At 70.1% G+C, this 115,343-nt stretch carries 93 protein-coding genes, 2 tRNA genes, 1 rRNA gene, 1 other RNA gene and 1 pseudogene (1 of these 98 running past the window's edge); 59 read left to right on the top strand and 39 right to left on the bottom strand.

Annotated elements, in window-relative coordinates; genetic code table 11:
* The 4 genes from rrf to FFT09_RS19515 all read left to right on the top strand — a co-directional run.
* Positions 1–75 (top strand): 5S ribosomal RNA (rrf, locus tag FFT09_RS23540); the annotation flags it as partial.
* A gap of 106 nt (positions 76–181) precedes the next feature.
* Complete coding sequence (locus FFT09_RS19505) at positions 182–943, top strand: type 1 glutamine amidotransferase (RefSeq protein ID WP_167305407.1); 762 nt, start codon at positions 182–184, stop codon at positions 941–943.
* On the top strand, positions 936–3,908 hold the full coding sequence (locus FFT09_RS19510) for a bifunctional [glutamine synthetase] adenylyltransferase/[glutamine synthetase]-adenylyl-L-tyrosine phosphorylase (RefSeq protein ID WP_138383596.1): 2,973 nt from the start codon (positions 936–938) through the stop codon (positions 3,906–3,908). Before FFT09_RS19505 ends, FFT09_RS19510 begins: the two co-directional genes overlap by 8 nt.
* A 49-nt stretch (positions 3,909–3,957) precedes the next feature.
* Positions 3,958–4,392, top strand: a complete 435-nt coding sequence (locus FFT09_RS19515; protein WP_138383597.1) for an acyl-CoA thioesterase — start codon at positions 3,958–3,960, stop codon at positions 4,390–4,392.
* A 70-nt stretch (positions 4,393–4,462) separates the two neighbouring features.
* Here the strand turns inward: FFT09_RS19515 and glnA are convergent, their stop codons facing one another.
* Positions 4,463–5,887: a type I glutamate--ammonia ligase gene (glnA, locus tag FFT09_RS19520; protein ID WP_081193904.1), complete on the bottom strand. Its 1,425-nt coding sequence runs from the start codon at positions 5,885–5,887 to the stop codon at positions 4,463–4,465.
* A 182-nt stretch (positions 5,888–6,069) separates the two neighbouring features.
* Between glnA and FFT09_RS19525 the strand changes: the two genes are divergently transcribed.
* A complete protein-coding gene (locus FFT09_RS19525) occupies positions 6,070–6,552 on the top strand; it encodes an RDD family protein (RefSeq protein ID WP_138383598.1) in 483 nt (160 codons plus the stop codon).
* A gap of 41 nt (positions 6,553–6,593) precedes the next feature.
* Here FFT09_RS19525 and FFT09_RS19530 read toward each other — a convergent pair whose 3' ends face one another.
* Entirely contained in the window at positions 6,594–7,322 is a 729-nt protein-coding gene (locus tag FFT09_RS19530) for a DUF4191 domain-containing protein (RefSeq protein WP_024876875.1), read from the bottom strand.
* Between the two features lie 65 nt (positions 7,323–7,387).
* Here FFT09_RS19530 and FFT09_RS19535 point away from each other — a divergent pair, with 65 nt between their 5' ends.
* From FFT09_RS19535 to FFT09_RS19545, 3 genes are all read left to right on the top strand, one after another.
* Positions 7,388–9,472: an ATP-dependent DNA helicase UvrD2 gene (locus FFT09_RS19535; protein WP_138383599.1), complete on the top strand. Its 2,085-nt coding sequence runs from the start codon at positions 7,388–7,390 to the stop codon at positions 9,470–9,472.
* 168 nt (positions 9,473–9,640) lie between these two features.
* Positions 9,641–9,901 (top strand): hypothetical protein, encoded by a 261-nt coding sequence (locus tag FFT09_RS19540; protein WP_024876873.1) that lies wholly within the window; start codon positions 9,641–9,643, stop codon positions 9,899–9,901.
* A gap of 127 nt (positions 9,902–10,028) precedes the next feature.
* On the top strand, positions 10,029–10,436 hold the full coding sequence (locus FFT09_RS19545; protein WP_024876872.1) for a WhiB family transcriptional regulator: 408 nt from the start codon (positions 10,029–10,031) through the stop codon (positions 10,434–10,436).
* A gap of 529 nt (positions 10,437–10,965) precedes the next feature.
* Here the strand turns inward: FFT09_RS19545 and FFT09_RS19555 are convergent.
* The 3 genes from FFT09_RS19555 to FFT09_RS19565 form a co-directional block, all read right to left on the bottom strand.
* Positions 10,966–11,994, bottom strand: coding sequence for a hypothetical protein (locus FFT09_RS19555; protein ID WP_341869019.1), 1,029 nt, complete (start codon positions 11,992–11,994; stop codon positions 10,966–10,968).
* A gap of 121 nt (positions 11,995–12,115) precedes the next feature.
* Positions 12,116–13,462 carry an ABC1 kinase family protein gene (locus tag FFT09_RS19560; RefSeq protein WP_138383601.1) on the bottom strand — a complete coding sequence of 449 codons (1,347 nt, stop codon included), beginning with the start codon at positions 13,460–13,462 and terminating at the stop codon, positions 12,116–12,118.
* A gap of 55 nt (positions 13,463–13,517) precedes the next feature.
* The gene (locus FFT09_RS19565) at positions 13,518–14,594 is read right to left on the bottom strand and encodes a hypothetical protein (protein ID WP_244231426.1); all 1,077 of its coding nucleotides are present in this window, start codon (positions 14,592–14,594) and stop codon (positions 13,518–13,520) included.
* Between the two features lie 110 nt (positions 14,595–14,704).
* Between FFT09_RS19565 and FFT09_RS19570 the strand changes: the two genes are divergently transcribed.
* Positions 14,705–15,322 carry a M48 metallopeptidase family protein gene (locus FFT09_RS19570; RefSeq protein WP_081194535.1) on the top strand — a complete coding sequence of 206 codons (618 nt, stop codon included), beginning with the start codon at positions 14,705–14,707 and terminating at the stop codon, positions 15,320–15,322.
* A gap of 19 nt (positions 15,323–15,341) precedes the next feature.
* On the opposite strand, the gene FFT09_RS19575 is transcribed toward FFT09_RS19570, so the two are convergent.
* Positions 15,342–16,751, bottom strand: coding sequence for a zinc-dependent metalloprotease (locus tag FFT09_RS19575; protein WP_138383602.1), 1,410 nt, complete (start codon positions 16,749–16,751; stop codon positions 15,342–15,344).
* A gap of 113 nt (positions 16,752–16,864) precedes the next feature.
* Between FFT09_RS19575 and FFT09_RS19580 the strand changes: the two genes are divergently transcribed.
* A complete protein-coding gene (locus FFT09_RS19580; RefSeq protein ID WP_244231427.1) occupies positions 16,865–18,019 on the top strand; it encodes a YlbL family protein in 1,155 nt (384 codons plus the stop codon).
* Between the two features lie 12 nt (positions 18,020–18,031).
* Here FFT09_RS19580 and FFT09_RS19585 read toward each other — a convergent pair whose 3' ends face one another.
* Positions 18,032–18,589, bottom strand: coding sequence for a PPA1309 family protein (locus tag FFT09_RS19585; RefSeq protein WP_138383603.1), 558 nt, complete (start codon positions 18,587–18,589; stop codon positions 18,032–18,034).
* Positions 18,590–18,747: 158 nt separating this feature from the next.
* On the opposite strand from FFT09_RS19585, the gene FFT09_RS19590 reads away from it, so the two are divergent.
* The 8 genes from FFT09_RS19590 (at position 18,748) to FFT09_RS19625 (ending at position 26,997) form a co-directional block, all read left to right on the top strand.
* Complete coding sequence (locus FFT09_RS19590; protein WP_138383604.1) at positions 18,748–21,729, top strand: UPF0182 family protein; 2,982 nt, start codon at positions 18,748–18,750, stop codon at positions 21,727–21,729.
* A 191-nt stretch (positions 21,730–21,920) separates the two neighbouring features.
* Positions 21,921–21,997, top strand: a tRNA-Met gene (locus FFT09_RS19595).
* 141 nt (positions 21,998–22,138) lie between these two features.
* Entirely contained in the window at positions 22,139–22,639 is a 501-nt protein-coding gene (locus tag FFT09_RS19600) for a PadR family transcriptional regulator (protein WP_024876863.1), read from the top strand.
* Positions 22,640–22,736: 97 nt separating this feature from the next.
* A complete protein-coding gene (gene prfB / locus FFT09_RS19605) occupies positions 22,737–23,843 on the top strand; it encodes a peptide chain release factor 2 (RefSeq protein ID WP_081193914.1) in 1,107 nt (368 codons plus the stop codon).
* Positions 23,844–23,903: 60 nt separating this feature from the next.
* Positions 23,904–24,593: a cell division ATP-binding protein FtsE gene (gene ftsE / locus FFT09_RS19610; RefSeq protein ID WP_024876861.1), complete on the top strand. Its 690-nt coding sequence runs from the start codon at positions 23,904–23,906 to the stop codon at positions 24,591–24,593.
* Between the two features lie 66 nt (positions 24,594–24,659).
* Positions 24,660–25,559, top strand: a complete 900-nt coding sequence (gene ftsX, locus FFT09_RS19615; RefSeq protein WP_081193916.1) for a permease-like cell division protein FtsX — start codon at positions 24,660–24,662, stop codon at positions 25,557–25,559.
* A 41-nt stretch (positions 25,560–25,600) separates the two neighbouring features.
* Positions 25,601–26,083: an SsrA-binding protein SmpB gene (gene smpB, locus FFT09_RS19620; protein WP_024876859.1), complete on the top strand. Its 483-nt coding sequence runs from the start codon at positions 25,601–25,603 to the stop codon at positions 26,081–26,083.
* On the top strand, positions 26,083–26,997 hold the full coding sequence (locus tag FFT09_RS19625; protein ID WP_138383715.1) for an amidohydrolase family protein: 915 nt from the start codon (positions 26,083–26,085) through the stop codon (positions 26,995–26,997). The genes smpB and FFT09_RS19625 overlap by 1 nt, the downstream gene beginning before the upstream one ends.
* On the opposite strand, the gene FFT09_RS19630 is transcribed toward FFT09_RS19625, so the two are convergent.
* Both FFT09_RS19630 and FFT09_RS19635 read right to left on the bottom strand, forming a co-directional pair.
* Positions 26,883–28,262 carry an acyltransferase family protein gene (locus FFT09_RS19630; protein ID WP_138383605.1) on the bottom strand — a complete coding sequence of 460 codons (1,380 nt, stop codon included), beginning with the start codon at positions 28,260–28,262 and terminating at the stop codon, positions 26,883–26,885. The genes FFT09_RS19625 and FFT09_RS19630 overlap by 115 nt on opposite strands.
* A gap of 115 nt (positions 28,263–28,377) precedes the next feature.
* The gene (locus tag FFT09_RS19635) at positions 28,378–28,836 is read right to left on the bottom strand and encodes a MarR family winged helix-turn-helix transcriptional regulator (protein ID WP_024876857.1); all 459 of its coding nucleotides are present in this window, start codon (positions 28,834–28,836) and stop codon (positions 28,378–28,380) included.
* Positions 28,837–28,917: 81 nt separating this feature from the next.
* On the opposite strand from FFT09_RS19635, the gene FFT09_RS19640 reads away from it, so the two are divergent.
* Entirely contained in the window at positions 28,918–29,289 is a 372-nt protein-coding gene (locus FFT09_RS19640; protein ID WP_024876856.1) for a cupin domain-containing protein, read from the top strand.
* A 4-nt stretch (positions 29,290–29,293) separates the two neighbouring features.
* On the opposite strand, the gene FFT09_RS19645 is transcribed toward FFT09_RS19640, so the two are convergent.
* From FFT09_RS19645 to FFT09_RS19655, 3 genes are all read right to left on the bottom strand, one after another.
* Positions 29,294–29,935 (bottom strand): response regulator transcription factor, encoded by a 642-nt coding sequence (locus FFT09_RS19645; RefSeq protein ID WP_081193924.1) that lies wholly within the window; start codon positions 29,933–29,935, stop codon positions 29,294–29,296.
* Between the two features lie 27 nt (positions 29,936–29,962).
* Complete coding sequence (locus tag FFT09_RS19650; protein ID WP_208544476.1) at positions 29,963–31,036, bottom strand: sensor histidine kinase; 1,074 nt, start codon at positions 31,034–31,036, stop codon at positions 29,963–29,965.
* A 107-nt stretch (positions 31,037–31,143) separates the two neighbouring features.
* Entirely contained in the window at positions 31,144–31,833 is a 690-nt protein-coding gene (locus FFT09_RS19655; protein ID WP_081193928.1) for a sensor domain-containing protein, read from the bottom strand.
* Positions 31,834–32,018: 185 nt separating this feature from the next.
* Here FFT09_RS19655 and ssrA point away from each other — a divergent pair.
* Positions 32,019–32,391, top strand: a transfer-messenger RNA (tmRNA) gene (ssrA, locus tag FFT09_RS19660).
* A 126-nt stretch (positions 32,392–32,517) separates the two neighbouring features.
* On the opposite strand, the gene bla is transcribed toward ssrA, so the two are convergent.
* Positions 32,518–33,453, bottom strand: coding sequence for a class A beta-lactamase (bla, locus tag FFT09_RS19665; RefSeq protein ID WP_167305409.1), 936 nt, complete (start codon positions 33,451–33,453; stop codon positions 32,518–32,520).
* A 168-nt stretch (positions 33,454–33,621) separates the two neighbouring features.
* On the opposite strand from bla, the gene FFT09_RS19670 reads away from it, so the two are divergent.
* From FFT09_RS19670 to FFT09_RS19685, 4 genes are all read left to right on the top strand, one after another.
* The gene (locus tag FFT09_RS19670; protein WP_167305410.1) at positions 33,622–34,500 is read left to right on the top strand and encodes a LysR family transcriptional regulator; all 879 of its coding nucleotides are present in this window, start codon (positions 33,622–33,624) and stop codon (positions 34,498–34,500) included.
* A gap of 95 nt (positions 34,501–34,595) precedes the next feature.
* Complete coding sequence (locus FFT09_RS19675; RefSeq protein ID WP_244231428.1) at positions 34,596–35,414, top strand: serine hydrolase; 819 nt, start codon at positions 34,596–34,598, stop codon at positions 35,412–35,414.
* Positions 35,415–35,589: 175 nt separating this feature from the next.
* Positions 35,590–36,000, top strand: a complete 411-nt coding sequence (locus tag FFT09_RS19680) for a DUF2267 domain-containing protein (protein WP_081193930.1) — start codon at positions 35,590–35,592, stop codon at positions 35,998–36,000.
* Positions 36,001–36,053: 53 nt separating this feature from the next.
* Positions 36,054–36,803 carry an ion transporter gene (locus FFT09_RS19685; protein WP_138383610.1) on the top strand — a complete coding sequence of 250 codons (750 nt, stop codon included), beginning with the start codon at positions 36,054–36,056 and terminating at the stop codon, positions 36,801–36,803.
* A 128-nt stretch (positions 36,804–36,931) separates the two neighbouring features.
* Here FFT09_RS19685 and FFT09_RS19690 read toward each other — a convergent pair whose 3' ends face one another.
* On the bottom strand, positions 36,932–37,744 hold the full coding sequence (locus tag FFT09_RS19690; RefSeq protein WP_138383611.1) for a glutamate ABC transporter substrate-binding protein: 813 nt from the start codon (positions 37,742–37,744) through the stop codon (positions 36,932–36,934).
* Positions 37,745–37,794: 50 nt separating this feature from the next.
* Between FFT09_RS19690 and FFT09_RS19695 the strand changes: the two genes are divergently transcribed.
* The 8 genes from FFT09_RS19695 (at position 37,795) to FFT09_RS19730 (ending at position 42,698) form a co-directional block, all read left to right on the top strand.
* Entirely contained in the window at positions 37,795–38,385 is a 591-nt protein-coding gene (locus FFT09_RS19695; protein WP_138383612.1) for a MauE/DoxX family redox-associated membrane protein, read from the top strand.
* Positions 38,324–39,139 carry a DsbA family protein gene (locus FFT09_RS19700; protein WP_138383613.1) on the top strand — a complete coding sequence of 272 codons (816 nt, stop codon included), beginning with the start codon at positions 38,324–38,326 and terminating at the stop codon, positions 39,137–39,139. Before FFT09_RS19695 ends, FFT09_RS19700 begins: the two co-directional genes overlap by 62 nt.
* 62 nt (positions 39,140–39,201) lie before the next feature.
* Positions 39,202–39,543 (top strand): hypothetical protein, encoded by a 342-nt coding sequence (locus FFT09_RS19705; RefSeq protein ID WP_024876845.1) that lies wholly within the window; start codon positions 39,202–39,204, stop codon positions 39,541–39,543.
* Positions 39,540–40,670, top strand: a complete 1,131-nt coding sequence (locus FFT09_RS19710; protein ID WP_024876844.1) for a C40 family peptidase — start codon at positions 39,540–39,542, stop codon at positions 40,668–40,670. The genes FFT09_RS19705 and FFT09_RS19710 overlap by 4 nt, the downstream gene beginning before the upstream one ends.
* Before the next feature lie 9 nt (positions 40,671–40,679).
* On the top strand, positions 40,680–41,075 hold the full coding sequence (locus tag FFT09_RS19715) for a YbaB/EbfC family nucleoid-associated protein (protein ID WP_138383614.1): 396 nt from the start codon (positions 40,680–40,682) through the stop codon (positions 41,073–41,075).
* A 3-nt stretch (positions 41,076–41,078) separates the two neighbouring features.
* Positions 41,079–41,612 (top strand): hypothetical protein, encoded by a 534-nt coding sequence (locus FFT09_RS19720; RefSeq protein WP_024876842.1) that lies wholly within the window; start codon positions 41,079–41,081, stop codon positions 41,610–41,612.
* Positions 41,613–41,669: 57 nt separating this feature from the next.
* Positions 41,670–41,742: transfer RNA gene (locus tag FFT09_RS19725), tRNA-Ala, on the top strand.
* A 221-nt stretch (positions 41,743–41,963) separates the two neighbouring features.
* Positions 41,964–42,698 carry an SDR family NAD(P)-dependent oxidoreductase gene (locus FFT09_RS19730; RefSeq protein WP_138383615.1) on the top strand — a complete coding sequence of 245 codons (735 nt, stop codon included), beginning with the start codon at positions 41,964–41,966 and terminating at the stop codon, positions 42,696–42,698.
* 168 nt (positions 42,699–42,866) lie between these two features.
* On the opposite strand, the gene FFT09_RS19735 is transcribed toward FFT09_RS19730, so the two are convergent.
* Both FFT09_RS19735 and FFT09_RS19740 read right to left on the bottom strand, forming a co-directional pair.
* Positions 42,867–43,463 carry a TetR/AcrR family transcriptional regulator gene (locus FFT09_RS19735; RefSeq protein WP_138383616.1) on the bottom strand — a complete coding sequence of 199 codons (597 nt, stop codon included), beginning with the start codon at positions 43,461–43,463 and terminating at the stop codon, positions 42,867–42,869.
* An 81-nt stretch (positions 43,464–43,544) separates the two neighbouring features.
* Positions 43,545–46,688, bottom strand: a complete 3,144-nt coding sequence (locus FFT09_RS19740; RefSeq protein WP_138383617.1) for an ATP-binding protein — start codon at positions 46,686–46,688, stop codon at positions 43,545–43,547.
* 137 nt (positions 46,689–46,825) lie between these two features.
* Between FFT09_RS19740 and FFT09_RS19745 the strand changes: the two genes are divergently transcribed.
* Positions 46,826–48,052: a cytochrome P450 gene (locus tag FFT09_RS19745; RefSeq protein ID WP_138383618.1), complete on the top strand. Its 1,227-nt coding sequence runs from the start codon at positions 46,826–46,828 to the stop codon at positions 48,050–48,052.
* A gap of 130 nt (positions 48,053–48,182) precedes the next feature.
* Here FFT09_RS19745 and FFT09_RS23545 read toward each other — a convergent pair whose 3' ends face one another.
* From FFT09_RS23545 to FFT09_RS19765, 3 genes are all read right to left on the bottom strand, one after another.
* Positions 48,183–48,332, bottom strand: a complete 150-nt coding sequence (locus FFT09_RS23545) for a transposase (protein ID WP_420852704.1) — start codon at positions 48,330–48,332, stop codon at positions 48,183–48,185.
* A gap of 169 nt (positions 48,333–48,501) precedes the next feature.
* The gene (locus FFT09_RS19760; protein ID WP_138383619.1) at positions 48,502–49,104 is read right to left on the bottom strand and encodes a response regulator transcription factor; all 603 of its coding nucleotides are present in this window, start codon (positions 49,102–49,104) and stop codon (positions 48,502–48,504) included.
* Entirely contained in the window at positions 49,101–50,264 is a 1,164-nt protein-coding gene (locus FFT09_RS19765; RefSeq protein ID WP_138383620.1) for a sensor histidine kinase, read from the bottom strand. The genes FFT09_RS19760 and FFT09_RS19765 overlap by 4 nt, the downstream gene beginning before the upstream one ends.
* Before the next feature lie 164 nt (positions 50,265–50,428).
* Here FFT09_RS19765 and FFT09_RS19770 point away from each other — a divergent pair, with 164 nt between their 5' ends.
* Both FFT09_RS19770 and FFT09_RS19775 read left to right on the top strand, forming a co-directional pair.
* The gene (locus tag FFT09_RS19770) at positions 50,429–51,313 is read left to right on the top strand and encodes an ABC transporter ATP-binding protein (protein ID WP_138383621.1); all 885 of its coding nucleotides are present in this window, start codon (positions 50,429–50,431) and stop codon (positions 51,311–51,313) included.
* 40 nt (positions 51,314–51,353) lie between these two features.
* Positions 51,354–52,073 carry an ABC transporter permease gene (locus FFT09_RS19775; protein WP_138383622.1) on the top strand — a complete coding sequence of 240 codons (720 nt, stop codon included), beginning with the start codon at positions 51,354–51,356 and terminating at the stop codon, positions 52,071–52,073.
* Here the strand turns inward: FFT09_RS19775 and FFT09_RS19780 are convergent.
* Positions 52,030–52,338 carry an antibiotic biosynthesis monooxygenase family protein gene (locus tag FFT09_RS19780; protein ID WP_138383623.1) on the bottom strand — a complete coding sequence of 103 codons (309 nt, stop codon included), beginning with the start codon at positions 52,336–52,338 and terminating at the stop codon, positions 52,030–52,032. The genes FFT09_RS19775 and FFT09_RS19780 overlap by 44 nt on opposite strands.
* 94 nt (positions 52,339–52,432) lie before the next feature.
* Between FFT09_RS19780 and FFT09_RS19785 the strand changes: the two genes are divergently transcribed.
* The gene (locus FFT09_RS19785; protein WP_138383624.1) at positions 52,433–52,990 is read left to right on the top strand and encodes a TetR/AcrR family transcriptional regulator; all 558 of its coding nucleotides are present in this window, start codon (positions 52,433–52,435) and stop codon (positions 52,988–52,990) included.
* A 24-nt stretch (positions 52,991–53,014) separates the two neighbouring features.
* On the opposite strand, the gene FFT09_RS19790 is transcribed toward FFT09_RS19785, so the two are convergent.
* Genes FFT09_RS19790 through FFT09_RS19800 form a run of 3 tightly spaced genes read right to left on the bottom strand, consistent with a single transcriptional unit; the run spans position 53,015 to position 55,314 of the window.
* The gene (locus tag FFT09_RS19790) at positions 53,015–53,341 is read right to left on the bottom strand and encodes a putative quinol monooxygenase (RefSeq protein ID WP_037335308.1); all 327 of its coding nucleotides are present in this window, start codon (positions 53,339–53,341) and stop codon (positions 53,015–53,017) included.
* 42 nt (positions 53,342–53,383) lie between these two features.
* Positions 53,384–54,064, bottom strand: a complete 681-nt coding sequence (locus tag FFT09_RS19795) for a response regulator (RefSeq protein WP_138383625.1) — start codon at positions 54,062–54,064, stop codon at positions 53,384–53,386.
* A complete protein-coding gene (locus FFT09_RS19800) occupies positions 54,040–55,314 on the bottom strand; it encodes a sensor histidine kinase (protein ID WP_167305411.1) in 1,275 nt (424 codons plus the stop codon). The genes FFT09_RS19795 and FFT09_RS19800 overlap by 25 nt, the downstream gene beginning before the upstream one ends.
* 125 nt (positions 55,315–55,439) lie before the next feature.
* Between FFT09_RS19800 and FFT09_RS19805 the strand changes: the two genes are divergently transcribed.
* The 13 genes from FFT09_RS19805 to FFT09_RS19865 all read left to right on the top strand — a co-directional run bounded on the left by FFT09_RS19805 (position 55,440) and on the right by FFT09_RS19865 (position 89,943).
* Positions 55,440–56,177 carry an ABC transporter ATP-binding protein gene (locus FFT09_RS19805; protein WP_024876815.1) on the top strand — a complete coding sequence of 246 codons (738 nt, stop codon included), beginning with the start codon at positions 55,440–55,442 and terminating at the stop codon, positions 56,175–56,177.
* 1 nt (position 56,178) lies between these two features.
* Positions 56,179–58,038 (top strand): FtsX-like permease family protein, encoded by a 1,860-nt coding sequence (locus tag FFT09_RS19810; RefSeq protein ID WP_081193961.1) that lies wholly within the window; start codon positions 56,179–56,181, stop codon positions 58,036–58,038.
* 469 nt (positions 58,039–58,507) lie between these two features.
* Positions 58,508–59,827, top strand: a complete 1,320-nt coding sequence (locus FFT09_RS19815) for a serine hydrolase domain-containing protein (protein WP_138383627.1) — start codon at positions 58,508–58,510, stop codon at positions 59,825–59,827.
* Between the two features lie 39 nt (positions 59,828–59,866).
* Complete coding sequence (locus FFT09_RS19820; RefSeq protein ID WP_051473419.1) at positions 59,867–60,766, top strand: ArsR/SmtB family transcription factor; 900 nt, start codon at positions 59,867–59,869, stop codon at positions 60,764–60,766.
* A gap of 119 nt (positions 60,767–60,885) precedes the next feature.
* Positions 60,886–62,082: a LeuA family protein gene (locus FFT09_RS19825; RefSeq protein ID WP_138383628.1), complete on the top strand. Its 1,197-nt coding sequence runs from the start codon at positions 60,886–60,888 to the stop codon at positions 62,080–62,082.
* The gene (gene leuC / locus FFT09_RS19830; protein ID WP_024876810.1) at positions 62,079–63,476 is read left to right on the top strand and encodes a 3-isopropylmalate dehydratase large subunit; all 1,398 of its coding nucleotides are present in this window, start codon (positions 62,079–62,081) and stop codon (positions 63,474–63,476) included. Before FFT09_RS19825 ends, leuC begins: the two co-directional genes overlap by 4 nt.
* A gap of 21 nt (positions 63,477–63,497) precedes the next feature.
* A complete protein-coding gene (gene leuD / locus FFT09_RS19835) occupies positions 63,498–64,103 on the top strand; it encodes a 3-isopropylmalate dehydratase small subunit (RefSeq protein WP_081193969.1) in 606 nt (201 codons plus the stop codon).
* Positions 64,100–65,254 carry a pyridoxal phosphate-dependent aminotransferase gene (locus tag FFT09_RS19840; protein ID WP_138383629.1) on the top strand — a complete coding sequence of 385 codons (1,155 nt, stop codon included), beginning with the start codon at positions 64,100–64,102 and terminating at the stop codon, positions 65,252–65,254. Before leuD ends, FFT09_RS19840 begins: the two co-directional genes overlap by 4 nt.
* On the top strand, positions 65,251–66,279 hold the full coding sequence (locus FFT09_RS19845) for an isocitrate/isopropylmalate dehydrogenase family protein (protein WP_138383630.1): 1,029 nt from the start codon (positions 65,251–65,253) through the stop codon (positions 66,277–66,279). The genes FFT09_RS19840 and FFT09_RS19845 overlap by 4 nt, the downstream gene beginning before the upstream one ends.
* Positions 66,276–67,490: a cytochrome P450 gene (locus tag FFT09_RS19850; RefSeq protein WP_138383631.1), complete on the top strand. Its 1,215-nt coding sequence runs from the start codon at positions 66,276–66,278 to the stop codon at positions 67,488–67,490. Before FFT09_RS19845 ends, FFT09_RS19850 begins: the two co-directional genes overlap by 4 nt.
* A gap of 19 nt (positions 67,491–67,509) precedes the next feature.
* Positions 67,510–76,878, top strand: coding sequence for a non-ribosomal peptide synthetase (locus tag FFT09_RS19855; RefSeq protein WP_138383632.1), 9,369 nt, complete (start codon positions 67,510–67,512; stop codon positions 76,876–76,878).
* Between the two features lie 4 nt (positions 76,879–76,882).
* A complete protein-coding gene (locus FFT09_RS19860; RefSeq protein WP_138383633.1) occupies positions 76,883–88,666 on the top strand; it encodes a non-ribosomal peptide synthetase in 11,784 nt (3,927 codons plus the stop codon).
* Complete coding sequence (locus FFT09_RS19865) at positions 88,663–89,943, top strand: MFS transporter (protein WP_081193979.1); 1,281 nt, start codon at positions 88,663–88,665, stop codon at positions 89,941–89,943. Before FFT09_RS19860 ends, FFT09_RS19865 begins: the two co-directional genes overlap by 4 nt.
* Before the next feature lie 69 nt (positions 89,944–90,012).
* Here the strand turns inward: FFT09_RS19865 and FFT09_RS19870 are convergent, their stop codons facing one another.
* The 5 genes from FFT09_RS19870 to FFT09_RS19890 form a co-directional block, all read right to left on the bottom strand.
* Positions 90,013–91,215 (bottom strand): cytochrome P450, encoded by a 1,203-nt coding sequence (locus tag FFT09_RS19870; protein ID WP_081193981.1) that lies wholly within the window; start codon positions 91,213–91,215, stop codon positions 90,013–90,015.
* Positions 91,216–91,219: 4 nt separating this feature from the next.
* The gene (locus FFT09_RS19875; RefSeq protein ID WP_081193983.1) at positions 91,220–92,338 is read right to left on the bottom strand and encodes a class I SAM-dependent methyltransferase; all 1,119 of its coding nucleotides are present in this window, start codon (positions 92,336–92,338) and stop codon (positions 91,220–91,222) included.
* 108 nt (positions 92,339–92,446) lie between these two features.
* Complete coding sequence (locus FFT09_RS19880) at positions 92,447–95,116, bottom strand: non-ribosomal peptide synthetase (protein WP_138383634.1); 2,670 nt, start codon at positions 95,114–95,116, stop codon at positions 92,447–92,449.
* Between the two features lie 23 nt (positions 95,117–95,139).
* Positions 95,140–95,964 (bottom strand): SDR family oxidoreductase, encoded by an 825-nt coding sequence (locus tag FFT09_RS19885; protein ID WP_138383635.1) that lies wholly within the window; start codon positions 95,962–95,964, stop codon positions 95,140–95,142.
* Positions 95,961–96,671, bottom strand: a complete 711-nt coding sequence (locus tag FFT09_RS19890) for a thioesterase II family protein (RefSeq protein ID WP_138383636.1) — start codon at positions 96,669–96,671, stop codon at positions 95,961–95,963. Before FFT09_RS19890 ends, FFT09_RS19885 begins: the two co-directional genes overlap by 4 nt.
* A gap of 168 nt (positions 96,672–96,839) precedes the next feature.
* On the opposite strand from FFT09_RS19890, the gene FFT09_RS19895 reads away from it, so the two are divergent.
* Positions 96,840–97,634 (top strand): alpha/beta fold hydrolase, encoded by a 795-nt coding sequence (locus tag FFT09_RS19895; protein ID WP_081193987.1) that lies wholly within the window; start codon positions 96,840–96,842, stop codon positions 97,632–97,634.
* Between the two features lie 85 nt (positions 97,635–97,719).
* Positions 97,720–98,703, top strand: coding sequence for a TauD/TfdA family dioxygenase (locus tag FFT09_RS19900; protein ID WP_138383637.1), 984 nt, complete (start codon positions 97,720–97,722; stop codon positions 98,701–98,703).
* A gap of 33 nt (positions 98,704–98,736) precedes the next feature.
* On the opposite strand, the gene FFT09_RS19905 is transcribed toward FFT09_RS19900, so the two are convergent.
* Entirely contained in the window at positions 98,737–99,492 is a 756-nt protein-coding gene (locus tag FFT09_RS19905; RefSeq protein WP_138383638.1) for an FkbM family methyltransferase, read from the bottom strand.
* Positions 99,493–99,749: 257 nt separating this feature from the next.
* On the opposite strand from FFT09_RS19905, the gene FFT09_RS19910 reads away from it, so the two are divergent.
* The 4 genes and pseudogenes from FFT09_RS19910 to FFT09_RS19925 all read left to right on the top strand — a co-directional run.
* Positions 99,750–100,754: an alpha/beta hydrolase gene (locus FFT09_RS19910; RefSeq protein ID WP_167305413.1), complete on the top strand. Its 1,005-nt coding sequence runs from the start codon at positions 99,750–99,752 to the stop codon at positions 100,752–100,754.
* A gap of 55 nt (positions 100,755–100,809) precedes the next feature.
* Positions 100,810–101,397 (top strand): GNAT family N-acetyltransferase, encoded by a 588-nt coding sequence (locus FFT09_RS19915; RefSeq protein WP_138383640.1) that lies wholly within the window; start codon positions 100,810–100,812, stop codon positions 101,395–101,397.
* A 209-nt stretch (positions 101,398–101,606) separates the two neighbouring features.
* The gene (gene hypF, locus FFT09_RS19920; RefSeq protein WP_138383641.1) at positions 101,607–103,901 is read left to right on the top strand and encodes a carbamoyltransferase HypF; all 2,295 of its coding nucleotides are present in this window, start codon (positions 101,607–101,609) and stop codon (positions 103,899–103,901) included.
* 22 nt (positions 103,902–103,923) lie between these two features.
* Positions 103,924–104,724: pseudogene (locus FFT09_RS19925) on the top strand (DMT family transporter); the annotation flags it as partial.
* Between the two features lie 38 nt (positions 104,725–104,762).
* On the opposite strand, the gene hypB reads toward FFT09_RS19925, so the two are convergent.
* The 10 genes from hypB to FFT09_RS19975 are packed head-to-tail and all read right to left on the bottom strand — an operon-like array spanning position 104,763 to position 111,638.
* The gene (gene hypB / locus FFT09_RS19930) at positions 104,763–105,566 is read right to left on the bottom strand and encodes a hydrogenase nickel incorporation protein HypB (protein ID WP_138383642.1); all 804 of its coding nucleotides are present in this window, start codon (positions 105,564–105,566) and stop codon (positions 104,763–104,765) included.
* Positions 105,544–105,897 (bottom strand): hydrogenase maturation nickel metallochaperone HypA/HybF, encoded by a 354-nt coding sequence (locus FFT09_RS19935; protein WP_024876789.1) that lies wholly within the window; start codon positions 105,895–105,897, stop codon positions 105,544–105,546. The genes hypB and FFT09_RS19935 overlap by 23 nt, the downstream gene beginning before the upstream one ends.
* 1 nt (position 105,898) lies before the next feature.
* On the bottom strand, positions 105,899–106,966 hold the full coding sequence (gene hypE / locus FFT09_RS19940) for a hydrogenase expression/formation protein HypE (protein WP_138383643.1): 1,068 nt from the start codon (positions 106,964–106,966) through the stop codon (positions 105,899–105,901).
* Entirely contained in the window at positions 106,963–108,090 is a 1,128-nt protein-coding gene (gene hypD, locus FFT09_RS19945) for a hydrogenase formation protein HypD (protein ID WP_024876787.1), read from the bottom strand. Before hypD ends, hypE begins: the two co-directional genes overlap by 4 nt.
* An 11-nt stretch (positions 108,091–108,101) precedes the next feature.
* Entirely contained in the window at positions 108,102–108,374 is a 273-nt protein-coding gene (locus FFT09_RS19950; protein ID WP_081194003.1) for a HypC/HybG/HupF family hydrogenase formation chaperone, read from the bottom strand.
* Positions 108,352–108,876: a hydrogenase maturation protease gene (locus FFT09_RS19955; RefSeq protein WP_024876785.1), complete on the bottom strand. Its 525-nt coding sequence runs from the start codon at positions 108,874–108,876 to the stop codon at positions 108,352–108,354. Before FFT09_RS19955 ends, FFT09_RS19950 begins: the two co-directional genes overlap by 23 nt.
* Positions 108,873–110,126, bottom strand: coding sequence for a hypothetical protein (locus FFT09_RS19960; RefSeq protein ID WP_081194005.1), 1,254 nt, complete (start codon positions 110,124–110,126; stop codon positions 108,873–108,875). The genes FFT09_RS19955 and FFT09_RS19960 overlap by 4 nt, the downstream gene beginning before the upstream one ends.
* Positions 110,123–110,779: a D-sedoheptulose-7-phosphate isomerase gene (locus tag FFT09_RS19965; protein ID WP_081194007.1), complete on the bottom strand. Its 657-nt coding sequence runs from the start codon at positions 110,777–110,779 to the stop codon at positions 110,123–110,125. The genes FFT09_RS19960 and FFT09_RS19965 overlap by 4 nt, the downstream gene beginning before the upstream one ends.
* The gene (locus FFT09_RS19970; protein WP_081194009.1) at positions 110,776–111,021 is read right to left on the bottom strand and encodes a hydrogenase assembly protein HupF; all 246 of its coding nucleotides are present in this window, start codon (positions 111,019–111,021) and stop codon (positions 110,776–110,778) included. Before FFT09_RS19970 ends, FFT09_RS19965 begins: the two co-directional genes overlap by 4 nt.
* A complete protein-coding gene (locus FFT09_RS19975; protein WP_081194010.1) occupies positions 111,018–111,638 on the bottom strand; it encodes a D-sedoheptulose-7-phosphate isomerase in 621 nt (206 codons plus the stop codon). Before FFT09_RS19975 ends, FFT09_RS19970 begins: the two co-directional genes overlap by 4 nt.
* A gap of 235 nt (positions 111,639–111,873) precedes the next feature.
* Between FFT09_RS19975 and FFT09_RS19980 the strand changes: the two genes are divergently transcribed.
* The 4 genes in view from FFT09_RS19980 to FFT09_RS19995 are tightly spaced (at most 20 nt apart) and all read left to right on the top strand, a layout consistent with a single transcriptional unit that may run on beyond the window.
* On the top strand, positions 111,874–112,929 hold the full coding sequence (locus tag FFT09_RS19980; RefSeq protein ID WP_024876780.1) for an NADH-quinone oxidoreductase subunit B family protein: 1,056 nt from the start codon (positions 111,874–111,876) through the stop codon (positions 112,927–112,929).
* Between the two features lie 20 nt (positions 112,930–112,949).
* Positions 112,950–114,752, top strand: a complete 1,803-nt coding sequence (locus FFT09_RS19985) for a nickel-dependent hydrogenase large subunit (RefSeq protein ID WP_024876779.1) — start codon at positions 112,950–112,952, stop codon at positions 114,750–114,752.
* A gap of 5 nt (positions 114,753–114,757) precedes the next feature.
* Positions 114,758–115,258, top strand: coding sequence for a hypothetical protein (locus FFT09_RS19990; RefSeq protein WP_138383644.1), 501 nt, complete (start codon positions 114,758–114,760; stop codon positions 115,256–115,258).
* Positions 115,255–115,343 carry the beginning of a DUF5947 family protein gene (locus tag FFT09_RS19995; RefSeq protein WP_138383645.1) on the top strand. It continues 559 nt past the right edge of the window, so only the first 89 of its 648 coding nucleotides appear in the window; it begins with the start codon at positions 115,255–115,257; its stop codon lies beyond the right edge, outside the window. The genes FFT09_RS19990 and FFT09_RS19995 overlap by 4 nt, the downstream gene beginning before the upstream one ends.

Genomic DNA, 115,343 nt, shown 5'->3' on the forward strand with positions numbered 1-115,343 from the left:
AACCCGGAAGCTAAGCCCACCAGCGCCGATGGTACTGCACCCGAAGGGGTGTGGGAGAGTAGGACACCGCCGAACAAAACATGAGCGTAAGGCCCGTCAGGTTTTCCTGGCGGGCCTTACGTCGTTTCGTACCCGGATCGCTGTTGATATCGCACCGGGGCGGAGCCGTAAGCTGGACGGTGTGACCGCACCTCGCCTTCTTCTGATCCAGCCCGATCCCGCTGACCCTCCGGGCCCGCTCGGCGAGTGGTTGGTGCGTGCCGGCGCGAACCTCGACGTGCGGATCCCACCCGAGGAGTCCCTGCCCGACACTCTCGACGACCACGACGGGGTGGTGTGTCTCGGTGGCGGGATGAACGCCGAAGACGATGCGCGCCATCCCTGGCTCGCCGGACTGCGGTCACTGCTGTCCTCGGCCGCGGCTCGTGACGTTCCCACTCTGTGTGTGTGCCTCGGGGCGCAACTGCTCGCGGTGGCCACCGGGGGGAGGGTCGCGCCCGGCCATGACGGTCCCGAGGTCGGGCCGTCACTGGTGGCCAAGAAGGATGCCGCGTGGATGGATCCGTTGTGCGCCGACCTGCCGCTGATGCAGGACGTGTTCCAGTTCCATTCCGACGAGATCGCCCAGTTGCCGTCGCGCGCGGTGTTGCTGGCGTCGTCACCGCGGTATCCGAACCAGGCCTACCGGATCGGCCGCCGCGTGTACGGCCTGCAGTTCCACATCGAGACGACGCCGGAAGTCGTGCGGAGCTGGGCGGCGAACTCGAGAACCAAGGCGGATGCGGTGCGGGACAGCGCGTTCGACGACGGGACTCTGGCCCGGGTCCACGCCGATATCGCCGAGACCTGGGAACCGTTCGTGGGCAGGTTCGTCGACCTGGCTGCGGGCAGGCTCGCGCCGGCCGAGGTACGAGCCTCGTCACTGCCGATCGTCGATGGCTGATACCGCTCGTTCCGCCTCGTCGGCGGCCCGCTACGGCTTCACCGACGCGCAGGCCCAGGAGGTGCTGCGCGGCGCGGGGTGGTGGACCGACTCGGGGCCCGAGGAGACCGCGACCGGGGTGCTTGTGGCGCTGGCCCGCACGCCCGACCCGAATCTCGCTCTGCTGACCCTTGATCGCCTGCGCGCCGCGGACGAGCGGGAGTGGCCCCAGCTGGCCGACGAACTCCGGGTGAACACGGCGCTGCGGGCCCGGTTGTTCGCGGTGCTGGGGTGCTCCACCGTGCTCGGCGACCTCCTGGTGAGCGATCCCGGGCAGTGGCGGCGGCTCGCGTCCCCCCGGCTGACGGCGGTGGGCGACTACGACGCCCAGCTGACCGAGGCGGTGCTGGCCGATGACGACCTCCTCACCGGCACCGACGCGGTGGCGGCGCTGCGGGCCGCGTACCGGGGGCTGTTGCTGGAGATCGCCGGTGCCGACCTCGCGCGCGTTGTCGAACCGGAACTGGGCAGGCCGTCGCTGGTGGGCACCACCCGTGCGCTCACCGAACTGGCGGAGGCCGCGCTGCGCACGGGACTGCTCGTGGCGCAGCGCGAGGTCGGTCACGACGCCGACGGGACGCTGGCCGTCATCGCGATGGGCAAGTGCGGAGCCCGCGAGCTGAACTACGTCAGCGACGTGGACGTCGTCTTCGTCGGCGAGGGCGACATCCCCGTGGCCACCCGGTTGGCGACGGCGCTGATGGGGGTCGTAGGGCAGGCGTGCTTCGAGGTCGACGCGGCGCTGCGGCCGGAGGGCAAGGCCGGTGCCCTCGTGCGGTCGCTCGACAGCCACGAGACGTACTACACGCGCTGGGCGCGCACCTGGGAGTTCCAGGCGTTGCTCAAGGCCAGGCCGGTGGCGGGCGATGTCGGGCTGGGGCGCCGCTACGCCGAGCTGGTGGCACCGATGGTGTGGTCGGCTGCCGAGCGCGAGGATTTCGTGATCGACGTCCAGCGGATGCGCCGCCGGGTCGAGCGGCACGTTCCCGCCGAGCTGGCCGACCGCGAACTGAAGCTCGGCCGGGGCGGGCTGCGGGACGTCGAGTTCGCGGTGCAGCTGTTGCAGCTGGTCCACGGCCGTGCCGATGCCACTCTGCGCGCGGCCTCGACCGTCGACGCGCTGGAGGCGCTCGGCGCGGGCGGTTACGTCGGGCGCACCGATGCGGCGGAGCTGCGGGAGTCGTACGAGTTCCTGCGCACGGTCGAGCACCGGTTGCAGTTGCGTGGGCTGCGGCGCACCCACCTGTTCCCCGACCCGGACGACGTGGAGGAACTGCGGTGGCTGGCGCGCGCCAGCGCCGTGCGATCGCTGCGGGGCAGACCGGAGAGCGAGGTGCTGACCGCCGAGTTCCGCAGGCACGCTCGGCGGGTGCGCCGACTGCACGAGAAGCTGTTCTACCGGCCGCTGCTGGAGGCGGTGTCGAAGGTCCCGACCGCGGCGCTGCGGTTGACCACGCAGCAGGCGGCCAGCAGGCTCGCGGCACTCGGGTACCTCGCCCCGGACGGCGCCCTGCAGCACATCCGCGCGCTGACCACCGGCGTGTCGCGGCGGGCGTCGATCCAGCAGGCGCTGCTGCCGGTACTGCTGGACCTGCTCGCGGACACCCCCGACCCCGACGGTGGGCTCCTGGCGTACCGGCGTGTGTCCGAGGCACTGGCCGACACGCCCTGGTATCTGCGGACCCTGCGCGACGAGGCCACGGTCGTCGACAGTCTCGCCACCGTGCTGGGCACGTCGCGGCTGGTGCCGGACCTGTTGGTGCGCGCCCCGGAGGTCCTGCGGCTCCTCGGCGAGCCGGAAACCCTGGCGGGCAAATCGCCCGAGGAGGTGTCCCGGTCGCTGCGCGCCGCGGCGGGCAGGCAGGCGGACATGGAGGCGGCGGTGGTGGCCGCGCGGTCGCTGCGGCGCCACGAGTTGCTGCGGGTGGCCTGTGCCGACCTACTGGGCCTGCTGGACGTCAGTGCGGTCTCCGCGGCGTTGTCGTCGGTGTGGACCGCGGTTCTCCAGGCCGCGCTGTCGGCGGCGATCCGCAAGCGTGCCGCCGAGACGGGTGGCGAACCGGCGCGTATCGCCGTGATCGGTATGGGCAGGCTGGGCGGCGAGGAACTCGGCTACGGCTCCGACGCCGACGTGTTGTTCGTCTGCGAGGCGGCCGACGGGGCCACCGACGGGGACGCGGTGCGGTTCACGACCGCGGTGGCGGAGTCGGTGCGGGCCGCGCTCGGCGCACCGAGCCAGGACCCTCCGCTGGTCGTCGACATGGATCTCCGGCCGGAAGGTCGCAGTGGCCCGCTGGTCCGGACGCTGGAGTCCTACCGCACGTACTACGCCCGCTGGGGTGAGGTGTGGGAGGCGCAGGCGCTGCTGCGGGCACGGGTGGTCGCCGGAGACGTCGGTCTCGGCGATCGGTTCACGGCACTCGCGGACTCACTGCGCTACCCGCAAGGGGGCCTTGACGACGCGCAGATCCGGGAGATCCGGCGCATCAAGGCCCGGGTGGAGACGGAGCGGCTCCCGCGGGGTGCCGATCCCACGACACACACCAAACTCGGCCGGGGCGGGCTGGCCGACGTGGAGTGGACGGCCCAGCTGGCCCAGCTGCGGTACGCGCACGAGGTGCCGGAGCTGCGCACCACCTCGACGCTGCCGGCGTTGCGTGCGATGGCGGACGCGGGCCTGGCCGATTCGGACGACATCGAGGCACTGGTCGACGCCTGGCGGCTGGCCAGCCGGGCACGCAACATCGCGATGCTGGTCAAGGGCAAGTCGCTGGACCAGCTTCCCGCGTCGGGCCGCGAACTCACGGCCGTGGCGCGCGCTTTCGGCCAGAGCGCCGACGACGATCCCGGCGAGTTCCTCGACGGCTACCGACGCACGACCCGTCGTGCTCACGCGGTGGTGCAGCGGCTGTTTTACGAGTCGTGATCGTCACCGGGCGGGGACGACGCGCGCTGTGGCGGCCTATCGTGTCCGGGTGAGTCAGCGGGAACCGTTCCGTATTCGGATCAAAGTGCGCCACTACGAGCTGGACAGCCTGGGGCACGTCAACCACGCCGTCTACCACCAGTACGGCGAGATCTCGCGGTTGGAGCTGTTCGACCTGGCCGGGGGGCTCGACGGCGAGCTGCGCGAGCGTGGCCTCGCTCCCGTATTGCTGGAGTCGACCATCACCTACCGCCGGGAGCTGCGTTCCGGCGACGAGGTGGACGTCAGTTGCCGCGCGTCGTTCGGTGACGGGAAGGTGTTCTGGATGGCCCACGAGATCGTGAAGGCCGACGGGACCTTGTCCGCCGAGATCCGCTGCACGCTGGGGCTGATGGACCTCGCCGCGCGCAAACTCGTCGCGCAACCACGCGAACGGATGGCGGAGGCGGGAATCGACGTCGGCGTGCTCGATTCGCCCGGCTGAACCCCGGACACGAACAGGCCCGGCGGGGAGAAAACCTCCACCGCCGGGCCCGCGAGCCGATGACCGACGCTCACACGTCGTAGTACATGGCGAACTCGTAGGGGTGCGGGCGCAGTCGCATCGGGTCGATCTCGTTCTCCCGCTTGTACGAGATCCATGTGTCGATCACGTCCGGGGTGAACACGCCACCTTCGAGCAGGTAGTCGTGGTCGGCCTCCAGCGTGTCGAGCACCGAACCGAGGTCGCCGGGCACCAGCTTGACGTCCCTGGCCTCCTCCGGCGGGAGCTCGTAGAGGTCCTTGTCGATGGGCTCCGGCGGCTCGATCTTGTTCTTGATGCCGTCCAGGCCGGCCATCGTCATCGCCGCGAACGCCAGGTACGGGTTGCCCGACGAGTCGGGGCAGCGGAACTCGATGCGCTTGGCCTTCGCGTTGCTTCCCGTGATCGGGATGCGCACGCAGGCCGAACGGTTGCGCTGGGAATACACCAGGCTCACCGGGGCCTCGAACCCGGGCACCAGCCGATGATACGAGTTGATCGTCGGGTTGGTGAAGGCAAGCAGGCTGGGCGCGTGCGTCAGGATCCCGCCGATGTAGTGCCGCGCCATGTCGGACAGCCCGGCGTAGCCGGACTCGTCGTAGAACAGCGGTGCGCCGTCCTTCCACAGCGACTGGTGGCAGTGCATGCCGGAGCCGTTGTCGCCGAAGAGGGGCTTCGGCATGAACGTCGCGGTCTTGCCCGCGGCGAACGCGGTGTTCTTGACGATGTACTTGAACAGCTGCAGGTCGTCGGCCGCGTGCAGCAGCGTGTTGAACCTGTAGTTGATCTCGGTCTGGCCCGCCGTGCCGACCTCGTGGTGGGCACGTTCGAGCGTGAAGCCCGACTGGATCAGCCGCTGCGAGATGTCGTCGCGCAGATCCGCGTAGTGGTCCACCGGCGGCACCGGGAAGTAGCCGCCCTTGAACTTGGTCTTGTAGCCCTTGTTGCCGCCCTCCTCGTCACGACCGGTGTTCCACCAGCCCTCGACCGAGTCGATCTCGTGGAAGGTCGCGTGCTCGGAGGAGTCGAACCGCACCGAGTCGAAGAGGTAGAACTCGGCCTCGGGCCCGAAGAAGGCGGTGTCCGCGATACCCGACTCCGTGATGTACTGCTCGGCCTTGCGCGCGATGTTGCGCGGGTCCCGGCTGTACGCCTCACGGGTGAACGGGTCGTGCACGAAGAAGTTCAACGACAGCGTCTTGTGCTTGCGGAACGGGTCGATCTGGGCCGTGGCGGCGTCGGGCAGTAGCAGCATGTCGGACTCGTGGATCGACTGGAACCCACGGACCGACGACCCGTCGAACGCGAGACCCTCTTCGAACGCCTCCGCGTCGAACGCCGACGCGGGAACGGTGAAGTGCTGCATGACGCCCGGCAGGTCACAGAACCTCACGTCGACAAACTGCACGTCCTCGTCCGAGATCAGACGGAGGACATCGTCTGGAGTAGTAGACACCCTCGGTGACTCCTTCGTGGTCGATGCCGGCGGCAGTACCTTCGTCGCTTGACGCTACGAGCGCGGTGTTGCCCGACCGTCACCCCGATGTTTCGCCGGTGTTAACGGGCCGGGTGCCGAGGGGCACACCGCTGAGTCGACCAGGTCAGGTGCGCATCGCGCACGGCGAATACCCTGGACGGGTGGCACGATGGACCGGCGAATGGCTGACGACACCCTCCTCCGCAGCGGGGACGGCGCAGGAGCCGCCCCGCTGGCCGGGCGAGCGGCTCGGCCTGCCGGAGCAGGGACCGCGCGCGGTCGCGGGTACCGGCAGGCGGCTGCTGGCGTTGCTGGGTGACCTGGTGCTCGCCTCGTTGCTGACGGCGATTTTCACCTTGCCCGACTACACGGATGTCGCCGCCATGCAGCAGCACAACCTCTGGTCGATCGCGACCTGGGCGGCGCTCACGGTGCTGCCCGTGACCTTCTTCGGGTTCACCCCGGGCATGGCGTTGACCGGGATCAGGGTGGCGCGCCTCGACGGCACCGCCATGGTGGGGTTGTGGCGCGCGGCGCTCCGGTGCGTACTGACCTTCCTCATCATCCCCGCCGCCGTACGGAACGCCGACAACCGCGGCTGGCACGACCGCCTCACCGGCACCGTCGTCGTGACGATGCGGTGACACGGCGTGCCGTCCGGTGAACCGGGCGCCGGGGCAGATGTTCAGCGTCGCCGGATGGTGCGCTGCACGTTGCGCATCTTGGCGCCCTGCGGCATGGGGCCCTTCGGCATGGCCGCACCCCTGTTGCCCAGCGCGCTGAGCTTGGTTTCCAGCGCGTCGACCTCGCGAGGCTTGAGGTTGCGCGGGAGCTTCATCAGGTAGCTCTGCAGCTTCCGCAGCGGCACCTGCCCCTCGTCGGAGCCGACGATCACGTCGTAGATCGGGGTCTCGCCCACGAGTCGCGCGATGCGCTTCTTTTCCTGCGTCACCAGGGTTCGCACCCGGTGTGGAGCCCCCTCGGCCACGAGAACGACCCCCGGTCCGCCCAGTACGCGATGGACCGCGTCGAGCTGGGTGGTCGCGGCGACGGTCTGCGTCACCCGCCAGCGCCCCCGCAGGTTGTCCAGCGCCCACGCCGCCGCACCGGGCTGGCCATCGGCCTTGGTGTACACCGTCTTCTGGACCCGGCGACCGAAGATGATCATGGCGGCGAGCAGGCCCAGCATGATGCCGATCGGCAGCAGCCACCACTGGATGCCGATCAGCCAGCCGAGGCCGAAGACGGCACCGCCCACCACGAGGAACGAGCCCAGCATCCAGGGGATGAGAGCCTTGTCCTCTTTGCGTTGCATCGAGAACGCCTGGAAGATCTGTGCCCGCTTGGCCTTGCTCGCCGCGCGCTTCTCGCGTTTGGCCTGCTTGGCCGCCGCCTTGTCCTGCTTTCCCGCCATGCCGCCCAGGATACGGACGCCCGGGTGGGCGCCCGAGCGTCGGTCCCCTCTGCGAGGATGCGGGAGTGGTCGGCACACCTCGCTCGAACTCCTCGCGCGACCCGCTCGACGGCCTCGACCCGGAGCAGCGCGCCGCCGCGAGCGCGCCACGGGGTCCGGTCTGCGTGCTCGCGGGCGCGGGCACGGGTAAGACCCGCACGATCACGCAGCGCATCGCCTACCTGGTGCGGCAGGGGCACGTGGCCGCGTCGCAGGTCCTGGCCGTCACCTTCACGGCGCGGGCCGCGGGGGAGTTGCGCTCCCGTCTGCGGCAGCTCGGCGTCGACGGCGCGCAGGCGCGAACCTTCCATGCCGCCGCGTTGCGGCAGCTCCGCTACTTCTGGCCGAGGGTGGTGGGAGACGCCCAGTGGGAGTTGATCGACGGTAACAAGCTCAGGCTCGTGGCCCACGCGGCGCACAAGGTCGGCCTGCCCACCGAGACCGAGACTCTGCGCGACCTGGCAGGGGAGATCGAGTGGGCAAAGGCGTGTCTCGTGGGTGCCGACGAGTATCCCGGCGTCGCCCGGTCCCGGCGCCGCGAGCCTGGCCAGCCGGTGGAACGGGTAGCGGAGGTCTACCGCACCTACGAAGCGGTGAAGAACGACCGGCGGCTGCTCGACTTCGACGATCTGTTGCTCCACACCACGGGCGCGCTGGAGGAACACCGCGAGGTGGCCGAGGAGTTTCGCGACCGGTACCGCTGTTTCGTCGTCGACGAGTACCAGGACATCACTCCCGCCCAGCAGCGCCTGCTCGACGCGTGGCTGGGCGGCCGGGACGACGTGACCGTCGTCGGCGACGTCAACCAGACGATCTACTCCTTCGGAGGTGCGTCCCCGCGTCCGCTGCTCGACTTCACCCGTCGCTATCCCGGCGCGGAAGTGGTCCGCCTCGAGCGGGACTACCGGTCGACCCCGCAGATCGTCGAACTGGCCAACCAGGTGATCAGCGCGGCCCGGGGCAGGCCCTCCGGGGCGAGACTGCGATTGATCGGGCAGCGCCCTGAAGGACCCCGGCCGACGTTCGCCGAGTACGACGACGAGCCCACCGAGGCGGCCGCGGTCGCCCGCCACGTCCATGATCTCGTCGCGTCGGGAGTACCCGCGCGGGAGATCGCCGTGCTGTTCCGGGTCAACGCGCAGTCCGAGGCGTACGAGGCGGCGCTGGCCGACGCTGGGATCCCGTACCAGATCCGGGGCGGCGAACGGTTCTTCGCGCGCCAGGAGGTGCGGCAGGCGATGTCGGCGTTGCGTGCCGCCGTGTCGCAGGACCCGGAGCCGGACGATCTCGCCGCCACCGTGCAGCGGGTGCTCGCTCCGCTGGGGCTCAGCGCGACGCAGCCCTCGGGTGGCGCGGCGCGGGAGCGGTGGAGCGGCCTGCATGCGCTTCATGAACTCGCCAGAGAGCTGAGCGCCACGGCGCAGTCGCCGACCCTCGCGCAGTACGTCACCGAACTCGATCAGCGCGCCGCTGCCCAGCACCCGCCTGCGGTGGAGGGAGTGACGCTCGCGTCGCTGCACGCCGCGAAAGGGCTCGAGTGGGACGCGGTCTTCGTCGTCGGGCTGGCCGAGGGCACGGTTCCGATTCAGTACGCGACCACCGACGAGGCGGTGGAGGAGGAGCGCAGGCTGTTCTACGTCGGTGTGACGCGGGCCAGGCAGCGGTTGTCGCTGACGTGGTCGCTCTCGCGTCACCCGGGTGGGCGCCCGCACCGGCGACGCAGCCGGTTCCTGCACGGTCTGGCTCCCGAGCCGTCGCCCGCCGCGCGCGCCCACCGGCAGTCCCGGAGGCGATCGGCGGCCCACTGCCGCCGTTGTGGACGTGCGGTGGAGTCCACGCTCGAGATCAAGATTGGGCGTTGTGTGGACTGTCCCTCCGATCTCGACGAGGACCTGCTTCAACGGCTTCGGCAGTGGCGCTCCGAACGGGCGAAGGAGCTGAACGTGCCGGCGTTCGTCGTTTTCACCGACTCGACCCTGGTCGCCATCGCGGAACAACGTCCCGCCGACACCCGCGCACTTGTCTCGATCTCCGGGATCGGCGCGTCGAAGCTGGAGCGGTTCGGCGAGGACGTGCTCGCGGTCGTCAACGACGACGACGGCCGGGGCTAGCCGACGAAGCCGCAGGTCAGCAACTTTCCTGCCCGAAAAGTGGGTCGCTTCGAAAAAGAGGTTGCCGCGAGGACGGCGGCACAATAACCTGCAAGGACTGGGTGGACATGTGATCCCGGCCGCCGCTATGAGCGGTGGGCCGCCGGACAGCGAGAGGAGGTGCCGGTAATGAAGAAGAACTGTGAGACCGGCATCGCCGGCACGTCGCTGTTCCGGATCGGTGGTACGGCCATCCGTGAACGTCGGCGCGCCCACGCGACGTGGTATGCGCGGCAGAACCCGGGGACCGGTGTGCGCTTCGGCGCGGACGCCGCTCTCGCTGGTGTTGTCGGCGGCGCCCTGGGCGTCACGCCGACTGTTCGTCGCATGACCGCCGATTCTCTCGAGAAGTTCTGGGTTCCGTTGTGCCCACAGGAGAGTGCTCCCTGACCTGAAGGTCGGAGGAACAGGCTCACCAAGGCCGCGGAACCGTTCATCGGATCCGCGGCCTTTGTGCTGTCTGCGGTCGGACGACGACTTCTTCACGAATTGCACAACCACACAAAGGAGATGACGAATGCCATCGGCAACCGCCTTCGCGTCAGAGAAGGCGCTGACCGACGACAGAGCCGGTTCCACCGGGGTCGCCGAGTTGCTGGACTCCGCCCCCACTCCGGACGCCGTCGCGCTGCCCTGCCGTTCGGGCGATGCGGACCTGTGGTTCGCCGAAGCCCCCGCGGAGCTGGAGCGGGCCAAGTACCTGTGCGGTGACTGTCCGGTGAGGGCCTCCTGCCTCGCCGGGGCACTGGCGCGGCAGGAACCGTGGGGCGTCTGGGGAGGGGAGATCTTCGAACGGGGCGCCGTCGTGGCGCGCAAGCGGCCACGCGGGCGGCCCCGGAAGCACCCGGTCACCCCCGCCGCCGGGCGCGCGGCCGTGCAGTCCCCGTCCTCGGGACAGCCGAGCGGCCAGCGGAGCGCGGCATGAGCGCGGCGACCAGTGATCGCGCACGCTCGCGACACCGCAATTCCGATCACCACGACCGGGTTCTCACCGTCCCGGCGAACAGGGAGTACACCACGATGTTGATGCAGGAAGAACTCGCCCGAGAACGAATACGGGACATGCTGACCGCGGTGTCCGGGCAACGCCAGGCCCGGCACGCCAGAAGCGCGCGGAGATGGACGCGAGTCGCCGCGTGGGCCCAGCGCCGCGCGGACAGTCTCTCGCTCTGAGAACCCCTGACACATTGGTCTGTTCGGCTCGCGACGCCCAGACGGCGCCTCGCTGCGTTGGAGGAGGCGCCCACGTACTTCCAGTACGCGGACGCCCCTCCGCCTTGCGACGCGTTCGCCTGGCCGCCGCTCCCTGATCGAACGCCAACGTGTCAGGGGCTCTGATTAACGGGGGCGGCGAGGGCCACGAGGACCGTGGGGGACGCCGCCCCCGTTACCGGTGTGCTGAAACGGGGACTCGATCCGAGTGCCGAGGGCCCCGGCGACAGTGCGTACCGGAGTCATGCGACGAATCGGTGTACTTCGGCCAGCACCCTCGGCCGCGGGCGGCGAGCTGCCCCGCGGAAGGCCCGGACGAGTTCGGTGATCACGACCTCGGGGTGGTGGCGCACCATCGCGGGCGGGGTACGCACCAGCGCCACCCCGGACGCGGTCAACGCCAGCCCCTCCTGCTCGCCCACCGCCGTCGCGGACGAGCCGGGTCGCTCTCGGCCTCGGCCGGTCACCCACCAGCCGAGGCCGACGTCGTCCCACCAGGCGTCGACGACGCCGAGGGCTTGCCCCGTCGGGTCGGTGATCGTCACGTCCCAGCGCGGCGGCGGCAGCGGGCAGCGATGGGCAAGCCGGCGGGCAGTCCGCCGGACGTCGTCCTCGGTGGTGTGGGCGAGTCGTCGTAGCTGCGTGCGGACGGCGGCCGATCCTCGCTGGTTGCCGGAGGAGAGCTCGGTGGTGAGCTCCTCCACCGTGCACAATCCCTCCCGCACCGGCGCGGTCAGCAGGGCGCGGAGCCGGTCGGGTTCTGCCTCCCTGCGGGCGGCATCGACGGCCGCCCGGACGGGTGGGGCGAACGGTATGCCGCCGTCGAGCACGGGATCTGGGAGCCGCGCGGTGCGCTCGACGCTCACGAACGTGGGTGGTGTGAGTCTGCGCCCGGCCTCCACGAGCGCGTGGACGGTGCGAGGCCGGGGCAACTCCATGCCGTACACGAGCAGTGCGTCGACTCCGGTGATCACACTGCCTGGCCCGAGATAGGCGATGGCCGCCTGAGCCCACTGGTGCCGCGTCGGTTCCCCCGTACCGAGCAACACGACTCCGGGCGCGAGCCTGCGCCACGGCCCGCCGGGCCGGCACCGCCGCGTGATCGTGCTCGGATGGATGCCGAGGCCGCGTAGCTGCCTTGCCGACAACACCGGGGCCGTCGCGTCACCGGGGCCAGGGGCCGCTGCTCGCGGCGCCGTGAACACCGACCTCAGAACGGTGGGAGAGGGACGGCTGATCGTCGTGCTGCTCGTGCTCGCTGTGCGGGTCATGCACTGAGCGTGCCCACCTCCCGAGATCATTCGGGGCGAGTCGCCCCCGTGTGGACAACCCGCGCCGCGAACGGCGCTGTGGCGTTGCGTTCGCGCGACCCTGTGGACAACCGCCGCGAGCTCAGTCGGCGAACCCCGGCTGCCAGCGTTCGACGATGTCGCGCACGGACAGTTCCGCGTCGAGCTGGCAGAGTATGCCGATGGCTCCGGCGGTCACGCGGTGGATCAGCAGCCACTGCGGGGGCAGGTTGAGCGAGCGGCCGGTCTGGAAGTCGCGGTTCCGCGTGTCACCCATCCGCATCGCCTGCTTCTGTGCCCAGGTCCGCGTGAAGTGGAATCGGTCCTCGGTCAGCGGCGCCACCAGCGGAAGCAACCAGGTGTAGACGTCGTCGGCGTCGAGTTCCACGTCGGGGCGCACGAACCCCTCCGCCCGCAGCACCTCGAACAGGTCACGGGAGCGCCCCTCCAGCGCGAGCCGCATCATCACCCCGAGCGTGCGCGGCGCGCCGTCGGGAAGGTTCGCCACGGCCCCGAAGTCGATGACGCACAGCCCGCCGTCGTCGAGCAGCATGAAGTTGCCGGGGTGCGGGTCGGAGTGCAGCAGGTGTGCCCGTGCCGGTGACGAGTAGTGGAACTCGGCGAGCAAGCGGCCTGCCTCGTTGCGCTCGGCGACACCGCCGCCAGCGATGATCTCGGAATACGGTGTTCCGCTCACCCATTCCGACACGATCACCTTGGGCGCGCTCGCCACGACCCTGGGCACGAGCACCTGGTCGTCGCCCTGGAACGCCTTGGCGAAACGCCGCTGGTTGTCGGCCTCCGTGCGGTAGTCGAGTTCCTCGTCCATCCGCTCGGCAAGCTCGCTGAGCAGGGGCCTGACCTCGGTGCCGGGCACCAATGCCTGGAACAGCCTGCTGAACCGCTGGAGCTGCCTCAGGTCGCTGCGCAGGGCCTCGTCGGCACCCGGGTACTGCACCTTCACCGCGACCTGCCTGCCGTCGTGCCAGACCGCGCGATGGACCTGCCCGATACTCGCCGCCGCGGCGGGTTCGTCGTCGAACTCGGCGAACCGCTTCGTCCAGGAACGTCCCAGCTGCTGCGCGAGGACCCGGTGGGTCTGTCGTGCGGGCATGGGCGGTGCGGCCGACTGGAGGCGCGTCAGCGCGTCGCGATACGGCGCGGCCAGTTCGTCGGGTACGGCGGCCTCGAACACGCTGAGTGCCTGCCCGAACTTCATGGCACCGCCCTTGAGCGTGCCGAGGACCTCGAACAGTTGCTCGGCGGCTTTGGCCGAGAGAGCGGCGTTGACGTCCTCGGCGCTCTGCCCGGTGAGCCGACGCCCCCAGCCGCCCACAGCGCGGCCCGCGATACCCAGCGGCAGGCTCGCCAGCTTTGCCGTGCGGGCCACTGTCCGCCGGGGGATCGCGGGGTCCGCCTGGTCGTCGAGGGAGTCGCGGGAGTCCGTCACGACAGCGATTCTGCCTTCCGGATCACCGCTTCCGCACCGGTTTGGGACGGGAAAGTCAGTGGCGTGCCCTGTGGCGTCGTGCACCGCAGCCGCAATGTGGGTGCGGCGGCCACTCACGCCGGGTGACGGTACCGGTCAGGCAGTCGAGTTCCAGGGTCGCGTTCCAGGTGGGCGGAGGCGTCGAGGTCGTCGGCGTCGTCCCGTGCGCGGACAGCGCGCACCGGACCTGTCCCGCGGCCAGCGCGGCGGTGCCGTGAACGCTGGTGAGGTCGGCATCCTGGTAGTGGCCCGCCAGTTGGCCCGCGATACGCGGCCAGCACGCGTCGAGTCCGGTCCGGTGGAGGTCGGCGCAGCGCAGGCAACTGCTGCGGCCCGGCACGACGAGCGGGCCGACGATGCCGATGCCGTCCCGAACCCGCGCGACCAGGTGCGGCGTTCCCGCCGCCACAAGGCCGGTGACGACCTCCGGAGCGGGGACCACGGCGTCGGTGAGCACGACCACGTCGTTGGCCCGCTCGGGACGCAGCCTCCCGAGGCGTACCTCGGGATGGGTACGCCGGGCAACGTGGCCGAGGGCGGCCTGCCGGTCGTGGCCCAGGTCGTCGTCCTGGAATCCGGAACCCAGATCGGCTTCGGCCACGACGCCGTCGGCGGCCAGGTCGAGGCGCCCCGCGCCCGCCGCGGCGAGCAGGCTGGTCACCGCCGCGGCCAGCCGACCGCTCCCGAACACGCCGATCGAACACCGGGCGAGCCCGGGTGCGCTGTGGCGTGCTGTGGTCGAGCTGGCCGACCCCGGGCGGGTGTCGCCCTGCTCGATGTCCTCGACCAGGCCGCGTTCGGCGAGTTCGACGAGGACCGCGCACAGCCGGTCCTCGTGCTCCACGCTGACCAGGTCCAGCAGTGTTGCCGTACTGCGCCGCCCGTCCAGACTGCGCAGTACGTCCACGAGCACGGGCGGCACGTCGGTGGCGACCACCGCGTGCCGGGGATCGAGGCCGATCTGGAGTTCGTCGGCGCGGCGCTCCACGACCGGGAGCCCGCGACGGAGCCGAGGACGTTGGGGCAGGGCGCCGGGCGCCTGGGGCGCTGGGGGCGCCGGGGGTGCCGTCGCCTGTGGGGGTGGTCCGGTCATGCGGCCATCGTGACCGCATGGCACCGCTTCCGCACACGCCGTGACGGAGTTGTCCACAGGGCGACACAATTGTGGACAACTCAGGGCGAACGGCGGTCGTGATCGCCGCGTTGTCGGTCTCTGGCCTTACCGTTGTCCCCGTGGCCGATGTACGGGTTCCCTCTCTCAGGAATCGCACCAGGAACACCGCTGACAAGGAACAGAAGGTCGAGGTCCGGCGGAGCGCGCGACGCCGCAGGACGGTCACCGCGTACCGGGACGGTGACACGATGATCGTGCTGATACCCGCCACCATGACCAAGGCGGAGGAACGGCACTGGGTGGCCGAGATGCAGCGCAAGCTGCAGCGGACGGAGAGCAGGCGGGCGAGCCCGGCCAGGGCGTCCGACGAGGCGCTGCTGCTGCGCTGCGCCGAACTCTCCCGGCGTTACCTCGACGGCCTCGCGCAGCCGTCCGGCGTGCGCTGGGTACCGCCGATGCGCACCCGGTGGGCTTCGTGCACTCCGGCCGACCGCACGATCCGCGTCAGCGAGCGACTCAGGGACGTGCCGTCGTGGGTGCTCGACTACGTACTCGTGCACGAGCTGGCACACCTGCGGGTCGCCGAACACAATCGCACCTTCTGGAACCTGGTCAACAGGTATCCGAAGACCGAACGGGCCATCGGATTCCTCGAAGGGCTGTCAGCGGCGGAGGGCCCGGGTGGCGCGCGACTCGACCACGCCTGACCGCCACCCGCGGTGCCGCTCAGGCGTCGCCGGGCTTGTTCCCGGCGGCGCCGGGCCCCTCGTCGGTGTCCGGGCCGGAGGAGTCCGAGTCGGCGGGGCCCGGTTCGGACTCCCGGGCCGCCCGCTCGGCGCGCTCGGTCCGCTCGAGTTCCGCGATCGGGTCGACGTCCGCGCCGAGCGCACCGCTGTCACCGAGCCGCTCGGCGAACTCCATGGGGTCGTCCAGGTCCTCGGCCCTCGGCATGAGGTCCGGGTGGGTCCACAGCGTGTCCCTTGCCTGCATCCCGTGCCGGTCACCCACGAGCTTCCACAACGCGGAGGCGGCACGCATGCGGCGGGGCCGGAGTTCGAGGCCGACCAGCGTCGCGAACGTCTGCTCGGCCGGTCCGCCCGTGGCGCGTCGGCGACGCAGCGTCTCGCGCAGTGCGTCGGCGCCGGGCAGCCGGTCGCCGATGGCCTCGGCGACCACGACGTCGACCCATCCCTCCACCAGCGCCAGCAGTGTCTCGAGCCGGTCCAGCGCCGCCTGCTGCTCCGGAGTCGTCTGCGGTTCCAGCAGGCCCGACGACATGGCCTGTTCGATGCTGGCCGGGTTGCTGGGGTCGACCTGCCCGGCGAGCTGTTCGAGCGCGGAGGTGTCGACCGTGATGCCCGAGGCGAACTCCTCGACGGTCGCGAGCAGGCGCTGCCGAAGCCACGGGACGTGCGCGAACAGCCGCTGGTGCGCGGCTTCGCGGGCGGCGAGGAAGACGAGCACCTCGCTGGTCGGTCGCTCCAGCCCCTCGGTGAACTTCTCGATGTTCTTCGGCAGCAGCGCGGACGTGTTCTCGGGGCCGAGCGGCAACCCCACATCGGTCGAGGTGAGGACCTCAGACGCCAGTGCGGCCAGCGCGTTGCCGAGCTGGGAACCGAAAGCCATACCGCCCATCTGGCCCACCATCGACAGCAGCGGGCCGGCCGCCTGCTTCGCCTCCTCGGGCAGTGCCTGCATCCACGCGCCGCTCACCTGCTTGGCCACGGGGTCGCACAGTCGCTGCCAGGTGGGCAGTGTCTTGTCGATCCAGTCCCGGGCCGTCCACGTCACGGTGGTGGACGCGCCGGCGGGCAGGATGGTGGCGCCGTCCAGCCACAGTTCGGCGAGGTGCGACGAGTCGCGCACGGCGGACTCACCCGTCGTGTCGCCCGCGCTGAACCCCAGCTGCCCCTCGGATCCCAGCCGCTGCAGCGCGATCTGCTTCGCGAGGTCGTAGTTCACCGGCCCCGAGGAACTGCCCGCCTGGCTGAGCATCTGGCCGAGCTGGCTGAGCATCTGCCCCAGTTGCTGGAAGGAGTCGGCGCCCGAGCCGGACTGCCCGCCGGAGCCCGACGAGTCGTTGTCACGGCCTTTGTCGGGGTCGGGGAGTCCGAAGCCGAACGGTGGGTTGCTCATAACTCCACCGTACGCGGATCGGACGAGCGGGGAAGAACAGACCGTGACCCGGAGCGACGACCCGCCGGACCGCCCACGACGTCGGCGGCGGGGAGGGTCCGTAGGCTGGTCGCGTGAGTGACTCCCCGGACAAGTCGGCACCCACGGACGGGCCTGCCGGACCCCCGAGGCACACCCTGCGTGACGACAACACGACGAGCACGGACCCGGACCGGGACCGCCAGCGGCGCCTGCGGCTCAGCAGGCGTGGCTGGACCATGCTCGCGAGTGGTGTTCTCGTTCTCACGTTCGCGCTGCTGGGGGCGTTCGTGCGGGTGCCGTACGTCGCGCTGGGCCCGGGACCGACCTACGACACGCTCGGCGCGGTCAACGGTTCCGAGGTGATCCGCGTCGACGGCGAGCGGACGTATCCCACCGACGGTGAACTGCGGATGACGACCGTGTCGCTCAACGACAACATGACCCTGTTCGGAGCCCTCGGGATGTGGCTCAGCGGCCGGTACGCCCTCGCACCGAGGGAGGAGTACTTCCGGCCGGGGCAGTCCGACGACGAGGTGCGCCGCGAGAACCTGCGGCAGTTCCGTAACTCGCAGAGCAACGCCGAGGTCGCCGCACTGCGCAGGCTGGGCCACCCGGTGCGGGTCGTGGTCGACCAGATCGTCGACGAGAGCCCTGCTGTGGGCGTGCTCGAACCCGGGGACCGCATCCTGCGCATCGACGGTGAGGACGTGGCCGACTCCGCCGGGGTGCGGGCGGCGCTGCGGGACACCCGCCCCGGTCAGACCGTGTCCGTCGCGGTACGGGGAGAGGACGGGCCGGAGCGGACGGAGGACATCACACTGGGCCGCCATCCGAACGGCCCCCACGGCTTCATCGGAATCCAGCCGACGGACATCGCCAACGTGCCGTTCGAGGTCGACATCGCGCTGGAGGACGTCGGCGGGCCCTCCGCGGGCCTGATGTTCGCGCTGGCGATCATGGACGAACTGACGCCGGGGGCGATGACGGGGGGCGAGCGGGTCGCGGGGACCGGCACCATCGACGCCGCGGGCAACGTCGGGGAGATCGGCGGTATCTCGTTCAAGGTGGTGGCCGCGCACGAGGCCGGAGCCACCGCGTTCCTGGTCCCCGCGGGTAACTGCGACGAGGCGGTGGCGGCGGCACCCGACGGCCTGAGCCTGGTGCGGGTCGCCACGCTCGACGACGCGGTGACCGCGTTGGAGTCACTGGCCGACGGGCGCCCGGCGACCCCCTGCGCGGGCGGCTGACGACAGGGAGCGTCAGGGCGCGAGCGTGGCGGCGAGTGCCTCGACCAGATTGGGAGCCAGTTCGGGGCTCTCGATGATCTCGTCGGTGTCGTCGGGCGCCAGACCGCGCAGTCGCATCACGCACGAGGCCGACCCGTCGCGCAGGACGGCGGCGGCGAGTCTCGCCTCGGTGCGCCGTGGATGGTCGGCCGCTGCCCTGCGTAGCCGCTGCGTGTCCTGCTCGCTCGCGGCGTCCGCGTCGACACCGGGCAGTTCCGACTCGGCGTCCGGCGGCAGGATGACGATCTCCTGCACGAGTGCGCAGCCGTGGACGGCCTCGGGCCAGGCGATGCGCCCGAGCGCCTCCGCGAGATCGCCCTCGGGTAGTTCGTCCTGTGCCACGGGGGTGAACTCGGCGTCGTCGTCGAGCTGACCTGCGAGATCAGGCTGCTCCCGCAGCAGGTCGGCCGTCGGGACCAGCGCGAACAACTGCGGGGCCTGGTTCCATCCCCCGCTCGCGACGAACTCCTCGACCTCGCGCACCAGCGCCGCTACCCTTCCGGGACCTGCCCGGTTGCCGCTCTCCGTCATGTCACCATCCTGGCAGGGAGTCGAGTGGCGCCCGGCGACGCCCGATTTGGGGCAGTTCGGGAACTCGGAGCGCGGTCCGTACAGTTAGTTAAACAAGGGGACGTTCGCAGGTCGGCGCCCCGACAACAACAGCCTTGAGACCACGGGGAGTGTGCGTAGTGGCCACCCGGCCCCCAGCCAGCCTGCCGAAACTGTCTCGGCGTGCCCGGATTCTGTTGATCATTGCGGGCGCTCTCGTCCTGCTGCTCCTGCTCGGTGCCCGGTTACTGAGCACCTACGTCGACTGGCTGTGGTACGGGGAGGTCGACGCGCGCAGCGTGTTCAGCACGATCCTGCTGACCCGGATCGCGTTGTTCTTCGTGACCGGAGCACTGGTGGGCGGCATGCTCGCGCTGAGTCTGTGGCTGGCGTACCGGTCGCGGCCCGTGTTCGTCCCCGTCACCGGTTCGGAGGATCCACTCGCGCGCTATCGCACGGTGGTGGCCGCGCGGACGAAACTCTTCGGTATCGGCATCCCGGTGGCGGTCGGCCTGATCGCGGGGGCGAGCGGACAGGCCAACTGGGAAATCGTGCAGATGTGGCTGAACGGTAGCGAGTTCGGCCAGACCGACCCGGTGTTCGGCATGGACGCCGGGTTCTTCGCCTTCGAACTGCCGTTCTACGGCTGGTTGCTGGGCTGGCTGTTCGTGGCACTGATCGTGTCGTTCTTCGCCGCGGCGATCACGCACTACCTGTTCGGCGGTATCCGCCTCGCGGGCAAGGGCGGCCAGGTGTCGGGCCCCGCCCGTGTACACCTGCTGGTCCTGATCGGCGTGTTCGTGCTGTTCAAGGCCGCCGAGTATTTCCTGGATCGCTACCAACTGCTGCTCTCGGAGCGCAACGACCTGTTCACCGGCGCCGCGTACACCGACCTCAACGCGGCGATGCCGGCCAATTTGATCCTGCTCTGTATCTCGGTGTTGTGCGCCATCGCCTTCTTCACCGGCGCGTTCCTGCGCAACATCCAGCTCCCGGCCATCGCGCTGGTGCTGCTGTTGCTCTCGGGGCTGATTCTCGGTGTCGCGTGGCCCGCGGTGCTGGAGCAGTTCTCGGTGCGCCCGAACGCGAACGAGAAGGAAGCGACCTCGATCGAGCACAACATGGCGGCGACCAAGTACGCCTACCAGCTCGACGAGCAGACGGTGGAGATCCGGGACGACTACACGGGCAACACCAACGCGTCGCCGGACGAGGTCCGGTCGGACAGCGGCACGATCCCCAACATCCGGCTGCTCGACCCGAACGTGCTGAGCTCCACGTTCACCCAGCGGGTCGGTCGTGAGAACTTCTACGGCTTCCCGGACAAGCTCGACGTCGACCGCTACACCGTGGACGGCGAGGAGCAGGCGTACATCGTCGCGGCCAAGGAGATCAACACCAGCGGTCTCGCCGAGAACCAGCAGACCTGGATCAACCGCCACCTCGTGTACACGCACGGCAACGGTTTCGTCGCCGCGCCTGCCAACACCATCGACCGTGCGCTGGAGGACGCCAACAGCGACGGTGGTTACCCGCTGGCGCGCACGAGTGACACGCAGAACCCCGAGGGCTCCGGCATCCGCGTCGAGGAGCCGCGGGTGTACTACGGCGAACTGCCCACCGACTACGCGATCGCAGGCGGGACGCCGGGACAGGCGCCGGGCGAGTACGACACCGCCAACGACCGCAGCTATCTGTACGAGGGCGAGGGGGGCGTGCCGATCGACAACCTGTTCAACCGGCTGGTCTTCGCCGCCCAGTACGGCGAGCGAAACATCCTGTTCTCCGACCAGATCAGTGACGGCGCGAAGATCATGTACCACCGTGACCCCCGCGAGCGGGTGGAGAAGGTGGCGCCGTGGCTGACAGTGGACGGTGACCCGTACCCTGCGGTGATCGACGGTCGGATCCAGTGGATCGTCGACGGGTACACCACGATCAACAACTATCCGTACTCGCAGCGCACGTCGCTCGGCGGCGCCACCCAGGACTCTCTCACCGGAGTGGCGCGGCAGGCCGACAACCGGATCAACTACATCCGGAACTCGGTGAAGGCCACGGTCGACGCGTTCGACGGCACGGTCACGATGTACGCGATGGACGAGCAGGATCCCGTGCTCAAGACGTGGATGAGCACGTTCCCCGGCCTCGTGCAGCCCAACGACCAGATCAGCGACGAGCTGCGGGCGCACTTCCGGTACCCGGAGGACATGTTCAAGGTCCAGCGGGAGCTGCTCACCAAGTACCACGTGAACAACGCGCAGGAGTTCTACTCGACCCAGACCTTCTGGAACGTGCCGCAGGACCCGACCCAGGAGGGCGCGCTCAACCCGAACACCGACGCGGACAACCAGCCGCCGTACTACATCTATGCCCAGTCACCCGGCCAGGAGCAACCGACCTTCCAGCTCACGAGCGCACTGACGCCACTGGCGCGGCAGTATCTCGCGGCGTGGGTCACCGTCTCATCCGACCCGGAGGACTACGGGAAGATGACGGTGTTGAAGCTGCCGACCGGCGGAGGCCAGCAGCTGGAGGGGCCGGTCCAGGTCCAGAACGCGTTCCAGAGTAATCCGAAGTTCACCCAGGACCGGACGTTGCTCGGCAACCAGAGTGTCGATCTCATCTACGGCAACCAGTTGACGCTTCCGGTCGCGGGCGGGTTCCTCTACGTGGAACCGGTGTACATCCAGCAGCGCAACAACCAGAGCTACCCACAGCTGGCGCGGGTGCTGGTGTCCTTCGGCGGCAAGATCGGCGTCGCGTCCACCCTGAACGAGGCCCTGGACGAGGTGTTCGGTGAGGGCACCGGCGAGGCCGCGACAGGACCGGCCGACGACGCCGGCTCCGGTGACGGTTCCGACGGCGGCAACCAGCAGGACCCGCCCGAGGACGGTCAGCAGAGCCCTCCGCCCGGCGACGGTGACGAGCAGCAGCCGCCCGCGCAGAACGGCGGCGACGGCAACCCGGAGGTCCAGCAGGCGGTGGACGACATCCAGTCCGCTCTGGAGGGTCTGCAGCAGGCTCAGCAGTCGGGTGACTTCGCCGCGCAGGGCGAGGCGCTCCAGCAGCTGGACGAGGCCGCACGGAGGTACGAGGAACTGGTCGGGTCGGGTAACTGACGTGCTCGCCCCGAACGAGTGATCGCCGGTTTCCGATGATCATGTGACGTGGAGGACACCCACTTTGCGCCCGGGGGATACCTTGGCGTAAGGTGGGTGTCACCGCACGGCGGGATCCACTCGGTGGAACTCCCCGGGACCCCCCCCTCGAAGGGGGAAACGGAGAGGTGCTAGAGTGGAAAACACAACGACGCGGGGTGGAGCAGTTCGGTAGCTCGCTGGGCTCATAACCCAGAGGTCGCAGGTTCGAATCCTGTCCCCGCTACCAGTAGACGAAGGCCCGGATCTGATGGTCCGGGCCTTCGTCGTGCGTGCCGAGCCGGATGCGCAGGGTGAACCAGGTGTTCCATTGTGGACCTCAGCATGACCACTGTGGACAGATAGCGATTTTCATGGCACGGTAGAGAGCGTGTCCGATTTGAACGCAACTGCCGCAGCACTGCTTGGTCTGCTCCATGACGGTCCCGCGACCGGTGGCGAGCTCGTCGCGGCGGCTGAGGAACGATTCGGCACGTTCTTCAGCGTCACGAGGAGTCAGGTCTACCGGGAGCTCCCCGCGCTGCACAAAGAAGGTTTCGTGCGGCTGGGTAAGCAGGGCCCCCGGTCCAGCCAGCAGTACGTCCTGACCGCAGCGGGGAAGAAGGCCTTCAAGGCGTGGCTGACCAGCGCCTCGGCCCCCGATCACCTGCGAAGCCCGCTCATCCTGCGGGTGGTGAACTCCGGGGTGCTGACGCCGAAACAGCGCGCCACCCTGTTCGACGTCGCCCGCGACACGTACAAGGCGGAGCTCGACGAGGCCAGGGCCGCGGTGAAGGCCGCGGACGACCCCGTGGAGAAGGCTGTCGCCGAGTTCGGCCAGGCGCACGCGAGGGCGGCGCTGAAGCTGCTGGACGCGGTGTCGGCCGACTGACTGGCATCCCGTCGCCTACCAGCGACGGGGCGCCGGGCAGGCGAGTCCGAGCGGCCGCCCGGAAGTGGCCGCTCGATTTGCCGTAACCTTGTGGGTTGTGAGTGCCGACTTCGAAACAGCCATGAAGGATCTCGGCGGAAAGCTGTCCCAGATCGAGGCCGTGATGGACCTGGACACGCTCCGCAGGGAGGTCGCCGAGCTGGAGGAGGAAGCCGCTCGCCCCGATCTCTGGAACGATCCGGAGGCGGCGCAGAAGGTGACCAGCCAGCTCTCGTACAAGCAGGCGGCTCTGCGACGGGTGAGTGAGCTGCGCCAGCGGGCCGATGACCTGACCGTGCTGCACGAGCTGGCCGAGGCGGAGGGCGACGCGGCGAGCCGGTCGGAGGCGGAGAGCGAGCTGGCCTCACTCGGCGGCGAGATCGACGCCCTCGAGGTGCGCACCCTGCTCTCGGGCGAGTACGACACCCGCAACGCGGTGGTGACGATCCGATCCGAGGCCGGGGGCGTGGACGCCGCCGACTGGGCGGAGATGCTGCTGCGCATGTACCTGCGGTGGGCCGAGCGGCACAGCTACCCGACCGACGTCTACGACATCTCCTACGCGGAGGAGGCGGGCATCCGCTCGGCCACGTTCAAGGTCGGCGGCCCCTACCTCTACGGCACGCTCTCGGTCGAGCAGGGCACCCACCGGCTGGTGCGGATCTCGCCGTTCGACAACCAGAGCAGGCGGCAGACGTCGTTCGCGCACGTCGAGGTGCTGCCCGAGGTGGAGGAGGTCGACCACGTCGAGGTCCCCGAGAAGGACATCCGGGTCGACGTCTACCGCTCCTCGGGCCCCGGTGGGCAGAGCGTCAACACCACGGACTCGGCGGTACGGATCACGCACCTGCCGACCGGAATCGTGGTGTCGTGCCAGAACGAGAAGTCGCAGCTGCAGAACAAGGCGGCGGCGATGAAGGTGCTACAGGCGAAGCTGTTGCAGCGCAAGAAGGCGGAGGAGCGCGCCGAGTTGGACGCGCTGCGCGACAGCGGGTCCAGCTGGGGTAACCAGATGCGCTCCTACGTGCTGCATCCCTACCAGCTGGTGAAGGACCTGCGCACCGAGCACGAGGTCGGCAACCCCTCGGCGGTGCTCGACGGCGAGCTGGACGGCTTCCTCGACGCGGGCATCCGGTGGCGCAAGCAGCAGGCCGAACTCGCCTAGGTCTCCCGGAGGCGGTAGGCAACCGAGGCTTCACCGGCTCCGACTGTAGGATGGCCGACCGTGATCCGGCTCGATAGTGTCTCCAAGGTCTACAAGACCTCCTCACGTCCGGCGCTCGCGGACGTTTCGGTCGACATGGACAAAGGCGAGTTCGTTTTTCTCATCGGCCCGTCGGGCTCCGGCAAGTCGACGTTCCTGCGCCTGTTGCTGCGGGAAGAGGTACCCAGCCGCGGGCGGGTGATGGTGTCGAACTTCGACGTCGCCAAGCTGCCCCGGCGCCGGGTTCCCCGCCTGCGCCAGACCATCGGCTGCGTGTTCCAGGACTTCCGGCTGCTGACGAACAAGACCGTGGCGGAGAACGTCGCGTTCGCTCTCGAAGTGATCGGCAAGCCCAAGAACACCATCACCAAGGTGGTGCCGGAGGTGCTGGAGCTGGTGGGGCTCGACGGGAAGTCCGACCGGATGCCGAACGAACTGTCGGGTGGTGAGCAGCAGCGCGTCGCCATCGCTCGCGCGTTCGTGAACCGCCCGCTGGTGCTGCTCGCCGACGAACCCACCGGGAACCTCGACCCCGACACCAGCCAGGACATCATGCTCCTGCTGGAACGCATCAACCGCACGGGCACCACCGTGCTGATGGCCACCCACGACCATTCCATCGTCGACTCGATGCGGCGCAGGGTCGTCGAGCTGGATCACGGTCGCGTGATCCGGGACGACCGCCGTGGGGTGTACGGCGTCGGTCGCTGACGTCGCACACCCGCCCCTTCCCCGCCCTCCCCCTCCCCGACCCCCCGACCTGAGGAAACGCCCCCGATGCGTGCCAGCTTCGTCTTCAGTGAGGTCATCACCGGCCTGCGCCGGAACGTCACGATGACCATCGCGATGATTCTCACCACCGCGATCTCCCTCGGGATGTTCGGCGGTGGGCTGCTGTTCGTCCGCACGATCGACAAGATGCAGGCGAACTATCTCGACGACGTCGAGGTGACGGTCTACCTGAACGACGAGGTCAGCGACAACGACTCGGCGTGCTCGTCGACGACGTGTACGACGTTGCGGCAGTCGCTGGAGACCAACCCGGCGGTCGAGTCGGTGGTGTACGAGAACCGCGATCAGGCGTACCAGCGGTTCCAGGAGATCTTCGAGGGGCAGCCGGATCTGGTGGAGCTGGCGCGCCCGGAGTCGCTGCCGGCGTCGCTGCACGTGAAGTTGTTCAACCCCGAGCGCAGTGACGTCATCGTGCAGGAGTTCTCCGCGATGGAGGGTGTCGACAGCGTCGATGACCAGAACAAGTTCCTGGACCGCTTCTTCGGGCTGCTGAACGCGGGGCGCAACGGGACCTTCATCGTCGCGTTGATCGCCGCACTGGCCGCGGTGCTGCTGATCGCGAACACCATTCAGGTCTCGGCTTTCACGCGGCGCACCGAGGTCGGCATCATGCGGCTGGTGGGGGCGACCCGGTGGTACACGCAGCTGCCGTTCCTGCTGGAGGCGGTGGTCGCCGGCGTCCTCGGCGCGATCATCGGCACCGGGGGGCTGGTGGCGTTGAAGTACCTCGTGCTCGACTCGATCCTGGCCACGACGGGCGGTGTCATCCCGCCCATCCTGCTGACCGACGTCCTCTTCCCGGTGTCGATCATTCTGCTCGGCGTGTCCGTGTTGATCTCGTCGGTGACGGGGTACGTGACGCTGCGACTGTACGTCCGGCACTAAAGGGGTCGGGGCAACCCGCGCCGGGGAGATACAGTCGAAGCATGGCGAAGGAAAGCGGTCGCAAGGTGATCGTGTCGAACCGTCGTGCCCGGCACGACTACACGATCGTCGACACCTACGAGGCCGGGGTCGCTCTGGCGGGCACCGAGGTCAAGAGCCTGCGGGCGGGCAAGGCCTCGCTCGCGGACTCGTTCGCGACCGTGGACGACGGCGAGGTCTTCCTGCGGGGGCTGCACATCCCCGAGTACTCGTACGGCACGTGGACCAACCACGAACCGCGGCGCAAGCGCAAACTGCTGCTGCACCGCAGGGAGATCGAGAAGCTCATCGGCAAGACGAAGGAGACCGGGTTCAGCCTCGTCCCGTTGTCGATGTACTTCAAGGACGGCAAGGTCAAGGTCGAGCTCGCGCTGGCGAAGGGCCGCAAGGCCCACGACAAGCGCCAGGCGATCGCCAAACGGGACGCGCAGCGGGAGATGGCCAAAGCCATGGGGCGGGCCGCGAAGGGCAAGTACCGCCGGTGATCCCGCCGGAGGACGACGGCCCCGGGCCTCGGACCGACGACGAGGTGGCGGGCTGGGTTCGCTCCCTCGGCCTTCCCGGGCTCGTGGACATCCACGTGCATTTCCTGCCCGAGCGGATGCTGACCAAGGTGTGGGAGTACTTCGACCGGGCCGAGGACCACTACGGCCTGCGGTGGCCGGTGCGGTACCGGCTACCGGAGCCGGAGCGGCTCGACGCGCTGCGCTCGGTGGGCGTCCGCGCGTTCGCGCCGCTGGTCTACCCGCACAAGCCGGGGATGGCCGCCTGGCTGAACGGCTGGGCACGCGACTTCGCGGACGGGGTCCCTGAGGCGGTGCCGACGGCGACGGTGTATCCGGAGCCGTCGGCGCAGCGTGATGTGGCCGCCGCCGTGGCCGCGGGCGCCCGGTGCGTCAAGGCCCACGTCCAGGTGGGGGCGTACGACCCGGCCGACGAGGCGTTGGACGCGGTGTGGGGACTGCTCGCCGAGGCGGGAGTGCCCGTGGTCGTTCACTGCGGGCACGGACCGCTGCGCGGCGCCCACACCGGACTCGACGTGTTCGAGCGGGTGCTGCGGCGGCATCCCCGGCTGGTGGCGGTGCTCGCACACGCGGGCATGCCCGAGTACGACCTGGCGCTGTCATTGGTGCAGCGTTACGACCGGGTGTATCTGGACACCACGATGGTCGGTGTGCCGTTCACCGAGGAGTTCATGCCGGTGCCGGGGGACTGGCCCCGGCGGCTCGCGGGCATCGCCGACCGGGTGGTGCTCGGCACCGACTTCCCGAACATCCCCTACACCTACGCCACCCAGTTGCGGGCCGTGGCGGCGTGGGCGGAGGCAGACCCCGGGCTGGGGGAGCCGTTCCTGCGCGCCGTACTGCATGACACCCCCGCCCGCCTACTCGGCATGTGACGCCGGTTGCGCAGCGACGGGGCACGGGTCTGGGTGAGCGCGTAGGCGAGGACGAGCAGAGCGGCCCACGGCCACGGTGTGGCGGCGAATCCCGTGGCGGCCAGTGCCAGTGTGCCCGTCGCGCCCAGGACCGCGGCGGTGACGAGCCGGGCCGGTGAGGCGGAGGCCGCCCGCGGCGTGGTGGTCTCGAATCGGGTGACGGCACGTAGCACCGCCCACAACAGCACCGCCGCCGACAGCAGCCAGCCTGGGAGTGTGACCAGCCAACTCGCCGTGCCCGGCTCGGGGGTCGCGAAGCCGAATCCCAGCACGGTGATCCCGGTGAGCACTATGAGCGCGGGCATGTGCCACAGGTAGACGCTCATGAACCGGGCGCCGAGCCAGTTCAGGGCCGGGGCGACGGCGGGGCGCTGTGCCCAGGCATCCAGGGCGGGGCGCAGGGCGAGTACGAGCCCGAGCTGGCCGACCGCCAGCGGCACCAGAACCACAGCGGGCGGGCTCATGTTGGACATCGCGGCTCCCGGCATGCCGATCATGCTGGTGGCATACGGTCCGAACGCGACGAGCACGGCCGTGCCGCCGAAGCCCACCGCCGACGCGGCGAGTGCCGTGCGCCGGGACAGCGACCGCAGCGTGCCGTCGGCGTAGAAGAAGCCGAGCTGGTGTACGGCGAACCACACGAAACCCGCGTTGAGGTAGCCGATGTAGGGCACGCCGTCGAACCGGGCGATGTCCACCAGCGCCGCGGCGGCCGTGAGGGCGAGCGGTACCGCCCAGCGCCAGTGCCGATGGGCGTGTTCCAGTACGGGCGTGACCAGGATCGTGAGCAGGTAGACGCCGAGGAACCAGAGCAGCTGCGCGGCGATGCTCCCGGCGACGGCCACCGGCTGCTCGGCTACCCCGAACAGCCGCAGTGCCGTCGGCACGGCCAGCCAGACGGCGAGCAACGGCAGCAGCGGGAACAGCAGCCTGCGAAGCCGGCTCGACAGCCAGGCCGTGCTCGACGAGGCACGGCCGAGCGAGAGGTGGTTGGCGGCCCCGCCCGCGAAGAAGACCAGCGGCATCACCTGGGACAGCCAGGTCACCACCCACCAGCCCGGCGTGGTGAAGGCGTTGCCCGTGGCGAGCTGCCCGTCGTCGTAGGACAGCACCGGCATCGTCCAGTGCTGCGCGACGACGGCCACGATGGCGAGGGCGCGGATCGCGTCGAGGAAACGGTCGCGGGTCGGCACGTCGGTCGCCGCGGACGGCAGGCTCAGCGTCATGCACCGAGCCTGTCGTCTCGGCGTGGCAGGCACAGCGGTGCGGGCAGGCGTCTTCGGGGTGGGGCTCACTCGCGGCGGACGGTGGGGCCCGCCCTACCGCACCGACCCCTTCCACTCACCACAGTGGACGCAGTGGGACGGGTGCGCCGCCTGCCGTGTCGTGGGTGAGGGTGGCGATGTCCGCACGCAGCTGCTCAAGCCGTTCGCTGCCGATGAGCTCCGCCCAGCGCTGCTCGACTTCCCGCCACACCTGCGTGACGCGCTGGACGCAGGCCCACCCGCGAGGCGTGAGCGAGACGAGGCGGCTGCGCCGGTCGTGCGGGTGGGGTGTGCGGGCGACGTAGCCCCGCCGTTCGAGTTCGTCGACGAGCTGCACGGCGGCCTGCTTGGTGATTCCCAGATGGTCACCGAGCTGCACGGCGGTCGCCGAGCGGTGGAACGAGAGGTACTGGAACACGAATCCGTGGGCGGGCCGGACGTCGTCGAAGCCCTCGGCCGCGAGACGGTCGTGCACGTGGTCCATCACGGCACGGAACGCGGTCGCGAAGAGCATCGGGAGTTCCCCGTCGGCCATATAGTCAACTTCCTTGACTGTTTTGGGAGGGCTCTCTACTGTAGAGATAGTAAAGCTCATTGACTATTGATGGAGGTTCGCATGGCCGTGGTGACGCGCGCGCAGGCGCCACGATTCGAGCGCACCGGCTTCACGTTTCACCCACTCGCGGTGCCCAGCCGTGGCTCGACACAGCTTGCCGTGTGGGCGCTCGACGCCGCACCCGGCGCGCGCAGCGAGCGCCACACCGTGGACGTCGAGGAGGTCTTCGTCCTCCACGACGGGGCGGTGACGATCGAACTGGGGGACACGGCCGAGCCGCTGAGCCCCGGTGACGCCGCGATCGTGCCGCCCGACGTCCCGGTCCGCCTGCACAACACCGGAGAGGTGCCGGCCTCACTGACCGTGTGTACCTCGGCCGGAATCCGCGGCACGGTCAACGGCGTGAGTATCGATCCGCCCTGGTCGCGGTGAGCGCTCAGCGGCCAAGGTAGGTCAGCACCGCCCGCACCCGCCGGTGCTCGGTGTCGCTGGTCTCCAGGCCGAGCTTCGCGAAGATGTTGCCGATGTGTTTTTCCACCGCGCCGTGCGACACGACGAGCCGGGCCGCGATGGCGCTGTTGGTCATCCCCTGCGCCATCAGGCCCAGCACCTCGGACTCCCGAGGGGTCAACGACGCCAGCGGGTCGCGACGGCCACGCGCCATCAGCTGGGCGATCACGTCGGGATCGATCGCGGTGCCTCCCGAGGACACCCGGTGGATCGCGTCGAGGAACTCGGCGACGTCCGCGACGCGCTCCTTCAACAGGTAGCCCACCCCGCCCGCGCCCGCCGACAGCAGCTCCACGGCGTAGGTCTCCTCGACGTACTGTGAGAGCACCAGCACGGGCAGCCCCGGGACCAGCTCCCGGGCCCGCAGCGCCGCTCGCAGTCCCTCGTCCGTGAACGTCGGAGGCATGCGCACGTCCACGAGCGCGAGATCCGGACGGTGGGTCTCCACTGCCGCGACCAGGTGGTCACCATTGTCCACAGCGGCCACGGTGGTGATCCCGTCGTCGGCGAGCAGTCGTTGCACCCCCTCGCGCAGCAGGACGGCGTCCTCGGCGATGACCACTCGCATACGTGCTCCCCAGGTGCTGTGCCCAGCTCACCACGTACACGGCAGGTCCGCTCTCACGACCGTGGGGCCGCCGGGTGGGCTGACGACGGAAACGGTGCCGTCTATGGTGGCAGCCCGGTCGGCCAGCCCGGCGAGGCCACCGTCGCGGCGCAGGGACGCGCCGCCCCGGCCGTTGTCGGTGACCTCCACGACGACCCGTTCCGCCTCGCGCCACACCGCGACCCGCGCGTGGCCGGCGCCCGAGTGTTTGGCGATGTTGGTGAGCGACTCGCCCACGATGAAGTACGCGGTGGTCTCCACCGCGGCCGGTGGGCGGGGCTCCACGTCGACCGAGACGTCCACCGGCACCGGCGACTTCGCGGCCTGCGCCGACAACGCCGCGTCGAGTCCCCGGTCGGCCAGCACGGCCGGGTAGATCCCCCTGGCGAGGTCGCGCAGCTCCGACACGGCGAGCTTCGCATCCGTGTGCGCCTCGTCGATCAGCTCGCGCAGGGCGTCGGGGGCGGCCGGGTCACCGACCTTCGCCCTGGCCCTGCCGAGCGTCATGGCCACCGAGACCAGCCGCTGCTGCGCGCCGTCGTGCAGGTCGCGTTCGATGCGGCGGCGCTCGGCCTCGGCGGCGTCCACGCCGCGCGCCCTGGACGCCTGGAGCCGTTGCGCCTTCGCCTCGGCGCGGCGGGCCCTCGGCGGGCCGAGCAGGGCGTGCGCGAGCTGCGCGTGCAGCCAGCCCAGCGACGGCACCACCCAGATCGCCACGGGAACCAGCACGATGCCCACCAGCCCGACCGCGAACTCGATGACTCCCAGCGGGAACGCGATCATCAGGTAGCCGAGATCCCGCCAGGTGGTCGGGTCCGTGAGCCGGGTCAGCCACCGGCGCACCCAGCCGCCGACCTCGGGCGCCCGTTCCGTGCGGGGGATCTCGACCGGCAGCGTCGCCCGCACCCAACGTCGTTCGAGGTCGCCGAAGCCGCGGACGAGCCACGTGGTGGCCATGAGGATCGGGATACCGACCCAGATCACCGTCGTGGCGGCCCCCACCAGCGCGCCGCACACGATGAGCACGAACTGCACCAGCCGCAGCGGGAAGCTCGCCACCATGAACAGCAGCGCCCGCAACGTCCGGGCGAGTCCCGGTCCGGCGCCGGTGTCGCCAGGTGCGGATCTCGCGTCCGGCACGTGCGGGTCCTCCGTCGTCGCTATGGCGTTCATCCTGCCACCGGTGCCACCGGCACGGTGCCCAGCTCGTCGAGTTCGCGCTCGCGGGCCGCCGTGGGGCCCAGCATGAGCCGCGCGAAGCGGGCGTGCGCGGCGCCGAGTCCTCGCGTCAGCAGCGCCGCGGCCACCGCGAACAGCAGACCCAGCGCCGACCACGGCAGCGCCGATCCCACCGAGTCGACGGTCACCCAGCGCAGGTGCTCGTCGTACGACGGGAAGTGCCAGACACCGTCCGGAAGGAACCGGTAGTAGATCGGCAGCGCCAGTAGCGCCAGTGAGACCGCCCAGGTCGCCACCATGATGACGAACTCGGCGATGCCCAGCGGCAACAGCAGGAACAGGTAGCCGTACTCGCGCCAGGTCGCCGAGTCGGTCAGCCGGGTCCGCCACCGGCCGCGCCACGAGCCCTCGGGCAGTGGCCTCCTCGGTGAGGGAACGAACGTGCCCAGCAACGCGTAGACCCTGGCGCGTTCCAGATGTCCTGCCGCGCGGGTGACCAGCACGGTCGCCGCGATGATCGGCAGGCCGACCCACACGATCGCGGTCGCGGTCCCCACCGCGGTCATCGTCACCAGAACGACGAACGACGCGATGCCGAGCGGGAAGCTCAGCAACAGAAAGACCAGCGATCCGCCGATCGACGGCCGTGCGGTGTCGTGGGAGTGCGCTGCGGTGGACATGGTTCGAGCCCTTTCGCCGTGGAACAGCTCCCAGCCTCGGGGAGCGTGGCGGCGGAGACAATCGTGCCTGCCGGTGACGCCGGGGTGGGGTTGCCCCCACCCCGGCGAAGCGGAGGGCGCGGGAATTATCGACTTGCCCCCCGCGTTATCCTGGATGCAACGATCGACACGAGATCGATGATCAAGGGGGTGAACGGTTTCGACTCTGGACGTTGATCCAGGGGAAGCGTGCCGGTGCAGGCAACGACCACCGAAAGCGTCGTCGCAACTAAAATAAGCGCCAAGACGAACAGTCAGCGCGACTTCGCCCTCGCCGCCTGAGCGACGGTGAAGTCTGTCGGCCCGGGTAAGCCTCCGTCCCGGTCTGCCGGCATCAGCTAGGAGGCTCACCGCCGGTCCCGGCCACGGGGACCGGTTGGGAAACTCACAGTGGCTGGGCCCGTCACACCGGCTTGTTCGCGTGACCGGTGGGGCCGAGTAGAGGCACAGCGAACTGCGCACGGAGAAGCCCTGGAAAGGCGGCAGAGGACCCGGGTTCGATTCCCGGCACCTCCACGTTGGAGGTACTACCCGCCCACGGCGCCTGAGGGTGCCGGAGTAGTACCGCGACGCGAGAACGCGAGGAAGGCCACCCGTCTCACGGGTGGCCTTCTTTTCGTTCCGGGCCCGCTGGTGCGCCTTGTCTCACTCTCCGTGTCGTGTGCGGTGGGCGGCTGTCAGGCGTCGGCATGCGGACGCGGCGACCTCCGCGAGCGGCTCGCTCAACGTCTCGTCCTCATATCGCGTGCCCCGGGTGAATGCCGCGATGACAAGCGGGCTGCCGTCGGGCGTCCAGGTGATGCCGACGTCGTTGCGGACCCCGTACCAACCCGAACCGGTCTTGTCCGCCAGCGTCCAGTTCGCCGGGACACCGGAGCCGAAGACCGGACCCGCGGTCCGGTTCGCCAGCATCCAGGTGCGGAGTCGTTTCCTTGCCGACTCGTCGAGCGCCCTGCCCAGCACCAGTGCAGCGTATGTGCGCGCGATCGCCCGCGCCGACGTCGTATCCCGTTCGTCTCCCGGCGTTCCGGTGCTCATCTCCGGCTCCCACCGGTCGACCCGCGTAACCCGGTCGCCGAGCGAGCGCGCGAAGCCGGTGACGGCCGCGGGGCCGCCGAACTCCCGCATGAGGACGTTGGCGGCGGTGTTGTCGCTCACCGTCACGGTCGCTTCCGCCAGTTGCGCGACGGTCAGGCCGTTTCGGACGGTCTGCTCGGTGACCGGAGAGTTGATCACCAGCTCGTCGGTGCTCCAGGTGAGCCTGCGATCCATGACCGACACCGGAAGATCGCGCAGGACCTGCGCCGCAAGCAGGACCTTGAACACCGAGCAGATGGGGAACCGCTCGTCCGGCCGATGCTCGAGGCTCTGCCCAGTGCGCATATTGGTCGCCAGCACACCGATGCGCCGCTCGTACGTCCGTTCCAGCTTCGCGAACTCGGCGTCCACCCGTGGTTCGCGACCCGGCCGCCACGCCGACGTGCTCTCGGCCACCGCCGTCGCAGGTAAGCCGAACGTCACGGCTCCCGCCGCCGCGCCAGCCAGCAGGGCACGCCTGCTCAGTCCATCACCGCTGTTCATCGTGGGCCTCCCGGTCCGTTCGATCCACACCGGCCGTTGGTGTCGACTCGGCCGCTGTGCGTCGACACGGTGGCAGCGCGCATGCCGCCACGTCCAAGGACGGACACGCATGGCTCCATGTCGTCACGACATACGACACGTGGCGTGGAGTAGGCGATACTGCGCAGCGTGGATCTGGTGCTCCATCTCCGAGGTTTCGTCGCCGTCGCCGAAGAACTCAGCGTCTCCGAGGCGGCGTTCCGGCTCGGTGTCGACCAGCCGCTGCTGAGCCGCCGGCTCCGTACCCTCGAACGCGAACTGGACGTCGAGTTGATCGACCGGTCGCGGCGGCGGATCGCGCTGACCCCCGATGGCGCCACGCTCCTCCCACGCGCCCGCCACCTCGTCGAGCAGGCCGATCATCTCGTACGGAGCGTCCGCGCGGCCGACACGGCTGCGGTCACACTGGCCGTTCCGCCGGAATGCGACCCGGAAGCCCTTGCTCGACTGCTGGCGCTGCTCGACGGGGCGGACATCACCGTCGAACTCACCCCGGCCCGGGCAGGTGAACAAGGCCCTGACAGTTCGTGGACGGTGGAGGCCTGCGACCCGGCCTCAGCACTCTGGGCGGTGCACCTCGGCGCCGCGGGCGAGTTCGGCCGTGAACCCAAGCCGCTGCGGCTCAGTACGCTGCGACCACGGCGGGGCGGGCCCGCTCGTCGCCTCCTCGTGCTGCCGCACGACCTGGTGCCACCCCGCGACGAACGGCTGTACGCGGCGGCCGATGCCGCGGGCCTGTCCCCGGCGCTCATGCACGCCCCGGTGCCCCACGTCGCGGTGTCCGAAGCGCTCGCCGGTCGTGCGACCCTCCTCTGCACAGCCCGGGAGGCCCGCACCCACGGCCTGTCCTGGGCGCCGCTGACCGATCCACCGCTGCGGCGTGGCTACTGCCTCGTCGAACGCGGTCCGCTGCCGTCCCCTCTCACACGAGGCCCGCTGCGGGACCACGCACTGGGTCTCATCGGGGCCGCGCTGGGCACCGCGCCGATGTCGGAGGACGCGGCATGACTACGCCGCCGATGTCCGGTGATTCGCCCGAACTACTCTCGTTGGCCGATCACATCTGGCACCGCTGGCGAAGCGTCCGGGTCCACGGTGGCTTCGTGGCACGCAACATCGACACCGGTCGGCAGCTGTGTGTCGCTCCCGACCGGCCGTGGCCACTGGCCTCGATCGCCAAGGTACCGCTCGCTCTCGTCGTCGCCGACCGCGTCGCACGGGGTGAGCTGGGCGGAGACACGGCGGTCACCCTCCAGCCGGCCGGCCGCAGCCCCGGCCCCACGGGTTTCTCCGCCTTCCGGCACCCGGCGACGTGCGCGATCGACGATCTGCTGCTCCAGATGATCACGGTCAGTGACAACGCCGCCGCGGACGCCCTGTTCGAACTCGTCCCGCCCGCCGACGTCACCTCCCGACTCCGGTACTGGGGAGTCGACGCGATCCACGTTCGCCATCCGATGCGGCTGATGTACGAGGCGGCGACACGGGTCGCGGGCCCCGATTTCACGCTCGGCCGCCGCCTCGCGGTGGAAGGTTCCCGCGCAGGTGGCGGCCACGTGATCGACTCACTCGACGTGCATCGTGCGACCGTCGGCTCGGCCGGGGCACTCGTCGAGCTGCTCTGCCGCATATGGACCGACGACGTCGCCTCTCCCGCGGCGACCGCCACCGTCCGCGACGCGATGGCGAAGCAGCCTGCCAGTCCCCGAATCGGCGCCGACCTCCAGGCCGACGACGTCGCCATCGCGGCCAAAACCGGATCGTTTCTGACGTTGCGTCACGAGATCGGCGTAGTCGAGTACGGCACCTCCAGGGTCGCGATCGCCGCGCTGACCGTCTCGGAGCGCATCGCCCGTATTCAGCAGGACGTCGATCTGGCCGTCGGCGCGGCGGCGCGGGACGCCGTGGAAGCCCTGGCCTGACGGCACCGGCAACAGGGTGTCGACAGACCAGCGCCTGGATCGCTCCGTTGGCCCGGTGACCAGGTTCACCGCCGGTAGTCCTTTCGCCTCGACGCGCGGTGGCGCGCCGTCGTTTGATCTCCCGCCGGTCCGGCAAGCCTCCCTCTGTCGATACCGCGACCGGAGAGAGGCGACGATGGATCACGACCACTTCATCGGACAGGTGCAGGCCCGTGCGCAGCTGGCGAGCCGCGGCGAAGCGGAAGGGCTGACCCGCGCCACACTGGAGACGCTCGGTGAGCGCATCCCGGAGCAGGTGGCGTCGCATCTCGCGGACCAGCTCCCGACCGAGATCGGGGAGAGCCTCCGCCGGACCATCACCCTCGAAGGGGAGGGGTCGGGGGAACGGTTCGGGCTCGACGAGTTCGTCCGCCGGGTGTCGGAGCGTGGACACCTGCCCGAACCCAACGCCGTCTACGGCTCCCGGGTCGTCCTCGAAGTCACCGGCGAGGCCACCGAAGGAGTGCTCAGCAAGGTGCGTGACTCGCTGCCCGAGGAACTGCGGCCGATCGTGGACGCGGGCAGCACGGGCGACCTGCGGAGCTGAGACCTCGCACCACCACGGGGGCGCCTGCCGCGGCGGCGGGCAGAATGCCGCGCATGGCTACCCCGCTCGAGGCCGCGCCCAGCACAGGCCGCCGCGCCGTGGACATCGCGATGCTGGCGCTCGCGGTGTTGTCCGTGGCGCTGCTGACCTACGTCACCTTCGCCACCGTGTCGCCGGAGACCGCGCAGGCGGTGTTCGTCATCGACACGGTGATCTGCGCGGTGTTCGCGGCCGAGTTCGTGTGGCGGTGGCGCATCGAGCGCTGGAACCGGCGGTTCCCGTTGCGCCACTGGTACGAGGTGCTCGGCATGATTCCGGTCGCCCACCCCGCGCTGCGGAGCCTGCGGCTGGTGCGGATCGTCGTGCTCCTGCTGCGCCTGGCCAGGACGACCGACCGGGTGTTCGGGGAGCGGGCCACGCAGCGGTTCGCCGAGCGGTTCTCCCGTCCGATCGTGGACGCCATCAAGAAGCCGGTCACGGTGGCGGTGCTCGACGAGGTGGCGAAGGTCCTCGAGACCGGGCGTTACCCGCGCAACATCGCGCGTGCCGTGGACGAGCACCGGGACCTGCTGCGCGACCTCGTGACCGAGAAGGTCAAAAGCGACCCGCAGGCCGGTGCGCTGTCGCGGCTGCCGTTTCACGACGAGGTGCTGCGGTCACTCGTGGACACCACGATCCGGGTCCTGCTCGACGTCCTCGCCGATCCGCGGACGGACGAGTTCTTCTCGGGCGCGGTGCGGGAGAACCAGGCCCAGATCCGCGCCGCTGTCGCCCAGGGCCTGCACGAGCGAGAGGTGCCCTGACATCGTGTCCGCAGTCTGCGTAGCCGTGTCCGCACCGCACGATGCGGACACGGCTACCTAACCTGCGGACACGGCTACCTAGCCTGCGGACACGGCTACCTAACCTGCGGACACGGTGGGCGGGGGGCTCAGGGCGGGTCCGAGACCTCCACGCCGGACGGGGCCAGATGCCGTTCCAGCGACGCGCGCCACGACCCGGACTCGACCATGGTGCGGATGGCGGCGTTGACGGCGTCCCTCGTCTCGTCGTCACCCTTCGGCAGGCCGATCCCGTACCGTTCGGTGGACCACCGCTGCCCCGTCAGTTCCAGCAGCTCGGGATTCCGGGCGACGTGGCCCGCGAGGATCGCCGCGTCCGTGGTCACGGCGTCGACGCGGCGGGCCAGCAGCGCCGTCACGCACTCGGACACGCGCGGGTACTCCACCAGCGTCGCCGAACGCGCGAAGCGTTCCGACATCAGGGCCGCGGAAGTCGATCCGCTCGACGAGCACAGGGTGCGGCCCGTGAGTGACTCCGGTCCCGAGAGCGGGGAAGTGCTCCGGACGAGCAGATCCTGCCCGGTCTCGAAGTACGGACCGGCGAACGACACCTCCTGCTGCCGTTCCCCGGTGATCGAGTAGGCGGCCACGATGAGGTCGACGGTGCCGTCGCGCAGTGCGTCCTCACGTTCGGCGGCCACCGTCTCCTTCCAGGTGATGCCGTCCTCGGCGACCCCGAGCTCGGCCGCCACGAAGCGCGCCACGTCGGCGTCGAAGCCGACGATCCGGCCGTCGACGGTCTGCTCGGAAAGGCCGGGATGGTCGAGCCGGATGCCGATGGTCAACGATCCGGTGTCACCCGCTCGGGCGGCAACTGACCCCGATGTGGCGTCCGTGGCCGAGCACCCGGCAAGCATCACACCCGCTGCTGCCACGCTGACCAGGCATCTCAGCCTTCGCATCGCCACTGCCTCTCACCGTTCTCACAGCTGCGCTCGTTAGCCTAGACGGTGTGCTCCCCTCACGTGGACGGTTGCTCGACGTCGTCGGCCTGCTCACCAGGCTGGGGCTGGCCGCGATCTGGCTGATCTCGGGAGGGATCAAGCTGGCCGACCCCGGCCAGACCTACCTCGCGGTGCAGGCCTACGACGTGCTGCCCGGCGAGTTCGTCGGCGTCGTGGCCACGCTGCTGCCGCTGGTGGAGGTGGTACTGGGACTGCTGTTGCTGGCCGGCGCCTTCACGCGGTGGGCCGCGGTGGCGTCGGCGGTGGTGCTGGTGGTGTTCATCGCCGGGGTGGCGCAGTCGTGGGCGAGGGGGCTCACGATCGACTGTGGCTGCTTCGGCGGCGGCGGGCAGGTCGAGCCGGGACAGACGGCCTATCCGGAGGAACTGGCGCGGGACCTCGGGTTCCTCGCTCTGGCGGCCTGGCTGCTCGTTCGGCCGGGCACGCCGCTGGCGGTCGATCGCTGGTTCCGGCGGGGCCGGACGGGCAGCGGCCCGGAAACGACCGAACGCAACGACGAGAAGAGGAAGGACGCCAGTGGGCGGAGCGGAGCGGACGGCGAAGAAGCGGCGTCAGCAGGAGTTGGCGGCCAAGTCTGACGGTGCCAAGGCGGTCGCCAAGGCGCGGGGCGGCGGCGACACCAAGCGGACCGCCGCGATCGTCGCCACGGTCGTGATCATCGTCGGCATCGTGATCGGCGGCCTGGTGTGGACCAACGCGAGCAAGAACGCCACCGAGGGGCAGGCCATTCCGCCGGAGTCGGTGGCGGCCGAGCTGCCCGAAGCGAGGGACGGTGCCGTGGTCGTCGTCGGTGAGGAGTCGGCCCCCATCACCGTCGACGTGTACGCCGACTTCCTGTGCCCGGTGTGCGCGACGTTCGAGCAGCAGTACGGCGAACAGCTGAAGGAGCAGGTCGAGCAGGGCACCGTGCGGCTGCGCCAGCACATGCTGCCGATGCTCGACGAGCGCTCCGACCCGCCGGGCTACTCGCTGGACGCGGCGAACGCGGCCCTGCTCGCCGCCGACGCGGGCAAGTTCACCGCCTTCCACGACAGCCTGTTCGCGAGCCAGCCGGAGGAGGGCAAGCGCGCCTACGACGACGAGCAGCTCATCCAGCTCGGCCGTGATGTCGGCATCACCGGCGACGCGTTCGCCGAAGGGGTCCGGTCCGGCACCTACGACGATCTGCTCCAGCGGGAGATGCAGCGGGTCGCCGACGACACGAGCCTGCATCGCGACTTCGGGGACGGCAACGTCGGGTTCGGTACGCCCACGGTGGTGGCGGACGGTGAGATGGTGGACCTCGCCGACGAGGCATGGCTGGACAAACTGGTCGCCTCGCAGCAGGGTTGACGACGCCCGCCCAGCGGAACCGTGGTCGGCCGGGCCGCGTCACAGTCGTGAAGGAGGGTGACGTGGACGGCACACCACACGCGGGCTTCCGGGTCGAGGACGGCGCGTACGAGCACTACGCCCGGGGCATCGACCCGGCGGGCGACGACGTGCGCCAGGCGGGGCAGCGGCACATCGCACCGAACGTCGAGCTGGCGGGCGACGGGTTCTCCACCATGGGATCGGAGGCCGGTCTCGCGGGCGCGTACGCGGCGCGCATGCGCGGCATCCAGGAACGGCTGGACAGGCTGGGCGGAGGCTGGCGGAGTATGGCCGACGCCGCCCGCCGCACGAGCCACAACTACGACGTGGTCGAGGCCGAGCAGCAGGCCACCCTCGACCGGCTGGGCAGGGAGCTCGGATGACGGAGGCGCCGGACACGGCGGAACTCACCCGGGCCGCGCTGGATGTGCCCGACCAGTTCGCGCGCCGGATGCGCACCGATGACGCGGCGATGGACTCCGCACGCGGTGGTCAGTCGGCGCTGCGAACCTCGCTGGACGAGGTGCGGGGTGCGGCCAGTTCGCAGCGGGCTTTGCTGGCGGAGCGGTCCTCGGGCAACGCCACGGACAACGCCGTCGGTACCGCTCGGTCGCTCGACGACGAGGTGCAGGCGCTGCTCGACGAGAGCATGGAGATCGAGGACGCGGTGGCCGAGGCCGCCGAGGCCCTGAAGGTCGGCCAGGTCGACAACGACCGCGTCCGCGAGGAGATCATTCAGGAGATCGGCAGGACCATGAAGGCCGTCGCGGCGGCGCGGCAGACGCCGCCCGTCCCGGAGGGCGGCCAGGCGGCCGTGCGGGAACTGATGGTGGGTCTGCAACGAAAGATCGCCGATCTCACGGGGGAGTCGGCGGACATCAGTGACCGCACGCTGAGCACGCTCACCGGCATCGCGGGCTCGCTCGGCCGGGACAGCGGCTCCACCAGCGCGAGTGCTGCCGGCACCGAGGTCGCCTCGTCGTTCAACGCGCAGGGCGCGGGTGGCGGTGGTGGTGCGGGCAGTGGTGGTGGCGGCGGCGCCGTCAGCGCTGGTGGCGGTGGCGCGGTGACGAAGCCGCGGCTGCCGGTCGCGATCCCGCCGCAGCCCGGCACCGGGGTGAAGGTCAACCTGCCGGACGGCTCGACGGTCGAGGCGCCGAACGAGACCGCGGCCAAGGCGGTCCGCGCCGCGATATCCCAGCTCGGTGTGCCCTACGTGTGGGGCGGTACCTCCCGGGGTGTGGGGCTCGACTGCAGTGGGTTGACCATGACGTCCTACGGTGAGGCCGGGCTCGACATTCCGAGGCTCGCGCAGGAGCAGACGGTGGGGGCGGAAGTGCCCTCGCAGGACCAGCTCCTGCCGGGCGATCTCGTGGTGTGGTCGGGGCACGTCGCGATGGTGGTGGGCGACGGTCAGATGATCGAGGCGGGCGATCCCGTGCAGATCGGGCCCATCCGCACCACCAACGCCGGCCAGTCGTTCGTCGGCTTTTACCGGCCCACCGGATAGGGGGACGTGGTGGAAACGGATGCGGACCGGGACGCGGCCCGGATCGGCGACCAGGTGCGCCAGACCTCCGACCGTGCGGCGCGGCAGTTCTCCCGGCTCGGGGGTGTCGCTGGGAAGGCCGAGTCGGGCGACGGCGCCATCCGCGTCGAGGTGGCGCCGGGCGGGCTGCTCACCGATGTGCGGCTGACCCACGCGGCACTGCGTTCGGGCACGGATGCGCTGGCGCAGCAGATCATGACGCTGGCCGACACCGCGCGGCGGCGGGCGGGCGACCGGATGTACCGCGCGCTGTCTCCGGTACTCGGTCCGGACGGCGACGCCACGCTGGCTTCGCTCGGTTACGAGCCGTTGCCGGACACCGACGTCGACGACGAGGGCTACTCGCCCGTGCTCGGGGGGCGGTGACGGATGGTCGAGCGGACGCCGGTCGGCGGCGGGAGCACCCGGGAGCTGATCGCGCAGGCACGCGAGCGGCGGGACGCGCTGGAGTCGGTCGAGGCGCTGATGGCCTCGGCCACGGGCACCGCGCACGACGTGGACAACACGATCGAGCTGACCGTGGACGCACGCGGAGCGCTCCTGCGGCTGTGGCTCGCCCCGTCCGCGGCGAGCTGGGGGCCGGACCGGCTCGGTTCGCTGCTGGTCGAGGTGGCGCGCGTGGCCCAGCGGGAAGCGGTGCAGGCCAGCTACAACCTGGTGGCGTTGCGGCTCGGCGAGCAGGCGACCTACCTGATCGAGCAGCTTTCCGGCATGCCCGCGCCCGCCAGGAACCCCGACGACGACCCGGGGATCACGGTGGAGGAGTTCCAGCGCAGGCGAGCGGAGCGGCTGCGCGAGACGCGACGCCGTGGCCACGACGGCCCCGCGCCGGCGGCGGAGGGTAGTGTCGAAGAGGACGAGCTGGCGACGTTCGACCCGGCCACGCTGCGCTCCGACCGGTGAGCCACCCCCCGTGCGTGAGCGTTGAGCGGGACGGTATAGTCGTCAGCACAACAGCACGGGGCTATGGCGCAGCTGGTAGCGCACCTCACTGGCAGTGAGGGGGTCAGGGGTTCGAGTCCCCTTAGCTCCACAGTTTTCATGATCGCCCGGCCTGTGTGTTGACGCAGGTCGGGCGTTTTTTTGTATACCATCTTCGCGATCCACGACTGCACTCCCTCAAGTGCCGGTTGCACCCCAACGAATCGCACCTCAGCGCGGCCCGGGGAGGCGTGCGCCACCTTTCTTGACTGCCTAGTCCAGATCGGGCAGAGTTATGGACGTTACAGTCAACAACTCAGGGAGGTGGGCGGCGTGGCCGTCCTGACGGGCAAGGTCGCAGTGGTCACCGGCGGCAGTAGCGGTATCGGACTCGCGATCGCGCGGGCATTCCGCGACGAGGGTGCGACGGTGTTCATCACCGGCCGTCGTCAGGAAACGCTCGACACGGCAGTCGCCGAGCTCGGCGAGAATGTGACCGCCGTGGTCTGCGACTCTGCCGTGCCCGCCGATCTCGACGCTCTCTACGAAACTGTCCGCGAGCAGGCCGGGCACGTCGACGTCCTGGTCGCCAACGCCGGTATCGGCATCGATGCCGCCTTTGGCGAAGTCACCGAGGAGCAGGTCGACGCCCTGTTCGCCACCAACGTCAAGGGAACCGTCTTCACTGTCCAAAAAGCATTGCCGCTGCTTCGCTCAGGGGCATCCATCATCCTGACCGGCTCGACCGCCGCGACACGCCCTGAAAAAGGGCTCGAGATCTACGCCGCGACCAAGGCCGCCGTGCACAACCTGGCCCGCGGCTGGGCCCACAGCTCGCGCCAGTACGGTTTCCGCGTCAACGTGCTCGCGCCTGGCATGGTCCCCACCCCGGGCCTGCTCGATCTCGTTCCCTCGGAGGTTCGGGAGCAGGCCAAGGAGATGATCCCGCTGGGTCGGCACGGCGCACCTGAGGAGATCGCTGCGGCCGCCACCTTCCTGGCCTCGGACGCCTCAAGCTACGTCAACGGCTCCGTGCTGGCCGCCGACGGCGGCGTCGCGCAGGTCTGATGCCCTGCACCCCTTTCGGATGCCTGGTTCCATCGGGGGATGCCCGCCCAGGGTGGCTTCCTCGGTGAGCTGCACCAAGGTCGGGCTGGTGTGGGAGGGCTCGCCTCGCACACCAGCCCACGCAGTGCGGGCCAGTGCGCTCGGAGCTGCCGGTCCAGCCGGCACTGCTCAACGTCCCTGCGAGGGCAGCAGTCGCTCCAGGGCGGACTCGGCCACGGAGGCGAGCGTGTCGACGTCCATCCCCGTCCGTCCGAGCGCGACTACTCCGAGCTGGGCGGCGAGAACCGCACAGGCGATCTGGTTGGCATCCGCATCGGGATCCACGTCGCCTTCCCGCTGCGCTCGCTCGATCGCCTCCGCCAGGACCTTGGCGGTCGCGTCGTAGCTACGTCGGGCCTCGGCCGCGACATCCGGCATTCTCGCTGCCAGCTCGGCTGTGCTGTTGGCCAAGAGGCATCCGCGCCGGGCGGATGTTCCGGTGGAATCACAGCTCGGACCTCGCACGAACTCGCGCACGAGGTCGATGCCCCGCGGTACGGACGCTAGCCGCTCGCGGAGCATTCGATCGTTGGCGTCGTTGTACTCGCGCAGCACCCGCAGGAACAAGTTGTGCTTGTCGCCGAAAGCTCCGTACAGGCTGCCCTTGCCCAGCCCGCTGACGCGCATGAGATCGTCCACCGAGGTTGCCGCGTAGCCCTTGTCCCAGAACTCCTGGCGGAGCGCCGCGACGACATGATCCTCGTCGAACTCCCGGGGTCGTGGCACGCCACGATGATACGGGTTCTTGACCAATTAGGCCAGAACTCGCTGGCCTGCGGACCAAGAGTGCCCGGGATCGCCCGATGGTCAGCGTGCGAGCGTGCTCGCGGCCAGCTCGCGCCAGTCCGCCCGCGCGCCCTCTTCGGTCGCTTCGGTGAACCGCGTCTCACCGAGGCGGTGTCGCACGATCCGCTCGATGCGGGTGACATCGGGCTGGGCACGGTTCGGCAGCCCGCCGACCCTGGCGCTCGCCGCGAGCAGGCGAGCGGCCCGCTCGTGCTGTCCGGAGCGCAGCGCCAGGTCCGCGATCCCGGTCAGCGCCTGCGCGATCTGCAGCGGGTGTCCCGCGTCGGCCGCCGCCTCGAAGGCCGCGAGCCGGTGTTCGCGAGCCTGGTCGAGGTCGGTGGCGAGGTAGCCGAGCAGGTCGTGTGTCGTCGCGCGGATGTTCGCCCGCTCGGCGTCCTCGCCCAGCATCGCCGTCGCGACGTCGAGTTGCCTTCGTACCTGCTCCGCGTCGCCGTTCCAGCGCGCGAGCTCCGCGGACGACAGCGCGAGCTCGGCGAGCGCGTTGGGCCAGGCCACCGCGCGCGCGTGCCGCTGGACCTCGGCCGTGGCGGCGGCACTCGACTCCGCATCGCCGCCGAGCCAGTACAGCTGCGCCTGCCGCGAGCGCATCCGCGCGACGTCCTCGGTGGCGCCGAGGACGGTGACGACCGCGATCGCCTGCTCGTAATGCTCGCAGGCGGTGGTGAACTCGCCGCGCATGGCGAGGCGATCGGCCAGCTCGCTCTGCGCGAACGCGATGCCCCACCGCTCGCCGATCGCGCGGAACTCGGTCAGCGCCTGTTCGAGGTAGGCGTCGGCATCGTGGCCACCGTGGCCCAGCATGACCCGCATCTTGCCGAGCTGGATCCTCGCGACCGCCCGTACCCAGGGGTCCTCGTCGGCGGTCAACGGTTCGAACGCGGTCAGCGAGGCGTCGGGCCCGTGCAGCAGGCGTTCCAGCGCGGGGGCGAACCGCAGCGCGACGTGCCGGCCGCCCACCCGGCGGCTGACCTCGCACGCCCTGCGAATCCACTCCTCCGCCCTGCGCTCGTCGCTCTGCTGCCCGGAGCTCACGAACTGGATCAGAAATGCGTAGACCACTCCACGGATCTCGTCGGCCACCTCGCCGGGCAGGGCGATCGCCGAAAGGAGCAGTTCGTTGCCCTCCGCCCGGTGCCCGCCGAGCCACCAGTACCAGCTGGCGACGGCCGCGAGCCGCATCGCCGGGCCCGCCTCGCCCGCCGCGAGTGCGCCGCGCATCGCGGCGGCGATGTTGTCGTGCTCGGCTTCGAGCACGGCGAGCCATTCCAGTTGCCCGGCGCGGCGAAGGTGCGGCTCGGCCGTCTCGCAGAGTTCGGTGAAGTGGTCCCGATGTGCGCGGCGCACCGCCTCCGTCTCGCCGGCGTCGGCAAGCCGCGCCTGGGCGTACTCCCGGATGGTGCCGAGCATCCGGTAGCGCGGCGCGCCGTCGCCTCCGGCGATCACTAGCGATTTCTCGGTCAACGCGCTCAGCAGTTCGAAGACCTCCGCTTCGGCCGGGGCGTCACCCGCGCCCGCGCAGACTTTCGCGACCGCGTCCAGGCTCGCCCCACCGGCGAACACCGAGAGCCTGCGCAATACCCGTTGTTCGGCGCCGGAGAGCAGTTCCCAGCTCCAGTCGATCACCGCGCGCAACGTCCGGTGCCGGGGCAGCGCGGTACGGCTGCCTCCGGTCAGCAGGCGGAACCGGTCGTCGAGCCGGTTGGCGAGCTGGTCGAGGGACATGGTCCGTAACCGGGCGGCGGCGAGTTCGATGCCCAGCGGCATGCCGTCCAGCGCACGGCAGACACGCAGCAAGGTCGACGACGTCGTCGCGTCGGCGGGGAGGTCCGTGCGCACCGCGCCGGCCCGGTCGCGCAGCAGCCGGACGGCGGGCGCGGACTCGATCTCGCCGGAGCCCGCGCCGTCCGCAGGCAGTCCCAGGGCGGTGACCTGCCACAGCGCCTCACCCGTGATGCCGAGCGGTTCCCTGCTCGTCGCGAGAATCCGCAGTCGCCGGCACTGTCCCAGCAGCCGATGAGCGAAGGTCGCGACCGACTCGATCACATGCTCACAGTTGTCGAGGACCAGCAGCATCGCCCGCTCGCGCAGCGCGGTGACGACCCGTGCCGTCGGCTCGGGGAAGCCGTGGTCGGCCGACTGCCCGACCAGGGAATCCCGCAGTCCCAGGGCCGCCAGCGTCGCCTGCGCCACGTCACCGTCGGCTCCGAGGGCCGCGAGTTCGACCAGCCAGACACCGCCGTCCGGCACGTCGAGGACCGTGCGCGCGCTCTCCGTGGCCAGCCTCGTCTTTCCGGAGCCGCCCGGTCCGACGAGCGTGGTGAGCCGGTGCGCGGTGATGAGTTCGCGCACGGCGGCGACGTCGGTGTCCCTGCCGACGAAGCTGGTCAGCTCGGCGCGGAGGTTGGTTCTCCGCTCCTCCGGCCGCCGCGTCAGCTCACCCCGCAGCAGCGCGACGTGTACCGCGGACAGCTCCGGTGACGGGGCCACGCCCAGCTCGTCGGCCAGGGCCCGCCTGGCCCGCTCGTACACGTGCAGTGCTTCGGTGTCGCGGCCGGTCAGGACGAGAGCTCGCATCAGCGCGGTGACGAGCCGTTCCCGGAGCGGGTGCGTGGCGACGAGGTCGGTCAGCTCGGCCACCAGCTCGGCGCCGTGGCCGAGGCGCAACTCCGTGTCGAACCGTTCCTCCAGCGCGGTCAGGCGTAGTTCCTCGAGCCGGGTTGCCGCCGCCGCGAGAGCCGCGCTGTCCGGTAGCCCGATGCCCCGCAGAGCCGGGCCGCGCCACAGCGTGAGCGCCTCGCGCAGCCGCTGTGGCCCGTCGTCGCGGGCCGTGCCGAGCAGGCGTTCGAACCGCAGCGCGTCGATGGCGTCGGAGTCCACGCGCAGCCGGTAGCCGTCCGTCCCTCCCTCGATCAGCCCCGCCGGCAGCAGTTTGCGCAACCGGAAGACCAGGCGCTGCAACGCGTTCACCGCGTCGGCGGGCGGGTGCTCACCCCAGATGCAGTCGATGAGCGTCGCCTTCGGGACCACGTGACCGGAGTGGAGGGCGAGTGCGGCCACCAGTCCGCGCAGCCTGGCGCCCGGCACGTCGACCACGGTGCCGTCGTCCGCCCGAAGCTCGAAGGGTCCCAGAAGCCCGATCCGCACCGGGCCGAGTCTGCCATGACGCCGGTCCCGCACCGGCCGCCTCGGGCGGAGCCCGTGTCAGAGCGGGAGCAGAGCAGTGTCAGGCCCGTGTCAGTGCCGTCGGCGAACGTGGTCCGCACCGCCACGAAAGGAACCCGATGAGCGAAGCGCTGATTCCGCACGGCCTGCCCACGGAACGGGACGCCGGCCCGTTCGACCCACCGCAGGCGATCACCCGGCTGCGCGAGGCCCGCCCGGTCAGCCCGCTGCGCTTTCCGGACGGGCACGACGGCTGGCTGGTCACCGGCTACGACGCGGTCCGGCAGCTCATGGCCGACACCCGGTTCAGCTCCCGCCAGGACATCGGCGTCCTGCATGTGCCGTACGAGACCCCGGGCATGCCCGTGGCCACCGAGCCGTCCCCGCCGGTGCCGGGCCTGTTCATCGCCATGGACCCGCCGGAGCACACCCGGCTGCGCCGGAAGCTCACCGGCGCCTTCACCGTCAAACGGATGCGCGGGCTCGAAGAGCGCGTCGTCGACATCACCGAGCGGCGGCTGGACGCGTTGGCGCGGTTGTCACCGCCGGTTGACCTCGTCGGCGAGTTCGCGCTGCCGGTGCCGTCGCTGGTGATCTGCGAACTGCTGGGTGTGCCCTACGAGGATCGGGACAGCTTTCAGGTCAACTCGGCCAGGTTCCTGGTCAGGGACCAGTCGCTGGACGAGAAGATGGCCGCCTACGGCGCCATGACCACCTATCTTGCGGAGCTGGTCACCCGCAAGCGCGCGGAGCCGGGCGAGGACGTGTTGTCCGACCTGGCCGGGCACGACGACCTCACCGTCGAGGAGCTGACCGGCGCCGCGTTCCTGCTGCTGCTCGCGGGCCACGAGACCACGGCCAATCTGCTGGCGCTCGGAACCTTCGCGCTGCTGGAACATCCCGAGCAGTGGGCCGAGCTGTGTGGCGACCCGGACCTGCTGCCCGGGGCGGTGGAGGAACTTCTCCGCTTTCTCTCGGTGACCGACATCGTCTACCGCTATGCCACCGAGGACGTCGAACTCGCGGGGGAGACGATCGCCGCAGGCTCGACCGTCGTGGTCTCGCTGCTGGCGGCCAACCGTGACCCGAAGCGGTTTGAGCGGGCCGGAGAACTGGACATTCACCGCGGCGCTCGCGGCCACCTGACCTTCGGTCACGGCTTTCACCAGTGCCTCGGCCAGCAACTGGCGCGCATCGAGCTACGAGCCGGGTTCGGGGCGCTGACGCGACGTCTGCCCGGACTCAGGCTCGCCGTCCCCGCCGACGAGGTCGCGCTCAAGACGGACATGAACATCTACGGGGTCCACGCACTGCCGGTCACCTGGTCGGGTACGGCCGTGCGGTGACAGTGGTGGTGACGGGCCGCGCGAAGGCCACAGCGGCACCGCGTCACCGGAGGAACGTAGCGCGGATGCCTCGCCGTTCAGTGCGGGGAGGAAGCGCATCCGATTCGCGTACGACGTGCCCGGCGGTGACCTACACGGCCGGCCGGGTCTGCTGCTCGATGTACTGACGCACCACCGAGATCGGCGCGCCACCGACCGACCCGGCGAAGTATGACCCGGACCAGAGGCGCATGCCTTTCCAGTAGGCGAACCGCAGGTCCGCTGGGCGGAAGTGGGCCAAGCGTGTCGTCCGTGACCACGACGCGGTGGCCGTCGAGGACTTCCGGCCGAAGTTCCTCGCGAAGACCGCGATGGCCCGCAAGGCAGCCGACGCAGCAATAGGCGCGACCAAGACAAACGCGGTCAGGCTGCCTGAGTCAGCAATCTCCCGCCCTCAGGCAGGAGAGGATTCAAAGCCAGTCGTGTTCCCTCGCGTAGCGGGCCGCTTCGTGGCGGGTCCGGGTCTGGGTCTTCTGCATGGCGTTGGAGAGGTAGTTGCGCACGGTGCCCTCCGCGAGGTGCAGGCGCCGTGCGATCTCGGCGACGGAGTAGCCGTCCCCGGTCACGCGCAGGACGTCGACCTCCCGGTCGGTGAGCGGGCAGTCATCGACGACCGCCAGGGCCGAGACGTCGGGGTCGATCCAGCGCTTTCCCCCGTGCAGGGTGCCGATGACCGAGGTGATGTGTGCCGGTTCGGCGGATTTGCTGACGAAGCCCTGGACGCCGAGCCTGAGTGCCTTGCGCAGCACGCCGGGCCGGGCGTGGCGGGTCAGCATCAGGATCACCTGGTCCGGCCGCACACGCCGGATGGCCGAGACGGCGCCGAGCCCGTCCACTCCGGGCATCTCCAGGTCGATGACGAGGACGTCGGGCTGGTGGCGCAGGGTGGCCTCGATCGCGGTGTCGCCGTCGTGGGCCTCGGCGAGCACGGTGATGTCGCCCTCCAGCGGCAGCAGCGACGCCAGTGCCTTGCGCAGCAGGGCCTCGTCGTCGGCCAGTACAACGGTCGTCATCGAACCTCCTGTACTCCGGGCTGCGGCAGCGTCGCGGCCGTCACGAACCTGCCGTCCCGCTGCTCGACGGTCAACTGCCCGCCGTCAGCGGCGACCCGTTCCTCCAGCGCGGCGAGCCCCCGCAGCTCGGGAGGTGGGCTGGTGCGCGCCCCGTCGTTGACGATGGTGATGCCGGAGGCCGCGAGAGTGATCTCCACCCGGGTGGCTTCGGCATGCCGCAGGATGTTGGTCGTCGTCTCCCGCAGCACCTGGCCGAGCAGTTCTCCCGCCCGGGTGTCGACCTCGGCCTCGCGCACCACACGCACGCGGATGCCCGCGGCCTCGAACAGGTTCTTGGCGTTCTCCAGCTCCGCCGAGAGATTGAGGCGCCGCTGGGCGTAGGCCAGCTCCTTGGTCTGGGTGATGGTGTCGCCGACCAGAGCGTGAATCTCGCGCAGCTCCTCCTGAGCCCGGGCGGCGTCGGTGTGGACCAGCTTCTGGGCCAGTGCGATCTTCAGCTTCACGACGTGGAGCGTGTGCCCCTGGATGTCGTGCAGGTCGCTGGCGAAGCGCATGCGCTCGCGCATGACCGCCAGCTCCGCCTCTCGCTCCCGGGACTGCTCCAGTTCCGCGACGACGTCGTAGAACCGCTTGTTGGGAAACATCAGCCCCATCAGGACGGCGGTGAGCCCGCCGGGCACGATCGCGTACTCGAACACCGTGCTGAAGAGGTCGTCGTCCGACACCAACAGTCGCATCGCGCCCACCACAGTGACGAAACCGACCAGCGCGACGGACCCGGCGATGCGGTGACGGGACAGCTGGGGGACGGCGAGCGTGCCGGCGACCAGCAGCCCGAAGAACGCCATCCCGGCGCCCGCCACCAGCGCCCCGTAGATCCACACCCCGGCGGCCACGAGCACGCACGGGAGCGCGACGCGCGATATGTCGCCCGCCGCCCAGCGCACGAACGCCACCAGGGCCGCCACCAGACCCAGGCTCAGGACCAGCGCGTCGGTCCAGGTGCGGGAACCGAGCGCCACGACCACCACGCCGCCCAGGGCGAGCGGGGGAAGCTGGGTGGTGAGATTGATCTGACGCAGGCGTCCCTGCGTCGCGTCGCTGAACTCCCACTTCGCCAGCGTCGGTGCCCTGAGCCGTTTCACCGGCCTGGATGTCATGTGTTCTCCGGAGTCGGACAGCAGAGGTCTGCCGCCAGTATCGAGCCCATCGCGGTGCCGCCACCAGTGACGTGGCGTCACCCTCTTACCCGCAGGATTGTCATCACGAAATGATGACGCACCGACACTGCCCGGTGACCGCCGTAGCGGGTGGAATACGGGGCATGTCCACCACACCAGTCATCGACGTCGAACGGCTCAACCTCACCTACGGCGACTTCCACGCCGTGAAGGACCTGTCCTTCCAGGTCGGGCGCGGCGAGCTCTATGCACTGCTCGGCACGAACGGGGCCGGCAAGACCTCGACCCTGGAGATCATCGAGGGGCACCGGACGCCCACGTCGGGCACCGTGCGGGTCTTCGGGCAGAGCCCGCTCGACCGCGCCACCGTGCGGCCCAAGATGGGCATCATGCTGCAGGAGAGCGGCTTCTCCCCGGACCTGACGGTGAAGGAGTCGGTGCGGCTGATCGGGGCCCTGACCCGGCGCGTGGACCGGGTCGAGCGGGTGCTCGGCGTCGTCGCACTCACCCACAAGGCGGGCACTCGCGTGTCGCAGCTCTCCGGGGGCGAGAAGCGGCGACTCGACTTCGCCACCGCCGTGTACGGCACGCCGGAGCTGGTCTTCCTCGACGAGCCCACGACGGGGCTGGACATCCAGTCGCGCGACGACCTGTGGGACGTCGTGGACAAGCTGCGCGACGACGGCGCCACCGTCGTCCTGACCACGCACTACCTCGAGGAGGCCCAGCAGCGCGCCGACCGGATCGGGCTCATGCACCGGGGCACGTTCCACCGGGAGGGAACCGTCGCCGAGCTGACGCGCACCCTGCCCGCCACCATCCGGTTCGTGCTGCCCGCCTCGGCGCCCGCGTTGCCGCTGCCCGCGGCGCGTGAGCGGGACGGGCGCTGCCTCATCGAGACGTTCGGGTTGCAGAAGGACCTGCACACCCTGCTGCGGTGGTCCGAGGACCACGCGGTGGAACTGCGGGAGCTCGAAGCGGGGCCGACTCGGCTCGACGACGTGTTCCGCTCGCTCGGCAGTGAGTAGTCCCGCCCGCACCCGCCCTTCACCTCACAAGGAGTTCCCCATGCTCTCGATCGCCCTCAGCGAGCTGATTCAGCTCTTCCGCAACCGGCTGGTGCTGGTCACCAGCTTCATCATGCCCGTGGCTGTCAGCGCGTTCTTCATCCAGCGCCACGAGCTGTTCGCCTCGGTGGGCAGCCTCGGCTACATCGCGGCCATCGTGATGTTCACTGTCGGGGCCTTCGGCCTCTACACCACCACGGTGACCACGCTGGCCTCTCGCAGGCAGAACCTGTTCCTCAAGCGGCTGCGCTCCACGGCGGAGGGCGATGTCGGGATTCTGTCCGGCCTGCTGCTGCCGGTCACCGTCCTCGCCGTGCTCCAGGTCGTCGTGATCATGGCCGTGCTGGGTTCGGTGGCCGGGGGGCCGGACAATATCGCACTGCTCGCGGTGGGTGTTCTCGCGACACTGGTCATGATGCTCGGGCTGGGACTGGCCACGGCGGGCCTGACGAACTCACCCGAGCACGCCCAGGTGACCACCCTGCCCGTCAGCCTCGGCACCATCGGCGTCGCGAGCTGGGTGGGGCTCACCGGCACGGAGGACCTCGCGGTGGTCAAGCGGCTGCTGCCCGGCGGCTCGGCCACCGAACTCGTCGTCAACGCCTGGAACGGCGGTGTCGCCGTGGCGGACTCGCTGATCCTGCTCGCGCCCACGCTGGCCTGGGTGGTCGTGGCGATCACGCTGGCGAGCCGGATGTTCCGGTGGGAGCCGCGCCGCTGACGGCGTCCAGGACGGTGACGGTGCCGGGGTCGGTGACCCCGGCATCTCGCCATGCGTCGCGCAGTTGCGGGCTGCCCATGTGCCGCTGCGCGAGGGCCAGGTCGGCGAAGTCGAAGAGCACGACGACCTCCTGCGGGTCGCGCCGGTTGCGGAACACGGCGGTACTGCGGCAGCCCGCCTCGGCGCGCGCGGGGCGGAGCCGTTCGAACACCCGCTGCCAGCGGTCGAAGTCCTCGAAGCGCTGCTGGACGAGCACGTGTGGCATGGGGTTCTCCCTCCGGGTCGCCTACAAGCGTTGGTCAACAAATGTAGGCGATCCGGGTGTCTTTGACAACGCTTGTTGACTTAGACTGCCGCGCATGGCGTTCACCGATCGCTCCCGTCCCGCCCGCGAGGCGATCCTGCGCGCGGCGCGCACCCGTTTCGGCACCGACGGCTACGACCGTGCCACCGTGCGCGCCATCGCCGCCGACGCCGGAGTCGATCCCTCCATGGTGGTGCGCTACTTCGGCAGCAAGCGGCAACTGTTCGCGCTCACCGCGGACTTCGACCTCCGGCTGCCGGACCTGCGTGAGGCGCCTCAGGACCACGCCGGTCACGTGCTCGCCGAGCACCTGCTGGCGCGATGGGAGGGCGACGACGGGCTGATGATCCTGCTGCGCACCGCCGTGACCGACGACGACGTCGCCGAGCGGATGCGGGCGATCTTCACCGAGCAGTTGACTCCGATGATCGCCGGGCTCGCGGGGGAGGGCGGCGACGTGTCGGCCCGCGCAGGAGTCGTCGCCACCCAGGCCCTCGGTGTGGCACTGTGCCGGTACGTGCTGCGCCTGCCGCCGGTCGTCGACCTGAGCCCGGACGAGCTCGTCGCCTGGATCGGCCCCACGTTGCAGCGCTACCTCGTCGGTGCGATCTGAGTGAGCCGGGGCCGACCGTCCGGCTCAGCCGAAGGGCGGCCGAACACCGTCCACACTGTACTCCATGACCGTGTCGGACCGGATCGCGATTCCGGTGTCGGGGGCGTTGGCGACCCGCCGCCAGGCGTCGATGTGTTCCCGGGACTCCCAGCGTTCCAGGTTGTTCACCCGAGCCGGGTCGAGCGGGTCGGCGGTGATGGCGATGTCCAGGCAGCCCGGTGCCCGGCGAGCCCTGGCGAGCAGGTCGTGATGCGCGGCGACGAACGCGTCGCGCTGCGCGGGGTCGACCGTCAGATATCCCGTGATGATCAGCAAGAGCGTGTCCCTTCGGGGCGTCGGTTCCTCCCGCATGGTGGCAGTGACCTGTGACAGTTTCCGTGGGCTCGGCGGCCCTCAGTCCGCGCTGCCGTGGTGTTGCAGGTAGGCGAGCACCGCGAGTACACGACGGTGGCCCTGCTCGTCCTCGGGCAGGTCGAGTTTGGCCAGGATGTTGCCGATGTGCTTGGCCACGGCGGCCTGGCTGATCGAGAGGTCCTTCGCGATGGCGGGGTTGCTGCGGCCCTGCGCCATCAGCGACAGCACTTCCTGCTCGCGCCTGCTCAGGCGCGACACCGGCGACTCCGTTCGGTGGCGAGACAGCAGTGCGCGCACCACCTCGGGATCGATCACGATCGCGCCTGCCGCGATCCGCTCGACCGCCCGCACGAACTCCCGCACATCGCCCACCCTGTCCTTCAGGAGGTAGCCGGTGGCGGAGCCGCTGCTGCCGAGCAGCTCGGAGGCGTAGGTCTTCTCGACGATCTGGCTCAGCACCAGCACCGGTAACGACGGTCGTTCGCCGCGCAGCGCGAGCGCCGCTCGCAGGCCCTCGTCGGTGTGCCCCGGCGGCATCCGCACGTCCGTGATCACGATGTCCGGCTCGTGCTCGGCGACCGCGGCGACGAGGCCGTCGGCGTCGGTCGCCGCCGCGACCACCTCGTGCCCGTAACGGGCGAGCAGGGCGGCCAGCCCGTCCCGCAGCAGCGCCGAGTCCTCCGCGATGACGACCCTCAGCGGGCCGCGTTCGCCGTCCATGGAATCTCCATTCGAAGCTCGGTAGGCCCGCCGATGGGGCTGGCCAGCAGCAGTGTGCCACCGGTCGCCGCCACGCGGTCGACCATTCCCTGTAGTCCGGTGCCGCGCTCGGGGTCGGCACCGCCCCTGCCGTCGTCCCTCACCGTGACCACGAGGGTGTCGCCGTCACGGACGCCTCGGATCTCGACACGGTTCGCGGCACCGTGTTTGGCGGCGTTGCTCAACGCCTCGCTCACCGCGAAGTACACCGTGGATTCGACCAGCGGGGACGGGCGGCCCGGCAGGTCGATGCCGGTCACCACGGTCATTCCACCGGAGTGGACGGCCAGTTCCTCGATCGCCGCCGCGATGCCCCGGTCGGTGAGTACCTGTGGGTGAATGCCGCGCACGAGTTCGCGCAACTCGGTGAGCGCGCGGGTGGCGTCCCGCCGTGCTTCGGCCACCAACCTGCTCGCGGCGGCCACGTCGCCGTTGTCCTCGAGTTCGACCTGGGTCAGGCCCAGTGTCATCGCCAGTGACACGAGCCGTTGTTGTGCTCCGTCGTGGAGGTCGCGTTCGATCCGTTGGCGCTCCATCTCGAACGCGTCGAGCAGGCGTGCCCTCGACCGGCCCACTTCCACCAGCCGAGCACCGAGTTCGGCTCTGCTCGACTCGGACATCGCCCGCACCAGTGCGGCGCGTGCCGTGGCCACGGCGACCCACAGATAGCAGGTGGGCACGAGCAGCGCGGCTCCCGCGACGGGCAGCAGTGGCCAGAGATCGTACGACCGCAGCGGGGGCCCGCCGACGACGAGCTGGTCACCGAACACCAGGACGAGGACCGGTGTGGAGATCAGCGTGCCCGCGGTCAGGAGCAGGCCCACCGACACGACCGCTTCCACGACCCACACCACGAACACGACCAGCAGGAGGTACCCGAACTCGCGCCACGTGTCGCGTTGCCCCAGCGGTTCCCACGGTCGGCGCCAGTTCCACCGGGAGCGTGGCCGGGGGGCCATACCCAGCCGGGCGCGGTCGTGCGCCACGACGCGCGGGCCCAAGGTGACCAGCGCCGCGATGAGGAGGGCACCGATTCCCAGCGGCAACAGCAGCAGGCTCGCGGCCAGCCAGCCGAGGACGACGAGCAGCCACGTGAACCCGAGCGCGGTGCCGATCAGCAGGTAGCGGACGGAAAGCCAGGGGGCCCGGGAGAGCAGAAGACGCCGAGGTGACCGACGCAGTGCAGGCCAACCGACGTCCGACACGCTCACCAACCGAATGGTACGGTCGCCGGCCGACGGCACACCAGAGCCCTCGTCGAAGGTAGTGCGCGCTCTACCCGGAGCTTCCACCGAGGACGACTGCACGGCAGCGCGGGGCGTGGTTCGATCGTTTCATGGCGGATCCGGTGCTGCGAGTCGTGTCGCTGTCGCACGCCTACGGCAGGCGGTCGAACGTCGTACACGCGCTGACGGACGTGAGCTTCGATCTGCGGCGTGGTGCCTTCGTCTCCGTGATGGGGCCGTCGGGATCGGGCAAGTCGACCCTGTTGAGGTGCGCCTCCGGAATCGACCGGCCCGCTTCGGGTGCCGTGCTACTCGACGGTACGGACCTGACGACCGTGTCCGAAGTGGAACTCACCGAGCTGCGCCGGACGCGGATCGGCTTCGTCTTCCAGGAGTACAATCTCATTCCCGCGTTGACGACGGAGCAGAACATCGCGCTGCCCCGCTACCTCGCGGGGGACCGGCCCAGTAAGGACGAGGTCACCACGGTGTTGTCGTGGGTGTCGCTCGGCGACCTTCGCGCGCGCAGGCCGTCGGAGCTGTCGGGGGGCCAACGACAGCGCGCCGCGATCGCCAGGGCGTTGATCAGTGAACCCGACGTCGTGTTCGCGGACGAGCCGACCGGCTCCCTCGATTCCAGGTCCTCCGACGAGGTGCTGCGGCTGCTGAGGTGGATGGCCGACGAACGGGGGCGCAGCGTGGTGATGGTGACCCACGATCCGGTCGCGGCGGCGTTCAGCGACCGGGTGCTGTTCCTCGCGGACGGGAGGTTGGTCGACGTGCTGGACAGGCCGACGGCCGGACTGGCCGCCGAGCGAATGGCCCGTCTGGAGCTCCAGGGAGCCTGACATGCTGATGCTCGCGGGCCGGACTCTGCGCGATCGCCGCTCCGTGTTCGTGGGGTCGTTCGTCGCGCTGGTGCTCGGCTCGGCGATGCTGATGGCAGCGATCTCGGTGATCACCTCGGCGGCGTCCGCCGACGTCACCGGGCAGGACAGGGAGACGCTCGACGGCGTCTCGTCGATGATCGGCTTTCTCGCTGCGCTCGCCGCGTTCCTCTCGATCTTCATCGTCGCGAGTACCTTCGCGTTCGCGGTCGCCGCGAGGGCGCGAGAACTCGCCCTGCTGCGCATGATCGGCGCCACCCCGAAGCAGATGCGGCGGCTGGTCCGAGCCGAGGCCCTGCTCGTGGGGGTGGTGGGATCGGCACTCGGCTGCCTGCTCGGGTTGCTGGTCGGTGCAGCGCTCGCTCAACTGCTGGTTCTCGTGGGGGTCGCGCCCGACGGTTTCGCGCTGAGCCTGTCGGGACCGACGTGGTACGTGGCGCTGCCGGTGTCCGCCGTCACCGGTCTGCTGGTGACCTGGTTCGGGGCGGGAGCAGCCGCGCGAAGGGCGAGCCGGGCCAGCCCGTCGGACGCTCTGCGCGAGGCCGACGTCGACGAGCGGGTGATGACCGGTCGCCGCTGGATCATGGGGCTGGTGTTCCTGGCGATCGGGATCGGAGGCGTCGCGATCCTTCCCGCGCTCGCGGGAGACGTCCAGATCCCGATCGCCGTGTTCCTGGCCGAGCCGTTCGTCATCGCGGCAGTCCTGCTGGCTCCGCTGTTCCTCGGCGGGCTCAGTTCGTGGATCGCCCGCGACCGCTCCGCGACCGGCATGCTCGCGGCCGCCACGCTGCGCACCGGGGTGCGCCGCACCACCTCCACGTCGGCGCCGATCGTGCTCGCGGTGGGCGTCTGCGGCTCGCTGCTCGGTGTGTCGGTGGTGATGTCGGCCGCGAGTGAGGCGAGTCTGCGCGAGCGCTACACCAGCGATGTCGTGGTCACCGGGAACACCGACGGCGCTGCGGACGCGATCCGGGCCGAGCCCGGAGTCGAGGGTGTGACGACGATCGGCCACGCCCGGGTCAGGACGGTCGAGGCGGGCGGCCTGTGGGATCAGCCGGTGAACGCGACCGTGGTCGATCCCGGCACCGTCTCGGCCGGAATACGACTGGACGAGGTGAGTGGGTCCCTCGACCGGCTTCGTGGCCCGTCGGTTCTGATGGGCGAGAACCTGGCCTGGTCATTGGGCTGGGAACAGGGCGGCGAGTACTCGATTCGGCTGCCGGACGGTTCGTCCCACCGCGTCGAGGTCGTCGGCCTCTACCGCGACGACGCACTGGTTCAGTCCATGCTGGTGCCCGACGATCTCGTGCGGGCAGGTGAGGGCACGACGGCGGTCCACGTCTCCGTCGAGAGCGAGCCGTCGCCGGTGCGGGACGCCGTGGCGGCAACACTGCCGGGGTCGTCGGTGGAGCTCACCGGGGACTGGCTCGCGCCGCTGATCGAGGAGCAGAACGCCGGCATGCGCTCGGGAGTGTGGCTGCTGAGCGGTTTCGCCCTCGTCTACGCCCTGCTGGCGATCGCCAACACGACCGCGATGGCCTTCCGTTCGCGCCGCCACGAGTTTGATTCGTTGCGCCTGGTCGGTACCACGGACGAGCAACTGCGGGGGCTGGTCCGACGGGAGGCGGGCAGCATCGGACTGGCCGGCGCGCTGGTCGGCTCGGTCATCGCGTTCGGGACGACGGTGGCGGTGTGGTTCGCGCTCCGGACGAGCGTCGCGGAAACTCCGTTCGCCCTGCCCGTGGTCGAGGTCGTCGTGCTGGCCGCGTGTTGTGTCGGCATGGTGGTCGCGGTCTCCGTTGCTACTGTGCGCAGGCTTTGACCTCCACTAAATGAATGATTTTTTCTTGTATCGGACACTGAAACTGAGAATCTGTTCTGCGGTATCAGCTCGTCGGGTGGGGTGACCTTCGTATGGTCTCTGCCTCAGGAAGCTGCGCCTTCGGGGTGTCGTGGCTACGATCATGCAGGCTGCGGAGCTGATTCTCGGGATTGGTAATCCACCTTTGCGGATGGCCTAATGTCTGCCTCCGCTCGCGCTGTTCGCCTTACTCCGATCAGTGCAGGGCTCGGCAGGGAGCGACAGCGGGAATTGCGAAATTCCAGGTCGACGACGTGTGGCCGCGTCAGGCCGGTCCAGTAGGTGAAGCAGCGATTTTCACCTCACCGTGAAACCCATTGCTGGCCAACGTGGACGTTGCCAGTATCTCGAATGGTGTGATCACCACTACCCGGAGCGTGTAGGCAGTAGGATATTTTAATTCCATTCAGGTGTAGCTCTGACTCTCAAGATGGGGGCCGTCGACGTGCGAGACTCCTCGATAGAAGTGTTGTTACATGAGCTCAGTCGTACACACCGAGTTACTGGCGCTCAGCTGGTTGTCCGCCGAACAGGGGGTGCCGCCTCGGCGGTGGCGGGGCTGGAAGATCTCGACAGCGGCGGTGCGGTGACGGCTCGGTCCCGGTTCCCCTTCGGCTCGGTGACCAAGGTCCTGACCGCCACGGTGGTTCTGCAACTCGCCGCAGACGGTGACCTGGACCTGGACGAGCCGGTGCGGGACCACGTGCCCGAACTCGGTATGGCGTCGTGGCGGGCGGTCACGGCACGCCAGTTGCTGAGCCACAGCGCCGGGGTAGTGGCGGGGCACGAAGTCGAGGGCCGGGTCGCTTCGCTGCGCCGGTACGTCCGCAGCTGTGCGCGCGAACCTCTCGTGGCGCGGCCCGGCACCGTCTTCTCCTACTCGAACACCGGCTACGTCGTGCTTGGACGGTTGATCGAGGCGATAACGGGCTACCGTTGGTACGACGCGATCGATTCGTTCCTCGCCGGGCCGCTGGGGCTCGGCCTTTCTTATCTGGACCGCCAGTTCGGCTGGAGCTCGGTCCGCGCGCACGCGGTGCTCGGGCAGACGGTCACTCCCCTCGACGTGGAACTGCCCGGTGGCTGGGGCCCTGCGGGTGGAGTCGCCGGCTCCGCGACCGACCTGGCCACGCTGGCCCACCTGCTCATGACGGGGGAACCGGACGGAGTCCTCGACGTCGACCTCGCCACCGACATGCGAACGGGTGTGCCGGGACTGCAACCGCTCGACCTCGCCGACGGGTGGGGTCTCGGGCTGGCGCTCTACGGCGGAGGGTGGCTCGGACACGACGGAACCCTGGACGGCGCGTCGGCGCACCTCCGCTTCCACCCGAGTCGCGGCACGATCGTGGCACTGACGACCAACGCCAGCAGTGGCACCGCTCTGTGGGAGGACCTCTGGAGCAGGCTGGGTTTCGCCACGCCGACGGCGGTGCCTTCGCGGCCCCACTCGCTACCGGACCTGCGCGGTTACCTCGCGGACGACTACCGCAACGGCGACCTCCGGTTCGAGGTGACCCGAAACGGCACAGGGGGGCTGCGGCTGCGCGACGACACCGGGTTCGCCGCCGCACTGCATCCCGGGGTGGAGCCGGATGTGTTCACGGTGCATCGGGCGGACATCCGCTCGCCCACGCAGCGGTGCCGGTTCGTTCGCGACGACGCGGGCAACGTCGTCGCGCTGCAACTGAGTGGCAGGCTAGCGACAAGGGGTGGGGTCGAGGCAGCGGTATGGAGCGCGAGCAGCTAGCCACGAAATACATTTGGGGGAAGAAATTATCAGCGCCAGATGATGTCCATGCAGAGGATCGAGTTTACGGTCGAAGACCTGACCAAAGTGCGACTGGGTAACTCGCTTGGTGCGGTTGCCGAAACGATTTTCGCCATCAACCTGTTCGAGCAGTCCAGAGTGCGTCCTTTCGGCGAGTGGCGCAAGCAGGTACGCGACCAGTTGAAGAACTCGCCGATCCTGTCCAGGCTCGATTCGGCGCGGGCGAACCGAATGGCCGACCCGCTCTGGATGCTGAACCGGTCGTCGGGAAACGACGAGGGCGCGGAACTGATTCACCAATTCTTCCGTGTCGGAGTGGCGCCGTACTGGCCGCGCCTGCAAAGTCTGTTGCGGGCGGAACGGGACGCGCGCAGCAGGATCGTGGCGACCGGTGGAGTGGACCTGCTGTTCAACAGCCTGGGGCCGAAGGTTCGTTGGCGGGCGCCCGTACTCGAAATCGCTAACGACCTGTCCGGTGACGTCCGGCTCGACGGCAGGGGGCTGCTTCTGTCGCCGTCGGTGTTCGTGGCGAGTCACAGTGCCGTACTGATCGAGTCGGAACCCGCGTCGGGACGACCTGTGCTGGTCTTCGCGACGCCGGTGGACAAGAACGCGGGAGCGTGGCTGTGGGGGCAGACGCGGCGCAGTGAGAACGCGCTCGCCGCGCTCGTCGGCCGAACCCGCGCCGCCAGTCTGCGCGCGCTGACCGATTCCTGCACGACCGGAGAGTTGGCGCATCGGCTCGGTATCTCCATGGCGGGTGCCAGCCAGCATGCCGCGGTCCTCAGGGAAGCCGGGCTCATCACCACGCGCCGCAACCGCAATGCCGTACTACATTCCGTGACACCGCTTGGCTCAGCGTTACTGGCGGGTCAGTTGTGGCCGGTGGGCTGCGATGGCGCGGAGTCCGTCGGATGACTGTTTTCACGACAGCTAAAAAGCATGGCGCCGTTCCTTCGAACCAGCCAGGCTGAGCCTTGAGATTTTCTTTGATTACCAGTGGATCGCACGGCTATGGCAGAGAGGTGGCGACGGATATGGCGGCGACCGAGACGTCCGGCCTACGCCGAATCTCCATTTTTGACACGACGCTGCGAGACGGCGAGCAGGCTCCGGGAAACGGGATGCGGCCGGAGCAGAAATTGCGCCTCGGTGCGCTCGTCGACGGGCTCGGCGTGGATATCGTGGAGACCGGTTTTCCGGCGTCTTCGGCGAGTGATTTCGAGGCGACGCGCTCCTTGTCGAAGCAGCTCACCAACGCGCGGTTCGCCACGTTCGTTCGCGCGGTGCGTGACGACGTGGAGGCCGCGGTGCGGGCCGGTGGCGTGGACAACCATCAGATCCAGGTCCTGGCGACCGGCAGCGACATCCATCTTGAGCACAAGCGGGGCATCTCCCGTGCCGACGGCGAGCGGGAGATGGCCGACACCATCACGTTCGCGCGCGGTCTGGGCATCACCGACATCTCGGTCGCTATCGAGGACGCCACCCGCGGAACCGACGACCTGTTGCACGGCCTCGTCGATACCGTGCTGGAGGCCGGCGCGACGACGATCGCGGTCGGTGACACGTGTGGTTGCCTGCTGCCGGGCGAGTTCGGCGAGTTGATCGCGAAGATCAGGGAATGGGCGCCCCGGCCGGTCGTCGTGGCCACCCACTGCCATGACGATCTGGGACTCGCCGTGGCCAACTCCCTGGCAGGCGTGACAGCGGGCGCCGACGAGGTGCAAGCGACGCTCGGCGGAATCGGCGAACGGGCGGGCAACGCCTCGTTGGAGGAGATCGTCGCCGCGCTCGTCTACAAGGGCGCGTCGCTGGGCGTCCGCACGACCGTCAAGCCGGAGCGGCTCTTTCCGGCTTACCAGGTGCTGGCCGAGACGATCGGCCTTCCGCCTCTGCGGAACAAGGCGGTCGTCGGGGTCAACGCTTTCGCCACTCAGGCGGGCATTCACCAGGCCGGCATCCTGCGCAGGCCGGAGACGTACGAGTACCTCGAACCTGAGGTGTTCGGCAGGCGGCGGCAGCTGATGGTGGGTAGGCACTCCGGCCGCGCGATCATCCGGTACCTGCTCGACAGGCTGGGCACGCCGGTCGACGACGAGGCCTTCGTGGACCGGATGTACGCGGAGTACGTCCTCGGCAACGAGAGTGGCGAGTGTCATGACCTGGAGACGATGGAGTCCCTGATCGGTCAGCACATCGAGGGCAGAGACGAAGCGGCGGCGCTGCGGTGAGCGGTGGGCTGACTCTGCCGGAGAAGCTGTGGCGAAGCCACGTCATCAGCGGTGCCGGCGACGGTTCGGACCTGCTGTACGTGGACCTGCATCTGGTGCACGAGGCCACGTCGTCGCAGGCGTTCGATGGCATCCGTGACACGTCGCGCACCGTCCGCCGCCCGGACCTGACCCTGGCGGTCGAGGACCACAACGTGCCCACCGACTCGCTGACGATCCGCGATCCGGTGAGCAACATGCAGGTGGGCATGCTGCGGCGCAACTGCACCGACCACGGCATCCGCCTGTTCCAGCACGGCAGGCCGCAGCAGGGAATCGTGCACGTCGTGGGGCCGGAGATCGGCGCGGTCCAGCCCGGCATGACGGTGCTGTGCGGCGACAGCCATACCTCCACACACGGTGCGTTCGGCGCGCTCGCCTTCGGGATCGGGACCAGCGACGTCGAGCACGTCCTGGCCACGCAGACACTGGAGATCAGCCCGTTTCGGACGATGCTCGTGGAGTTCGTCGGCGAACCACCCGTCGGCGTGACGGCGAAGGATCTGGCTCTCGCGATGATCGCGCAGGTCGGTACCAGTGGTGGGCAGGGGCACGTGATCGAGTACCGCGGTCCCGCCGTCAGCGCGTTGTCCATGGAAGGCCGGATGACGCTGTGCAACATGAGTGTCGAGGCGGGCGCCCGTGCGGGGATGATCGCGCCGGACGAGGTCACCCTGGCCTACCTTGAGGGGCGGGAACACACACCGACCGGGCAGGCGTGGTCGGATGCCGTCGAGTACTGGCGGACGCTGCGCAGCGACGACGACGCGGTGTTCGACCGGGTCGTGACGGTGGACACGGATGGGCTGGCGCCGTTCGTCACGTGGGGAACCAACCCGAGCGAGAGCGTGCCGCTGACCGGGGTGGTGCCCGACCCCGAGTCGTTGCCCGACGAGACCCGTGCCGCGGCCCTGCGGTCACTGGAGTACATGGGGCTCAAGCCGGGCACCGCGATGCGGGAACTCGACATCGACGTGGTCTTTCTCGGTTCCTGCACCAACGGCCGGATCGAGGATCTGCGCGCCGCCGCCGAGGTACTGCGTGGCAGGCAACTTGCGCCCGGTGTGGAGATGCTGGTGGTGCCCGGATCGATGGCCGTCCGGCAGCAGGCGGAGGAGGAGGGGCTCGCCGAGGTCTTCCGCGCTGCGGGAGCGCTGTGGCGGCTCGCGGGCTGCTCGATGTGCCTGGGAATGAACGCCGACCGGCTTCGTGGCCCGAAGCGCTGCGCCTCGACGTCGAACCGGAACTACCAGGGCAGGCAGGGTCCCGACGCGCGGACCCACCTCGTGTCCCCGGCCGTCGCGGCGGCGACGGCGGTGCGGGGACGGCTGACCGCGCCCCACGAACTGGAGTGAACCCGCCCGAGGGAGAACAGCATGGACCCGATCACCGTCCACACCGGACGTGCCGCCGTACTCCGGCGCAGTGACGTCGACACCGACCAGATCATCCCGGCCGACTACTGCAGGCTTCCCGGCCGTTCCGGGTTCGCCAAGGGGCTGTTCGCGCGATGGCGGGACTCCGACCCTGACTTCGTGCTCAACGACCCGGCGGTGGCCGACGCCACTGTGCTGTTGGCCGGGCCGCGGTTCGGGACCGGCAGCTCGCGGGAGCACGCCGTGTGGGCGTTGCGCGAGTGGGGCTTCTCGATCGTGATAGCGCCCGGGTTCGGCGACATCTTCACCCGCAACGCGCTGAAGAACGGCCTGGTCGTCGTGTCCCTTCCCCCGGAGGCGGTCGAGGAGCTGATGGTGGCCGCAGAGTCGGACGCGGGCCACAAGGTGACCGTCGATCTGGTGTCCTGCACGGTGAGCGCGGGCATGTCGAGCTGGTCGTTCGAGATCGAAGAGCGGGCGCGGTACCTGCTGTGCCACGGCTACGACGGCATCGAGCTGACGTTGCGCAACGACACGGCGATCACGGAGTACGAGAGTCACCGGCGGCCGTGGCTGCCCCGGATGTCGGCCGAGCGCGTCTCATGAGGGCCGCGCGGAGAACTCAGCGGCTGCCCACCGGTGGACTGACCTCGTTGCTCGGAGCGGGCCGCGAGTACGGAGCCGTGGACCTGGCCGTCGGCACACCGGAGTGGCCGGCACCGCCGGAAAACCTCGTCGCGCAGGCGGCCTCGGCCGTCGCGGGATACAACCAGTACGAGAGCCCCGAGGGTGTGCGGGCCCTACGGGAGCAGATCGCCGCGGCGCTCGGTGCGGCGGGTGATCCGGTGGACCCCGAGACGGAGCTGACTGTCACCGTCGGTGCCAGCGAGGGCCTCTGTGTGGCGCTGCTGTCGGTCGTGGACCCCGGCGACGAAGTGATCGTCTTCGATCCGAGCTACGAGAACTTCCTCGGGGGGATCGCGCTGAGCGGTGGCTTACCCCGCTGGGTGCGGGCCGATTCGGCTGGGCGGGTCGACCCGGACGACCTTGCCGCCGCGTTCGGACCGCGCACGAAGGCGGTCGTGGTGAACACGCCGAACAATCCGACCGGTCACGTACTGACCAGGGAGGAACTGGATGTGCTCGGGGCGTTGTGCGAGCGCCACGACACCACGGTGATCAGTGACGAGGTCTACGCGCGGTACGTGTTCGACGGCCGCAGGCACGTGTCGGTGGCCGAAATCCCGAGTCTGCGGGACCGCAGCGTGGTGGTCGGCAGCCTCTCGAAGAGTCATGCGATCAGCGGGTGGCGGATCGGGTTCGTCCGCGCGAATCCCGCCCTGTCGTCGGTGTTGCGGCGCGTGCACATCGCCACCACTGCGGGCGCGGCGGGGCCGCTGCAACGCGCGGTCGTTCAGTCGGGTGCTCTCACGGAGCGGGACTGGGATCCCACCGCGGGAATGCAGCGCAACCGCGACCGGGTGGTGGAGCTGTTCTCCAGGGCCGGACTCGAATGCCTCGTGCCGGAGGGCGGTTGCTACGTGCTGGCGGACATCCGACCGGTGACCGAGCGGGCATCGGACGAGTTCGCCAAACGCCTGCTGGTGGAGGCGGGCATCGTCGTGGCTCCGGGCCGGTACTTCTTCGGCTCCGGCGCCGGAGGGGACGAACTCGTGCGCATCGCGTTCAACCGGCGTAGCGAGACGCTCGACGAGGTCGAGCGGCGCTTGGCGGCGTTCGGCACGGTGGCCGGATGACCACCGTGGTGGTGATCCCGGGAGACGGCGTGGGGCCGGAGGTCACCGACCAGGCAGTCCACGTGCTTGCCACGCTCGGTCTGGGCCTCGACCTCGACGTGCTCGATCAGGTCAACGCGGACCGGTTCCTGCGGACCGGCGTGGCGATGACCGACGACGAGGTGGAACGAGCACGGTCGGCGGACGCCGTGCTGTTCGGCGCGGTGGGTGACCCGAAGGTGCCGGACCCGTCCTACGCCAGGGACGTGTTGCTGCGGCTCCGGTTCGAACTCGACCTGTACGTGAACCACCGGCCCGCCGCGCTGCTGGCGGATCGGCTGAGCCCCCTGCGTGATCCGGCCCTGCGAGCGCTCGACTGCGTCGTGGTCAGGGAGAACACCGAGGGCGCCTACGCAGGTGTGGGCGGGGTACTGCGGGAGCACACGCCTTACGAGCTGGCCCTCGATGGCGACATCAGTACGGCGTACGGCGTCACCAGGGTGCTGGAGTACGCCTTCGCGATCGCGCGTCGCTCCGTGTGCCTGGTGGACAAGGCGAACGCCGTGCCATTCGGGGGTGGGCTGTGGCAGCGACGTTGGTCGGAGGTCAGTGCGGCTCACCCGGACGTCGGGACCAGCCACCTGTACGTCGACGCGGCAGCGATGCGTCTCATCCAGGACCCGACGGCGTTCGACGTCATCGTGACGAACAACTCCTACGGCGACATCCTCAGCGACGTGACCGCCGCACTCGCGGGCGGTCCGGGCACGGCGGCGTCGGCGAACCTCAATCCGCGGCACGGCGTGGGGCTGTTCGAACCGGTACACGGCAGCGCACCCGACATCGCGGGAACCGGCAGGGCCAATCCGGTGGGGTCGGTGCTCTCGGCCGCGCTGCTGCTGGACCACCTCGGCCACGGCGCCGAGGCAGACGCGCTGCGCGCGGCGGTGCGAGCGACGGTCGCGGCAGGGACGTGCACGCCGGATCTGGGTGGTGAGTCGAGCACGAAAGAAGTGGGCGCGGCGATCACGGCGGAGGTCGGATGACGGGCACGGAGATCCAGCACGGCGAGCGCGATCTGGGAGACCCGGATCTGTATCTCACCGACTCCCGGTTCGACCGGTGGCGGGAGTGGGCCGAACGCGACGCCCTCGTATGGAGCGGGCCGGGGACGTCGCCGAGCGGCTTCTGGTCGGTGTTCTCTTACGAGGGGTGCAGGCAGGTGCTCGCTCCGGGCACGCCGTTCAGCTCCGAGTACGGGATGATGATCGGTTTCGACGCCTGGCACCCGGATCGGGCGGGCGGGCGCATGGTCGTCGTCAGCGACGGCGCCCACCACGCCCGGCTGCGCAAAGTCATGGGGCCGTTTCTGTCCCGAGGGAAGGCAGCCGAGTTGCTGGCGTTCGTTCGGCAGGAGGCGGCGGCGCTGCTGGAGTCCGCTCGTGAGCCGGGGACGGACGTGGCCGCGGTGCTGGCGCCGTCCCTGCCCGCGAGCGTCGTGTGCGAGATCCTGGGAGTCCCGCCCGAGGACCGCGGCATGATGGTCGAGCTGACCAACCACGCGTTCGCGGGCGCGGACAACACGTTCGACCGGATGACACCGGAAGAGGCGCACTCGGAGATCCTCTTCTACTGCCACGGGCTCATCGAGCGGCGACGCGTCGAGCGCGGCGACGACATCGTGAGTGTCATGCTCCACGACGAGGGCATGGACCCGGCCGAGGTCCTCATCAACTGCGACAACCTCCTCATCGGCGGTAACGAGACCACCCGGCACGCGATCGCGGGCCTGTTCCACGCACTCAGCACTCGGCCGGGTGCCCTTGACGAACTGCGTGCCGCGCCGGACATGACGCACCTCGCCACGGAGGAGGTCCTCCGCTGGACCTCGCCCGCGATGCACGTGTTGCGGACCGCCATCCAGGACGTCACCGTGCTCGGCACACGCGTCCCGAAGGGGATGCCGGTGGTGGCGTGGCTACCCGCGGCGAACCGCGACACGCGAGTGTTCGCCGACGCGGACGAGTTCGTGCCCACTCGCAGGCCGAACAAACATCTCGGGTTCGGCTACGGCCCGCATCACTGCCTCGGCGCGGCGCTCGCCCGACTGGAGATCAGCGCCTTTCTGGACGTGCTGGCGCAGCGGGTCGAGAGCGTGGCGCTGGCCGCGGAGCCGAGCCGCCTGCGCTCGAACCTCGTGCAGGGCTATCGGAACCTGCCGATCGACCTCAACTGGCGACAGACCACCAAGCGGTGAACGGGAGAGTGTGAAGGCGATGCGGGAGCAGCTCGCTGACCAGAACGTGCGCGGCGGTGTCGCCGACCTCTTCGAGACATGGGCCCGCCGGGCACCCGACGCGCCCGCGGTGCGAGGCGGTAACACCACGGTGCGCTACGCGGAGCTGGACGCGCGGGCGAACCGACTCGCGCGCATCCTGATCGAGCGCGGGATCGGGCGCGACGACATCGTCGCGCTGGCACTGCCGAAGTCGGTGGACGCGGTGGTGGCGACCGTGGCGGTGGCCAAGACGGGTGCCGCGTTCCTCCCGGTCGATCCGGACTACCCGGCCGAGCGCATCGCTTTCATGCTCGGTGACGCCGAGCCGGCGTCAATAGTCACCACGACGGCCGCCGCGAAGCGGTTGCCTCGCGGCGCGAAGTATCTCGCGCTCGACCGCGCCGCCCCCGACCTCGATGCGGCATCGCCCGAGCCGCCTGACGTGCGCAGGACCGTTTCGGACACCGCCTATGTCATCTACACCTCCGGGTCGTCCGGGACGCCGAAGGGCGTGCTCGTCAGTAACTCCGGCATCGCGAACCTGGTGCGCACGCAGGAGGAGCGCCTCGGTGCGGGCCCGGGTAGCCGGGTGTTGCAGTTCGCTCCGCTGAGCTTCGACGCGTCCGTGTGGGAGCTGTGCATGGGGCTGCTCACGGGCGGGACGCTGGTCGTGGAGCCCGCCGACGAGGTCCGGCCGGGTACGGCACTGGCGGACGCGGTGGCGTGGCACGACGTCACCCACCTCACCCTGCCGCCGTCGGCGCTCGCCGTGGTGCCCGGCGGGGCACTGGACTCGGTGCGGGTCCTCGTGGTCGCGGGCGAAGCCGTGCAGCCGGGACTGGTGGCCCAGTGGTCGCCGGGCCGAACGATGATCAATGCCTACGGCCCCACCGAATCGACGGTGTGCGCCACGATGAGTCCGCCACTGTCGGATGTCGACGGTGTGCCGATCGGATTCCCCGTGGACGGCACACGCGTGCATGTGCTCGACGAGACCCTGCGACCCGTCGACGCGGGCGAGCAGGGCGAGCTGTTCCTCGAGGGCACCGGCCTCGCCAGCGGATACCTCAACCGTCCGGCGCTGACGGCGCAGCGGTTCCTCCCGTCGCCCTTCGATCCCCGCGAGCGGCTCTACCGCACCGGCGACCTCGTGTCGATCCGACCCGACGGGGCGCTCGACTTCCACGGCCGGGCCGATGACCAGGTGAAGGTGCGCGGATTCCGGATCGAACCCGGTGAGGTCGAGGCGGCGCTGAGCCTGCATCCCGGGGTGACGCAGTCGGTGGTGGTGGCCAGAGCCGGCAGCCTGGTGGCCTACGTGGTGCCGTCCGGGGAGGGGTTGCGCGCGGCCGAGCTGCGGCGTGCGCTGAGCCAACGAGTCCCGGAACACCTGGTACCGACCAAGTTCGTGCTGCTCGACAACCTGCCGGTGACGGCAAGCGGCAAGGTCGACCGCGGGGCGCTGCCGGACCCCGATGCCGTCGTCACGTCCGGCAGGACCCCGCCCCGCGACGAAACCGAGCGCCGGATCGCCGCTATCTGGCAGGAGGTGCTGCGGATCGAGCGGGTGGGCGTCGAGGACAACTTCTTCGACATCGGCGGCGACTCGCTGTTGAACATCCAGGTCGTCGCTCGCATTCGTACCGCGTTCGGCGTCGACCTCTCGCCGAGGGCCGTGTTCGACAACCCGACTGTCGCGGGGCTCGCCGCGAGCCTCGATCTCGGAAGCGAGGTCGAGGCTGCGTCGCCCATCGCCGCGGTGCCGAGAAACGGAGCGCTGCCACTGTCGTTCGCGCAGCAGCGGTTGTGGTTCATGGACGAGTTCGAGCCGGGCAGCGCCGAGTACAACGTGTCGGCGGGCGTGCGGCTGACGGGCCCGCTGGACACGGCGGCCCTGCGCTCGGCGCTGGACTCGGTGGTCGACCGGCACGAGATTTTGCGCACGACGTTCGCCTCGGTGGAGGGGGTGGGCGTCCAGTTCGTGCGCGATTCCGCGCGGGCCTCGTGGTCGGTCGTCGACCTCTCGGCCACCGAGGACCCCGCCGCGGCGTCTGTCGACCTGGTTCGCGGTGAACTGCGGCGGCCTTTCGACCTCCGGGGCGGCCCGCCGGTACGCGCGGTGCTCGTCCGCCTGTCGGGCGAGGAGCACGCGCTGGTGCTGACGCTGCACCACATCGTGACGGACCGGTGGTCGATGAACGTGCTGACCCGCGAGCTGGTCGCCTGCTACGACGCGGCGGTCCGCGGCGAGGACGCCGCGCTGCCGGAGCCCGCGCTGCACTACGTCGACTACGCGGCATGGCAACGCGAGCACTTCACGCACGAGGCGCTCGCCGACGACCTCGCCTACTGGCGGGCGCAGCTCGGAGGGACGGAGCCGCTCGAACTGCCCCTTGACCGGCCACGGCCATCGGTGCGCACCTGGCACGGGGCCGCCGAGAGTTTCGAGGTCTCCGCCGAGGACCTGGCCAGGCTCAAGGATTTCTGCGGCGAGGCCGGGGTCACGTTGTTCATGACACTCGCGGCCGCGAGCCAGGTGCTGCTGTCGCGCTGGTCGGCCTCGGAGGACATCGCGCTGGGCACGGTCACCTCCGGTCGTGACCGGCCCGAGCTGGAGGAGCTCGTCGGCTTCTTCGTCAACACCATCGTGCTGCGGTCGAGAGTCGACGGAACACTGTCCTTCACCGACTTCGTCGACGCTGTGCGGGAGACCGTGCTCGATGGGTTCGCACACCAGCACGTGCCGTTCGAACTGGTCGTCGAGGAACTGGCACCCGAGCGCGACGCGGGGCGAACGCCGCTGGTGCAGGCGATGATGGTGCTGCACAACGCGTGGCTCGAAGACACCGAGCTGCGCAGCGGGCTGGCGCTCACCGAGTACGAGCTGCCACGGCTGACCACCATGTTCGACGTGACGTTCGAGTACGCCGAGCGAGACGGGCGGCTCGTCGGATGGATCGGCTACAACACGGACCTGTTCGACGACGACACGATCCGGCGCATGGCGGGTCACTTGGCGAGGCTGCTCAGCGCAATCGCGGCCGCGCCGGAGACGACGCTGTCGGAGTTGCCGTTGCTCGGCGAGGCGGAGTACCACCTGGTGACCGGGGAGTGGAACGACACCGCCGTGCCGTACCCGGCGCAGGCGTGCGTCCACGAACTGTTCGCCGAGCAGGTCGAGCGATACCCGGACCGCACGGCGGTGGTTTACGGCGACGAGACGTGGACCTACCGGGAGATCGACGACCGGGCCAACCGGGTCGCCCACCACCTGCTCTCCCTCGGCGCGGGCCCGGATCTGCCGGTGGCGGTGTGCGTACGGCGCGGTCCGCACCTGGTCACCGCCCTGCTCGGCATTCTCAAGGCCGGGGCGGCCTACCTGCCGCTGGACCCCGCGTATCCGGCTGAGCGGCTGGCGTTCCTGCTGTCCGACGCCGGAGCCCGGGTGGTGCTGGCCGAGGTGGAGACCGCGTTTGCTCTGCCCGAGGATTGTCGCGTCGTCACCGTGACCGACCCGGTGCTCGACGCGGAGAGCGACGTGGACCCGAAGGTCGCCGTGACGGCTGACGACCTCGCGTGCGTGCTGTACACGTCGGGCTCGACCGGCACGCCGAAGGGTGTCGCCCTGCCACACCGGGCGACGGTGCGCACGTTCTTCGGCACCGACTTCCTGGAGTTCGGGCCGGGCGAGGTGATTCCACAGTGCATGTCGGTGTCGTGGGACGGCATGGCACTGGAGCTCTGGGGAGCGCTGCTCCACGGCGGTACGTCCGTGCTGTATCCCGGTGAGCAGATCGAGGTGGAGCGACTCGCGGAGCTGATCGAGCTGCGGGGGGTGACGACTCTCTGCCTGCCGCAGAGCCTGTTCAACGTGCTCGTCGACCACGCACCCGGGGCGCTGACCCGCGTCCGGCAGGTGATCGTCGGGGGCGACGTCGCCTCGGGTCCCCACCTGGCGGCGGCTCGGCGGGCCAACCCGGACCTGCGGCTGGTGAACGGGTACGGGCCCGTGGAGAGCATGATCGTGGCGACTTGCCACGAGATCACGACGGCCGACTCGGCGTCCGTGCCCATTGGCAGACCCATCGCCAACACGCGGGCCTACGTGCTGGATCGGCAACTCGCCCCGGTGCCGGTCGGTGTTCCGGGCGAACTGTGCCTCGCGGGTGACGGCCTCGCGCGCGGCTACGTCGGCAGGCCCGAACTCACCGACGAGCGCTTCGTCGCCGCACCGTTCGACCCGAGCGAGCGGTTGTACCGGACCGGCGACCGCGTGCGGTGGACCGACGGGGGTGTGCTGGAGTTCCTCGGCCGGGTCGACGCGCAGCTCAAGATCCGTGGTTTCCGGGTGGAGCCCGCCGAGGTCGAGAACGCGCTGGTCGACCACCCCGGCGTCGCGGACGCAGTGGTGGTGTCGCGTGTCGACGGAGCCCTGCGCAGACTGGTCGGGTACGTGACGGCCACCGCCGCCGGGGCGGTCGAGCCCGGGAACCTGCGCGAGCACGTGCGGGCTCGGCTGCCGGAGTACCTGGTTCCCTCGGCCGTGCGGGTCCTCGACGCGTTTCCCGTCACGTCGAGCGGCAAGGTCGACCGGCGTGCCCTGTCGGAGCTGCCCGTGGAGATGTCCGAGGGGACCGGTTTCGTCGCCCCGCGCAACACCGTCGAGACACGGCTGGCCGAGGTGTGGGCCGAGGTCCTCGGCCTGAGCCGGATCGGGGTGCTCGACAACTTCTTCGAACTCGGCGGCGACTCCATCCTCAGCATGCAGGTGGTGGCGCGTGCCCGCAGGAACGGGCTGGTGGTGACGTCGAAGGACCTGTTCCTGCGCCAGACGATCGCGGCACTCGCGCCCGCTGTCCGTTCCGCGGATTCGGAGACGGACCCGGCGCAGTACTCCGACGTCGCACTCGGGCCCGCTGAGCTGACCCCGGTGCAGCGGTGGTTCTTCGAGACCTGCACCGCCTCGCCGTCGCACTACTCCATGTCGGTGCTGCTCGGCCTGCGCGACGGGGTGGACACCACGGTGCTGCGGGCGGCGATCGAGACGGTCGTGTCCCACCATGCCGCGTTGTCGACGCGGTTCAGCAGGACCGAGAGCGGATGGCGCCAGCAGATCACGGGTCAGCGCCGTGTTGTCGTGGAGACGGCGACCACGCTGGACGCGGAACGGGCGCAGGCGGCACTCGGGCTGGAGGACGGCCCGCTCGTCAGGGCGGTGATGGTGCGTGACGAGCAGCTGCTGCTGGTGATTCACCATCTCGTGGTCGACGGAATCTCGTGGCGCGTGCTGCTCACTGACCTCGCGACGGCCTACGGTCGGCTCGCCTCGGGCAGGCCGGTCGATCTCGGCCCCGAGACCACGTCGTTGCGGCGGTGGGCCGAGTTGCTGGCCGAGCACGCGCGATCGGGCGGCTTCGACGACGAGCGCGACTACTGGGACGCCGTCGGGACGGTGCCGGCCCTGCCGCGCGACTACGACGCGGGACAGCCCAACGAGGAGCGCTCGGCCCGGCGGGTGTCCGTGCGGCTGAGCGCCGCCGAGACCGACGCCTTGCTGCACCAGGTTCCCGCCGCCTACCGAACCCAGGTCAACGACGTGCTGGTGGCTGCCCTGAGCAGGGTCCTGGCTCGGTGGACGGGCGGTGAGCGGGTGCTGATCGCGATGGAGGGACACGGCAGGGAGGATCTCTTCCCCGGGGTCGATCTCTCTCGCACCGTCGGCTGGTTCACGTCGGTGTATCCGGTGCCGGTGACGGTGTCGCCCACCGCATCGGTCGGGGACCTGCTCAAGTCGGTCAAGCAGCAGCTGCGGGACGTTCCCCGGCGCGGTATCGGCTACGGCGCGCTGCGCCACCTCACCGACACACCGATCACCGCGGCCGAGCCCGAGGTGAGCTTCAACTACCTCGGGCAGTGGGATTCCGAGGCGAGCTCGCTGTTCACGAGCCGCACCTTCGACGTCGGCACGGATCGCGGGCCGCGCAATGCGAGGCCGTTCCTGCTGGACGTGGTCGGCTCGGTGGCCGAGGGCAGCCTCGAACTCGTCTGGGTGTACTCGGAGGAGGCGCACCGTGCCGACACGGTGCGGTCGCTGGCCGACGAGATGGCCGCCACCCTGCGCGCGATCATCGAGCACTGCGCCGAGCCCGACGCGAGTGGCCGGACGCCGTCGGACTTCCCGCTGGCGGTCGTGGACCAGCGCGCCGTGGACCGGCTGGTCGGTGACGGGCGCACTGTGGAGGACCTGTACCCGCTCACGCCCATCCAGTCGGGAATGCTGTTCCACTGGCTGGTGAACCCCGACGCCTATCTCGGCCAGCTCGCGTTCGTGCTGGACGGCGTCGACGACCCGGAACGCCTGGCGCACGCCTGGCGGACCGTGGTCGACCGGACCCCGGTGCTGCGGACGTCACTGGCGTGGGAGGGCGTTGCCGAACCGGTGCAGCTCGTGCACGCCGAGGTCGAGCTTCCGGTGACCCACCTGGACTGGACAGGCATGTCGGAGTCCGCCTTCCACCAGGCCGCCGAGCAGTACCTCGCGGCCGACCGCGCCACGGGCATGGACCTGACGCGGGCACCGCTGACCAGACTGACGATCGCGAAGCTGTCCCGTGACGCCGTGTGGGTTCACTGCGCCTCGCACCATCTGCTCCTGGACGGGTGGAGCCTGTTCCAGGTGTTGGTCGAGACGTTCGCCGTCCACGCCGGGGTCCCGGTCACCGAGCTGACACCCCGGCAGCCGTTCCGGTACTACCTCGGCTGGCTGGCTGACCAGGACGTGGAACGGGCGAAGGCGTACTGGCGCGGAGTGCTCGCGGGAATGGAAAGCCCGACCCCGCTGCCGTACGACCGTCCCCAACCGGACGCCCATCGCGCGAGGGCGGCGGCCCGCGCCGACGTGCGTATGTCTATCCAGGACACGGTGCGGCTGGCCGAGTTCGCGAGGGAACACCATCTCACGATCAACTCGGTAGTGCAGGGAGCATGGGCGCTGCTGCTGTCGCGTTACTCCGGTGACCGGGACGTCTGCTTCGGGACCACCGTCGCGGGCAGGCCCGCCGACCTCCCCGGTGCCGAGACCATCATCGGGATCTTCATCAACACCCTGCCCGCTCGCGTCAGCGTCGAGCTGGACCGCAACGTCTCGGACTGGTTGCGCGACATCCAGGCTGGTCAGGTCGAGGGACGGGAACACGAGTTCGTCGCGTTGTCCGACCTGCGGGCACAGAGCGCGCTGCCGGACGGGGCCGCACTGTTCGACAGCATCGTGGTCTTCGAGAACTATCCGGTCGACGACAACGCCGCGGCCGAGCACGGACTGCGGCTGCGGGACATGCGCACGGTCGAGGTGGGCACCTATCCGCTCAATCTGATCGTATACGCGGGCGACGAGCTGTCGTGCACCCTCGTCTACGACGACACCCGGTTCGACGCGGCCACCGTCGAGCGGCTGGGCAATCACCTGCTCACGGTGCTCGACGGTCTCGTGACCGATGGCGGACGTCCGGTGGCCGACGTACCCGCCGTGGACGCCGCCGAGTACGACCGGATCACGGCGGAGTGGAACCGGACCGCCGTCGCCTACCCCCGCGACCGCTGTGTGCACGAGGTGTTCGAGGACGAGGTCCGCCGGGCACCCGACGCGCCCGCGCTGGTGTTCGGCGACACGACACTGACCTATCGGGAACTCGACGAGCGGGCCGATCGGCTGGCGCACCATCTCAGAACCCTGGGGGTCGGCCGCGGCACGCCCGTCGGCCTCTGCGTCGAGCGCGGTATCGAACTCATCGTGGGCATTCTGGGTGTGCTCAAGGCCGGCGGGGCCTACGTGCCGCTGGACCCGAACTACCCGGCCGAGCGCCTGTCGTTCATGCTCACCGACACCGCGGCCCCGGTGGTGCTCACGCTCGCCGACTACGCCGACCGGCTGCCCGATACCGGGGCGAGGCTGGTGTGGCTCGACGAGGAGTTGCCCGCGTACCCCTCAGGGCCACCTGACACCGGGGCCACCCCCGAAGATCCGGTGTACGTGATGTACACCTCCGGCTCCACGGGTACCCCGAGGGGCGCGCGGGTGCGGCACCGTGGTGTGGTCCGGCTCGTCAAGCCCGGCGACTACTGCCCGGTGGGGCCGGGCGACGTCGGAGCGCACTGCGCGTCGATCTCCTTCGACGCCTCGACGTTCGAGATCTGGAACGTGCTGCTGGGCGGTGGCTGCCTGGCGCTGTACCCGCCGGAGACGCTCACCGTCGACGGGCTCGCCGCCTTCGTGTCCCGGCACGGTGTCACCACTCTGGTGCTGCCGACCGGCATGTTCCACGAGGTCGTCGACGCCGACGTCGGCGCGCTGCACGGGGTCGAGCAGCTCGTCGTCGGTGGCGACGTGCTCTCGCCTTCGCACTGTGCCAAGCTCGCCGAGCAGGTGCCCGAGCTACAGGTGATCAACGTGTACGGGCCTACCGAATGCACGTCCATCACCACGGTGCACCGGGTGGCCCACGGCGACTGCACAGCGGATCGCACCTTGCCCATCGGCGGCCCCATCGCCAACACGAAGGTCTACGTCCTCGACGAGACACGTTCCCTCGTTCCGGTCGGCGCACCGGGGGAGATCTACATCGGGGGTGACGGGGTGGGAGCGGGCTACGTCAACCGTCCCGATCTCAACGCGGAACGGTTCGTTCCCAGTCCCTTCGACCCCGGGGACGTGCTCTACCGCACCGGCGACCGCGCGCGTTGGCGCTCGGACGGCACTCTCGACTTCCTCGGCCGGGTCGACACTCAGGTGAAGATCCGGGGTTTCCGCGTCGAGCCCGGTGAGATCGAGGCCGCTCTGCGGACGTATCCGAACCTCGGCGAGGTGGCCGTGGTGCCCGTCGAGGACGGCACCGGAATCCGGCGGCTCGCCGCGTACCTCGTCCCCGACGGCGCGGAGCCAGACCTCGCCGACGTACGGGCCCACCTGCGGAGCAGGGTGCCCGAGCACATGGTCCCTTCGAGTTTCACGGTCCTCGGCCAGCTCCCGCTGACCGCCAACGGCAAGGTGGACCGTCGGGCGCTGCCGGATCCGTCGGGGCGCGTGGCCGACAGCACGCCCTTCGAGCCGCCCAGGACCGCCACCGAGGAAAGCCTGGCCGCGCTCTGGGCCGAGCTGCTGCGGGTGGCCGACGTCGGCGCGCAGAGCGATTTCTTCGCTCTGGGTGGCGACTCGATCCTGTCGATCAGAGCGGTGTCCAGGGTGCGCGAGACCTTCGGGATCGACCTGTCGCCCCGCGACCTGTTCGACCACCCGACCGTGCGCGGCCTCGCCGAACTCGTCGAGGAGCGCGTTCTGACCGAGCTAGAACAGCTGTCATCGGGGGAGTGAGTACATGTCCCTGTCACGGGAGCAACGGATCGCGGCGCTGCCCGAGCACGTCCGTGCCATGCTCGACGCGCGGCTCGCGGGCCGGGCCGAGCTGCCGGACGAGGACCGGATACCCACGGTGTCCCGGCAGGAGCCGCTCCCGCTGTCCTTCGCCCAGCAGCGGTTGTGGTTTCTGCACCAGTACGAGCCGGACGGCATCGAGTACAACGCCTCGGTGGGGCTGCGCCTCGCCGGGACGTTGGACCGCGGCGCGCTGTCCCACGCCGTCACCGGCCTCGTCGCCCGGCACGAGGCGCTGCGCACCACGTTCGACACCGTCGACGGGATCGGCGTGCAGCGGGTCGCGGAGCCCGCCGACGTGCCCGTGCGGCTGACCGATCTCTCCGACGTCGATGACCAGGCCGCCGAACTGGATCGGCTGGCTCGAGCGGAGGCGGCGCGGCCGTTCGACCTGTACACCGGGCCGGTCGTCCGGTTCTCCTTGTGGCGATTGTCTGCGACGGAGCACGTGTTCGTGGTCAGCGTGCACCACGTCGTCACCGACGGCTGGTCGATGGGTGTGCTGCTGCGTGACTTCGCGGCGCTGTACGGGGCGGCCGCGCGCGGACGGACTCCGAAGCTGCCGCCCCTGCCCGTCCAACCCGCCGACGTCGCGGTGTGGCAGCGGGAGCGGTTCACCGACGACGCGCTGGCCGACGACCTCGCGTACTGGCGCGAGCGGCTGGCGGGCATCACTCCACTGGAGCTGCCGACCGACCGAGGGCGCCCCGCGATCCGCACCACCAACGGCGCGTTGCACGTCACCCGCGTTCCGGCCGAGGTCGCGAACGGGCTCACGGCGCTGTGCAGGGAGCGCGGCGCGACACTGTTCATGCTCGTCGTCGCCGCCACCAGCGCGCTGCTCTCCCGCTGGAGCGGAAACCACGACATCGCGCTCGGCGCGATCTCCACCGGTCGAGCCAGGCCGGAGCTGGAGCACGTGGTGGGCGACTTCACCAACACGCTCGTGCTGCGGTCGGCCCCGCAGGGCGCTTTCGACTCCTACCTCGCCGAGGTCAAGCAAACGGTCCTTGGCGCGTTCGCCCATCAGGACATGCCGTTCGACCACCTCGTCGACCGGCTGGCGCCGGAACGTGACCCGAGTCAGACGCCGCTCGTGCAGGCGCTGATCGTGCTGCAGAACACCGGGATGGCGTTACCGGATCTGCCGGACCTGCGGGTCTCCGAGTTCCGTATGCCGTGCCTCGCGGCGGCGTTCGACATCACGTTCGACTTCGCCGAGCGAGACGGCGGAATCGACCTCTCCGTCGAGTACAACACCGACTTGTTCGACCTGGACACCGTCGAGCGGCTGGCCGAGGGGCTCACTCTGCTGCTGCAGCGGGTCGCGGTCGCGCCCAGCGAGACGGTGGAGGCGCTGCCGATCCTGACGGAGACCGACCGCGCGCGGCTGCTCGACTGGAACGACACTACCGTGCCACGCCCGCCCGACGACCCGATCCAGTCCCTGTTCGAGGCGTCGGTCGACCGGACTCCCGACGCCGTCGCGGTGCGGTGCGGGGACACGGCGCTGACTTTCCGGGAACTCGACGAGCGCGCGAACCGGTTGGCCCACCGGCTGCGGGAGTGCGGGGTCGGTCCCGAGATCCTGGTCGGCGTCTTCGTGGAACGGGACGTGCCCGCCGTCGTGGCGATCCTCGCCGTGCTCAAGGCGGGCGGTGCCTACCTGCCGCTGGACCCGGCGTTCCCGGCCGACCGCCTGACCTTCATGCTCGAGGACAGCGCGGTGCCGATCGTGCTCACGCAGCAGACGGTGGCGGAACTGCTGCCGCCCGCCAACGCCAGAGTGGTACTGGTCGACGACGACCTCTCGGACCAACCGTCGTCGCGTCCCGACTGTCACGGGATCTCCGACAACCTGGCGTACGCGATCTACACCTCCGGGTCGACGGGGACGCCGAAGGGCGTGCTGATCGAGCACCGGAACCTGCGCTATATCGCCCACGCCTGGGATGCGTACTACGGGCTCAGCTCGTCGCCACCGCGCTTCGCCTCGGTGTCGAGTCTGTCGGTGGACCTGTTCTTCGCCGACATGCTCCGGTCCCTGTTCTTCGGCGGCACCTTCGTGATCTGCCCCCGGGACGTGGTCACCGATCCACCGGCGCTGCTCGACCTGCTCGAGAGCACCGGCGCGACGGCGCTGGAACTGGTGCCCTCGCTGCTGCGAACTCTGGTCCAGGAGGTGCGTTTCCGGGGGACCGCTTTCCCGCCCCTGGACATCCTGTCGGTCGGGTCGGAAGGCTGGCGGGCCGCCGACTGCCTCGATCTGCTCGACGTGCTGGACGAGCGTACCCGCGTGGTCAACGCCTACGGCGGCACCGAGGCCACCGTGGACTCCACCGTGTTCGAGCCGTCGCGAGACAACCTCGCCGGGGCCGCGATCGTGCCGGTCGGGCGTCCGCTCGCGAACACCAGGGTCTACGTCGTCGACGAGCAACTCCGGCCTGTACCGGTGGGCGTCGCGGGGGAGTTGTGTATCGCGGGCGACGGGCTCGCGCGCGGCTACCTGAACCGGCCCGACCTGACGGCGGAGCGGTTCGTGCGAGTGCGGTCCGTGCCCGAGCGTCGGCTGTACCGGACCGGTGACCGCTGCCGCAGGTTGGCCGACGGCACGGTGGAGTTCCTCGGCAGGGTCGACGACCAGGTCAAGATCCGCGGTTTCCGGGTCGAGCCGGGCGAGGTCGAAGCGCTGCTGTCGACCCACGAATCGGTGCGGGAGTGCGTCGTGGTCGCCGACGCGACGACGGGGCGCAACCGGCTCGCGGCGTACGTGGTGGGTGACGAACCGGACCCCACCGCCCTCCGGGCTTTCCTCGGCGCGGAACTGCCCGCCTACATGGTGCCCTCCGCCTTCGTCGTGCTCGACCGACTGCCGCTGACTCCGGCGGGCACGGTCGATCGCAGGGCGCTGCCCGCTCCGCACGCGGGAGCGGGCACGACCGGTTTCGTGGCCCCGAGCACACCGGTGGAGACACAGTTGGCCACGATCTGGGCCTCGGTCCTCGGCGTGGAGAACGTCGGGGTGCTGGACAACTTCTTCGAACTCGGCGGCGACTCCATCCTGAGCATCCAGATGGTCGCGCAGGCGCGCAGGGCGGGCCTGCGCCTGTCGTCGAAGGACGTGTTCGTCCGCCAGACCATCCGCTCGCTGGCCGTGCACGTGGGGTCCGGCCCCGCGCCCGAGGCGGTGACGGAGCAGCGCACCGAACCCGGCCCTGTCGTGTTGACGCCCGTGCAGCGCTGGTTCTTCGACACCTACACCGTCGCTCCCTGGCACTACACCATGTCGGTGCTGCTCGACGTGGCCGACGGCATCGACCACACCGCCCTGCGCGATGCCTTCCACGCGGTCGTCGCGCACCACGACGCGCTCGAACTGCGCTACGAGCACACCGCCGAGGGGTGGCGGCAGGCCGTTCCGCGTGAGCGGCAGCGCACAGCCACGTTCGAGACCGTGGCCGCGACGACCGAGGAGGTCGACACGATCGCGCGCGAGGCGCAGGCAGGTCTCGACCTCGCGAACGGGCCACTCGTGCGCGCGGTGTTGCTGCGGCTCGACACCGGCCGTACCCAGCTGTTCCTCACGATCCACCATCTGGTCGTCGACGGGGTGTCCTGGCGCATCCTGCTGTCCGACCTGGACGCCGCCTACCACCGGATCGTCGCGGGCGCCGAGGTCGACCTCGGTGAACGGACGACCTCGTTCCAGTACTGGGCGCGGCGGCTCGCCGAGTACGTGCGCGCGGGCGGTTTCGACGACGAGCTGCCGTACTGGTCGCGGCTCGACGAGTTCGATCCTCGCCTGCCGGTCGACGCGCACGGTCCGAACCGCGCCGCGGCCGTCGACTCGGTGTCGGTCGGCTTGGACGCCGACACCACCGAGGCGTTGCTGACCCAGGCTCCGAGCGCGTACCGCACGCAGGTCAACGATCTGCTGGTCAGCGCACTGGCCGTGGTGCTGGCGCGGTGGACGGGCCGAGACCGGCTGCTGATCGGCATGGAGGGGCACGGTCGCGAGGACCTGTTCGACGAGATCGACCTGTCGCGCACGGTGGGCTGGTTCACCACCCACTTCCCCGTCCCGCTGACCGTCGCGGCCGACGGCGACCCGGGCGTGCTGATCAAGTCGGTGAAGGAGCAGCTGCGCGGTGTGCCTCGCCGGGGCATCGGGTACGACGCCCTGCGTTACCTGGCCGAGCCGACGAGCCCGCTGGCCGACCAGGCGCAACCGCAGCTCAGCTTCAACTACCTCGGGCAGTGGGAGACCGGAACCGCCGGTGCCCTGTTCGAGGGCAGGCACGTGGGCGTGGGTGCCGACCACAGCAGGGATGACCACCGGCAGTACTTACTGGACGTCGCCTGCAGTGTGGAGCGGGGCCGGTTGGAGTTCGTGTGGTTGTACTCCACCGAGATTCACCGGCGGTCCACGATCCGCCGCCTCGCGGAAGAGGTGGTCGCGGCACTGGCCGAACTCGTCGACCACTGCCTGCTGCCGGGCACGGGCGGGGCCACGCCGTCCGACTTCCCGCTGGCGCGACTCGACCAGGCCGCGGTGGAGCGCCTCGCCGACGACGAGGTCGAGGACCTGTACCCGCTCACGCCGACCCAGGCCGGCATGCTCTTCCACTCGCTGATGAACAGCGATTCCGGGGTGTACGTCGACCAGATGTCCTTCGTGCTCGACGGAGCGGACGAGCCCACGAGAGTGGGGGCGGCGTGGCAGGCCGTCGTCGACGACACACCCATCCTGCGCAGCTCGTTCCGGTGGGAGGGGCTGCCCGAGCCGATGCAGGTGGTGCACCGGTCGGCCCGTGTCCCGACCGTCTACTTCGACTGGTCCGGGTTGCCCGCCGACGAGCAGGAGGCACGGGCCCGCGACTATCTCGACCGGGAGCGCGCACGTGGGATGGCGCTCGACGAGGCGCCGCTGCTGCGGCTCGCCGTGGCCAGGATCTCCACCACCAGCGTGCGAGTGCTGCGTACGTCGCACCATCTGCTGCTCGACGGCTGGAGCACCTTCCACGTGCTGGGCGACCTGGTCCGCCACCACGACGCGCTGCGAGGCGCGAGCTCGGCCACCCCACCGCGCCGACCACCGTTTCGCGACTACGTGGCTTGGCTGCGGGACCGCGACCACACCTTGGCCGAGGCGTACTGGCGCGACAGGCTGGCCGGACTCGACACGACGACGCCCCTTCCGTTCGACCGCCCGCCCGCGATCTCGCACGCTTCGGAGGCGACGGCTTCGGTCACCGTGCCCTTCCCGCCCGGCGCGCTGCGGGCGCTGGCCGACTTCGCGCGGGAACACCGCGTCACGGTGAACACGGTCACGCAGGGCGCATGGGCGCTGCTGCTGTCGCGGTACTCGGGCGAGCGAGATGTCTGCTTCGGCGCCACGGTGTCGGGCAGGCCCGCCGATCTCGCGGGGGCGGACGACATCGTCGGCATGTTCATCAACACGGTCCCGGTGCGCGTGAGGATCGACCCGGAACACGGGCTCGCCGACTGGTTGCGGGCGCTTCAGCCGGAGCACGCGGCCTCCCGCGAACACGAGTTCGTGTCGCTGCCCGACCTCGCGGCTCTCAGCGACCTGCCGGGCGGCAGCGACCTGTTCGACAGCATCGTGGTGTTCGAGAACTTCCCGGCGGAGACCAGGACCGCGGCCGATGGCGGGGTCCGGCTGGACACCGTGGAGGGCGTCGAGAGCACGAGTTACCCGCTCAACCTGCTCGCGTACCCGGGCGAGGACCTGGCCATGATGCTCACCTACGATCCCGGGCTGTTCGACGCGGAGACCGTGGAGAACCTGGCAGAGCACCTTGCGCTGCTGCTCGACGCGTTCCCGCGCGTGGCGGAGGGAAAGCTCGGCGACCTGCCCTCCGCCACACCGCGCGAGCTGCGAGAGCTCGCGCGGTGGAACGACACCGACCACCCGGTGCGGCCGGCCACGCTCGTCAACGCATTCGAGGCACAGGTCGACCGGACACCCGACGCGACCGCCGTGGTCGCCGGGGACACCGCGCTGACCTACCGGGAGCTGGACGCCTGGGCCAACCGGTTCGCGCACGCGCTGCTCGCCGAGGGCCTCACCGCGGACGGCACCGCGGCCGTGTTGCTGCCCCGCGGGGTCGAGCAGGTCGTGGCGCTGTACGCGATCCTCAAGACGGGTGCGGCGTACCTCCCGGTCGAGGTGGACCTGCCCGATGAGCGGATCGACTTCATGCTGTCCGACGCGAACCCGTCGGTGGTGGTGACCGACCTGCCGCCGCGGCCGACGTGGCCGCCCGCCGTGCGGGTGGTCGAGTGCCGGGAGTACGCGGCAGAGCGACCGAAGACTCCGGTGGCCGACACCGCGGCGGCCTACGTGATCTACACCTCCGGATCGACCGGCCGGCCCAAGGGCGTCGTCGTCCCGCATCGCGGCATCGTGAACCGGTTGGCGTGGATGCAGGCCGAGTTCGGGATCGGGCCGGACGATCGAGTGCTCCAGAAGACACCCGCGAGCTTCGACGTGTCGGTGTGGGAGTTCTTCTGGCCGTTGCAGGTCGGCGCCACGCTGGTCGTGGCACGGCCGGATGGCCATCGCGACCCGGCGTACCTCGCATCGCTGATCGAGCGCGAGTCGGTCACGACCGTCCACTTCGTCCCGAGCATGCTGCGGGCCTTCCTCGCCGAACCGGCGATCCGGCGGTGTTCGAGCCTGCGGCGGGTGATATGCAGTGGTGAGGCGCTGCCAGCCGAGTTGTGGCGACGATTCCGCGAGGTCCTCGACGCGCCGCTCTACAACCTGTACGGCCCCACCGAGGCGTCGGTGGACGTCACTTACCATCGGTGCGCACCCGGCGACGTGGGTGCCACAGTGCCGATCGGCAGGCCGGTGTGGAACACCCAGGTCCATGTGCTCGGCGCCGACCTGCGGCCGGTCCCCGTGGGGGCGAAGGGCGAGCTCTACCTCGGCGGGGTCCAGTTGGCGCGGGGCTACCTCAACCGCCCTGAGCTGACTGCCGAGCGCTTCGTCGGTACCGGTCCCTCTCGCCTCTACCGCACCGGCGACTTGGCCCGATGGCGTCGCGACGGCACGCTGGAGTATCTCGGCCGTGTCGACGACCAGGTGAAGATTCGCGGGTTCAGGGTCGAGCCCGGCGAGATCGAGGCCGTGCTGACCCAGCACCCCGATGTCTCGGCGGCGGCCGTGGTGACCGGCGGCGAGAGCGACAGGCTCGTCGCCTACCTCACGCCCGCCCGCGCGGACGGCGTCGACGTCGCCGCCGTCCGCGCGGCGCTGGCGGCACGGGTTCCCGACCACATGGTGCCCGCCTCTTTCGTTCCGCTCGACGAGCTGCCACTCACCACCAGCGGCAAGCTCGACCGCAGGGCCCTGCCGGAGCCCGTGCTGTCGCCGGTGTCGTCCACTGCTCCCCGGACGCCTGCCGAGCGGAAGCTCGCCGGGATCTGGGCGGAGAACCTGGGGTTCGACGCCGTGGGCGCGGACGACGATTTCTTCGCGCTCGGCGGTGACTCCATTCGCTCGATCGGGCTCGCGGCCCGGATCGGGGACGAGTTCGGCGTCCGCGTCTCGCCACGCGACGTGTTCGAGGCACCCACGGTGGCGCGGATGGCGGAGGTCGTCACGGCCCGCAGCGGCTCGCTGCCCGACGCGATCCCGGTCTCGCGGCTGACCGGGCCGCTGCCGCTGTCCTTCGCACAGCAGCGCCTCTGGTTCCTCTACAACCTCGCCCCGGACAGTCCCGAGTACAACGTCTCGTCGGGGCTCCGCCTCACCGGCCGACTCGATGTCGCTGCCCTGCGGGTGGCTCTCACAGCGCTCGTCGAGCGCCACGAAGTCCTGCGAACGACCTACTTGCCGTCCGACGGTGGCGGAGCACAGGTGGTGGGCGAGGCCGCGGCGCCCGAGTTCCGGGTGGTCGCCGTCGCGGGCGAGGACCAGGTCCGGGACCACGTGCGGGCGGAAGCCGCCCGGCCGTTCGACCTGCTGGGCGGGCCGGTGCTGCGGGCGCTGCTGCTGCGCGTCGCCGACGACGAGCACGTGCTGGTGTTGAGCATGCACCACATCGCCACCGACGGCTGGTCGCTCGGGGTGCTCACGCGGGAACTCACCGCCCTCTACCGCGGTGACACGCTGCCTCGGCCCCGGCTGCGGTACGGCGATGTCGCCGTGTGGCAACGCTCGGGTCGCGGTGCGGAGGTGCTGGAGGACGACCTGGAGTTCTGGCGAACGGAGTTGGCCGGGGTGCGGCCACTGGACCTGCCCACGGACCGCCTGCGTTCTCCGGTGAAGACCCACTCGGGAGCGCTGTGCGAGAGCAGCCTGCCAGCCGGGGCACTCGCCGGGTTGAAAGGCCTGTGCGCCGGCCAGGGGACCACGCTGTTCGTCGCGCTGGCCGCAGCCACCCAGGCGGTGCTGTGGCGCTGGTCGGGCTCCAGCGACGTCGTGCTCGGCACGGTCACCTCTGGCCGCGACCGGCCCGAGGTCTCCGACGTCGTCGGCTTCTTCGTCAACACCGTGGTGCTGCGCACCCGGGTCGACGACACCGACTCGTTCACCGACCTGGTGGCCGGGGTCGCCGAGACCGTGTCGCGGACGTTCGCCCATCAGAACGTGCCCTTCGAACGGCTGGTCGACGAACTCGACATCCCTCGCGACCCGAGCCGGACACCGCTGATCGAGGTCATGCTGGTGCTGCAGAACGCTCCGGTGGTCCCTCCCGAACTGCCCGGAGTGACGGTGACGGAGTATCCGGTGCCGTCCGTGGCGACCCAGTTCGACCTGAACGTCCACTGTGCCGAGCGAGCCGGAGAACTGGACGTCCTGCTGGAGTACAACCCGGACCTGTTCGACCGGCCGAGCGCCGAGGCGCTCCTCGACCAGCTCATCACCCTGCTCATCAGAGTGAGCTCGCGGCCCGACCGGCCGGTCGCCGCGCTGACCGCGCCCGACCCCGAGCCCAGCACCGTTGCGGTTCCGACCGGCACCTCGGGTACGTCCGCCGAGTCGGTTACGGAACTGGTGCGGCACTGGGCCGCGCGGAGCCCGGACGCCGTGGCCCTCCGCCACGACGACACCGTGCTCACCTACGCGGAACTGGATCGCAGGGCCGACGTCGTGGCGGACGAGTTGGCCGCCTCGGGATTGCGGCCCGGCTCCGTCGCCGACGTCGGGCTCGAACCGGGTATCGACCAGGTCGTCGCCCTCCTCGCGGTACTCAGGGCGGGCGCGGCCTACCGTGTGGTGGCCGGTGACGGGAAGGTCACGGTGTCCGGCGAGGAGGTACCCCACGGCACCGCGTGCGTGGTGGAGGGCTCCGTACCGGTCGGCCACGACGCGTTGAGCCGATCACTGTGGGGCGCGCTCGTCGAGTTCGATGTGGGGCCGCGGGACGTCTGGTCCTACCGGCACTCGGCAGCGGCCGACACCTCGCTGTGGGAGCTGTGGGCGCCCCTTGCCGCAGGCGGAGGGCTGGTCATCGGGGAACCGACCGACGAGGTCACGATTCTGTGTCTCACCGCCACCGAGTTGCGGGCACTGACCCGCGAGGGGAGTCGGCCTCCACACCGTCTGCGGCTGCTCATCGGCTACGGGCCGGTGCACGAGGTGCCCTGGGACGTGCGCGCCGTGTCGGTCTTCTCGTCCGCTCGGACGGCGGGTGGGGCACTGCGCGGCGACGTGCGTCCCGGTGCGGCCCGCCGGGTCCGGCTCGGGACACCGCTGCCCGGCCGAACGGTCCGCGTCCTCGACGAGCGGGGCGGCGCGGTCCCCGTGGGAGCGCCCGGGTGGCTCTGGGTGGACGGTACGGAGGTGGGCGTCCGCGCCAGACGCACTCCCGACGGCGCGGTCGAGGACCTGGGGCCCGCGACGCGGTTGCGGGGCTTCGATGTCGATCCGGCGGCCGTGGAGGCAGTGCTGTGCGACCGTGCCGACGTCAGTGACGCGAGCGTGGTCACCGTGGCCGATCGCCTGGTCGCCTACGCCGTGCCCGCGCCGGGCGCGACCGGGGGCGGCCTGACCGAACATGTGACACAGCGGCTTCCCGGCTATCTCGTTCCCTCGGAGGTCCGTCTCGTCGAGGCGTTGCCGCGGGCGCGGGATGGCCGCGTGGACACCGCCGCGCTGCGAACACTGGCGGAGCGCGCCGAGCCGGCCGACAGCGCCGTCGCACCGCGTACCGGGTTGGAGCGCGAACTCGCTGAGATCTTCGCGGCAGTGCTCGGCGTACGCGGGGTCGGCGTGCACGACAACTTCTTCGACCTCGGCGGCGAGTCCATCAAGGTCATGCAGGTCGTGGCGCGCATCAGAGCCACAGGGCGGCAGGTCGCGGCCCGCGACGTCCTGCTTCGCCAGACCGTCGCCGCTCTCGCCGCGCTTCTGGACGAGCAGCCGGCCCCCACGGACGCCGGGCTTGCGGGTCGCTCGGCGGACGTCACCGGAACGGTCGAACTCACCCCGGTGCAGCACTGGTTCTTCGAGAGCCATCCGATCGATCCGGACCACTTCAGTATGTCGGTGCTGCTGGAACTCGCCTCCCCGGTCGACGAGGACGCGTTGCGCACGGCGGTGGCAGCCCTGCGGCGGCAGCACGACGCTCTTCGTACGACCTTCGCGTGGGAAAACGGCCGGTGGCACCAGCACGGGGAACCGGACACGGGCGAACTCGCACTCGACCGGGTGGAGGCGGGCGGTCCGGACGAGATCGACAAGGTCGCCCGTCGGACGCAGGAGTCCCTGCGGCTGAGTGGCCCGCTGTTCCGGCCGGTGCTGTTGGTGCGAGACGACGCGGCGACCCACCTGTTGCTCGTGATCCACCACCTCGTGGTCGACGCGGTGTCCTGGGACATCCTGCTCGGCGACCTCGAACGGGCCTACGCCAGGGCGAGTGCGGGCGAGCCGGTGGAGCTGGGGCCGAAGAGCACCCCGTTCCGGGACTGGGCGCGACACCTGCGGGAAAGAGCGGACGCGGGCGACTGGGACGACGAGATCGAGCGGTGGTCCACTTTTGCGGGCACGGCGCTGCCAGCGGATCTCGACGGCGAGCACACGGGGGCCAGCGCCGCCGAGGTGAGCGCCGAACTGGACGCCGAGACGACGTACACGTTGCTGCGCCGGGTGCCCGGCAGGTACCGGGCGAGAGTCGACGACGTGCTCGTCGCGGCGCTCGCCGCCGTCCTGGCCGGTTGGATCGGCGGGCGGCGGGTCACCATCGGCATGGAGGGCCACGGCCGCGAGGACATCGCCGATGACCTCGACCTGTCCCGAACGGTCGGCTGGTTCACCACCATCTACCCGGTGGAGCTGAGCCTGCCCGCGACCGACGCTCCGGCCGCGCTGGTCCGTGCCGTCAAACGACAGCTCCGAGCGGTTCCGCAGCGCGGGCTGGGATACGGCGTGCTCCGGTATCTCGCGGAGTCGGTGCCGGATGCCGCACCGCAGGTGTTGTTCAACTACCTCGGCGAGTGGGTCGACGACGGTGAGTCGGCCCTGGTGCGCAGGAAGATCTTCGACGTCGGCCGGGACGACAGTCCGGACGAGCGCAGACCCTTCCCCCTGGAGGTCGTCGGCAGTGTCGTGGAGGGGCGCTTGCGGCTTTCGTGGATCCATTCGTCCTCGGTGCACCGCGCGGAGACCGTCCGACGGCTGGCGATGGACATGATCGATGTGCTGCGGCGGATCGCGCACGACGGCGCGCGCGACACAGAGGGGAAGCGTGAATGAAGACGAAGACCGCGACTCGACGGAAGTTCCCTCCACTGTCGCGCAACCGCAACTACATCCTGCTGTGGAGCAGCCAGACGCTGTCGGAACTCGGGATGTCGGCCTCGACGGTGGCGTTCCCCTTGCTGGTGCTGGCGACCACCGGCTCGGCGGTGGCGGCGGGGCTGGTCGGGTTCGCCAACGGGGCCGCCAGGTTCGCCACGGGAGTGTTCGCGGGTGCTCTGGTGGACCGCTGGGATCGCAAGCGAGTGCTGGTCACCTGCGAACTGACCCGGGCGGTGGCGTTCGTCGGGCTGGTGGTCGCGATCGCGACGGGGCAGGCTTCCGTCCCGTTGATTCTGCTGGTCGCGGTCATCGAGGGCGCGTTCGCCACCCTGTTCGCGCCCGCCGAGGAGACCACGCTGCCGAAACTGGTCTCGGAGAAGCAACTGCCCTCGGCGGTGGCGGGCATCACGGCCCGCGCCTATCTCGGCGCCACCGCGGGCCCGGCACTGGGCGGTTTCCTGTTCGGGCTGAACCGGATCTTCCCCTTCGTCCTCGACGCCCTCACGTACGTGGTGTCGACCATCGCCGTGGCGTTCATTCGCGTGCCCAGGCAGGAGAAGAAGGTGCGCAAGCCGCTGCGCGACATCCTGCCCGCCACACGAGACGGCCTGGTCTGGGTGTGGCGGCAGCCGTCGATCCGAGTCACGTTCCTGTGCCAGGTCGCGATCAGCTTCGTGTTCGCCACGCTCCTCTTCCTCGTCATCGTGTTGGCGAACGAGCAGGGTGTCGCTCCGGGCGAGGTGGGACTGATCGCCACGATACTGGGCGTCGGTGGCCTCGCTGGCGCTTTCGTCGCGTCGCCGATGCAGGCCAAGCTGGGTCCCTACCGGTCCGTCGTGGCACTGACGTGGCTGTCCACTCTGCTGACGCCGTTGCTCGCGGTCGTTCCCCCCGGATACTGGTACGGCGTCCTGCTCGGGGTGATGGCGTTCTTGACTCCGGCCGCGACCGCCAGCGTCCAGTCGTTCCAGATCCTGTCCACCCCGGACCACCTCCGCGGTAGGCTCAGCGGGGCCGCGCACCTGTTCAACGGCGCAGGCAACGCCCTCGGCCCGCTGGCCGGCGGCATGCTCGTCGCGCTCGGGCCCACGATCGCGGTGCTGACCTCGGCGGGCACGATGCTCGCGACGGCGCTCGTGGTCACCGCCAGCCGCAACATGCGTGCACTGCCCCGCGTCGTCGGAGAGGACACGACGGTGCTGGCCGCTCCGGGCACCGACGACCAGCAGTGAGCGGCAGAGCACCGAACACGCGACGAGGGCCGCCGCCCAGACCGGACGGCGGCCCTCGTCGCGTGCGGCTCAGGCCGGGGTGGTCGCCAGCCGTAGCTGTGACACCCCGAACAGCCCGCCCGCGTCGTGAAAGACCGGCCCTTCGCCCGCTGGACCCCACCCCTGGTACCGGTCCAGCAACAGGTTCAGCGCGATCCGGGTCTCCAGCCGCCCGAGCGGCGCGCCGATGCAGAAGTGGATTCCGTGCCCGAAAGCCAGATGTGGGTTCGGGTCGCGGTGGAGGTCGAACACCTCGGGCTCGCTGAACTTCTCCTCGTCGTGGTTGCCCGAGAGCAGCCACGCCACCACCATGCCGCCCTCACGCACGTCGAACTCGCCGATCCTGGTGCCCTGCCTCACGAGCCGGTTGGTGAGCGTGATCGGCGGCCGAGTCCGCAGTACCTCCTCGATGAACATCGGCACCCGCGAGCGGTCGGCCCTGATCTCGGCCAGCGCCTCCGGATTCTCGTGGGCGGCCACCACACTGTTGCCCAGCAACATCGTCGTCGTGATGTGCCCGGCGAACAGCAGATCCGCCGCGAAGCTGAACAGCTCGTTGTCGGTCAGCTTCTCGCCGTCCACCTCGGCGGTGACCAGCCGGGTCATCAGATCGCCGGTCGGATCGTCCAGCCGTCGTTTAGCGTGGGAGAGAAGGTAGTCCTGCATCTCCCGCAGCTGCTCGGCGACCCAGTCGTTGATGTGGAACTCCGCTTCGCCCACCTGAGCCTCGTTCGTGGCGGTGATCGCGGCCTCGGCCCACCGGCGGAACTTCGGCTGGTCGGCGACGGGGATGCCGAGCAGCTCGGCGATCACCGTCACCGGCAGTGGGTTGGACAGCGTTTCCACGAAGTCCCACTCGGCACGGCCGGCGACCTCGTCGAGCAGCTCGGTGGTCAGCTCGACGATGCGCGGCTGGAGTTCGGCGACGGTCTTCGGGGTGAAGGCCTCGCTGACGATCCGCCGTAGTTTGCGGTGCCGCGGTGGGTCGGTCGCGGCCAGACTTCCCTCGACGAAGTTCGGGACGTCGTCGGGGGCGGCCTGGCTCACGTCCGAGGAGAACGTCGCTGGATCGGAGAGGACGGCCGCGACCTCCCGATGCCGGAAGACATGGACCGAACCGGTGTCGTCCCGCCAGATGGGCTGGTCTCGGCGCATCGTGGTCAGCCAGGACAGCAGTCGCCTGCCGCCGTCGACGGTGGTGGGGGGCTGCTGGAGTGCCGTCTCGTCGTTCATGGGATCACGCCAGCTCGAAGACGACCGACGCCGTCAGTCCGCCGACGGGGTGCGCCGCGAGGCAGCGCCAGCCCGCCTCCTCGAAGACGCCATCCCACTCGGTCACGGTGGGCAGGTAGACCCCCATCATGTCGTGGCCGAACTCGAATCCGAGCGTAAAGACAGGAATCTCGTCGTCCGGAATTCCCTCGGTCCTCGTCGCGTCGCCGAGCAAGAATCGACGTACGTTCGGAAAGAGCTCCCGGATTCGCCGAAGAGACCGCACACACTCGTCGCGAGGCCAGAAATCGTGGCCCATCATGAAGCAGGTGAGCAGTTCGACGTCCTCGAATTCAGGCTTCGGCTCAAGCGACCTGGCGTCTCCGAGGCTGAAGGCGAGCCGGTCGGCCAGGCCCGCCGAGGCGGCGTCGGCTTTCGCGACGCTGATCGCGTCCGGGGCTATGTCGATCCCGAGACCGCGGGTTCCGGGGTAGCGATCGAGGATCTGCATCAGCCGTTCGCCGCTGCCGCACCCCAGGTCGGCGACCGTGGTGAACGCGAAGTCGATGCCGTGCATCGCCTTCCAGAAGGCGGGGTCGAAGCAGTTGGCGTTGATGTCCCGGCAGGCGAAGCTGATGGCCTTGGCGTCGCGCCGGTAGAAGTCCTCACCCGTGCGGTTCTCGTTGCGAAGCACGCGGGGCATCTGCGTGTACAACTCCGAACACCCGCGGCTGAGCCAGTGGAAGAACGACTTGGTGCGGTACACCTCGTCGAACAGCGGTCCGGGCGAGACCGTGTCCCCCGAGCGTTCCACGACGTGGACGGAGGCCATCGCCCGGAACATGCTGCTGGCCGCGGGAAGGTGCAGGTCATGGCGTTCGGCGAAATCGGCTACGCCGAGTTTTCCCTGTTCCCGCAATTCGTCGAGAGCACCGATCTCCCACGCCGCGGCGATCGTCCACGCCGCGACGGCGGAGTTGAACATGTCCGCGGTCGCCCGCCGTTGTTGGTCGTCCACTAGTTGCTGGGTCACTTCGCCTACCTCCGAGAATGACTGTTCTGAGCTGGCCACTGCAATGTCGCGATGGCGTCCCGGTAAGTCGGTCGGGCCGGTCCGCGATACTGTTCCTCCGAAATAGATCATCGCCTTTCCGGTGTACGGATGCCACGCTTTTTAGTGGCTGTTGAAAGGGGTGTGCCGCCCCCGAAAACGTCACGTTGTCCCGTCAATTCGAGCGCACCCGCGCCGCCGTCACCGCGCGGAGCGCTGTTCCAGGTCGGTGACCAGTTCGGCCGGGCTCGGCAAGTGGTACAGCGTTCTCGCGTCCACCTGATGTCCGTGGTCGCGCAGCGCTCGCGCGATACGGACGGCCAGCAGCGAGTTGCCGCCGAGGCTGAAGAAGTCGTCCGAGGCGCCCACCTCGGTTCGGAACACGGTGCGCCAGACATGCAGGACGGTGTCGAGGGTGCTCGCGTCCGGGGGCGCCGTGACCTCGGTGTACTCCACGGCGGCGGGTGAGGGCAGCCGGTCGACAGCGAGCTTGCCGTTCTCCGTCAGCGGCAGGCTGCGCAGTGAGGTGACCGTGTTCGGCACCATGTATTCGGGAAGCCGCGCCGCGAGTCGGGTCCGTACGCCGGCACCGTCGTCGCCGTCCCGAATCACCACGTAGGCGTCGAGCCGTGCCGTCGCCGGGTCGGCCGGGTCGCGGAGACTGTGGACGACCGCGGCGGCGACCACCGCGCTGTCGTCCAGCAGCGCGGCTCGGATCTCCTCAGGTTCGACCCGGTGCCCGCGCAGCTGTACCTGGTCGTCCCCCCGTCCCAGGTGTTCCAGCGAGCCGTCCGGCAGCAGGCGTCCCCGGTCACCACTGAGGTAGAGCCGCTCGCCGCGGTGGGTCACGAATCGGTCCGCGGTGAGGTCGGGCCTGCCGAGGTAGCACAGAGCCAGCCCGTCGCCCCCGACGGCGATCTCCCCGACCTGCCCCGGCCGCAGTGGTCTGCCGTGCTCGTCGACGATCCGTACCGACCAGCCCGGGATCGGCCGCCCGACGGACCTGGCACCGGCCAGTGCGTCGGCGCGGCTCACGGTGTGCCAGGTCACGTGCACCGTGGTCTCGGTGATGCCGAACATGTTGACCAGGCGGCACCGCGACTCGGGATGCCGATCGAACCACCGCGGCAGCATTCGCGTGTCCAGGGGCTCGCCACCGAAGACGATCAGCCGCACGGCCAGCCCGTCCCGGTCGACGTCGAGCAGTTGCGTGAACGCCGACGGGGTCTGGTTCAGTACGGTCACCCGGTGCTTCACGAGCAGGGCGTGAAAGTCCTCGGGTGACCGGCTCACCCACCGAGGGACGACGACCAGTCGCCCACCTGTGGCCAGACACCCCCAGATCTCCCAGACCGAGAAGTCGAAGGCCACGGAGTGAAACCACGTCCACGTGTCGTCGGGACCGAGGCCCAGTTCCGGCTTCGTCGCCGACAGCAGGCGCACCACGTTCCCGTGCGGGATCACGACGCCTTTCGGCTTGCCGGTGGAGCCGGACGTGTAGATGACGTAGGCCGGGTCCTCGGGAGCCACCGGGTCGGCGGACGGCTGCGCCGCGGCGGGTGCCCGCTCCGCGAGGTCGATCAGATTGCGCAACACCACGGTCCTGGCGAAGCTCCACTCGCGTTCGGACACCACCAGTTCGGGTTCGGCGTCCGCCGTCAGCAGTCGCAGTCGCTGTTCGGGATACGCCGGGTCCATCGGCACGAACGCGGCCCCGGTGGTGAGCACCCCGAGAAGCACGATCACGAGATCGGCGGAGCGGGGCAGGCACACGCCGACCCGGCCGCCCCTGCGCACACCGAGCTCGGCCAGTGCCTGTCCCATCCGGTGCGCCCGCTCCACGAGCTGCCCGTACGTCACGGTGTGCTCGCCGTCCACGAGTGCGACCGCCTCGGGGCAGCGGAGCATGGCCGCGCGAACGAGGTCGGGTACGCAGCGGTACTCGGATGTCGCGGTGCGGGGACTTCGTCCCAGCGCGATGACGCGCCGGAGCTCCGCGTCGGTCATCCGGTCGAGTGCGGTCAGCTCGTGGTCCCCAGGCCCGTCGAGCAGGATTGCCGCGAGGCGGTGGACGGTGTCACCGAACCAGGAGGGATGCCCGTCCCGCGCGTGGTCGAGCAGCAGAGCACCGTCTCGGCCGGCCGTGACGTGCACCGTGCGCGTTCGCGAGGAATCCAGGGCTGGCCTGTAGTCCAGCAGTGCGGGGCAGCGGGCTGCCCGGTCGACCACGAGCTCCAGGTCTACCGTCGGCGCGTCGCGGGCGGCACGGTCCGCGAGCTGCTCGGCTACAGCGGCACGGCAGCCCGCGACGGTCCCGCTCGCGCGGACACGGAGCACCGTGTCGCGCTCGCCCTCGTGGAGCCGAACGGCGACCTCGTCGAGTTGGGCGTCCCACGCGTGGGCGAGTCCGACGGCCGCGACGATCTCGGCCGTCGTCATGCGATGGGCGACCTTCCAGTGCAGTGTGGACCGTTCCCGCTCGGGTCCGGGGCCCGCGGCGGCGGTGTCGGCGGGCGCGAATGAGATCGACCCCGGCTCGGGCGCGTCAGCCTCACCGAGCAGCACCCGGGCGAGCGCGTCGAGCGCGGTGCGGCCCGCCACGGCGGGATGCGCTGTGAGCACCAGGTCGTGGACGTCGTCCTCGTACTCCAACAGGACGATTCGCAGGAACGAGGTCGTGCCACGGCACATCTCCCTGCCGCGCATCTCCTCGGCGATGGCGCCCTCGGCAGGACCGGGGACGCGTTCGCGCCACAACCGGTGCGGCCGGCCGAGGTAGTCGACCTCGGCCAGCCGACGCTCGTAGCGACCGAACTCGGCGGTGCCCATCACCCGGTACACCGCGACCCGGCAGCCGAGGTCCTGTGTCATGGAGCCCCCTTCTCGCACGGCGTTCACCTGGCGCTGAAGGCGCCGTCGACCGTGATCACCGAGCCCGTCACGTGCCGCGCCTCGTCGGAGGCCAGCCACACGGCCGCTGACGCGACGTCGGTCGCCTCGACCAGCCGGTTCGTGGGCTGTTGCTGAACGAACTCGCGCTCGTGGTCGGACACCCCCAAAGCGTTGGCGATCTCGGCCAGCATCCGCCCCTCCAGCGCGGGGGTGTCCCGGACGGAGCCGGGGCACAGCGCGTTGACCCGCACCCCGTGCGGGGCGTAGTCCAGCGCCGAGGCGCGGCTGAGCCCGATGAGTCCGTGTTTGGCCGCCACGTACGCCGCGAAGTGGCGATACCCGACCGTGCCTGCGGTGGACGCGATGTTGACGACGCTGCCGGATCGCCGTTCGAGCATCGCCGGTACCACCGCGGCCGTCACCCGCCACGCACCGGTGAGGTCGATGTCGAGCATCACCTGCCACTCGGATTCACAGACCTCGTGCGTGACCTTGCCGGCGGGAGTGACGATGCCCGCGTTGTTGACCAGGACGTCGACCCGGCCGAACCGCGCCACCGCGTCCGCGGCGACGCGGCGTACCTGGTCCGGGTCACGGACGTCCATTCGTGCCGCCAGTACGGCGGCACCCCGCTCGCGGCACAGCGCCGCCGTGTGGTCGAGCTGGCTGACCGAGCCCATGGGGTAGGGCACCCCGGCGATGTCCTCGGCGATGTCGGCGAGGATCAGGTCCGCGCCCGCTTCCGCCAGCGCCACGGCGCATGCCCTGCCGATACCGCGAGCCGCGCCGGTGATCAGCGCGGTCTTCGTCGCCAGTCGCCCGGTCACGGTCGCGCGTCCGCCGGGTGCGGGAGCCTGCCGATCCGGTCGAGCAGTTCCGCGGCCGAATCGACGAGGTACATGTGCCCCCCGGGAAGCTCCACGAGTTCGAAGTCACCTGTGGTGACGTCCGACCACTCCTGCGCGTCGGCGGCCGACACGACATCGTCGGCCGTGCCGCGCACGGAGTACACCGGGATCGGCAGCCGGGGTCGCCCCGCAGGCCGGTAGTTCTCGTGGAGCAGCACGTCCGCACGCAGCGTCGGCAGCACCAGGTCCCGGAGTTCGGGGTCGTCCAGCGCCGGATGCTGGTAGCCCGCGATCGCGCGCACCGACGCCACGAAGCTGTCGTCGTCGCGGCCGGAGATCCGCGTTCCTCGCAACGTGCTCGGTCCGGGCGAGCCGCTGACGACCAGAGTCGCGTCGACCTCGGGAGCAGCCGCGAGCACCGCGTGTACCGCCTCGTATGCGAGCACGGCTCCGAAACTGTGCCCGAAGAACACGGCCTTCGACACGTTGTCGATCGAGGTGAGCAGGTCGGGCACCAGATCACCAACCAGGCTGCCGACGTCGGTCGGAACCGGGTCGGCGAACCGCTTCTCCCGGCCCGGCAGTTCCACCGGGACGATTCGCAGGGTCTCGGAGACCGGCCATTCGCGGTAGAAGGTGGCTCCGGCGCCCGCAGGCGGAAAACACAGAACAGCGGTCGTGGACAAGGCGCTCTCTCCCGGGTGCGGATGCTGGCACGATGGAATCTAGCAACGAAAACCGGTCGGGACCGCTTCCGCGAGAGCTGTTTTAGCCGTCCCTGAATAGTTTTGAATTCCGGCCTGCGCGAGCAGTAGCGTCAATGCCCGTCGATCGGCCGAGAATGGGGGACCGCCGTGCCGGAAATCGTGGTTGACGGGCAGCCGTTGCACTACGAGGACGAGGGCACGGGACCGCCGGTGGTGATGGTGGCAGGCACGGGCAGCCGCGGGCGAGTGTGGCACCTGCACCAGGTGCCCGCGCTGGTGTCGGCCGGCTACCGGGTGATCACTTTCGACAACCGTGCAGGTGGGCCGGGTGGCCGCTTCGGTGTCGCCTCACTGGTCTCGGACACCGCGGCTCTGATCGAGCGGTTGGAGCTCGGACAGTCCCGTGCCGTCGGGTTCTCGCTGGGCGCACGCGTGGTCGCCGAACTGCTCGTGGAGCGTCCTGAACTGGTCGAACGCGCTGTGCTTCTGGCCACGAGGGGCCGAGTCGACCACTGGACGAAGGCGATGTTGCTCGCCGAGCGGACGGGTACGACCACCACGCCCGAGTTCGGGGTCGTGGTGCGCGCGATGCAGTACCTGTCCCCGACGACGCTGCGCGACGATCGAGCCACCCGGGACTGGCTCGAGCTGTTCGAGTTGACGTCGGCCACCGCGCTGCCGGGACTGCACGAGCAGGTGGCTCTGGACGAACTGCTCGCCGATCGGCTCACCGCGTACTCCGCGATCGAGGCGGCCTGCCTGGTGGTCGGGTTCGGCGACGATCTTGTGACGCCGCCGCAGTTGACCCGCGAGGTGGCGCGGGCCATTCCCCGCGCGCAGTACCACGAGGTCGCCGACTGCGGTCACTACGGCTACCTCGAACGACCCGGTGAGGTGAACAAATTGATCGTGGACTTTCTGGGAGTTTCGTCTCGCGATTAAACGCATCGCCTCGGACGCGCGACCGGTGAAGAATGTGATCGTCAGATGAGACGATTCTCTTCGTATTGGTGAGGAATGGAGCGGCATGGTCGAGAAGTTCGTGCTGTCCGCCGATGAGCGGGCGACGGTGGCCGCCCTCGTGGACGAGCTGATCAGCGACAGCGAGACCTGGGATCCGCTGGGCAGGGCGGACCGCGCCGCTTCGCTGGCGCAGGAACTACCCACCCGGCTCCGTCGCTTTCTCAGCGAGGTCAAGGTCGCCGAGTCCGACGTGACGGTCCTGTCCAACCTTCCCGTCGACGACGATCTCGCCCCCACGCCCGTGGGCTGGGACGCGGCGGCGAAGACCGGGGCGGGCTCACGTGAGGAAGTGGTGCTGCTCCTGTGCGGTTCGGCCATCGGGGAGCCATTCGGCTGGAGCAACCAGCAGGACGGCAGGCTCATCCACGACGTCGTGCCCGCGCCGGGTATGGAGCGGTCACTGACGAGCGCCAGTAGTTCGGCCGGGCTGTCGCTGCACACCGAGGACGTGTTCCACCCATGCCGGGGCGACTACGTGTCGCTGTTCTGCCTGCGCAACCCCGACCGTATCGGCACGACGTACGCCAGGGTGGACACCCTCTCGCTCAGTGCGGCGCTGCGCGACCTGCTGTCGTCGGACTCGTTCACCTTCCATCCCGACGACTCGCACGTCGGCGTCACTCTGAACGCGATCGACGGCACGGACGAGCGGGAAAGGAGGGGCCCGTCGGAGAGCGGAGCGGTCCTGTTCGGACCCGGAGATCGGCCGTACTTTCGCTTCGACATCGACTTCATGGAGGCGGACGGTGCCGCCGCGACCGACGCGATGCGCGTTGTGCAGCGGGAACTCAGTGAGCACGCCGAGTCGGTGGTCCTGTCGCCGGGCGACGCGGTGTTCATCGACAACTACCGGGTGGTTCACGGCAGGGAGCCGTTCACACCGCGCTACGACGGTACGGACCGGTGGCTCAAGCGCGTCAACCTGACGCGAGACCTGCGGCGGATCTACACGGCGAACGCGGCGCGATCCCGGATCGTCGTCGCCTGATCCGTGGTCGGGCGCCCGTGTCCGCCTCGGCCGTCACGTCGTGCCGTTCGCTCGATCGACGGGGCGGAACAGGTAGTTGTTGTGGTGCGGGCAAACCCGGTCCACCGGATGCCAGCCACGCCGCCAGGCGTACATGCGGTAGCCCCGGCTGACGAGCCAGTCCACGACCTCGTCGGGTGAGTACTCGTAGCGATCGGTGTGCCGCTTCTCGATCTCGAGCAGCATCGTCGGTAGGTGGGTTTCGACGGTCCGCTGACCGCCCTGGAGGACGTGGAGCTCCCCGCCCTCGACGTCGATCTTGAGGAAGTCGACGCGCCGCAGCCCCTCGCGGGCGCAGAGTCCGTCGAGTGTCTCCACGTCCACCAGCATGTCGACGTGGTCGAGGAACTCGCTCGTGGAGCCGAGGCTTTGGCTCTTCCAGGCGAGAAACGCCCTGCTTGTGGCCGGACCCCGCCGGGTGAACGGCACCCGGATCGCCTCCCGCCCAGGTTCGGCCCCCAGCGCGAGCGGATGGTGGGTGATGTTGTCGCGGCTGCGCGTTCCCAGCACCCGAGTCCAGAAAGGGTGCGAGAACGTCACCGGCTCGATGCTGTGGACCCATCCGGTGGTCCCCGCCGACTGCGACAGCGCCTGGCTGTAGAGGCCCGCCGCCGAGCCCACGTCGACGCAGACGTCACCGGGCTTGACCAGCCCGGTGAGGGTGTGCAACTCGGTGTCCAGATAGGGGGTCCAGCGTGAGAGGAAGTTCGCTGTCGCGGCGGTCCAACGAGGCCGATCGAAATGAGGCATCGCGGTATTCTCCGGGTCGATCCTATGGGGGATGGTGTGCGGCTCCGGCAAGATTCACAGGGTGTTGAAACCATATCCACGAGCTTCGACGAGCGCAGTAACAACAGCTCTACCGATCGCGTATTCTGTGCGCTACCCCAGGCTCTCCACCAGGGTGGATGTCCCCGCGAAGTGGCGGTATGGCACTCGTCTCGGACTGTCGAATGCCACCTTTCGGCCGATATCCGTGCGTTTTTGGTATCTGCATTATCAATCCTGTGGAGTATCTCCGGAACGAGTGCACGGCCGATTCCCCCTTCTCGTCGATCTCGGGTCATGCCGCCCGTGCCAGGCTGCTCGTCGAGGGATCCCGGTTGGAGCCCGAAACGGTGCGACACCTCGTGGCGACGTTGCGCCCGTCCGAGTCGCGTGCCTTGGCCCTGGAACACCCGACCGTCGTGGGCGCACTCGACGGGGCGCCACCGGAGCTGCGCTATCTCGCGAACCGGCGGGCCATGCGCCTGGCGAGGTGCGGTGACCAGCACTCTCGGGAGGGTGTCCTGTTGTTCAGCGCGCGCGGTGGCGGCCGAGTGGCGCAGGTGTTCGGTGACCTGGCCACGGCCGAGCGGGTGGCTGTCCTGTGCCCCGGCGCGGGCAACCGGGGTTCGAACTTCTGGACGGGCCTGGGCGGTCTGCGCCACCGGTCGCCCGCACTGCAGGCGGCGCAGGTGTACGACGCCGTGTGCGCGGGCGGCCCTGAAGCGGCCCGTGTGGCCGTCATCGCGTGGCTCGGGTACGACACGCCGGCCGGTCTCGGCGTGGATGTGGCGCGCGCGGTACTCGCCCGCGCGGGTGCCGTCGCGCTGCGTCGCCTGGTGGCAGGGCTGGTCGTCACGAACCCCGGTGCGACGATCGTTCTGCTCGGGCACAGCTACGGCTCGGTCGCCATCGGCGCGGCCGCCTCGCACCTACCGAGGCAGGTCACCGATCTCGTCGTGTTCGGCAGCCCGGGCATGGGCGTCCGCAACGCTGGGGAGTTGCGGACCTCCGCCCGGGTGTGGGCGGGCCAGGCGCGCCGGGACTGGGTCCGCTGGGTTCCAGGGCGCCGACTGCTCGGCGTCGGGCACGGAACCAAGCCCGCGCACCCGGCTTTCGGCGCGTCCGCGCTCAGCACCGCCGATGTGCCCGACCACGACCACTACCTGAGTCCGGGCACGGACGCGCTCGCCCACGTGGCCCGGATCGTCGGGTGGGCCGCGCGAACCCGCTCGCGTTGCGCGTGAGCAGCCGGTGGGATATTCGCTACTCGCTTTGGACGGGGCAGGAGAGGATAAGCGCATGCCGACCCCAACGCTGCCTCCCGAGTTCCGCCCGCGACCGTCCTTGCCCGTCCTGCGTACCGAGCGGCTCACCCTGCGTGCCGTGACCTCGGCCGATCTCGACGCCGTGTACGGCTACCTGTCGCGTGAGGAGGTCTGCCGCTACCTGCTGCACGAGCCGCTGTCGCGCGAGGAGACGGAACGGAAGCTGGTGCTGGCCGAGAAGAGCACGGCGCTGCGCGCGGACGGCGACACCGCCCGGCTCGCCGTGGTCCACGACGACGAGGTCGTCGGCGAGGTGCAGCTCACGCTGGTGTCGGCGGCCACGGCCACGGTCGAGATCGGCTGGATCTTCTCTCCGCACGTGGCCGGGCGCGGCTTCGCCACCGAGGCGGCACGGGTATTGCTGGACCACGCGTTCGAAACCCTGAACGCACATCGGATCATCGCTCACCTGCACCCGGACAACACCGGGTCCTCGCGGCTGTGCGAGCGGCTCCGCATGCGGCACGAGGCGCTGCACCGGTCCGATCTGTGGGTCAAGAACGGCTGGGAGGACACCAGCATCTACGCGATCCTCAGGCGGGACTGGGCCGCGCGGCGGTGACGTCCTTGCCGCCCGTGTGAGTGACGCAGCGAAGGCCACCTTGACTGCACCAGGTGCAGCGAGGGTGGCCTTCGCGGCACCCCGGCGACCACGCACCCGCAGGCGCTCACCGCGCTCGTGCCGACAGGGTCGAGGCGCTCGCGCGCGGGGGTGAGCGGCGTACCCGTCCGGGGTGTTTCGGCTGGTCGGTGCCGGGGTAGCACCGGTGGGTGCCGAGTGAGGACACCGCGGACGGGTGGCGGCGGGTCGAGGTCCGCGTCGAGGGAATCGTGCAGGGGGTCGGGTTCCGGCCGTTCGTCCACGGGCTCGCCGAGCGGTTCGCACTCAGCGGGCAGGTCGGCAACGACAGCGCGGGCGTGCTCGCCGAGGTGGAAGGCCCCCGCGAGTCGGTCGCCAGCTTCCTCAGGGCTCTCCCGGCCGAGGCGCCCGCGCTGGCGGACGTGCAGCACTGCTCGGTGACCGACCGGCCGCCGCGGGGGACGAGCGGGTTCCGCATCGCGCACAGCGACAGCTCCGGTCCCCGCCGCACTCTCGTGTCCGCCGATGCCGCCACCTGCGCGGCGTGCCTGGCGGAACTGTTCGACCCCCACGACCGCCGCTATCGCTATCCGTTCGTGAACTGCACCGGCTGCGGCCCGCGCTACACGATCGTGCGCGATGTGCCGTACGACCGCGGCAACACCACGATGGCCGGGTTCGACCTGTGTGGACCGTGCGCCCGCGAGTACCACGATCCGGCGGACCGCCGCTACCACGCCCAGCCCGTGTGCTGCCCCGACTGCGGGCCGACGCTGCGGCTGGTGGACAGCGGGGGCGCCGTGCGCGGCGGTGACCCACTCGCCGGCGCGGCCGAGCTGCTGCGGGCCGGGGCGGTGGTCGCGGTGAAGGGGCTGGGCGGATACCACCTGGCGGTCGACGCGACCAGCGCCCCGGCCACCGCACGACTGCGCGCGCGCAAACACCGGGAGGACAAGCCGTTCGCCGTGATGGTGGCGAGCCTGGCCGACGCCCGGCGCCTGTGCGCGGTGGACGACCCGGCCGAGCGCCTGCTGACGAGCCGCCGCCGCCCGATCGTGCTGCTAGACCAGCGGCGGGCCGGGGTCGCCGACGCCGTGGCTCCCGGCAACCGGGAGCTGGGCCTCATGCTGCCCTACACCCCGCTGCACCACCTGCTGCTCGCCGACACCGGGCTGCCGCTCGTGCTCACCAGCGGCAACGTCTCCGACGAGCCCATCGCCTTCACCGACGGCGACGCGCGGGGCAGGCTCGCGGGGATCGCCGACGCCTTCCTGCTGCACGACCGGCCGATCCACGTCCGTGCCGACGACTCGGTCGTGCGCCCGTGGCGCGGTGACGGGGTGGTGCTGCGCCGCTCCCGCGGTTACGCGCCGGAGCCGCTTCCCGTGGCCTGGGAGTTCCCCCGCCCGGTCCTGGCCTGCGGCGCGGAGCAGAAGAACACTGTCTGCCTGGCGTCGGGGCGCAGAGTGGTGGTCTCGCACCACATCGGGGACGTGGGCAACGCCGAGACCCTGACGGCGTTCACCCAGGCCGTCGAGCACCTGTCGCGGCTGTTCGACATCACCCCGGCCGTGGTGGCTCACGACCTGCATCCCGACTACGCCGCCACCCGCTACGCCGTGGAGCTGGCCGACTCGGCCGGGCTCGACGCGATCGGCGTGCAGCATCATCACGCCCACATCGCGTCGTGCCTCGCCGACAACGGCGTGGCGGGGCCCGTGATCGGGGTGGCCTTCGACGGCACGGGCTACGGCACCGACGGCACCGTGTGGGGAGGGGAGTTCCTGCTCGCCACCCTGGCGGACTTCGAGCGCGCCGGGCACCTCGCACCGGTGCCGTTGCCGGGTGGTGCGGCGGCCGTGCGGCAACCGTGGCGCATGGCCGCGTCCTACTTGCACCGCGATCCCGGCTCCGAGCGGCTGGCCGTCGCGCGGCGTCAGGGCGGGCGCTGGGACCAGGTCGTCAGCCTGGCGCGCTCCGGAGTGAACAGCCCGCTCACGTCGAGTGCGGGCAGGCTGTTCGACGCGGTCGCCGCGATCCTCGGGGTCCGCGACACCGTCACCTACGAGGGACAGGCCGCCATCGAGCTGGAACAACGAGCCGATCCCCACGAGGGCGGTGCCTACCCGGCGCCGGTGGCCGACCGCGAAGGCCGCCTCGTGGTCGATTCCGGTGCCCTGGTGCGGGCCGTCGTCGACGATCACTGCCGGGGTACCGACGCTGCCGTCGTGGCGGCGCGCTTCCATCACGGGCTCGCGAAGGCCGTCCGCCGCACCTGCGATCTGATCGCCGAGCGGACCGGGGTGCGCACGGTGGCGGTGTCGGGTGGCGTGTTCGCCAACCGGCTGCTGCTCGACCGCACCGTGGACGAACTCGCCGACGCCGGGTTCACGGTGCTCACCCACCGCCGCCTGCCGTGCAACGACGGCGGGATCAGCGCCGGGCAGGCCGTCGTGGCCGCGGCACGCGACCGGTCCGCGAGCTGAGGCCACCGTGGCGGCGACGGTCGTGTTCGCGGTACTGGCCGCGCTGTGCAACGCGCTGGGCTCGGTGCTGCAACGCTCGGGGGCACGGCATCAGCCCGTCGACGATTCGATGTCGGTACGGCTGCTGTGGCGGCTCGCGCACGACCCGGCCTGGTTGGGCGGCATCGTGTCCATGCTCGGCGGGTTCGCCTTCCAGGTCGCCGCCCTGTCCACGGGGCCGATCTCGTTGGTGCAGCCCATCCTGGTGGCCGAGCTGGGGTTCACCCTGCTCCTGGCGGCGCTGGTGTTCGGCGCGCGGCTGCACGCGCGGGAGCGGACCGCCGTGGCCGGAATGATCGCCGGAATCGTGATCCTGCTGGTGTCGCTGGACCCCGGCGGCGGCAGCACCCGCGGCGTCAGCGGTCCCACGTGGGTGGTGGGCTGCGTGGTCACGCTCGCGGTGATCGGCGGGCTGGTGTTCGTCGCCAACCGGTACCGCTACGCCCACCGCGCCGCCTACCTCGGTATCGCCTCGGGCGCCTTCTTCGGCTTCCTCGCCGTGCTCGTGGCAGGCGTGACCGGTGCCTTCCCCGGCGGTCTCACCGGTGTGCTGGCGGCCTGGCAGACGTACGCGGTGATCGCCGCGGGCCCGACCGGGTTCCTGCTGCTGCAGCTCACGCTGCGGGCGGGCAGTCTCGTGGCCTCCCAGCCCGGGCTGACGCTCGCCAATCCCGTGGTGGGCATCGCGTGGGGCGTGGCGGTGTTCGGCGAGAACGTCCGGGGCGGCGGCTGGGTCGTGGCCCAGCTCGCCGGGTTCGCCCTCGTCGGCGCCTGCACCGTGCTGCTCGCGCGGGCACCCTCGCTGCACGGCGCGGCGGGGGCCTACGAGGAGACCGACGGCATCGCCCGCGCGTCCACGTCCGGCCCGGACTCGCCCACCGACCCGGACGAGCCCGGTGAACCCGGTGAACCCGGTGAACCCGGTGAACCTGGTGAACGCAGCCAGCCGAACCAGTGATCGAGGCCCTCGCCCGAGACCGACGAGGTCACCAGCAGGCGCGCGGCCGGGTTGACGCGGGCGAGGTGGCGGGCGAAGTGGTCGACGTCGAACGTCAGGTACGGCACCAGGTCCGCCTTCGTCAGCACCACGAGGTCGGCGGCGCGGAACATGTGCGGGTACTTCAGTGGCTTGTCCTCGCCCTCGGTCGTGGCGGCCAGCACGACCCGGTGCTGCTCACCGAGGTCGAACAGCGCGGGACACACGAGGTTGCCCACGTTCTCGACGACCACGAGGGAGTCGCGGGGCGGGTCGAGTTCGCGCAGCGCCCGCGCCAGCATCTCCGCGTCGAGGTGACAGCCGGAACCGGTGTTGACCTGCACCGTGCGGCACCCGACGGCCCTGAGCCGGTCGGCGTCGAGCGAACCGGCCTGGTCTCCCTCCACGACCCCGACGAACACCTCGGCCGCGAGGGCGCGCACCGTGGTCTCCAGCAGGGTGGTCTTTCCCGCGCCCGGCGCGCTCATCAGGTTCACGGCGCGCACCCCGCGGGCCGCCAGCCAGGCCCGGTTGTCGTCGGCGAGCCGGTCGTTCTTGGCGAGCACCGCCTGCTCCACCGGCACCGTGTCGCGTGAACGTTGCTCGGCCACCAGCTCCGGCTGGTCGTCACACCCGCATGTCCCGCACATCGCGAGCCACCTCCACATCGCGAATCCGTAGTTGCTGTCCCGAGTACACGGCCACGTCGGCCGACCCGCACGCGCAGCCGTCGAGGAACGACGACAGCCGCACGTCGGCGCCGCACTCCCCGCACCTGCCGGTGCCGGGGACGTGGTCCACCACCAGTTCGGCGCCCTCGCACGGGGTTCCGCGCGTGACGGCGTCGAAGCAGAACCGCACCGAGTCGACCTCCACACCCGCCAGCGCGCCGACCTCCAGGCGCACCGTCAGCACCCGCGCGCCGCCGGTGTGGTCCACGACGGCGTCCACGACGCTCTGGGTGATCGACAACTCGTGCATGTCAGCAGATGCGGGGCAAGGGATCGCCGACGAGCAGGTCCGCGATGCGGGTACCGCCGAACGCCGTGTTGAGCAGCACCGTGCCCACCGGATCACCACCCACGCGGCCGATCACGGCGGCGTCGGAGCCCTGCGGGTGCCCCCGCAGCGCCGCGAGCGCCTCCTCCGCGCGGGCACCGTCGACGACCGCCACGAACCGGCCCTCGCACGCCACGTAGAGCGGGTCGATGCCGAGCAGTTCGCAGGCGCCCCTGACCTCGTCGCGGACCGGCACCGCGTCCTCGTCGACGACCACCGCGACGTCGGCCGCCCTGGCGACTTCGTTGAGCACCGTCGCGACCCCGCCACGGGTGGCGTCGCGCATCGCACGGACGCCACCCGTGGCGAGCAGCCGGGCGCACAGCTCGCCCAGCGGGGCGGTGTCGGAGACGAGGTCGGCCTCGATGTCCAGCTCGCCGCGCGCGAGCATCACGGTGACACCGTGCTCGCCGACCGGTCCGGACACGAGAACGGCGTCGCCCGGCCGTGCGGTGTGGATGCCCAGCGCCCGGTCGGGCGGCAGCAGCCCCACGCCCGTGGTGTTGATGTAGCAGCCGTCGCCGCTGCCCTTGCCGACCACCTTCGTGTCCCCGGTCACCAGGCTGACGCCCGCGGCGTCGGCGGCGGCACGCATGGAGGCGACGATGCGCCGCAGGTCCGCGACCTCGAAGCCCTCCTCCAGGACGAACCCGCACGACAGGTACGCGGGGACAGCGCCCGCGACGGCGAGGTCGTTGACGGTGCCGTTGACGGCGAGGTCGCCGATGTCGCCACCGGGGAAGAACAGCGGCGAGACCACGAACGAGTCGGTCGTCATCGCCATTCGCGTGCCGCCCAGCACCAAATCCGCGGAGTCGCCGAGCGGTTCGAGCAGCGCGTTGCGGAACGCGTCGACGAACACGGCCTCCACCAGCGTCTGGGTGGCCTTGCCGCCCGCGCCGTGCGCGGCGGTGATCCGGGTCTCCCGCACGCGGGGCCTGCGACGCCGGGCCCGCTCGATGCGGTCGAGAACCTCGTCCTCGGTTCTCATACCGAACTCGCCTCCTTGATCCGCTGCCGGGTGAAGCGCCCGAAGTTGTAGTACGCGGCGCAGGCTCCCTCGGGGGAGACCATGCAGGTGCCGATCGGGGTCTCCGGGGTACACGCCGTGCCGAACACCTTGCACTCCCACGGCTTCAGCACGCCCTTGAGCACCTCGCCGCACTGGCACGACTTCGGGTCGGCCACGCGCACACCGGGCAGGGAGAACCGCCGTTCGGCGTCGAACCGCGCGTACTCGTCGCGCAACCGCAGCGCCGAGTGCGAGATGAACCCGAGCCCGCGCCACTCGAAGAAGGGGCGCAAGCGCATGGTGCGCGCGATGGCGTCCAGCGCCACCGGGTTGCCCTCCCACGGCACCACCCGCGCGTACTGGTTCTCGACCTCGGCCCGGTCCTCGCGCAGCTGCCGCAGGAGCAAATACACCGACTGGAGAATGTCCAGCGGCTCGAAACCGGCCACCACGAGCGGCTTGCCGTAGTCGTGGGAGATGAACTCGTAGGGACGGCACCCGATCACCGTCGACACGTGGCCCGGGCCGAGGAAGCCGTCGAGCCGCAGGTCGGGAGAGTCGAGGATGGCCTTGATGCCGGGAATGATCGTCACGTGGTTGCAGAAGACGGAGAAGTTCTCGATGCCCTCCCGCTCCGCGCGCAGCAGCGTCATCGCGGTGGAGGGCGCGGTGGTCTCGAAGCCGATCGCCATGAACACCACGTGCTTGTCGGGGTTCTGCTTCGCGATCCGCAGCGAGTCCAGCGGCGAGTACACCATGCGGATGTCGGTGCCCTCGGAGTTCGAGTCGAAGAACGTGCCACCCGAGCCGGGCACGCGCATCATGTCGCCGAACGAGGTCATGATGACGTCCGGCAGGCTCGCGATGTGGATGGCGTCGTCGACCCGGCCCATCGGGATGACGCACACCGGGCAGCCCGGCCCGTGGACCAGGGAGACCTGCTCGGGCAGGTGGTCGGCGATCCCGTGTTTGTAGATCGTGTGGGTGTGCCCGCCGCACACTTCCATGAACTTGTACTCTTTGCCGGGCTCACACAACTGTTCGATCCGGCCCGCCAGCATCCGGGCCGTGTCCGCGTCGCGGTACTCGTCCACAAACCGCATCGTCGCCGCCTTCATTCGATCATCGATTGACTCAGTGCGTCCATCTCGTCGGTGTAGGCACTGCCCAGCTCCTCGAGGTAGCGCAGCACGGCGGCGGCCTCCTCTTCGTCGATCTTGGACAGTGCGAAGCCGACGTGGATGAGGACCCAGTCGCCGGCCACCGGCGGGTCGTCGGTCAGCAGGCCGATGTGGATCGCCCTGCGCACACCGCTCACGTTCACCCGTGCCAGCTCGGGCCGGTCCGCAAGGACCTCGACCACCTCACCGGGAATGCCGAGACACATCCACCCCACCCCTTTCCACCGCGTCCGTGGCCAGTTCCCGCACCCGCGCCACCGCCTCGTCCACGGCCGCCGCCACCGGTGCGCTCAGTCCCATGCCCTCGGCCAGCGTCAGCGGCTCGCAGCCGACCACGAAGACCCGGCCCGGTGTCCCGCCCAGCCTGCGCAGCAACGCCAGCACCGCCGCGGGGTGCATGCCGTGCGCGTCGATGACGGGGCCCTCGTCCGAGTGCTCCGGCGCCGCGATGTCGGTGGCCGGGTCGGCGTCGAGGACGTACAGCGTTCCCGGATCGCCGCCCCGTCGGGTGGCGTCGACGAAGATCGTGGTCGCGTAGCCGCCGTCGAGCAGTTCGTACGCCAGGTGCACCCCCCGGATGCCGTAGTCGGCGACCACGGCCTCGGGCGGCAGGTCCCGCGTCGACAGCCGGTTCACGACCTCCACGCCGAAGCCGTCGTCGCCGTGGAAGACGTTGCCGATGCCCGCGATCAGCACCGTGCTCGTCATGGCCGCACCTCCCCGGGATAGGGCTCGACCTCGGTGGTGGTGAAGTAGCGGAAGCGGCCCTGCGCGAGCTGCCACTCCTCGGCGGGGTCGCCGTCCACGGTGACCGCGAGGAAGCACGTGCCGTCCACGTCCTCCAGCACGCTGCGCACGGTGGCGACGCGGCCGGCGACGAACATGTCCTGCGCGTCGCCGTTGGTGCGGGGACGCAGCACGACCTTGCTCCCGGTGCCGATCTCCTGCCCGCCGAGCCGCACGATGCGGACTCGGCCCTGCATCGACTCCCTCGGCTGGCTCGGCAGGTCCTCCACGCGGTCGACGATCCGGCGGGCGCGCTCGTCGGTGGCACGCGCCTCCCGCTTCTCCTCGTCGGTGAGGGTGAGCGTGCGCAGTGTCAGCATCTCGTCGATCTCGCAGGCGTCGAAGAAGTCGCCGTGGCTTCCCGGGTCCACCTTCGGGTGGTCGTAGAGGATGATCGGCGAGGACAGCATCGTGTCGTCGCTGCCGGGCGGGCCTGCCAGCACGGGCCAGGTGTGCTCGTTGACGCAGCCTTTCCCGGCCTCGCGTGCCCAGTCCGGCGGTTCGAGCAGCGACAGGAACCGGCCACCGCTGAGCGAGAGCACGGTGTGGGCGGCGATGAGGGAATGCCGCAGCGCCTCGTCGCGGGAATGGTCCGTGCAGTCGATCGTCGCGGTGTTGGCCACGGTCACGTGCAGGCGGACCAGCCCGGGAAGCCGTTCGGCGCGGCAGCGCAGTTCGGCGGTCAGCGGCTGTTTCTGCCGGAGCACCCTGCCGCCCTCCACCGTCGTGGTCACCGCGCCGCCCCGGACGATGACGGGTACGTACTGTTCGGAAGCCAGCAGGCGGCGCACCGGCAGCGTGACCTGCTGTTCGCACTCCACGGCCTCGTCCCAGGGCAGCAGTTCGTCCTCGCCCACGACCAGCGCGTCCACCTCGCGGTAGCGGCCCGGCTCGTCGGCCTGCTCGACCTCCACCGTGCGCCGTTGCGCCTGCAGGAAGCGCAGTCGCACGGTCAGTTCGGCATCCGGTCCGACCTCGGCCAGGCACTCCGTCCGGCACGCCGCGTGCTCCCCGGTACCGGTGGCGGCGTACGACGGGGGCACCAGGACGCCGAACTGCCAGCGCGCCCGGTTCTTGGCGGCCGATGCCCGGTAGGGATAGAGGACGTAACCCTCGTAGAGCACGGCGTCCGCGACGGCCCGTACGTGGTCGAGCGTGGTGTCAGCGGTCATCGAACGCCCTCCGCGGCGAGTTCGGCGAGCACGTGGTAGATCGTGGTCTGTGCCTCCTGCACGCGGTGTACCGACGGCGACGGCACCGCGAACAGGAAGTCGAGGCAGTCCAGCTCCGCCATCCGGCCGCCGGTGTCACCGGTGATGCCCACCGTGAGCATCCCGGCGCGTTTCGCCTGGCCGAACGCGGTGAGCAGGTTCGCGGAGTTGCCGCTGGTGGACAGGCCCACCGCGATGTCGTCCGGGCGGCCCAGCGCCGCGAGCTGCCGTGAGAACACCAGGTCGAAGCCCACGTCGTTGCTCAGCGCGGTCACGACGGCCGCGTCCGCGGTCAGTGCGAACGCGGGCAGCGGGCGCGTACCTGGTGGTGGGTCGAGGAACTGGGTGGCGAGGTCGGCCGCGTCGGTGGAGCTGCCGCCGTTGCCGAAGCTGAACAGCCTGCCGCCGCGCGCGAAGCGCTCGGCCAGGGCCGCGCCGCACTCGGCCAGCAGGTGCCCCTGCTCGCGGTGCACGCGCCCCCGCAGCTCCATGATCTCGCGAGCCTTGTCGCGGGTGGACTCGCGCACCTCGGCCAGCACCGCGTCGACGGAAGCGGCGTCGCCGCCGGTCGCGGGGGACAGGAACGGGTACAGCGAACTCATCGCGTCGGTCATCGGGGCACCCCGATCGCCTCCTTGGCGTGCACGAGCAAAGCGGCGCCCGGCCGCAGACTGGCCGGGTCGAGCAGGCCCACGCTGATCTCCTCGTGGCCCGAGCCGGTGTCGACCACCGCGAGGTCGTCGCCCAGCAGCCGCACGAGCCGCACGACGACGGCCGTGTCGGAACACGTCACGCACACGTCGCCGTCGCAGCCGGTTCCGTGCTGGCGGGCGGCGTCCTCGAACTCGCCGGTCACGACACAACCTCCGGGGTCAGCACGCCGGGGTGCTCGAAGAACACGTGGACCAGCTCCCACAGCACGTGATACATCGTCACGTGGACCTCCTTGACGACCCGGGGATCGGCCGAGTCGGCACGCAGCACGTGGTCCACCGCCGGGCTCGCGGCCACGGCTCCACCGTCGCCGCCCACCAGTGCGACGGTGAGCATGCCCAGCTCCCGCGCCTGCTCGAAGCCCCGCAGCACGTTGGCGCAGTGCCCGTCCACCGACAGCCCCAGCGCGATGTCGTCGGGCCCGGCCAGATGCCGGAGCTGGTGCGCGAACACCTCCGCGAAACCCACGCGCGCCGCGATACCCGTCATGGTGGCGACGTCGGCCGTCAACGACAGCGCGGGCAGCGCCCGCTTGCCCACGATCACCGGGTGGACGAACTCGACGCAGATGTGCTGGGCGTCGGTGGAGCCGCCGCCGTTGCCGAACACCACGAGCGTGCCGCCCCGGTGAAACCGTGCCGCCATGGCGTGACACGCGCGTGCCACCGGTTCGGCCTCCGCGAGCAGCGCCTCCAGCGGCTGCTGCCTGCGCTCCAGCGCGGCGGCCACGCGGGTGTCGAGGACAGGACTGTCAGACATGTGGTGTCCGGATTCCGTTGCCGAAGTGACTGTGGACGGTCCAGCGCCGTGGACCGGAGATGACCTCACGTTACGAGCCACCTACCGGCCGCACAACTCGATGTTGGACGGCCGATCTTGTTGCTGTGCCGGGAAAATCCCGTCCTGTTACCCGCGCCGACCGGGCTCGAAACGTGTCCACTCCGGACGTGTCCGGCGCGCTGCGGGCCACGGCGGCGCATCGCATGCTGGGCCCATGAGCACACAGGCCAGCACCCCCACCGGGGTCGACGAGGTCCACATCCTCTGGACCTCCGAGGGAATGAGCTGCGACGGCGACACCGTCTCCGTCACCGCCGCGTCGCTGCCCAGCATCGAGGACGTCGTGCTGCGGGCGGTGCCCGGCATCCCCCAGGTGCACCTGCACAACAAGGTGCTCGCCTACGAGACCGGCGACGACTTCCTCGCGCCGTTCCACCAGGCCGCCAGGGGCGAACTCGACGCGCCGTTCATCTTCGTCGTTGAGGGCTCCATCCCCAACGAGAACATCAACGGGGAGGACGGCTTCTGGACCGCGATGGGCAACGACCCCGAGACGGGCAAGCCCAAGACACTCAACTCCTGGATCGACGAACTCGCCCCGAAAGCGTGGGCCGTCGTCGCCATCGGCACCTGCGCCACCTACGGCGGGATTCACGCGATGGCGGGAAACCCCACCGGGTGCATGGGCCTCGTCGACTACCTCGGTGAGGACTTCCGCTCGGCGGGCGGGCTGCCGGTCATCAACGTACCCGGCTGCCCGGTGCAGCCGGACAACTTCATGGAGACCCTGCTCTGGGTGCTGCACCAGGCGGCGGGGCTCGCCCCCACCATCCCACTGGACGATCAGCTACGCCCGCAGTGGTTGTTCGGCAAGACCGTGCACGAGGGATGCGACCGGGCGGGCTACTACGAGCAGGCGGACTTCGCGCACGACTACAACTCGCCGAAGTGCCAGGTCAAGATCGGTTGCTGGGGCCCGGTCGTGAACTGCAACGTCACCAAGCGGGGCTGGATGGACGGCGTCGGCGGCTGCCCCAACGTCGGAGGCGTCTGCATCGGCTGCACCATGCCCGGCTTCCCCGACAAGTTCATGCCGTTCATGGACGAGCCACCCGGCGGCACGATGTCGTCGGCGATGCTGCGGGTCTACGGCCCACTGGTGCGGACCCTGCGCGGCATCACGAACAAGAACGTCAACACCGAGCCGAAGTGGCGCCACAGCGGCGAGAAGCTCACCACCGGCTACCAACCGCGTTACCCCCGAGTCTGACACGCAGGAGCGACACACCCATGTCACAGACACAGCGCGAGGTGCACGTCCCGACCCAGCGGGAACTCGTCGAGGTCAACTTCGACCCGATCACCCGCATCATCGGCAACCTCGGCATCTACACGAAGGTCGACTTCGCCAACAACGAGGTCGTCGAGTGCAAGAGCACCTCGTCGCTGTTCCGCGGCTACAGCGTGTTCATGAAGGGCAAGGACCCGAGGGACTCGCACTTCATCACCAGCCGCATCTGCGGCATCTGCGGCGACAACCACGCCGTGTGCTCGATCTACGCGCAGAACATGGCCTACGGGGTCAAGCCGCCGCCGCTGGCCGACCTGATCATGAACCTGGGCGAGGCGGCCGAGTTCATGTTCGACCACACGATCTTCCAGGACAACATGGTCTTCGTCGACTTCTGCGAACGCATGGTCGCCGAGACCAACCCAGGGCTGCTCACGCGCGCCCGCACCACCGACGCCCCGCGCGGCGAGGTGCACGGCTACCGCACCATCGCCGACATCATGCGCGCGTTCAACCCGTTCGAGGGCGAGGTGTACAAGCAGGCGCTGCAGATCAGCCGCATCACGCGCGAGATGTGCTGCCTCATGGAGGGCAGGCACGTCCACCCGTCCACGCTCTACCCGGGCGGAGTGGGCACCGTGGCGACGCCGCAGGTGTTCACCGACTACCTCTCGCGGCTCATGCGCTGCCTCGACTTCATCAAGCAGGCCGTGGCCATGAACGACGACGTGTTCGACTTCTTCTACGACGCCCTGCCGGGCTACGAGGAGGTCGGCAGGCGGCGGGTGCAGCTGGGCTGCTGGGGTTGCTTCCAGAACCCCTACACCGTCGACTACCGCTACGAGAACATGGCGAGCTGGGGCAGGGACATGTACGTCAGCCCCGGCATCGTCGTGGACGGCGAACTGCTGACCAACAACCTCGTGGACATCAACCTGGGCATGCGCATCCTGCTCGGCAGCTCCTACTACGACGACTGGGCGAGCGAGCAGACGTTCGTGGCGCGTGACCCGCTGGGCAACCCCGTCGACCAGCGGCACCCCTGGAACCAGACCACGCTGCCCGCGCCGCAGGGCCGCGACCTGGAGAACGGCAACTACAGCTGGGTGATGAGCCCGCGCTGGTTCGACCCGGGAAGCCAGGAACACCTGGCGCTCGACACCGGCGGCGGACCGCTCGCACGGCTGTGGTCCACCGCGCTCAACGGGCTCGTCGACACCCCGTACGTCAAGGCCACCGGCGGCGGTGTGCGCATCGACCTGCCCGCCACGCCGCAGACCCCGGACACCCGGCTGGAGTGGCGACCGCCCCGCTACAACAACACGCTCGAACGCGACCGGGCCCGCATGTACTTCGTGGCCTACGCGGCGGGCATGGCGCTGCACTTCGTCGAGCAGGCGCTGGCCGAGGTGCGTTCGGGCAACACGAAGGTGTTCAGCAACTTCGACGTGCCCGACGAGGCCGTCGGCGTCGGCTTCCACGAGGCGGTGCGCGGGGTGCTGTCCCACCACCTGGTGATCCGGGACGGCAAGATCGCCAACTACCACCCGTACCCGCCGACCCCGTGGAACGCCAGCCCGCGCGACTCCTACGGCACGCCAGGACCCTACGAGGACGCCGTGCAGGGCCAGCCGATCTTCGAGGAGAACGGCAGGGAGGACTTCAAGGGCATCGACATCATGCGCACGGTGCGCAGCTTCGACCCCTGCCTGCCCTGTGGCGTCCACATGTACCTCGGCGAGGGCCAGGTGCTCAAGAAGATCGCGTCGCCCACGTTCGGCGCCGCGCACCCGGGGCAGTGACCGCGATGACCGAGCGCAGCCGGTGGGACGAGCAGCGGGCCCGGGAACGGCTCGCGGACCTGGACGTGGCACTGGCCGACCTCGCCGACCGCGGTGAGCCCGGCCCGCTCGCGGCGGTGCGGGCGCTGGTCGACGTCTACGGCGAGGCGCTGGCGCGGATGCTCGACCGCGCAGACGTGGAGGACCCGGCACTGCTCGACGTCGTCGCGCGCGACGAGCTGGTGGGACACCTGCTGCTGGTCCACGACCTGCATCCGCACGATCCCGGCACTCGCATCGGGCGGGCGCTGGACGGGCTCGCGCCGCACATCACCGCCGAGCTGACCGAACTGGAGCACGGGGTCGCCACGGTGACCGTCGAGGCCACGGCACGCACCGGCGACCGGTCCGTCGAGGAGACCGTGGAGGGCACCGTGCTCGCCGCGGCACCCGAGGTGGGCGAGGTCAGGGTGCGGCGGCGAAGCGAACCGGCGTTCGTGCCGCTCACGGCGGTGCGGGCGCGATGACGGCTCGCGACGTCCTGGCTCCGGCGACCAGCCAGCTCCGCAGGCTGGCGCGGACCCCGGTGCCCGAACCCGATCGCGGACGCCG

Origin of the sequence: Saccharomonospora piscinae, assembly GCF_005862235.1 — a bacterium.
Taxonomy (GTDB): domain Bacteria; phylum Actinomycetota; class Actinomycetes; order Mycobacteriales; family Pseudonocardiaceae; genus Saccharomonospora; species Saccharomonospora piscinae.

Bases quoted from the DNA above. Each gene is read 5' to 3' on its own strand.
- FFT09_RS19960 (WP_081194005.1), bottom strand. From the start codon at position 110,126: ATGACCGCTGACACCACGCTCGACCACGTACGGGCCGTCGCGGACGCC.
- FFT09_RS19645 (WP_081193924.1), bottom strand. From the start codon at position 29,935: ATGCGAGTGGTCATCGCCGAGGACGCCGTCCTGCTGCGCGAGGGGGTG.
- FFT09_RS19865 (WP_081193979.1), top strand. From the start codon at position 88,663: ATGAAGACGAAGACCGCGACTCGACGGAAGTTCCCTCCACTGTCGCGC.
- FFT09_RS19760 (WP_138383619.1), bottom strand. From the start codon at position 49,104: ATGACGACCGTTGTACTGGCCGACGACGAGGCCCTGCTGCGCAAGGCA.
- smpB (WP_024876859.1), top strand. From the start codon at position 25,601: ATGGCGAAGGAAAGCGGTCGCAAGGTGATCGTGTCGAACCGTCGTGCC.
- FFT09_RS19955 (WP_024876785.1), bottom strand. From the start codon at position 108,876: ATGACGAGCACGGTGCTGATCGCGGGCATCGGCAACGTCTTCCACGGC.
- FFT09_RS19965 (WP_081194007.1), bottom strand. From the start codon at position 110,779: ATGACCGACGCGATGAGTTCGCTGTACCCGTTCCTGTCCCCCGCGACC.
- hypB (WP_138383642.1), bottom strand. From the start codon at position 105,566: ATGTGCGGGACATGCGGGTGTGACGACCAGCCGGAGCTGGTGGCCGAG.
- FFT09_RS19915 (WP_138383640.1), top strand. From the start codon at position 100,810: ATGCCGACCCCAACGCTGCCTCCCGAGTTCCGCCCGCGACCGTCCTTG.
- FFT09_RS19870 (WP_081193981.1), bottom strand. From the start codon at position 91,215: ATGAACGACGAGACGGCACTCCAGCAGCCCCCCACCACCGTCGACGGC.
- FFT09_RS19795 (WP_138383625.1), bottom strand. From the start codon at position 54,064: ATGGACGGCGAACGCGGCCCGCTGAGGGTCGTCATCGCGGAGGACTCG.
- leuD (WP_081193969.1), top strand. From the start codon at position 63,498: ATGGACCCGATCACCGTCCACACCGGACGTGCCGCCGTACTCCGGCGC.
- FFT09_RS19770 (WP_138383621.1), top strand. From the start codon at position 50,429: ATGTCCACCACACCAGTCATCGACGTCGAACGGCTCAACCTCACCTAC.
- FFT09_RS19720 (WP_024876842.1), top strand. From the start codon at position 41,079: ATGGTCGAGCGGACGCCGGTCGGCGGCGGGAGCACCCGGGAGCTGATC.
- FFT09_RS19710 (WP_024876844.1), top strand. From the start codon at position 39,540: ATGACGGAGGCGCCGGACACGGCGGAACTCACCCGGGCCGCGCTGGAT.
- hypD (WP_024876787.1), bottom strand. From the start codon at position 108,090: ATGCGGTTTGTGGACGAGTACCGCGACGCGGACACGGCCCGGATGCTG.
- FFT09_RS19840 (WP_138383629.1), top strand. From the start codon at position 64,100: ATGAGGGCCGCGCGGAGAACTCAGCGGCTGCCCACCGGTGGACTGACC.
- FFT09_RS19900 (WP_138383637.1), top strand. From the start codon at position 97,720: ATGGTCGAGAAGTTCGTGCTGTCCGCCGATGAGCGGGCGACGGTGGCC.
- FFT09_RS19510 (WP_138383596.1), top strand. From the start codon at position 936: ATGGCTGATACCGCTCGTTCCGCCTCGTCGGCGGCCCGCTACGGCTTC.
- FFT09_RS19765 (WP_138383620.1), bottom strand. From the start codon at position 50,264: ATGACATCCAGGCCGGTGAAACGGCTCAGGGCACCGACGCTGGCGAAG.
- FFT09_RS19530 (WP_024876875.1), bottom strand. From the start codon at position 7,322: ATGGCGGGAAAGCAGGACAAGGCGGCGGCCAAGCAGGCCAAACGCGAG.
- FFT09_RS19790 (WP_037335308.1), bottom strand. From the start codon at position 53,341: ATGCGGGAGGAACCGACGCCCCGAAGGGACACGCTCTTGCTGATCATC.
- FFT09_RS19540 (WP_024876873.1), top strand. From the start codon at position 9,641: ATGAAGAAGAACTGTGAGACCGGCATCGCCGGCACGTCGCTGTTCCGG.
- FFT09_RS19825 (WP_138383628.1), top strand. From the start codon at position 60,886: ATGGCGGCGACCGAGACGTCCGGCCTACGCCGAATCTCCATTTTTGAC.
- FFT09_RS19950 (WP_081194003.1), bottom strand. From the start codon at position 108,374: ATGTGTCTCGGCATTCCCGGTGAGGTGGTCGAGGTCCTTGCGGACCGG.
- FFT09_RS19565 (WP_244231426.1), bottom strand. From the start codon at position 14,594: ATGACCGGACCACCCCCACAGGCGACGGCACCCCCGGCGCCCCCAGCG.
- FFT09_RS19640 (WP_024876856.1), top strand. From the start codon at position 28,918: ATGGCCGTGGTGACGCGCGCGCAGGCGCCACGATTCGAGCGCACCGGC.
- hypE (WP_138383643.1), bottom strand. From the start codon at position 106,966: ATGAGAACCGAGGACGAGGTTCTCGACCGCATCGAGCGGGCCCGGCGT.
- FFT09_RS19805 (WP_024876815.1), top strand. From the start codon at position 55,440: ATGGCGGATCCGGTGCTGCGAGTCGTGTCGCTGTCGCACGCCTACGGC.
- FFT09_RS19650 (WP_208544476.1), bottom strand. From the start codon at position 31,036: ATGGTGGCGAGCTTCCCGCTGCGGCTGGTGCAGTTCGTGCTCATCGTG.
- FFT09_RS19850 (WP_138383631.1), top strand. From the start codon at position 66,276: ATGACGGGCACGGAGATCCAGCACGGCGAGCGCGATCTGGGAGACCCG.
- ftsX (WP_081193916.1), top strand. From the start codon at position 24,660: ATGCGTGCCAGCTTCGTCTTCAGTGAGGTCATCACCGGCCTGCGCCGG.
- FFT09_RS19785 (WP_138383624.1), top strand. From the start codon at position 52,433: ATGGCGTTCACCGATCGCTCCCGTCCCGCCCGCGAGGCGATCCTGCGC.
- FFT09_RS19990 (WP_138383644.1), top strand. From the start codon at position 114,758: ATGACCGAGCGCAGCCGGTGGGACGAGCAGCGGGCCCGGGAACGGCTC.
- FFT09_RS19575 (WP_138383602.1), bottom strand. From the start codon at position 16,751: ATGAGCAACCCACCGTTCGGCTTCGGACTCCCCGACCCCGACAAAGGC.
- FFT09_RS19635 (WP_024876857.1), bottom strand. From the start codon at position 28,836: ATGGCCGACGGGGAACTCCCGATGCTCTTCGCGACCGCGTTCCGTGCC.
- FFT09_RS19845 (WP_138383630.1), top strand. From the start codon at position 65,251: ATGACCACCGTGGTGGTGATCCCGGGAGACGGCGTGGGGCCGGAGGTC.
- FFT09_RS19905 (WP_138383638.1), bottom strand. From the start codon at position 99,492: ATGCCTCATTTCGATCGGCCTCGTTGGACCGCCGCGACAGCGAACTTC.
- FFT09_RS19680 (WP_081193930.1), top strand. From the start codon at position 35,590: ATGGATCACGACCACTTCATCGGACAGGTGCAGGCCCGTGCGCAGCTG.
- FFT09_RS19975 (WP_081194010.1), bottom strand. From the start codon at position 111,638: ATGTCTGACAGTCCTGTCCTCGACACCCGCGTGGCCGCCGCGCTGGAG.
- FFT09_RS19690 (WP_138383611.1), bottom strand. From the start codon at position 37,744: ATGCGAAGGCTGAGATGCCTGGTCAGCGTGGCAGCAGCGGGTGTGATG.
- FFT09_RS19745 (WP_138383618.1), top strand. From the start codon at position 46,826: ATGAGCGAAGCGCTGATTCCGCACGGCCTGCCCACGGAACGGGACGCC.
- bla (WP_167305409.1), bottom strand. From the start codon at position 33,453: ATGAACAGCGGTGATGGACTGAGCAGGCGTGCCCTGCTGGCTGGCGCG.
- FFT09_RS19655 (WP_081193928.1), bottom strand. From the start codon at position 31,833: ATGTCCACCGCAGCGCACTCCCACGACACCGCACGGCCGTCGATCGGC.
- FFT09_RS19775 (WP_138383622.1), top strand. From the start codon at position 51,354: ATGCTCTCGATCGCCCTCAGCGAGCTGATTCAGCTCTTCCGCAACCGG.
- FFT09_RS19880 (WP_138383634.1), bottom strand. From the start codon at position 95,116: ATGACACAGGACCTCGGCTGCCGGGTCGCGGTGTACCGGGTGATGGGC.
- FFT09_RS19555 (WP_341869019.1), bottom strand. From the start codon at position 11,994: ATGACCCGCACAGCGAGCACGAGCAGCACGACGATCAGCCGTCCCTCT.
- FFT09_RS19630 (WP_138383605.1), bottom strand. From the start codon at position 28,262: ATGACGCTGAGCCTGCCGTCCGCGGCGACCGACGTGCCGACCCGCGAC.
- FFT09_RS19810 (WP_081193961.1), top strand. From the start codon at position 56,179: ATGCTGATGCTCGCGGGCCGGACTCTGCGCGATCGCCGCTCCGTGTTC.
- FFT09_RS19875 (WP_081193983.1), bottom strand. From the start codon at position 92,338: ATGATCTATTTCGGAGGAACAGTATCGCGGACCGGCCCGACCGACTTA.
- FFT09_RS19860 (WP_138383633.1), top strand. From the start codon at position 76,883: ATGTCCCTGTCACGGGAGCAACGGATCGCGGCGCTGCCCGAGCACGTC.
- FFT09_RS19820 (WP_051473419.1), top strand. From the start codon at position 59,867: ATGATGTCCATGCAGAGGATCGAGTTTACGGTCGAAGACCTGACCAAA.
- FFT09_RS19980 (WP_024876780.1), top strand. From the start codon at position 111,874: ATGAGCACACAGGCCAGCACCCCCACCGGGGTCGACGAGGTCCACATC.
- FFT09_RS19585 (WP_138383603.1), bottom strand. From the start codon at position 18,589: ATGACGGAGAGCGGCAACCGGGCAGGTCCCGGAAGGGTAGCGGCGCTG.
- FFT09_RS19685 (WP_138383610.1), top strand. From the start codon at position 36,054: ATGGCTACCCCGCTCGAGGCCGCGCCCAGCACAGGCCGCCGCGCCGTG.
- FFT09_RS19545 (WP_024876872.1), top strand. From the start codon at position 10,029: ATGCCATCGGCAACCGCCTTCGCGTCAGAGAAGGCGCTGACCGACGAC.
- FFT09_RS19780 (WP_138383623.1), bottom strand. From the start codon at position 52,338: ATGCCACACGTGCTCGTCCAGCAGCGCTTCGAGGACTTCGACCGCTGG.
- FFT09_RS19855 (WP_138383632.1), top strand. From the start codon at position 67,510: ATGCGGGAGCAGCTCGCTGACCAGAACGTGCGCGGCGGTGTCGCCGAC.
- FFT09_RS19935 (WP_024876789.1), bottom strand. From the start codon at position 105,897: ATGCACGAGTTGTCGATCACCCAGAGCGTCGTGGACGCCGTCGTGGAC.
- FFT09_RS19985 (WP_024876779.1), top strand. From the start codon at position 112,950: ATGTCACAGACACAGCGCGAGGTGCACGTCCCGACCCAGCGGGAACTC.
- FFT09_RS19815 (WP_138383627.1), top strand. From the start codon at position 58,508: ATGGGGGCCGTCGACGTGCGAGACTCCTCGATAGAAGTGTTGTTACAT.